General features: G+C 50.1%; 89 protein-coding genes and 5 pseudogenes (2 of these 94 only partly in view). 42 read left to right on the forward strand and 52 right to left on the reverse strand.

All coding sequences use genetic code 11. From position 1 onward, the window contains the following. The 3 genes and pseudogenes from K3T83_RS56130 to K3T83_RS04190 form a co-directional block, all read right to left on the reverse strand. Positions 1-459, reverse strand: the 5' portion of a protein-coding gene (locus K3T83_RS56130; RefSeq protein WP_236064811.1) for a transposase. The gene continues 255 nt to the left of window position 1, outside the view; only the first 459 of its 714 coding nucleotides appear in the window; it begins with the start codon at positions 457-459; its stop codon lies off the left edge, out of view. 42 nt (positions 460-501) lie between these two features. Further along, a complete protein-coding gene (locus tag K3T83_RS56135; RefSeq protein WP_236064812.1) occupies positions 502-960 on the reverse strand; it encodes an IS110 family transposase in 459 nt (152 codons plus the stop codon). 623 nt (positions 961-1,583) lie between these two features. Then, a pseudogene (locus K3T83_RS04190) lies at positions 1,584-2,755 on the reverse strand (IS3 family transposase). A 236-nt stretch (positions 2,756-2,991) separates the two neighbouring features. Between K3T83_RS04190 and K3T83_RS04195 the strand changes: the two are divergent. Further along, positions 2,992-3,414 (forward strand): DUF3592 domain-containing protein, encoded by a 423-nt coding sequence (locus K3T83_RS04195; RefSeq protein ID WP_220201722.1) that lies wholly within the window; start codon positions 2,992-2,994, stop codon positions 3,412-3,414. Between the two features lie 129 nt (positions 3,415-3,543). Here K3T83_RS04195 and K3T83_RS04200 read toward each other — a convergent pair whose 3' ends face one another. The 5 genes and pseudogenes from K3T83_RS04200 to K3T83_RS04220 all read right to left on the reverse strand — a co-directional run bounded on the left by K3T83_RS04200 (position 3,544) and on the right by K3T83_RS04220 (position 7,364). Next, complete coding sequence (locus K3T83_RS04200; protein ID WP_220201723.1) at positions 3,544-3,696, reverse strand: hypothetical protein; 153 nt, start codon at positions 3,694-3,696, stop codon at positions 3,544-3,546. A gap of 247 nt (positions 3,697-3,943) precedes the next feature. Continuing rightward, positions 3,944-4,387, reverse strand: a pseudogene (locus K3T83_RS04205) (IS3 family transposase); the annotation flags it as partial. A gap of 109 nt (positions 4,388-4,496) precedes the next feature. Next, complete coding sequence (locus tag K3T83_RS04210; RefSeq protein WP_220201724.1) at positions 4,497-5,306, reverse strand: TniQ family protein; 810 nt, start codon at positions 5,304-5,306, stop codon at positions 4,497-4,499. Further along, positions 5,306-5,998: a hypothetical protein gene (locus K3T83_RS04215; RefSeq protein WP_220201725.1), complete on the reverse strand. Its 693-nt coding sequence runs from the start codon at positions 5,996-5,998 to the stop codon at positions 5,306-5,308. Before K3T83_RS04215 ends, K3T83_RS04210 begins: the two co-directional genes overlap by 1 nt. Before the next feature lie 214 nt (positions 5,999-6,212). Continuing rightward, positions 6,213-7,364: pseudogene (locus K3T83_RS04220) on the reverse strand (IS3 family transposase). 358 nt (positions 7,365-7,722) lie between these two features. Between K3T83_RS04220 and K3T83_RS04230 the strand changes: the two are divergent. The 7 genes from K3T83_RS04230 to K3T83_RS04260 all read left to right on the forward strand — a co-directional run bounded on the left by K3T83_RS04230 (position 7,723) and on the right by K3T83_RS04260 (position 18,014). After that, the gene (locus K3T83_RS04230; protein WP_220201728.1) at positions 7,723-8,376 is read left to right on the forward strand and encodes an HAD hydrolase-like protein; all 654 of its coding nucleotides are present in this window, start codon (positions 7,723-7,725) and stop codon (positions 8,374-8,376) included. Positions 8,377-8,750: 374 nt separating this feature from the next. Next, positions 8,751-9,296, forward strand: coding sequence for an adenine phosphoribosyltransferase (locus tag K3T83_RS04235; RefSeq protein ID WP_220201729.1), 546 nt, complete (start codon positions 8,751-8,753; stop codon positions 9,294-9,296). Between the two features lie 54 nt (positions 9,297-9,350). Continuing rightward, positions 9,351-9,974: a GTP cyclohydrolase II gene (locus K3T83_RS04240; protein ID WP_220201730.1), complete on the forward strand. Its 624-nt coding sequence runs from the start codon at positions 9,351-9,353 to the stop codon at positions 9,972-9,974. A 383-nt stretch (positions 9,975-10,357) separates the two neighbouring features. Continuing rightward, on the forward strand, positions 10,358-14,908 hold the full coding sequence (locus K3T83_RS04245) for a WD40 domain-containing protein (protein ID WP_220201731.1): 4,551 nt from the start codon (positions 10,358-10,360) through the stop codon (positions 14,906-14,908). Between the two features lie 135 nt (positions 14,909-15,043). Further along, positions 15,044-16,285, forward strand: a complete 1,242-nt coding sequence (locus K3T83_RS04250) for a TIR domain-containing protein (RefSeq protein WP_220201732.1) — start codon at positions 15,044-15,046, stop codon at positions 16,283-16,285. A 381-nt stretch (positions 16,286-16,666) separates the two neighbouring features. Further along, positions 16,667-17,221 (forward strand): non-canonical purine NTP pyrophosphatase, encoded by a 555-nt coding sequence (locus K3T83_RS04255; RefSeq protein ID WP_220201733.1) that lies wholly within the window; start codon positions 16,667-16,669, stop codon positions 17,219-17,221. Between the two features lie 514 nt (positions 17,222-17,735). Beyond that, on the forward strand, positions 17,736-18,014 hold the full coding sequence (locus K3T83_RS04260) for a hypothetical protein (protein WP_220201734.1): 279 nt from the start codon (positions 17,736-17,738) through the stop codon (positions 18,012-18,014). Between the two features lie 235 nt (positions 18,015-18,249). Here the strand turns inward: K3T83_RS04260 and K3T83_RS04265 are convergent, their stop codons facing one another. From K3T83_RS04265 to K3T83_RS04280, 4 genes and pseudogenes are all read right to left on the reverse strand, one after another. Continuing rightward, positions 18,250-19,713: an RtcB family protein gene (locus K3T83_RS04265; RefSeq protein WP_236064813.1), complete on the reverse strand. Its 1,464-nt coding sequence runs from the start codon at positions 19,711-19,713 to the stop codon at positions 18,250-18,252. A gap of 184 nt (positions 19,714-19,897) precedes the next feature. Beyond that, the gene (locus tag K3T83_RS04270) at positions 19,898-20,326 is read right to left on the reverse strand and encodes an archease (protein ID WP_220201735.1); all 429 of its coding nucleotides are present in this window, start codon (positions 20,324-20,326) and stop codon (positions 19,898-19,900) included. A 406-nt stretch (positions 20,327-20,732) separates the two neighbouring features. Further along, positions 20,733-21,596, reverse strand: a complete 864-nt coding sequence (locus K3T83_RS04275; RefSeq protein WP_220201736.1) for an EamA family transporter — start codon at positions 21,594-21,596, stop codon at positions 20,733-20,735. 94 nt (positions 21,597-21,690) lie between these two features. Further along, positions 21,691-23,063: pseudogene (locus K3T83_RS04280) on the reverse strand (cystathionine beta-synthase). 464 nt (positions 23,064-23,527) lie between these two features. On the opposite strand from K3T83_RS04280, the gene K3T83_RS04285 reads away from it, so the two are divergent. Next, a complete protein-coding gene (locus K3T83_RS04285) occupies positions 23,528-24,670 on the forward strand; it encodes a mandelate racemase/muconate lactonizing enzyme family protein (RefSeq protein ID WP_220201737.1) in 1,143 nt (380 codons plus the stop codon). A 67-nt stretch (positions 24,671-24,737) separates the two neighbouring features. Here K3T83_RS04285 and K3T83_RS04290 read toward each other — a convergent pair whose 3' ends face one another. Continuing rightward, positions 24,738-25,985 carry an NAD(P)/FAD-dependent oxidoreductase gene (locus tag K3T83_RS04290; RefSeq protein WP_220201738.1) on the reverse strand — a complete coding sequence of 416 codons (1,248 nt, stop codon included), beginning with the start codon at positions 25,983-25,985 and terminating at the stop codon, positions 24,738-24,740. A 180-nt stretch (positions 25,986-26,165) separates the two neighbouring features. Beyond that, a complete protein-coding gene (locus tag K3T83_RS04295; protein ID WP_220201739.1) occupies positions 26,166-27,185 on the reverse strand; it encodes a hypothetical protein in 1,020 nt (339 codons plus the stop codon). A gap of 404 nt (positions 27,186-27,589) precedes the next feature. On the opposite strand from K3T83_RS04295, the gene K3T83_RS04300 reads away from it, so the two are divergent. From K3T83_RS04300 to gabT, 4 genes are all read left to right on the forward strand, one after another. After that, positions 27,590-28,423 carry a general stress protein gene (locus tag K3T83_RS04300; RefSeq protein ID WP_220201740.1) on the forward strand — a complete coding sequence of 278 codons (834 nt, stop codon included), beginning with the start codon at positions 27,590-27,592 and terminating at the stop codon, positions 28,421-28,423. A 333-nt stretch (positions 28,424-28,756) separates the two neighbouring features. Then, positions 28,757-29,371, forward strand: coding sequence for a helix-hairpin-helix domain-containing protein (locus tag K3T83_RS04305; RefSeq protein WP_220201741.1), 615 nt, complete (start codon positions 28,757-28,759; stop codon positions 29,369-29,371). 245 nt (positions 29,372-29,616) lie between these two features. Next, positions 29,617-31,092 (forward strand): hypothetical protein, encoded by a 1,476-nt coding sequence (locus tag K3T83_RS04310; RefSeq protein WP_220201742.1) that lies wholly within the window; start codon positions 29,617-29,619, stop codon positions 31,090-31,092. 131 nt (positions 31,093-31,223) lie between these two features. Next, positions 31,224-32,582, forward strand: coding sequence for a 4-aminobutyrate--2-oxoglutarate transaminase (gene gabT / locus K3T83_RS04315; protein WP_236064816.1), 1,359 nt, complete (start codon positions 31,224-31,226; stop codon positions 32,580-32,582). Positions 32,583-32,639: 57 nt separating this feature from the next. Here the strand turns inward: gabT and K3T83_RS04320 are convergent, their stop codons facing one another. Together K3T83_RS04320 and K3T83_RS04325 are read right to left on the reverse strand one after the other, a co-directional pair. Beyond that, positions 32,640-33,500, reverse strand: a complete 861-nt coding sequence (locus K3T83_RS04320; protein WP_220201743.1) for an aminotransferase class IV — start codon at positions 33,498-33,500, stop codon at positions 32,640-32,642. Positions 33,501-33,539: 39 nt separating this feature from the next. Continuing rightward, a complete protein-coding gene (locus K3T83_RS04325) occupies positions 33,540-33,941 on the reverse strand; it encodes an EVE domain-containing protein (protein WP_220201744.1) in 402 nt (133 codons plus the stop codon). A gap of 301 nt (positions 33,942-34,242) precedes the next feature. Here K3T83_RS04325 and K3T83_RS57805 point away from each other — a divergent pair. Then, positions 34,243-34,500 (forward strand): annotated as a pseudogene (locus K3T83_RS57805) (DUF4342 domain-containing protein); the annotation flags it as partial. Between the two features lie 152 nt (positions 34,501-34,652). Here the strand turns inward: K3T83_RS57805 and K3T83_RS04330 are convergent. Together K3T83_RS04330 and K3T83_RS04335 are read right to left on the reverse strand one after the other, a co-directional pair. Continuing rightward, a complete protein-coding gene (locus K3T83_RS04330; protein ID WP_220201745.1) occupies positions 34,653-37,142 on the reverse strand; it encodes a DNA gyrase/topoisomerase IV subunit A in 2,490 nt (829 codons plus the stop codon). A gap of 3 nt (positions 37,143-37,145) precedes the next feature. After that, positions 37,146-39,236 carry a DNA gyrase/topoisomerase IV subunit B gene (locus K3T83_RS04335; protein ID WP_236064817.1) on the reverse strand — a complete coding sequence of 697 codons (2,091 nt, stop codon included), beginning with the start codon at positions 39,234-39,236 and terminating at the stop codon, positions 37,146-37,148. Positions 39,237-39,765: 529 nt separating this feature from the next. On the opposite strand from K3T83_RS04335, the gene K3T83_RS04340 reads away from it, so the two are divergent. Together K3T83_RS04340 and K3T83_RS04345 are read left to right on the forward strand one after the other, a co-directional pair. Next, the gene (locus K3T83_RS04340; RefSeq protein WP_220201746.1) at positions 39,766-41,127 is read left to right on the forward strand and encodes a helix-turn-helix domain-containing protein; all 1,362 of its coding nucleotides are present in this window, start codon (positions 39,766-39,768) and stop codon (positions 41,125-41,127) included. A gap of 72 nt (positions 41,128-41,199) precedes the next feature. Continuing rightward, positions 41,200-41,901: a zinc ribbon domain-containing protein gene (locus tag K3T83_RS04345; RefSeq protein WP_220201747.1), complete on the forward strand. Its 702-nt coding sequence runs from the start codon at positions 41,200-41,202 to the stop codon at positions 41,899-41,901. 28 nt (positions 41,902-41,929) lie between these two features. Here K3T83_RS04345 and K3T83_RS04350 read toward each other — a convergent pair whose 3' ends face one another. Further along, complete coding sequence (locus K3T83_RS04350) at positions 41,930-42,217, reverse strand: J domain-containing protein (protein WP_220201748.1); 288 nt, start codon at positions 42,215-42,217, stop codon at positions 41,930-41,932. 193 nt (positions 42,218-42,410) lie between these two features. Between K3T83_RS04350 and K3T83_RS04355 the strand changes: the two genes are divergently transcribed. From K3T83_RS04355 to K3T83_RS04365, 3 genes are all read left to right on the forward strand, one after another. After that, a complete protein-coding gene (locus tag K3T83_RS04355; RefSeq protein ID WP_220201749.1) occupies positions 42,411-43,685 on the forward strand; it encodes a YihY/virulence factor BrkB family protein in 1,275 nt (424 codons plus the stop codon). Between the two features lie 186 nt (positions 43,686-43,871). Beyond that, positions 43,872-46,805, forward strand: a complete 2,934-nt coding sequence (locus tag K3T83_RS04360) for a sensor histidine kinase (protein WP_220201750.1) — start codon at positions 43,872-43,874, stop codon at positions 46,803-46,805. Between the two features lie 19 nt (positions 46,806-46,824). Beyond that, positions 46,825-47,496: an HD domain-containing protein gene (locus tag K3T83_RS04365; RefSeq protein ID WP_220201751.1), complete on the forward strand. Its 672-nt coding sequence runs from the start codon at positions 46,825-46,827 to the stop codon at positions 47,494-47,496. On the opposite strand, the gene K3T83_RS04370 is transcribed toward K3T83_RS04365, so the two are convergent. Continuing rightward, the gene (locus K3T83_RS04370; protein ID WP_220201752.1) at positions 47,493-48,656 is read right to left on the reverse strand and encodes a hypothetical protein; all 1,164 of its coding nucleotides are present in this window, start codon (positions 48,654-48,656) and stop codon (positions 47,493-47,495) included. The two genes, K3T83_RS04365 and K3T83_RS04370, sit on opposite strands and share 4 nt — an antisense overlap. Positions 48,657-49,017: 361 nt before the next feature. On the opposite strand from K3T83_RS04370, the gene K3T83_RS04375 reads away from it, so the two are divergent. Next, positions 49,018-49,452 carry an SRPBCC family protein gene (locus tag K3T83_RS04375; RefSeq protein WP_220201753.1) on the forward strand — a complete coding sequence of 145 codons (435 nt, stop codon included), beginning with the start codon at positions 49,018-49,020 and terminating at the stop codon, positions 49,450-49,452. Positions 49,453-49,545: 93 nt separating this feature from the next. Here the strand turns inward: K3T83_RS04375 and K3T83_RS04380 are convergent, their stop codons facing one another. Further along, positions 49,546-49,989, reverse strand: a complete 444-nt coding sequence (locus tag K3T83_RS04380) for an SRPBCC family protein (protein WP_220201754.1) — start codon at positions 49,987-49,989, stop codon at positions 49,546-49,548. 450 nt (positions 49,990-50,439) lie between these two features. Here K3T83_RS04380 and K3T83_RS04385 point away from each other — a divergent pair, with 450 nt between their 5' ends. Together K3T83_RS04385 and K3T83_RS04390 are read left to right on the forward strand one after the other, a co-directional pair. After that, the gene (locus tag K3T83_RS04385; RefSeq protein WP_220201755.1) at positions 50,440-53,157 is read left to right on the forward strand and encodes a DUF8815 domain-containing protein; all 2,718 of its coding nucleotides are present in this window, start codon (positions 50,440-50,442) and stop codon (positions 53,155-53,157) included. A 77-nt stretch (positions 53,158-53,234) separates the two neighbouring features. Then, complete coding sequence (locus tag K3T83_RS04390) at positions 53,235-53,930, forward strand: histidine phosphatase family protein (RefSeq protein ID WP_220201756.1); 696 nt, start codon at positions 53,235-53,237, stop codon at positions 53,928-53,930. A 46-nt stretch (positions 53,931-53,976) separates the two neighbouring features. Here the strand turns inward: K3T83_RS04390 and K3T83_RS04395 are convergent, their stop codons facing one another. From K3T83_RS04395 to hemA, 9 genes are all read right to left on the reverse strand, one after another. Then, the gene (locus tag K3T83_RS04395) at positions 53,977-55,179 is read right to left on the reverse strand and encodes a class I SAM-dependent rRNA methyltransferase (RefSeq protein ID WP_220201757.1); all 1,203 of its coding nucleotides are present in this window, start codon (positions 55,177-55,179) and stop codon (positions 53,977-53,979) included. 137 nt (positions 55,180-55,316) lie between these two features. Continuing rightward, on the reverse strand, positions 55,317-57,308 hold the full coding sequence (locus K3T83_RS04400) for a glycoside hydrolase family 15 protein (protein WP_220201758.1): 1,992 nt from the start codon (positions 57,306-57,308) through the stop codon (positions 55,317-55,319). 613 nt (positions 57,309-57,921) lie between these two features. Further along, on the reverse strand, positions 57,922-59,067 hold the full coding sequence (locus K3T83_RS04405; RefSeq protein WP_220201759.1) for a M20/M25/M40 family metallo-hydrolase: 1,146 nt from the start codon (positions 59,065-59,067) through the stop codon (positions 57,922-57,924). Positions 59,068-59,232: 165 nt separating this feature from the next. Further along, entirely contained in the window at positions 59,233-60,210 is a 978-nt protein-coding gene (gene hemB, locus K3T83_RS04410; RefSeq protein WP_236064818.1) for a porphobilinogen synthase, read from the reverse strand. Between the two features lie 11 nt (positions 60,211-60,221). Then, positions 60,222-61,508, reverse strand: coding sequence for a glutamate-1-semialdehyde 2,1-aminomutase (gene hemL, locus K3T83_RS04415; RefSeq protein ID WP_373324581.1), 1,287 nt, complete (start codon positions 61,506-61,508; stop codon positions 60,222-60,224). 59 nt (positions 61,509-61,567) lie between these two features. Then, positions 61,568-62,323: a chlorite dismutase family protein gene (locus K3T83_RS04420; protein WP_220201761.1), complete on the reverse strand. Its 756-nt coding sequence runs from the start codon at positions 62,321-62,323 to the stop codon at positions 61,568-61,570. Further along, complete coding sequence (locus tag K3T83_RS04425; protein ID WP_220201762.1) at positions 62,324-63,217, reverse strand: uroporphyrinogen-III synthase; 894 nt, start codon at positions 63,215-63,217, stop codon at positions 62,324-62,326. It abuts the gene before it with no gap. After that, positions 63,210-64,166 (reverse strand): hydroxymethylbilane synthase, encoded by a 957-nt coding sequence (gene hemC / locus K3T83_RS04430; RefSeq protein ID WP_220201763.1) that lies wholly within the window; start codon positions 64,164-64,166, stop codon positions 63,210-63,212. The genes K3T83_RS04425 and hemC overlap by 8 nt, the downstream gene beginning before the upstream one ends. Beyond that, entirely contained in the window at positions 64,111-65,472 is a 1,362-nt protein-coding gene (gene hemA, locus K3T83_RS04435; RefSeq protein ID WP_220201764.1) for a glutamyl-tRNA reductase, read from the reverse strand. The genes hemC and hemA overlap by 56 nt, the downstream gene beginning before the upstream one ends. Positions 65,473-65,915: 443 nt before the next feature. Here hemA and K3T83_RS04440 point away from each other — a divergent pair, with 443 nt between their 5' ends. The 3 genes from K3T83_RS04440 (at position 65,916) to K3T83_RS04450 (ending at position 69,531) form a co-directional block, all read left to right on the forward strand. Then, a complete protein-coding gene (locus K3T83_RS04440) occupies positions 65,916-66,845 on the forward strand; it encodes a TIGR03560 family F420-dependent LLM class oxidoreductase (RefSeq protein WP_220201765.1) in 930 nt (309 codons plus the stop codon). A 397-nt stretch (positions 66,846-67,242) separates the two neighbouring features. Next, the gene (locus K3T83_RS04445; RefSeq protein ID WP_220201766.1) at positions 67,243-69,006 is read left to right on the forward strand and encodes a zinc ribbon domain-containing protein; all 1,764 of its coding nucleotides are present in this window, start codon (positions 67,243-67,245) and stop codon (positions 69,004-69,006) included. Between the two features lie 51 nt (positions 69,007-69,057). Beyond that, positions 69,058-69,531, forward strand: coding sequence for a hypothetical protein (locus K3T83_RS04450; RefSeq protein WP_220201767.1), 474 nt, complete (start codon positions 69,058-69,060; stop codon positions 69,529-69,531). 67 nt (positions 69,532-69,598) lie between these two features. On the opposite strand, the gene K3T83_RS04455 is transcribed toward K3T83_RS04450, so the two are convergent. From K3T83_RS04455 to K3T83_RS04490, 8 genes are all read right to left on the reverse strand, one after another. Beyond that, the gene (locus K3T83_RS04455) at positions 69,599-70,405 is read right to left on the reverse strand and encodes a COG4315 family predicted lipoprotein (protein WP_220201768.1); all 807 of its coding nucleotides are present in this window, start codon (positions 70,403-70,405) and stop codon (positions 69,599-69,601) included. 298 nt (positions 70,406-70,703) lie between these two features. Continuing rightward, positions 70,704-71,759 (reverse strand): selenide, water dikinase SelD, encoded by a 1,056-nt coding sequence (gene selD / locus K3T83_RS04460; protein ID WP_220201769.1) that lies wholly within the window; start codon positions 71,757-71,759, stop codon positions 70,704-70,706. Between the two features lie 117 nt (positions 71,760-71,876). Beyond that, positions 71,877-72,671, reverse strand: a complete 795-nt coding sequence (locus K3T83_RS04465) for an LLM class F420-dependent oxidoreductase (protein ID WP_220201770.1) — start codon at positions 72,669-72,671, stop codon at positions 71,877-71,879. Positions 72,672-72,804: 133 nt separating this feature from the next. Next, entirely contained in the window at positions 72,805-73,650 is an 846-nt protein-coding gene (locus K3T83_RS04470) for an arsinothricin resistance N-acetyltransferase ArsN1 family A (protein ID WP_220201771.1), read from the reverse strand. Positions 73,651-74,665: 1,015 nt separating this feature from the next. After that, the gene (locus K3T83_RS04475; RefSeq protein ID WP_220201772.1) at positions 74,666-76,261 is read right to left on the reverse strand and encodes an extracellular solute-binding protein; all 1,596 of its coding nucleotides are present in this window, start codon (positions 76,259-76,261) and stop codon (positions 74,666-74,668) included. Positions 76,262-76,310: 49 nt separating this feature from the next. Then, the gene (locus K3T83_RS04480) at positions 76,311-77,201 is read right to left on the reverse strand and encodes a carbohydrate ABC transporter permease (RefSeq protein ID WP_220201773.1); all 891 of its coding nucleotides are present in this window, start codon (positions 77,199-77,201) and stop codon (positions 76,311-76,313) included. Positions 77,202-77,214: 13 nt separating this feature from the next. Continuing rightward, positions 77,215-78,177 (reverse strand): ABC transporter permease, encoded by a 963-nt coding sequence (locus K3T83_RS04485; protein WP_220201774.1) that lies wholly within the window; start codon positions 78,175-78,177, stop codon positions 77,215-77,217. Between the two features lie 134 nt (positions 78,178-78,311). Continuing rightward, positions 78,312-81,593 (reverse strand): glycosyl hydrolase, encoded by a 3,282-nt coding sequence (locus K3T83_RS04490; protein ID WP_220201775.1) that lies wholly within the window; start codon positions 81,591-81,593, stop codon positions 78,312-78,314. 678 nt (positions 81,594-82,271) lie between these two features. On the opposite strand from K3T83_RS04490, the gene K3T83_RS04495 reads away from it, so the two are divergent. Continuing rightward, positions 82,272-83,234 carry a dihydrodipicolinate synthase family protein gene (locus K3T83_RS04495; protein ID WP_220201776.1) on the forward strand — a complete coding sequence of 321 codons (963 nt, stop codon included), beginning with the start codon at positions 82,272-82,274 and terminating at the stop codon, positions 83,232-83,234. 48 nt (positions 83,235-83,282) lie between these two features. Here the strand turns inward: K3T83_RS04495 and K3T83_RS04500 are convergent, their stop codons facing one another. Together K3T83_RS04500 and K3T83_RS04505 are read right to left on the reverse strand one after the other, a co-directional pair. Further along, the gene (locus tag K3T83_RS04500; RefSeq protein WP_220201777.1) at positions 83,283-83,999 is read right to left on the reverse strand and encodes an MgtC/SapB family protein; all 717 of its coding nucleotides are present in this window, start codon (positions 83,997-83,999) and stop codon (positions 83,283-83,285) included. A 48-nt stretch (positions 84,000-84,047) separates the two neighbouring features. Continuing rightward, the gene (locus tag K3T83_RS04505; RefSeq protein WP_220201778.1) at positions 84,048-84,959 is read right to left on the reverse strand and encodes an LLM class flavin-dependent oxidoreductase; all 912 of its coding nucleotides are present in this window, start codon (positions 84,957-84,959) and stop codon (positions 84,048-84,050) included. A gap of 210 nt (positions 84,960-85,169) precedes the next feature. Here K3T83_RS04505 and K3T83_RS04510 point away from each other — a divergent pair, with 210 nt between their 5' ends. Genes K3T83_RS04510 through K3T83_RS04520 form a run of 3 tightly spaced genes read left to right on the forward strand, consistent with a single transcriptional unit; the run spans position 85,170 to position 87,894 of the window. After that, complete coding sequence (locus K3T83_RS04510; RefSeq protein WP_220201779.1) at positions 85,170-85,961, forward strand: sugar phosphate isomerase/epimerase family protein; 792 nt, start codon at positions 85,170-85,172, stop codon at positions 85,959-85,961. A 47-nt stretch (positions 85,962-86,008) separates the two neighbouring features. Next, positions 86,009-87,067, forward strand: a complete 1,059-nt coding sequence (locus K3T83_RS04515) for a Gfo/Idh/MocA family protein (protein ID WP_220201780.1) — start codon at positions 86,009-86,011, stop codon at positions 87,065-87,067. After that, complete coding sequence (locus K3T83_RS04520) at positions 87,064-87,894, forward strand: sugar phosphate isomerase/epimerase family protein (protein WP_220201781.1); 831 nt, start codon at positions 87,064-87,066, stop codon at positions 87,892-87,894. The genes K3T83_RS04515 and K3T83_RS04520 overlap by 4 nt, the downstream gene beginning before the upstream one ends. A 20-nt stretch (positions 87,895-87,914) precedes the next feature. Here the strand turns inward: K3T83_RS04520 and K3T83_RS04525 are convergent, their stop codons facing one another. Beyond that, positions 87,915-89,471 (reverse strand): sensor histidine kinase, encoded by a 1,557-nt coding sequence (locus K3T83_RS04525; protein WP_220201782.1) that lies wholly within the window; start codon positions 89,469-89,471, stop codon positions 87,915-87,917. Beyond that, complete coding sequence (locus tag K3T83_RS04530; protein ID WP_220201783.1) at positions 89,455-90,129, reverse strand: response regulator transcription factor; 675 nt, start codon at positions 90,127-90,129, stop codon at positions 89,455-89,457. Before K3T83_RS04530 ends, K3T83_RS04525 begins: the two co-directional genes overlap by 17 nt. Before the next feature lie 300 nt (positions 90,130-90,429). Here K3T83_RS04530 and K3T83_RS04535 point away from each other — a divergent pair, with 300 nt between their 5' ends. The 3 genes from K3T83_RS04535 to K3T83_RS04545 all read left to right on the forward strand — a co-directional run bounded on the left by K3T83_RS04535 (position 90,430) and on the right by K3T83_RS04545 (position 92,968). Continuing rightward, positions 90,430-91,341: a S1C family serine protease gene (locus K3T83_RS04535; protein ID WP_220201784.1), complete on the forward strand. Its 912-nt coding sequence runs from the start codon at positions 90,430-90,432 to the stop codon at positions 91,339-91,341. A 65-nt stretch (positions 91,342-91,406) separates the two neighbouring features. Next, positions 91,407-92,336: a S1C family serine protease gene (locus K3T83_RS04540; RefSeq protein WP_220201785.1), complete on the forward strand. Its 930-nt coding sequence runs from the start codon at positions 91,407-91,409 to the stop codon at positions 92,334-92,336. Beyond that, positions 92,333-92,968 carry a response regulator transcription factor gene (locus tag K3T83_RS04545; RefSeq protein WP_220201786.1) on the forward strand — a complete coding sequence of 212 codons (636 nt, stop codon included), beginning with the start codon at positions 92,333-92,335 and terminating at the stop codon, positions 92,966-92,968. The genes K3T83_RS04540 and K3T83_RS04545 overlap by 4 nt, the downstream gene beginning before the upstream one ends. A 58-nt stretch (positions 92,969-93,026) precedes the next feature. Here the strand turns inward: K3T83_RS04545 and K3T83_RS04550 are convergent, their stop codons facing one another. Together K3T83_RS04550 and rsgA are read right to left on the reverse strand one after the other, a co-directional pair. Next, complete coding sequence (locus tag K3T83_RS04550; protein ID WP_220201787.1) at positions 93,027-93,887, reverse strand: sugar phosphate isomerase/epimerase family protein; 861 nt, start codon at positions 93,885-93,887, stop codon at positions 93,027-93,029. A 146-nt stretch (positions 93,888-94,033) separates the two neighbouring features. Further along, positions 94,034-95,044 carry a ribosome small subunit-dependent GTPase A gene (gene rsgA / locus K3T83_RS04555; protein WP_220201788.1) on the reverse strand — a complete coding sequence of 337 codons (1,011 nt, stop codon included), beginning with the start codon at positions 95,042-95,044 and terminating at the stop codon, positions 94,034-94,036. Between the two features lie 526 nt (positions 95,045-95,570). Between rsgA and K3T83_RS04560 the strand changes: the two genes are divergently transcribed. The 4 genes from K3T83_RS04560 (at position 95,571) to K3T83_RS04575 (ending at position 99,729) form a co-directional block, all read left to right on the forward strand. After that, positions 95,571-96,002 (forward strand): GNAT family N-acetyltransferase, encoded by a 432-nt coding sequence (locus tag K3T83_RS04560; protein WP_220201789.1) that lies wholly within the window; start codon positions 95,571-95,573, stop codon positions 96,000-96,002. A gap of 240 nt (positions 96,003-96,242) precedes the next feature. Next, positions 96,243-97,355 (forward strand): Gfo/Idh/MocA family protein, encoded by a 1,113-nt coding sequence (locus tag K3T83_RS04565; RefSeq protein ID WP_220201790.1) that lies wholly within the window; start codon positions 96,243-96,245, stop codon positions 97,353-97,355. A gap of 61 nt (positions 97,356-97,416) precedes the next feature. After that, complete coding sequence (locus K3T83_RS04570; RefSeq protein WP_220201791.1) at positions 97,417-98,466, forward strand: sugar phosphate isomerase/epimerase family protein; 1,050 nt, start codon at positions 97,417-97,419, stop codon at positions 98,464-98,466. Positions 98,467-98,580: 114 nt separating this feature from the next. Continuing rightward, positions 98,581-99,729, forward strand: coding sequence for a Gfo/Idh/MocA family protein (locus K3T83_RS04575; protein WP_220201792.1), 1,149 nt, complete (start codon positions 98,581-98,583; stop codon positions 99,727-99,729). A 63-nt stretch (positions 99,730-99,792) separates the two neighbouring features. On the opposite strand, the gene K3T83_RS04580 is transcribed toward K3T83_RS04575, so the two are convergent. Then, positions 99,793-100,359 carry a hypothetical protein gene (locus K3T83_RS04580; protein ID WP_220201793.1) on the reverse strand — a complete coding sequence of 189 codons (567 nt, stop codon included), beginning with the start codon at positions 100,357-100,359 and terminating at the stop codon, positions 99,793-99,795. Beyond that, a complete protein-coding gene (kal, locus tag K3T83_RS04585) occupies positions 100,356-100,787 on the reverse strand; it encodes a 3-aminobutyryl-CoA ammonia lyase (protein ID WP_220201794.1) in 432 nt (143 codons plus the stop codon). Before kal ends, K3T83_RS04580 begins: the two co-directional genes overlap by 4 nt. Before the next feature lie 223 nt (positions 100,788-101,010). Between kal and K3T83_RS04590 the strand changes: the two genes are divergently transcribed. Continuing rightward, positions 101,011-101,982: a threonine ammonia-lyase gene (locus K3T83_RS04590; protein ID WP_220201795.1), complete on the forward strand. Its 972-nt coding sequence runs from the start codon at positions 101,011-101,013 to the stop codon at positions 101,980-101,982. Positions 101,983-102,023: 41 nt separating this feature from the next. Here the strand turns inward: K3T83_RS04590 and K3T83_RS04595 are convergent, their stop codons facing one another. The 3 genes from K3T83_RS04595 to K3T83_RS04605 form a co-directional block, all read right to left on the reverse strand. Next, positions 102,024-103,094, reverse strand: coding sequence for a LamG domain-containing protein (locus tag K3T83_RS04595; protein WP_220201796.1), 1,071 nt, complete (start codon positions 103,092-103,094; stop codon positions 102,024-102,026). Positions 103,095-103,487: 393 nt separating this feature from the next. After that, complete coding sequence (locus tag K3T83_RS04600; protein ID WP_236064819.1) at positions 103,488-104,753, reverse strand: ATP-grasp domain-containing protein; 1,266 nt, start codon at positions 104,751-104,753, stop codon at positions 103,488-103,490. Between the two features lie 47 nt (positions 104,754-104,800). After that, a complete protein-coding gene (locus K3T83_RS04605) occupies positions 104,801-105,028 on the reverse strand; it encodes a hypothetical protein (protein WP_220201798.1) in 228 nt (75 codons plus the stop codon). A gap of 454 nt (positions 105,029-105,482) precedes the next feature. Between K3T83_RS04605 and K3T83_RS04610 the strand changes: the two genes are divergently transcribed. The 5 genes from K3T83_RS04610 (at position 105,483) to K3T83_RS04630 (ending at position 111,167) form a co-directional block, all read left to right on the forward strand. Then, positions 105,483-106,166, forward strand: coding sequence for an HAD family hydrolase (locus tag K3T83_RS04610; RefSeq protein WP_220201799.1), 684 nt, complete (start codon positions 105,483-105,485; stop codon positions 106,164-106,166). A 9-nt stretch (positions 106,167-106,175) separates the two neighbouring features. Further along, positions 106,176-106,676: a M67 family metallopeptidase gene (locus K3T83_RS04615; RefSeq protein ID WP_220201800.1), complete on the forward strand. Its 501-nt coding sequence runs from the start codon at positions 106,176-106,178 to the stop codon at positions 106,674-106,676. Between the two features lie 108 nt (positions 106,677-106,784). Next, positions 106,785-108,044 carry a zinc ribbon domain-containing protein gene (locus tag K3T83_RS04620; protein ID WP_220201801.1) on the forward strand — a complete coding sequence of 420 codons (1,260 nt, stop codon included), beginning with the start codon at positions 106,785-106,787 and terminating at the stop codon, positions 108,042-108,044. Between the two features lie 27 nt (positions 108,045-108,071). Continuing rightward, positions 108,072-109,577 carry a spermidine synthase gene (locus tag K3T83_RS04625; protein ID WP_220201802.1) on the forward strand — a complete coding sequence of 502 codons (1,506 nt, stop codon included), beginning with the start codon at positions 108,072-108,074 and terminating at the stop codon, positions 109,575-109,577. Positions 109,578-109,829: 252 nt separating this feature from the next. Continuing rightward, positions 109,830-111,167: an adenylosuccinate synthase gene (locus K3T83_RS04630; protein WP_220201803.1), complete on the forward strand. Its 1,338-nt coding sequence runs from the start codon at positions 109,830-109,832 to the stop codon at positions 111,165-111,167. A 105-nt stretch (positions 111,168-111,272) separates the two neighbouring features. Here K3T83_RS04630 and rsmG read toward each other — a convergent pair whose 3' ends face one another. From rsmG to K3T83_RS04645, 3 genes are all read right to left on the reverse strand, one after another. Continuing rightward, entirely contained in the window at positions 111,273-111,989 is a 717-nt protein-coding gene (gene rsmG / locus K3T83_RS04635) for a 16S rRNA (guanine(527)-N(7))-methyltransferase RsmG (RefSeq protein ID WP_220201804.1), read from the reverse strand. A 61-nt stretch (positions 111,990-112,050) separates the two neighbouring features. After that, complete coding sequence (locus K3T83_RS04640; RefSeq protein ID WP_220201805.1) at positions 112,051-114,204, reverse strand: vWA domain-containing protein; 2,154 nt, start codon at positions 114,202-114,204, stop codon at positions 112,051-112,053. Between the two features lie 14 nt (positions 114,205-114,218). Beyond that, a protein-coding gene (locus K3T83_RS04645) for a sigma 54-interacting transcriptional regulator (protein WP_220201806.1) crosses the window boundary here: on the reverse strand, positions 114,219-115,343 show its 3' portion. The gene runs 279 nt beyond the window's last position; 1,125 of the gene's 1,404 nt are visible here — the last part of the coding sequence; the start codon falls outside the window, past its right edge; it ends in the stop codon at positions 114,219-114,221.

Raw genomic sequence — 115,343 nt, forward strand, 5'->3', positions numbered from 1 at the left:
AGCCTTGCGATAGTTGCCACTCTGGTAGAGCACGAGGGCGGTTCCTGCCAACGCGGCAAGCTCTTGACATGCCGTGTAGCGGGAGCGGTCATCCCCAATCTCTGCCAACAGCCGAGGAGCCAACCGTTTTCCCGCACCCGGAAGGCTCTCAAAGATCTGACTGTCAGCATGCGTCAAAAAAAGGCGCTCAATCTCCTTCTCATAGGCGGCAATTTGCTCAACCAAGGGCAACAGTTGGGCAATGAGGGCCAGGGCCAACCGCAATTTCGTTCGGGTCGTGATGGCATGAGCCGAAAGGCTGGGTTGCTGCAAGGTTTCATGGATCTTGGGGGCAACCTTACGGACAGTGGGATGTCCTACTTGTTTGAGCACCTGCTCAACCTGAGTAACAGAAGCTGCTTTGGCAGCAACAGAAGTCGGGAACGCTTGCAAAAAGAGCAAGGTCGAGCGCTGTTGCAATTGGCTAAACAACTGCAAAGCGACAGGATAGTAGGTTACGCGTCAGGCTGTGAGTTGATTGACCAGGCGGGTTTGCATGCGCACCAGCGCATCCTGATCGCGGGTGAGGTCAGGGATTTCGGCGATGATCGGGGAGTCGGGGTGCAATTGGCGCAGATCAGCCAGTTCAGCTCGGCCCAATTTTGCCAGCAAATAGGCATCGATCTGATCGGTCTTGGCTCCCGAGGCCGAGCGTCGGTGATCCGCCACCTTCGGGTTGACGGGGTAAACAGTAAAGCCTGCATCCAGCAGAGCGGCAATGAGCAGACCACGATTGGCTTCCACGATGCAGGCCAGTTGGTCTTTTTGTCCTGGTCCGGTCAAGCTCTCCAGAAAGCGCGTCAACTCCTCCAATCCGGCTTTTGTATGGGCAAAGCGTTTCGAGGCAAGCTTGTGACCTGCCTCGTCAATGATGACGAGATCATGGTGGTCATCTGCCCAATCCAGGCCAGCATAAAACATCAGAGAGAACTCCTCTCTGTACAGGAAGGTATAAGTTTCTATGTCATCACAGCCTCAACCCAATCCAACATTCAAGCCTTGCCCCGAATGCGGGGCAGACGGATTGCAGTCGAAGACCACATGACCAGTAGCCATGGAGCCTCTTATATCTATCTTACGCCGATAAGACGCACGCCAAGCTCTTGGAGTCTTTGGAAATCTGATAAGTCCGAAACACTAACGCTCACCTGCTTGCAATGCGGTTATACAGCCTGGTACGCCTTAGAACCACGCAAGCTTCTTCCTGAAGGAGAGTAGTTCATATGAACCAGCACAACGTTCTCTTATGGCCTTTCAGTGGTTTTTATCCAAAGGGAATTCAATCATGACTGATGATCTTCCTCCATCCCACTCGTCTCCTGGAACGCAGCGGATGGCAAGCAGGTCTTCAGCTACTCTGGACATAGCAAAGAGATAGTTGTTGTCATGAGCTTGACCCCGTTTCGTAGAGTCGAGGAGTGTGGAGAACGTCTGAGCGTTCCACGTCTCATGAGTTTGCTTTCGATGAAGAAAACGTAGAGAACGTTACGTTAAACGTTTAAGATACTTTTACTCTATCAGAAAAAATACGTTACGTCAACGTTTTAAACAGTTGTTTCAAGCTCCTTTCTATTTAGCTGCTCATAGGCTACAGGGCTGAGATAGCCGAGTGCCGAATGCCGACGTTTGCGGTTGTAGAACGTTTCGATGTAGTCAAAAATGGACTGCCTGGCTTGGGTCTGAGTTTGGTAGTGGTGTCGATGAGTCCATTCTCGTTTGAGTGTGCCAAAGAAACTCTCCGTAGGGGCGTTATCCCAACAGTTGCCTTTTCGACTCATACTACAGGTGATTCCTGCACTAGCTAAAAGACCTTGATATGCTTGGCTAGTATATTGACTCCCTCGATCTGTATGATGCATCAATCCTGATTTGGGGCATCTTTGGATCAGTGCCATCTTCAAGGCTTTTTCGACCAGCTCCTCATCACGATGCAAGGACATGGACCATCCAACCACTTTCCGCGAATACAGATCCAGGATGATCGCCAGATAGAGCCAGCCTTGCCCCGTCTCAATGCCGGTAATGTCGCCTGTCCATCTGGTGTTTGGGGCAAAAGCATTGAACTCTCGATTCAAGCGATTGTCCGCTACTGGATTCTTATGTGAGCTATCGGTGGTCCGAACCCGGCGACGTTTCTGTCCTGCACTTATGCCTGCCGCTCTCATGAGACGAGCCACATGCTTACGCGAACATTTCACCCCCAGATCGTTCAGTTCCACATGAATGCGCGGACTCCCATAGATCTGCCGATTGTGCTCAAAAATTTGCTGAATGTGTTGCGTGAGTTCTTCGTTCTTCTGCTCACGCTCGCTCTTTGGTCGTTTGCGCCAAGCATAATAGCCACATTCTGAGACGGAAAGTGTTCGGCACATCGTCTTTACCGCATATTCTTGCCGGTGATCTTCGATAAACTGAAACTTCACCGCTATTGTCGTGAAAATATATGAAGCGCTTTTTTTAAAATGTCTCGTTCTTGTTTCACGACTTCCAGTTCGCGTTTGAGGTGGCGCAGTTCTTCGGCCTCGGGTGTTTGATGCCCGCTGCCTGGAAATGCCTGCTCGCCGTGCTCGGAAAACTGCTTACGCCAGTTATGAATGGTGCTGTCGCTTATCCCTAAATCACGAGCGATCTCGGTGATAGGTTTGCCACTGGTCTCGGCCAAGCGTACAGCTTCGATTTTGAACTCTTTCGTGTAGGCTTTTTGTTCTTTGGTCATCTTTCTTCCCTCGTTTGATTGAGTCTAGTATATTCCACATTTCCCGACTCTTTCAAACGGGGGGAAGCTCATCACCTGGTCACCTGATAGGGCACGTGTTGCCTCTTCAGCCAAGGAAACGAACGGCACGGTACACATTTGGGATGCCAGGAATGGCAAACAGCTCTTCATGTATCGAGCAGATCTCAGGCCTTATCCTTATAACACAGGAAGCATTTGAGAAAGGAAAAACCACTATGACCATTCTTCTCTCTATCCTTGGTGTGGGAGTGATGCTTTTCTCTGGAATCGGCTTTCTCGTCATTGGAATACGAGAACACAGACAGCGCGTTCTCATTGCCCGCGAGGGCATCCCGGCCACAGGAACCATTATCGAGCGACGGGTCCTTTCCAGGGAACCCGGTTTTGTCTTCTACACCTTTGACTATAAAGATCGGACCTACACAGGCAAACAGCGCGTCAGCTATGAGCACATGAATCGCATCAACATCGGCGAGCAAGTCAGCCTTCGCTTCCTCCCATCCAATCCCTCCATCGCCTTGCTGTCTGGCGAACGTGAAGACAATCCCTGGACCTGTATGCCCATCTTTTTCGGCTGTCTGTTTCTTGGCCTACTCCTGGCCCTGCCAGTCTGGATCTTGCTTGCCTTCCGCTCGTAAAGCCCCCATGCTCTTTCAGAAGGGGGACACACTAGAATGTAAAGCATTTAATTCTGATGGTGGAGGCTGTATAATTATGCTGGTAGCAAAACAAGCAACAAAAAAGGAAAAGAGTGCATTTTCTTACTGTCAATCCGCAAATTCAGCGGCTTTCGGCTGCTTTGTGTTGGTTGCCTGCTTACCAGCATAACCCACCATCAGAATCAAATAATTTACAAGCACAGCGACGAAAAGGGTTCTATCAGATGACGAGAGGCGAGCCAGGAGGGAAATGCCGCTCACAACGGCTCCTGTAAGCGCGAAGCCACGATGCAGGTCTGGGTCCTAGCTCATAGAGAATCGACCCTGCTGCGTTGTCCGTGCCATGTGCTCCACAGGATGGCTCGTGATGAACGCCGACCAGGACTGCCACGCTCACGAAAAAACAGCAGGAAGAGCAGAGAGATAGATAATAAATTGCAAAATATATTGAGATGGTGTTTTGATGAGGGATAAGCGTATCATCTCACTCGTCCCGAAGTCGCTCAGTAAAAAGTGCTAATCTCGCTTCATCATATGATGAGTAAGTAATCTCTCCTACACATTCATCTTTTAACGTGCCGAAGAAACTCTCCATAGCGGCATTATCCCAGCAATTGCCTTTGTGCGACATACTTGATTGTATTCCAAATCTTTGTAAACATGCCTGGTAAGCTCTTGAAGTGTACTGACTTCCTCGATCACTGTGATGGAGCAATCCAGCTTTGGGGCGACGGCGGGCAATGGCTTGATTGAGTGCCTGCTCTACCAGCTTCTCATCACAACTGCTTGACATGGACCATCCTACTATCATGCGTGAATACACATCCAAAATCACTGCCAGATAGAGCCATCCTTGCATAGTTGGAATGTAGGTAATATCTGTGACCCATTTTTTGTTCGGCTCTTGTGCTCTAAATTCCCGATGGAAGAAATTGGGTACGACAGGGTGAGAGGTGGTAATTCACACGAAGGTTAGGAAGAAATTGAGTGGGAGATAGGCTCGATTTCCTAACCTTCATGTAAAAAATTTCACACCAAGGTTAGAGGGAATAGGGCATATTTTACTCGTTCTTCAGTTTTCTCTTTTGCAATCGAGCTGCCCGATCCGTCCAGTCTAAAATACTTTGCGGCGAACGACCTCGTTGTGCAAGCAAGGTCACAAGCTCACTCAGTGGTATCCGTTTGCGTGTAGAGCCGGTCATCAGTTGTAGCGCAGAACGCAGGATCTCCACCGATCCTCGCGAGAAGAAGAACTCATACCAGGTAAGCATGCTCCGCTCCAATTCCACGCGTGAGAGATCTGCCCCGATCCAGGCCAGTTCAGCCCAATCTAACCCACAAATGTGGCAGGTGAATGGCCGCGTCTGTGGCTGAAAGAGTTGGAGAGATGCTCCGCATCGGCACTGTGAGAGCAAAGTCACCTGATGTTGAGGGCAGTGGGTAATATGTGGCAAGGCTAAGGTACGTCGAAGTATCCGAGCCTCCGAGAGACAGATCGGACAAAGATGAAACGTAAATGATGATCGGAGCAGTCTGGGATGCGGCCTCTCTTTATCATACAGGCGCAGTAGTTCGCTGTGATAAGTCGTGGTAAGAAGGGTCGTTGTGGGAATTGAAAGCCGTTGAGCAAGGTAATCAAGATTCAACGAGGAAGGCTGGATCAGCACCAGGTAAGGATTTGCCGTTCTCCAACAGCGGTGAAATTTCTCTGGACTGGCAGCGAGCAAATGGGTCAGTGTTGTTCGGTTCCCCCAATGGTTCACCTCATCACAGCGTAAAAGCAACCCTGGTAACCATTCATCAGGCATGGGTATAACGCGATGTGGGAACATGTTTTGCCAAGCGGCCTCGTTGAGGAAAGTCTTTTCCATCACTCTCCCTCTTGTTCCCAATCCTCCTTTCCCCAGAAGATGACCTTTGGGTCATGGTAGAGATGATACTTGACCAGATCGAGCACAAGCAAACAGAGGGAAGGAACATGATTTGATGGCAAACGTGGATAGGAGTGCATTCTGGGAGAACGACGAGGAGGATGTTCTCTCTCTCGAATGATCTCCTCTTGCCATGCATTCACCACCGCAAGAAAGGCTTTTTCCATGAGAGTCGGCTTGCCGCAAAAGAAAAAGTACTCGTAGCAGGAAAGGAGTTGGCGTGTTACGGCAATCCGCTCAGGAGTCGGAGCAATTCTGGGAAGATCAGTCCAATCTCTTCCACATGCACCACAGGTAAAAGGCATGGTAGCCGGGTCAAAAATACGTAAAGGAGTTCCGCACTGGCAGGTCGAGAGCAGGGTCACTTGATGCCAGGGACAGTAGAGCACATACCGCAAGGCCAATGTCCTTTTGAGGAATCGCTCCTTTGCCAGACAGGCCAGGCAGACCCGAAACGTCAATGACGGTCTCAAATCTCCAGGGAGAGGATGGAGGAGGCCATAGTAGCGAGTCAGTTCGGGCAGATAAGTCGTGTTACGGACTTCACGTACAGGGAGAGCCAACCAGGCCGCTAAGTCCTCGACAAAGCTCTGAGGAGGTACACTGAGGGAAGGGAGAACTGGGACTTTCATTGGAGGGCTTCTCTGTCGAAGCCAAGTAAAAGTTGTCCCACTTGCCCAGCGGTTGACTTCGTCACAGCGCAGGAGGAGTTGAGGTTGCCCCGTTTTCGTAGAGTCTCCAGAGGTTGGAGATGAGGACGGTGAAAAAACGTTTTGACGTAATGTGACGTTGACGTTGTTATTCTACCAGAGAAAATATTCTACGTCAAACGTAACGTAACATTCGTTAATTCCCCATCCGTTCATACTGGAGTGGACTCACGTAACCGAGCGTCGAATGCCGACGAACGCGATTATAATACACTTCCATATAGGTAAACAGTGCTAATCTTGCTTCATCGTGTGATGAATAAATGATTTCTCCTACACATTCTTCTTTTAATGTTCCAAAGAAACTTTCCATCGCGGCATTATCCCAACAATTGCCTTTACGCGACATACTCGCCTGTATGCCAGATTGCACTAAGCATGCCTGATAAGCCTGTGAAGTATATTGACTTCCTCTATCACTGTGATGCAACAATCCTGCATGGGGACGGCGGCGAGCAAGCGCCTGAGCAAGCGCACGTTCTACCAGTTTCTCATCACAGCTGCCTGACATCGACCATCCCACAACCATGCGTGAATACAAATCCAGAATGACTGCTAAATAAAGCCATCCATGTGTTGTTGGGATATACGTAATATCCGTCACCCATTTCTTATTCGGCGACGAAGCGGTAAATTCCCGATTTAAGAGATTAGGAGCAACAGGATGAGTCTTATCTCTTTTGGTGGTCATCATCCGACGCCTTTTGCGCCTGGCACTGAGATCTGCCTCACGCATCAGCCTGGCAACCCGTTTGCGTGCGATTGCTCGTCCTTGATCGTGCAGTTGCTTGTGGATGCGTGGACTTCCATATCGACCTTGATGGCTGCTAAACACCTGTCGAATCTCTTGCGCGATTTGAGCATCTTCTCGTTGGCGCTGACAGATGGGACGCTTGCGCCAAGCGTAGAAGCCACTTTCCGCGACAGCAAGCACCTGACACATCACCACTATCGGAAATTCGTGCTTGTGCTGTTCGATAAATTGATATTTCATTTGGATTCCCGGGAGAAGATGCTGATTGCTTTTTTTAGTATATCACGCTCCTGTTGTACTCTTTCTAACTCACGATACGCGCCGGCGATTTTCTTCTTCTAAGGCAGTTTGATGGCCTTTGCCGGGAAATGCCTCTTCTCCATGTTCCGCCAATTCCTTGCGCCACCCATGAATCGCACTGTCCGAGATGCCCAGCTCCCGCGCAATCTGCGCGATGGGCTTGCCTGATGTTTGCGCCAAGCGCACGGCTTCCTCTTTGAATTCTTTGCTGTAGACTTTTTGGATCTTTCCCATTGATGATCCCCTTTCTGATCTTGCCAGAGTATATCTCAGCTGTGGGGACTCTTTCAAATCGGGTCAATCTCAGCCCGACACAAAACAGCAGAGTAACATAGGCAGCACTTTTTGGGTTCTCTATATGACACATTTCCTGCAATATATTCATGCATCTATAATATTTAGAGCATCTTGACAATCGATTTACCTTAAAGTAGAATGAGTATGAATAATCTACAGAATAGCAAATGAACAAGGGGAGACTTGGATGATTATTTAGTCACACTACGCGGCAAAAGATAAAAATACATATCTGTTAACAGAGTAGATCCGAAGCCAGCAATGTAAAAATAGCAGCCAGACAAGGAGGTTTTTGATGCTGGATATTTCGTCCCTCTTGTTTGATTTAGATGGCACCTTAATGAATGCGAAACCTGCTACTCTGAAATCCTTTACTTATGCACTGCAAAAACTGGGGCAGATTGTACCGTCTATAGAGGACCTTAGCTGGTGTCTTGGACCACCATTGCGCGAATGTTTTGCAACTCTTCTTAATTCAATGGATACAACTCTTTTAGAGCAAGCAGTTGTGTTCTATCGTGAACAGTATGCTCAACTCTATCAGCTTGAAAGCTTGGTATATCCAGGTGTGGTTGAGGCACTGGCTGATCTCAAGCTCAGAGGTTATCCCATGTTCGTTGTTACTACTCAGCCACGTGTCGCTGCTTACAATATATTGCATCACTTTGAACTAATAACATACTTTGATGGAATCTATGGAAGTGAGCTTGATGGTCGACGTAGTGACAAGCGTGAGTTAATTAAGTATACACTTGATCAGGAAATGCTCTCTCCTGACAAAACAATGATGTTCGGTGACCGGAAATACGATATAGTTGGCGCAAAATATAATAGAGTACATGCAGGAGGAATTACATATGGTTATGGCAGCATTGAAGAATTGACTCTGGCGGGTGCCGACCATCTATTTCCTCACCCATACGATATTGTACACTTTCTTGCTCTATAGGCTGCGTTGCAAAAACCTGAGCCGTTAACACTGTTCTGTCAACCCAAATTTGCAATAATGGCCAGATAGAGCGTACAGAAACTGGTAGACATACACTGACCTTGTTTGGCTGACGACTAAACTCTACTACATTAAGAAGAACAAAGGCGTTTCTTGTATAGAAAAGCAGAAATTTGTTCAAATGCCGTTATTATCAGACCGATTATACCAACAGATTGCATTATTACGAACGCTTTGGACGATCAGATTTAAAATTGTTTTGGGAACAGACCAACAATGCTCTTGCATTACAAGGGCTGCTGGGCTTGTAAAGGCTTGTCACGTTTAAGGATAGGTTACCTGTCCGTGACCATCCTGCATTAGGAGATATGGCAATGGAAAATGAGGACAACGACAGGCAAGTGGAAGAATTAATTAGAACTCGCATACGAACCCTTCCCAATTTCCCTATCCCAGGTATTCTCTTCCGAGACATTACTCCATTGATCGGCGAATTTACAACCTTTCAGGAGATAGTTTCTGCACTCGCAAGACCATATAATGGTATAGCTGTGGACTTTGTCGCTGGTATCGAGGCACGAGGCTTTATATTTGGCACCCCGTTAGCACTGCAACTAAAAACAGGTTTTATTCCGATTCGCAGAACTGGAAAACTACCTTTCCCGACAATTGCTACCAGTTATACACAATCTTATGCAAAAAGTGCTATCGAATTACACATGGATGCCATCCAAACAGGGCAAAGAGTTATTGTCGTCGATGATGTACTCTCCAGTGGAGGTACTGCTGCTGCCGCTATAAGTTTGCTGGAGAGGTTAGGTGCAGAAGTGGTTGGAGCAGCATTTGTGATCGAGTTGACAGGCATGAGTGGTCGAGCTAAGTTGAACAGTTATGCGGTTCACACGCTCGCTCGATTTTAAAAGATTTTCGGTGGATCTGTTGCCTTTATCCATAAGCATGAGGAGGGAACATTCATGGTCGACAACGCTGCTGTGAACTCAACTGTTCAACGTCTTGCAGAATTTGTACGCCCAACAGTGTTTGGTGATTTTAACGTTATTTCCTATAACGTCACTGGAAGTTTTGCATTTGCTCTAACACGAGGAGAATTTCCCCAAGATGATCTTCTTGTGCGAATACAATCGCCATGTTTGTTTGGAGAATCCTTTGGTGTGAATTCTTGCGATTGTGCAGCTCAGCTCACAAAAGCTCTTCACGTAGGTTCACAGGAGCCTGCTTTCCTTCTCATCTATCTAAGTTATCAGGAGGGGCGTGGATTGGGGCTGGCTCAAAAGATCACAGCAATTGAAACCGAGGTCAAACAACACGTAGACATGGTCGAAGCTTTTCACCTGCTAGGGTTTCCCCTTGATCTTCGTGAGTACCAAGCAGCAGCAGAAATTCTTAAGAAGCTTAATAGAAAATGTTCTATTCGGCTTATGACGAACAACCCCAAGAAAGTTGCGGGGCTTGAAGAACATGGTATACAGATAACTTCACGTGTACCTTTACTAATAGATCCACCCAACGATGCTTGTCAAAGGTATTTGGCAAGTAAAAAGCACAAGATGGGTCATATCCTTCCCAACATAGAATGAGAAGATCATTCTCTGTGATCATTTGACCTCCAGACTATTTTACATATCAGCTTCACTGAAGGGTTTTACTAGCTAAGGTAGGTGAAACGTGTAAAGCTTCAACCTGATACTTCCTTTCTACACTTGAAAGGTTTAGACGAATTGACCAAAACTCATCTGCAAGAGGAACGTATGGCCTTGTGGATCATCACAAAGTATTGTGGCTGCTCACAATACTTGTGGTATCCAGGCTATACTCATAAGTATTTTAGGTCAATATTTGCGATATTTTCAATATTTAGCAAAATAACAGGCATGATTATATCGATATTTTGAGTGAATAAATATAAATCATAATACTAGAAAGCAGTTTTGTTTTCCATCGAGTGGAAAGGAATATTGCTATGCATGAGGCTATTCAAAACTCAGGATTTCAAGCTCAGATAATTGGGGCAGACGTTCTTCTTGTTACTGTTACTGAAGTAGAGACAAGATCTGTGCTTAACTTGTTCAAAAAGTATGAGAAGCGATTCAGGGGAAATAAGACATACTATGAGCTTGGTATTATCGGAGGAGCAAGAACTTATCTAATGCAAGCGGAGATGGGTCCACTGGGGGCAAATAGAGCTTTTCCTGTCGTATTGGAGGGAATCAAAGTATTATCTCCATTGGCTGTTGTGATAATTGGGCTTGCTTTCGGCGTCAATTCAAGTAAGCAGCGGATAGGCGAGATTCTGGTTTCACGGCAGATCCTCGATTACGAACTACAACGAGTAGATGACGACATCGATGGTAAAGCAGAAATTATTCTTCGAGATCATCGTCCAGAAGCATCGGCACGCCTTCTGGACCGATTTCGGGATGGTTCCTTAAGTTGGGAAGGGCCAAAGGCGCATTTGGGGTACATTCTTTCAGGTGCGAAACTCAGTGATGGTCAGGATTTCAGCGATCAACTACGTAAACTCGAGTTGGAGGCAATTGGCGGAGAGATGGAAGGGGCCGGACTGTACGCTGCAGCGCAACGTAACAAAGTTGACTGGATAGTTGTCAAGGCGATTTGTGACTGGGCTGACGGTAAAAAGTATAAGAATAAGCACCTGCGACAGAAAAAGGCTGCTGATAATGTTGCGAATTTCGTAGTCCATGTGTTGAAACAGGGTGGGTTTAGTACTGGAGTATTACCAGATGGCCAGTATAGGACAAGTATGAAAAAGAATGGCAACGACGAATTTGCCTATGATGTGTTTGTTTCGTACAGCTACGAGGATCGACCCTGGGTACGTGGTACATTACTACCAACCTTAGAAGCGCAGGGATTGCGTGTTTGTATTGATTTCCGAGATTTTGTGGCAGGAACACCTAGTGTATCCGAAATGGAACGAGTAATTCAGTCAAGCCGTAAAACGTTACTTGTTCTAACGCCAGATTATTTAAAAAGTTCTTGGTCTGAATTTGAGTATTTGATGCTACTAACACTTGATCCGACTAACTTAGAGCGCCGACTTATTCCGCTGCTTAAGGCAGAATGCGACCTACCATTGCGTATTCGCTATCTCACTTATGTAAGTTTTACTGAACCTGAAGTTCAAAGTATATCATGGACGAAGCTATTGAATACTCTAGGAGTGGTGTCTAAGAAAGAGCCAACGACCGAGATTGCTTTAGATGAGAGCGCTTCTTTCTGTAAAGAAGACCGAGCTGGGACAATAAATACTGAGATTTTTTACGGGCGCAAAGAAGAGCTTGCACGATTGATGCATTGGATTATAGATGATGATAGCCAGGTTGTGGCGCTGTTAGGCATGGGAGGGATTGGCAAGACATCGCTTGCTGCGAAGTTAGCAGAACGCATTAAAAATAACTTTGATTACTTTTTTTGGCGCGATATCAAAAATGGGCCGCTCGTTGAAGATGTGTTAGGAGATTGCATTAAATTTTTAGCTAATCAGGAAAAGACCGGTATTCCACACAATGTAGATCAAATGCTATCAATGCTTTTTGAGTACTTGCGAAAGTACCATTGTCTGTTAGTACTTGATAATGCTGAGTCCATCCTTCTAGGAGGGGAGCGGGCAGGTTATTATAGAGAGGGGTATGAAGGGTATGGAGAATTGATTAGGAGAATGGGAGAGACTTCGCATAAAAGTTGTCTATTGATAACAAGTCGAGAGAAGCCAAAAGATCTCGCCTCACTGGGGAACAAAATCAAGTCAATGAGATTAAACGGCTTAAGCCAAGTTGAAGGAAAGGAACTTCTCAAAAACAAAGAGTTATTTGGAACAGATGAGGGATGGATAACCCTTGTCAATAGATATACCGGTAATCCTTTAGCATTAAAGATTGCGGCCATGTATATACAAGAGCTATTTCATGGCGACATCGATAGTTTTCTGGTACAGAACTCTTCGATCTTTGGAGATATTCGGAATCTTTTAGATCAACAGCTTGATCGTTTAACAGAGTTAGAGGAGAGATGTATGCATTGGTTGGCGATTGAACGTGAACCAATGCTATTGAATGATTTCAAAGAAAATATAGGAGGATTATCAACAGGTGAATTATTCGAAGCTTTAGGATCTTTACAACGACGGTCAATGATTGAAAGTAGCGGAATAGCTTATTTCACACTCCAGCCAGCAATTATGGAGTACATTACTGATCGTTTGATAAGGAGAATCGCTCAAGAAATAAATACTGAGGCGATTTCATCGTTTAAGAATTATGCTCTCATGAAGGCTCAGGCTAAAGATTATATTCGGGAGAGTCAAGTTAGACTTATTCTAAAACCAATTGCAGATAGATTACGATCTATATCGAGCAAAAAAAGTATTGAGGACAAGCTCATCAGAATTTTATCCAGGCTTCGTCAAGATTCTCCCTTGATTCCAGGATATGCTGGTGGAAACGTGCTTAATCTATTTCGTCAGTTGAAAACTGATTTTAGTAACCATGACTTTAGTTATCTGACTGTCTGGCAAGCATATTTACGGGATGTACGACTACATAGAGTAAATTTCACTCACTCTGATCTTACTAACTCCGTTTTTACTGAAGCATTTGGTAGCATTCCTTCAGTAGCATTTAGCCCGAATGGGAAACTATTGGCAGCTGCAACAGCCAATGGAGAGATACGTTTATGGCAGGAGGTGGGTAGTAAACAAATACTTTCTTATGAAGGTCACTCTGATTGGATACGTTCAGTAGCGTTTAGTCCGGACGGGAATATGCTTGCAAGCAGTAGTAGTGATCAGACAGTAGGAATTTGGGATGTTTATACTGGGCAGCGCCTTAAAATTTTACAAGGGCATAAGAGCCAGGTATGGTCAGTGGCCTTTAGTCCTGATGGGAATATTCTTGCCAGTGGAAGCGATGATCAAACTGTGCGCCTGTGGGACGTTCAAACGGGGCAATGTACAAAAATTCTGAAAGGACACACAGGCCGAGTACGCTCAGTGACCATCAGCTTCGATGGGAGCATCATCGCCAGTGGTAGCGGTGACCAAACTATACGGCTATGGGATCTCCATACTGGAAAGTCCCTGATGACTCTGCAAGGACATACTCGTCCCATATGGTCAGTGGCCTTTAGTCCTGATGGGAATATTCTTGCCAGTGGAAGCGATGATCAAACTGTGCGTCTGTGGGACGTTCAAACAGGGCAATGTACAAAAATTCTGAAGGGACATATTAATAACGTATGGTCTGTCAGTTTCAGCCCCACTGAAGCTACTCTTGCAAGTGGTAGCCATGACCAAGCTGTGCGGTTGTGGGATATTCGTACAGGGCAATGTCTCAAGATTCTGGAAGGACACACTAATTGGGTAGAATCCGTAGCTTTTAGTCCTGATGGGAATATTCTTGCCAGTGGAAGCGATGATCAAACTGTGCGCCTGTGGGACGTTCAAACGGGGCAATGTATACGAACAGTCCAAGGGTATACGAACCCGGTGTGGTCTATTAGTGTCAGTCCAGACGGTAAAACTCTTGCGAGTGGTAGCAGTGACCAAGCTGTGCGACTGTGGGATACTCGTACAGGGCAATGTCTCAAGATTCTGGAAGGACACACTAATTGGGTGTGGTCAGTGGCCTTTAGTCCAGACGGAACTACTCTTGCTAGCGGAAGCGGTGATTGTACCGTGCGCCTATGGGATGTTCGCACTGGTCAATGCCTCAAAGTTCTGGAAGGACATATGAGCCGGGTAAGATCAGTGGCCTTTAGTCCAGACGGAACTACTCTTGCTAGCGGAAGCGGTGATTGTACCGTGCGCCTATGGGACACTTCTAGAAAACAGTGCCTTAAAACTATGGAGGGACATACTAATTGGGTGGAGGCAGTAGCTTTTAACTCAGATGGAAGTATACTTGCCACTAGCAGTGATGATCAAACTGTGAGGTTATGGAACATTCACACTGGAAAATGCCTTATTCTGGAGGGGCATACTGGCCCGGTGTGGTCGGTGGCCTTTAGCCCTGATGGAAGTATACTTGCCAGCGGTAGTAGTGATCAGACCGTGCGGCTATGGGATGTTTATACAGGGCTGTGTCTTAAGAGCTTAGAGGGGCATTCCAATACGGTGCGAACAGTAAGCTTTAATATTGATGGGGGAATACTTGCTAGTGGTGGTGGTGATCGTACTGTTAGATTATGGAATGTTCATACAGGGCAATGCTTCAGGAATTTGCACCTACACTCGAACTCAGTAAGGTGTGTAACATTTGATTCCAGTGGTCAGATACTGATCAGTAGTAGCGAAGACGAAACTATTAAACTTTGGGATATGAAGACAGGTGAGATTTTAACGTCGTTGAGAAGCGCTAGGCCTTATGAAGGTATGAATATTAGTGGTGCTATTGGATTAACTCAAGCGCAGAAGCTTACGTTAAAAGCACTAGGTGCTGTGGAGGAGTTAGAAAAGAAGAGCTATTCGCAGCAGAACTCCATCACGAATGAATAGAGAGGAACTAAACAAGTTGGCAATCTCACATGTCAAATGCAATTTTAATGGTCTATGCAAATCATGATACAAACTATTAAAGTCATATAATCCTACTACCGCGAGAACTGTAGCAGTAAGTAAGGAGGTCATCATATGTCGATAATGGATAATGCACATGCATTGATAATTGGTATCGCAGATTATCAGTATATCAACAGATTACCACAAACCATCACTAAGGATGCTAGAGACATTTACAATATATTAATTGATCGACAGAGGTGTGGCTACTTACTTAGCAATGTACAATTACTCCTCGATAAGCAGGCGACTCAAGCAGCAATCCGCCAAGCATTAGCTAACTTAGCTAAGCACAGCAATCAAGATTCCGCTGTCTTTTTCTACATCTCCAGTCACGGTGGTCGTATTGAGTCCAGTCCTTATGCGGGCGAGTATCTCCTCCCTGTGGATACAATTTATGATTCAGATCAAACGGTCGCCCAGACAGCTATATCCGGTGAGGAGTTCACAAACGCCTTACGCGCTATTCCCGCCCGCAAAGTTGTGATTATATTCGATTGTTGTCATTCAGGTGGAATTGGTCAACCCAAAGTTGCGACTGCACCATTACTAAAATCCGGTCTGTCTGAACACTATTATGAAGTCTTACAGCATGGAAGAGGCCGGGTCATCCTCGCCTCTTCACGTAGCACAGAGTTCTCTTATATACTGCCTGGTGCGGCTAATAGCCTTTTTACACGGCATTTATTAGATGCCTTACAAGGCGGTGTGCCTGGTCCCGGTGGTGTTATCCGCATATTTGACCTTTTCCATTATGTACAACCTAGAGTGACTGCTGAGCAGCCCAACCAACATCCCCTTTTTAAGGCAGAGGTAGAGGAGAACTTTCCTGTTGTGCTTTACCTGGGAGGCAAAGCTCCAGCATCAATCTCAGCAATTCCCGCTGTTGATGATTTTGTGTACGACATTTTCATTAGCTATCGGCAGCGAGAACCAGACAAGACATGGGTACGCAAGACCCTGCTACCCGCCTTAGAAGCCAGAGGATTACATGTCTGCATTGACTATCGAGATTTCCGACTGGGCGCTCCACTCATAAAAGAAATGGAACAAGCCATTGAGCACAGTCGTTATACATTGGCAGTTTTATCACCAGCCTATCTGAAAAGTAACTTTACAGACCTGGAGAACGTCCTAGCTGAACATCTTGGCCTGGAGCAGAGTCAGCGGCGTCTCTTAGCTGTTATGCGTGAAGCATGTAGACCTCGCCTGGGTATGCGTGCCCGTCTCTGGCTTGATATGACTGACGATGAAGAGTTTGAGATGAATATTGATCGTTTAGCATATGAGTTGCATCAGGAGCCAAATACCTAGATTATATATAAAGGGATATTCTGCTCGGGGAAAAACAGAGAGGATTAGGGATACTGTAAGAACACAGGAAAAGTGATATCGAACAACTTCGCCACATCAGCCACTCGCGTATCAATCTCGATAAGAACGCGGTGTATCTCAGGGCCATTGCGAACCTCGAAGCCAGCGAAGCGCTTCTTGCATCAGTCGAAATTGGACAGATCAAATACTCCAATAACCTGATCAAGCAAAATCAAAGGAGGTATCATACTCATTGCAGCTCTCCGGGAGGCTTTTCAATACAACTATTTAGAACGATACTTTGCCTGAATACATGGTTCCCACTCTTTCTGTACTCAACCATAATATACTATTCAATGCTCGTGATAAAAGGAGATCTCTTTGACTATAAAGTTTGCAACTACTAACATCGGAAAATTTCGTGAACTACAGTCACTTCTTAAACGTGGTATTGTCCAATTTCCCCTTGACTTACTTGAACTTCAAGGCATTGAAGTTGACGACATTGTACGATTTAAAGCAGAACAGGCGTATAAAGTAGTTGGTTCCCCGGTTCTAGTTGAGGACACAGGTTTAGCTTTTTCCGCGTGGAATGGACTGCCAGGTGCTTTAATCAGATGGTTTCTGGATTCAGTAGGAAGCCAGGGTATTTGTCGAATCTTATCCGAAGAAACAAATCGACATGCGATTGCAAAATGTACTCTTGATTTCTATGATGGATACGAACATCATCTATTCTCTGGCATCATGCAAGGTACACTTGCTAAGGAACCAAGAGGCTACAATGGCTTCGGATGGGATAATATTTTTATCCCAGAAGAATATGATCAAACATTAGCTGAGATGACAACAGAACAGAAAAGTAATATCTCTATCATTAGGCTTGCAAGTGACAAGTTACAAAAACATCTTGATGACTCTACTATAGAAATGTAGAAGGTATATATGCGCACATAATTTGCAAAGGCAAATAAAGTATTAGATATAGGTACGCTGACTGGTGAAACAGGAGAAATACTCAAAAAAGTATACTGCTCAGTGCTTCTCAAATGGCAACACAAGAGAGGTACAATGGAAAGAAGAACCCCTACGAGGCATTCGACACAGCAGGCAAGCCATGTCCGTACACGGAATTCCGTTGTGTCTCCCAGCCCTCCCAGTCTCCACAATCCCGGTTCTTTCTGGGGGCCGTGTTTCGTACAAATGAGGACACGGCTTTGACGCTCTTATATAGCTTTCTGGCTGTTGAAATCAGGGGAAGATATCTTAAAGAGGTCAGGTTGGCGGTGCAGAACGGACGCTGCTCATTTCTCCAGGAGTTCGATGAAGCGACTTTTCTTCCACCGAGCAGCGATGTGCCAATCATTGAGTCTCTCCGTTTTCTCACTGGTCAAAAGCTGGATGACATCCTCTCTGCATACAAAACAGGGACTTCATAGGAGAAAGGGTTATGCGTGATGATCTCTTTGCCTTGCTTGATCCATTTATGGAGTCAATCCTGGAACCACCAGAAGAACGTCTCTTTGAGTTTCTCGCCCAGATCTCGACCTGCTTTGACGCGCGAGAAGAGAAGGGGCAGATCCTGCCACCCATTCAGCGTCCTTTGACCGAGGAAACCTATAAGGAAATGTGGATGTTGCGCTACCAACACCATCTCGGCCAGATCAGTTTCCTGGAATTGCTGGAGAAGTATGAAGAAATAGTAGGCATCCCTTCCCGTACTCTATGAGCAGCATGTCAAGGCTCTCAACAGCGGATGGGCGTCCCCTGCCTCCCAGAGGCAAGGAAATTTCATTCATTGCGAACGAAAGAAGCGGAATATTCCGTCTATGGAAGTATTCCGCTTCCCACTACATTGCTTTGGGAATATCTGAGTACCTGGGACTGCCATACATGGTGGCTTGGTACTCTCTCACGCCTCAGTGCTGCTTCAATAGATACAGACTCGTTCCAGATATCAGGCGCTATCCTTTCACGACAATCACCGGCTTCAGGCGTACAACCAATTGTGCCAGACCCGCGTTGTGTACCACATCCACTATTTTTTGCGCGTCTTTGTAAGCAGTCGGCGCTTCTTCTGTCAGTAGACTCTTGCTATGGACGCGAATGGTCACGCCGCGTGCCGCCAACTGATCGAGCAGATCACGAGGGCTGATGGACTTTTTCGCTGCGGTGCGGCTCTGCCTGCGCCCGGCTCCGTGGCAACAGGAGCCGAAACTCTGCTCCATTGAGCCTTGCGCACCGGCAAGCACAAAGGAGTAGCGTCCCATATCCCCTGGAATAAGCACAGGCTGTCCTATAGAGCGATACCTCTCTGGCAATGCCGGATGTTGCGGAGGAAACGCCCGCGTGGCCCCTTTGCGATGGACGCACACCCAGCGTTTCTGCCCATCGACCTCATATTCCTCGATCTTGGCAATGTTGTGACAGACATCATAGACCAACGGCATCTCTTTGGCCCGTGCTTTGCGTCCAAACACACTGGAAAACGCCAGCCGCACTCCATGCATCAACAATTGACGGTTGGCCCAGGCGAAATTGGCTCCGCAGGCCATTGCAGCAAGGTAGGCTTTTCCCTCATCTGACTGCAAGGGCAAGCAGGCGAGCTGACGATCCACCAGCTTGAACCCATACCCAGCCTGCTTGACCTCAGCCAGTTTGATGTAGTCTTCGGCAATCTGGTGTCCAAAACCGCGACTTCCACAATGGATGGTCACGACAATCTGCCCGACCTGGCCGATGCCCATTGCCTCTGCGGCTGCCTGGTCATAGATATGCTCGACATACTGCACTTCCGCAAAGTGGTTACCCGATCCCAGGCTGCCCAACTGCTTCCTCCCACGCTGCATCGCCATTGGCGACACTTTGTCAGGGTCAGCCCCAGCCAGACACCCATGCTCCTCGGTGACTTCCAGATCCTCTTCAAACCCATAGCCATCTTCCACCGCCCAGGCCGCACCCTGTACCATGACATCGCGCATCTCGTGGGTGGTCAGCTCGCGCATGCCCGCACCGCCCACACCAGAGGGCAGGGCCTTGAACAGCGCATCCGCCAGTTTCTCGACCTGTCCGCGAATCTGGTCGCGCACCAGCTCGGTCGCCATCAGGCGCACACCGCAGTTAATATCAAAGCCAATGCCCCCTGGCGAAACCACGCCCGTCTCTGCGTCGGTCGCGGCAACTCCTCCCACCGGGAACCCATATCCCCAGTGAATGTCAGGCATGCCCAGTGAGTAACCAACGATCCCTGGCAGCGTTGCGACGTTGGCGACCTGCTGCAAAGCATTATCATCGAGGATCTGCTGGATTAATTCATCGTCTGCATACACCACGCCTGGAACCCGCATTCCTTCCTGGTAACTGGCAGGAATGCGCCAGAGGAACGGATCGATGCGCTGCAATGGAATCTTTTCTTTGCTATTGCCCATGTATTTCTCCTGGTTTATTGTGGAAGCATGCAACGTTGTTGCATGTCAGGTATAGCCCTTTACTAACTACTCAGGGATATCTTTAATAGAAACACAGCTATGATGCGGCACACAGCGATAACAGGTCTGACAAACACACGACAGACCCGAAATGATGGTGGACAGAACTATGCTGAAGGCAGACTTAAATGTCAAAGATGATGCGTGCCTGATATCCCTGATCGGTGAAGTTAATCGCTGCCTCGTGCCAGGTGACGGCTTTGATGGCGCTACTTAGCTCATGCCGTTGTGCATCGTACGGCTCGCCCGATGCATGAGCAACCAGTTGTGTTGCGGTGATGCTGTCAATCGTAAAATCTCGCAAGAGGAGGTATTCAGTATCGAACAGAAAGATCAGTTCGTTGAGCCATGCAATGAGCAGAGAAACAGCATCATGACCTTCGACTGTAATCTCGCGATTGGTAGCTATCCTTATCTGCTCAAGAGGGACCATCAGATCTTCCATCCCCTGTGCAGCATGGATAAACAACTCGGTCAAATTCTGTCCGTACGCATGCAAGCCAACATCGGCAGTATGCTCGAATACTTCATAGGGCTTTGAAAATTTAGACATGCGATGGAAATCCTGACATCATCACTAGAAAGTCAGCCGCCTGGACCTGGCAGATTGTGTGGAGGAGTTCTTGCTTTGTTTCATTCGATAACCCGTCCTTTCCCTATGAAGTGCAATTTGCTCTTACATAATACCTGTTGCTTTGCTATTTGTCAACTATATACTATGGCAATCAGGGCTTTCCAATTCTCCCATCTAGCGGGAGTGCAGAGGGCGGCAGCCCTTTGCCGGGGTGCGGGGTGTCCCCGCAAAAACCTTTTTTCTTCTCTTTTGCGCGCCGCCTGCGGCGGCGCGCGAAGGAGGGAAGGAAACTGGGGACACCCCAGACCCCGGCAGGGAGACCCCTGCACCCCTTTGAGCGGAGAACTGGAAAGCCCTGTATGGCAATTTCCTCATTTGCTTGCAGCTATTTTATAGTATCCAGAGAAACAACAATAATGCCCATAAAAATAAGCACAGATCCTATGGTCCGCGCAATCCCAAAACGCTCCCTTAACCAAAGCCAGCCTGCAAGCGCTGCGAACACAACGCTCACTTCACGGATCGCTCCCGCATAGCTGACCCGAGTTATTGAGTAGGCATAGACCACCATAATATATGTAATCATCAATGCAAGGCCCACCAGGATAATATGCCACCAGTGTAGTTGCCACTCTTCCCAGATTGCCGATACCCTATAACGTGCCACCACACCAGGAATAGAAAGCAGGGCAGACAGGCCAAGCACCACCACAGTATACGGAACTGCCGCCACAAACCGTACAGCCGCTCCGTCAATCACCGTATAAATAGAGACACAGCAGGCAGTCATCAATGCAACAGCAATGCTTTTTCTACTCAACGTTACTTTCTGCAACGCACCCCACAGCGAACCGCTGCCAACAACCATCAAGCCAATAACCAGCAGTACAATGCCGATCAGACCAACAGGACGCGGAGTCTCGCCGAGAAAAAGTGCTGCCCAGACAAAAAGCAGAGCAGGAGCTGCTCCGCGAGCAAGGGGATAAATCAAGGAGAAGTCATCAAGATCATAGGCCCACGTCAAGGTCACATAGTAAATCGCTTCGGCGACCGCACTCCCCACAATATAAGGCCACACGCTCAACGGAAGTGGAGAACTGGTGAGAGGCACCACCAGAAAGCAGATAACGCCCACCACCAGAGCTAACCACATAAACACCTGCTTACGCGTGGCCTGCTTGACAACCAGATTCCAACCAGCATGCATCATAGCGGCGATTATTATCAGTCCAAGCGCAACAAGCGACACCCCTGTTTCTCCATCGTTACACAACAAAAGACCAGGAGCAATAGAATGGCTATAAGCATCTCACCACCATTACTTCCTGGCCCGGCACAATTACTTACTGATTACGTCGCTGCGCCCAAAATTCCAGCAGATCACTCTTCGTGACGATACCTTCCAACGTCTCGTTATCCATCACAGCCACCGCCGATTGACCAGCATTAAAGAGCGTGTACGCTTCACGAGCAGATGTACCGGCCTCTAACGTGGGGAATGGCGGTCCCTGGAGTTGCGCAACCGTGCTGGAATCTAACGGATCTCCGCTGGCGAGATGACGCAAAAGCAGATCCTCCGTCAAACTCCCCACCATACGCCCGCCTTCCATTACCGGCGTCTGGCTGATTCCATAGCGACGCAGCAGCTCAACAACATCAGCGATAGAATCGGTTGCGCTGATACTCACCACCAGCGGCATACTGCGCATATGGTTGCGTCGATAAGTCAGCACATCATGGATCGTTGGCTGATCCGTCTCTGCCTGAATAACCAGATCATTCTCGCGCATCCAGGTATCGTTGAACTGTTTGCTCAGGTAGCCGCGACCGGTATCCGGCAACAGCACAACCACCACATCATCGGGCGTCAGTTGCCGCGCATAGGTTAAAGCTGCCCCAAGCGCAGTACCAGCCGAACCACCAACTAGTATCCCTTCTTCACGAGCCAGCCGCCGCGCCCAATAAAACGAACTGCGATCATCAACGCGAACCACCTCATCTACAAGGTCAGCAGCGTAATTGCCAGGAAACATATCCATGCCAATACCTTCTACCTTGTACGGCTTCGGCGTATCCCCGGAATAGACAGATCCTGGAGGATCGGCCCCAATGATCTTGATCGCAGGATTTTTCTCCTTCAGGAAACGCGCCGTCCCGGAAATCGTGCCACCAGTACCAATGCCCGCGACAAAAGCGGTAATCCGTCCCGCTGTATCGTTCCAGATCTCAGGGCCTGTCGATGCATAATGTGCCGCAGGATTGGCTGGATTTGCATATTGATCAGGGCAACAGGCTCCTGGTATCTCCTTCGCCAGACGATAGGCGACATTTTTATAGTAATCTGGCGAGTCATGGGTCACACTGCTTGGGCAAATCACCACCTCGGCTCCATAGGCACGCAGGAGGCCACGCTTTTCCTCGCTGGCCTTATCAGTCATCACAAAAATACAGTGATACCCCTTTATCGCCGCTGCAATTGCCAATCCATGCCCAGTATTACCGCTGGTTGGCTCAACAATTGTTCCTCCTGGCCGCAACAGCCCCAACTTCTCGCAATACTCGATCATAGCGGGACCAATCCGGTCCTTTACGCTCCCCCCGGATTAAACATCTCCATTTTTGCCAGTACCAGCGGCGGCACATCGCTGGTAACACGATGAAGACGTATCAGCGGTGTATTCCCTATTGCATCCAGAATGGAATTGTAATAACGCATCTCACCCTGGGTAGACTCCGTATTCTCGTTCACAATCTCTACCTCACTGCTTTTTGCGGATCATGGCATGTTCAAACACGTACTGAAAATTGCAGAAGATACGCTTTTTCTTACTTTTCTACCTTCTACTCAATCTCAATGTCCTCGCCACATCCTATTCAGGTCTGCATATACACGTCGTGCATACAACGCGACCGGTGGTAATGCTGCTTTTCCATCAGCATCGCCGAATTACTGGCCCATTATACCATGCCCCCGCTCTTCAATGCGCTCATTCTATAGTTATTTTCACCATATCACAGACGGCCGCAGCACTGACAAGGTGGTAACAAAGAACGCTATTTCGAGCACGAGCTGGTTAAAATTGCCATAAATGCTCCCTGCTTCCTATTCTCCAGGTACAATAGTTGATAAGCCGAAGAGAATAGACCTGATAAATAATAGCACAACAGGAGAAGCTTCATATGAAAATTACCGATATTCGCACTGCGATCATTCGCGCAAATTTTCCCTGGAACCTCATACGCATCTACACCGATACGGGACCAATCGGGCTTGGCGAGGCGTACTGGGGACCTGGGATCGTCGATGTTGTGGAAAAGTTGAAGCCTCGACTCGTTGGCAAAGATCCGATGGAGGTCGATAAGCTCTGGACCTACATGATGCAACTCATGTCCGGCCCCGGCTCAATCGCGGGTGCAACGGTTGCCGCCATCAGCGGTATCGAAATCGCCCTGCTCGATCTTGTCGGCAAGCATCTCAAAACGCCTGTGTACCAACTGCTAGGCGGCAAATTTCGCGATCGTATCCGCCTCTATGCTGACTCTCACGCCTCCAACCTCCATGATCCCAGCAATTGGCAAAAGCGAGCGCTTCAGGTACGAGAACGAGGCTTCGATGCCATCAAATTTGACCTGGACCCCCTCGTTCGTGACATGGAACTCGATCATTTCAATCGCACTTTGACCAATAAGGCGGTCAACTACATGACCGAATTTGTGGCCGCTATCTCCGAAACATTGGGGCCAGATGTGGAACTCGCCCTCGATTGCCACTGGTCATACAATGTCACAGATGCTATTCGCCTCGCGCGAGCGCTGGAACGATTTTCTCTCCTCTGGCTAGAAGATCCAACGCCGCCGGAGAACGCCGATGCTCTGGCCCAGGTTCGTGCCGCCACCAGCACGCCTATCTGCACCGGAGAGAATCTCTATACACGGCATGGCTTCCGCCCCTTTATTGAAAAAGGTGCCTGCCATATCATCCAGCCAGATATCCCGCGCTGTGGTGGCTTATTAGAAAGCAAACGCATCGCTGATCTGGCCGATATCCATTACATTCCCTTTGCCGCCCATAACGTCTGTAGTCCAGTTGGCACTATCGCCTCTGCCCATGTGTGCGCCGCCATCCGCACCTTCACCGTGCTGGAATTTCATTCACAGGATATTTCATGGTGGGATGCGGTGGTTGATCGCGAGGATGATCCATTAATTCAAGATGGCTATTTGACCCTGGACGATAAACCCGGACTGGGACTTGAGCTAAACGATGATGTTTGCCGCCAGCACGTCATGCCCGGCACACTGTACTTTGGAGAGACCGTGTAGAAGAGCCATAACGCCAACGATGGAAGAGATCTTGCTATAATCTCTTCCATTTCTAGCACTGCGATAACTACCCTTCCGCGGGCAAAAGAGCTGGTTTGTTGATCCGTTCGAGCATCAGATCGAGGAATCGTTTCCCGCCGGTCGCGACCATTAATGGGTTGCGAGCAATAATCCCCATCACCAGGCTAGCACTGTACTCACCGCGCATCGCCTGAGCCATTTGCGCCGGGGTCAGGCGTTTGAGCAGGTCAAAAGCACTATCCCATTGTTCATCGCTATAGCTGGCGATATGTTTATTAATCATATAGGAAATATCCATATCGCGCCCGAAGCGATGACGCCATTGCTTATCAAAACGCTCAAGAAAAGATGCGGATGTATCGCCAGCTTTCAACGCTTCAGCAGCAACATTCCCTGCCATCAAACCTGAATAGATGGCAAAGCGAATACCCTCGCCGACCAGCGTTGATCCATGAGCGCCTGCATCTCCCGCCAGCAACAATCCAGCGTGAGAAAAGCGCTCCACCGGCCTCTCAGCTGGAAACAACCCGGTATGATACTCAACGGGACTTGCCCCTTTAAATTTATCGCTTAGCTGTGGCAACTCATGCATAATGCGATCGAGATACGAGCGTGCATCGTCCTCGCTGTCGGGATGAATCACTCCCACGCCCAGACGCACACGTCCATTGCCTCGCGGAAAAGCCCAGGCATATCCCTGTGGTGCGTAGGCGCTGCCCATGATGAGATAAACCACATCTTGCGGATAATTTGGCGCATACAGATCATACTCGGCCCCATACCCATAGCGCCGAAACGCCTTCCCCATATCAGTACGTACACCAATATGACGGGAAAACCCGCTGGCATCGATCGTCACTGCCGCATGAATACTCGACCGCTCGCTGACATGATTCTTCACGGTCACACCCGTTACGCACCCTTCTTCCATCAACACCTGGTCAACGGTATGACGAACGCGTACAGCGGCTCCGGCAGCAATCGCTCGACTGGCAAGGTATTGATACAACCCTCGTACATCTACCACGCAGGCTACAGCAGGGTTATAGTTCAAGGCAAATTCGCGGTGCGGAGACACAAAAACGACCTTTGAGATCGGATGATAGAGATGGTCCGGGATCGACAGCGCTTTCATGTCACTGATCCAGCTTCCCCCACTTGTATGGACCGGATAGCCAATCTCATTCTGACGCTCCAGCACCAATGTCCGCGCCCCTTGAGCCGCAGCAGCCTGTGCAGCCGCCAGGCCAGCAGGCCCACCTCCTACAATAAGTACATCGTAATTGTCCGGCATGAGATTCCTTCTACCTGGAAGAGTAATCGATAATAAAATAGTTTCTGGCCGCTATCAAACAACCAGAAACACATTGCGTATGGTATTGCTTTGGATAGTATAAGATGAATGCCTTCCTGCTGTCCACTCGTCGCAGGAAGATATTGCTCTGAAGCTGTCAGGCGAAATAAAAGCACACGCTTACTGAGCTGAGGATTTTTCCACAGCGAGCAGCGCCAGGATCTCTTTCTCGTCGTCGCTTTGCGGCTGATATACATTTGTCGTTTCCTCAATCCGCCAGACTGCGCCTTTGAGGATAACATAGCGCCATTCCAGATTCGGGCTATCGTTGAAATCAGCCGGAAGAGCCGTTTTTAACAGATCAAGCACCTCTTCAGGTGCCGAATCATGAATATCGAGCTTGCCAATTTGCAGTTGATGGATATAATCAGCGATAATGCCTTCTGGATCATCTCGAAACACCACACGATGCATATTTTGTAAATTCTGTTCAGCTACCTCCCGATGAGCCGGAATATCAAAGGCGTTCATAATACGCCGTCGCAAAGCTTCAAAAAAACTATATTGCACCAACCCGCTACACACAAAGCGAAGTATGTTCGTCATATCATACTCATCTTCATCCTCTTTCTTGAACATATTCGCCAGCGCATCGGCGGCCTCGGCGACCTGGGGAACAGCCTGCAAGTGGCGTTTGGCGACTCTTCTGGCAAATAACGCGGTCAATTCAAAAACGGTCTTTTTATCATACAGGCCGCTTAGCTGATCTATCGCAATGCCTCGTACATGGCGCAAATAGCCGACCCCATGTGTATCCTCCGGGTCCGAAGGATCGTGCCTCGATCGCTCATACTCCGTTTCAACATACCAGTCCAGGCGCGGCCGCTTAATCCCCACCGTAAATTGGTCAAATGGCACCACCTCATTACGCCAACTCGCAATACGTATCCCCTTCGTCATAGCCTCCACCAGAAACGTATTATTAAATCCCTTATAGGAATCACTCAAGAGAGAGATAATCGCCGAATGACTCCACTTACTCCCCGTTGCGATCCGAATCATATGAGCAAATATCTCGCGTGGATCTTTATTTTCACGCAACACAATATCTGCAACTTGTAGAAACTGGCTATCACTCGTATGCTCTTGCAAAAAGTATTTCAGCGGATTTTCATCGATACGCACAGCTCGATATGTCATCTTATCCTCCTCTCGTTTATCAAAGCGCGTCCCTTAATCGCTTCCGATCAACGCTCCCACTCTTCTTACGCAACAGCCATCCCAATAGATGAGCAAGTACATAGCAGGCTGCATTCAACAAAATCGTCTATAAAAGGAAAATAACATACAATATTCTCGTCAATTATATAGATACAAGTCGGCAAATATGCGCATTATATATTTCACATCTCATCTATATTTGCATCTATCTGTTTCTATGAAACGTGTACAACAGTGTTGAATGGAAAATGTGAGATGTGCACTCCTCGTTAGTTGTGCGCAAAGAATCTGCTTTATCGGGTTCCATCAATACACCATCCACCAACGAAGGATTGAGGAATATGCAAGGATCTTCAGCAAGATCTTTCGGGAGGTAGAAACGCATGACAACAACAACACGAACAACCGCAGTAGGCATCTTCACAGAGCGCCGTCTGGCCGACCACGCCATTGAAGAGCTTCATAACGCAGGATTTTCTAACGATCAAATCGGCTTTGTATCGCGTGAAGGCTATACAGGAGACAAACAGGAATTGATCATTCCGGCACAGGCTGGCACGGGAACGGCCCCGACTGGTGGTGCTCCAGTGGCAGGCGTTCCCACTCCTGTATCAACTGATGATGTCACTGCGACAGAGGAAAGCAAAACAGAGACGACAGCTGCCGGAGTCGTCGGTGGCGGCGTGCTTGGCGGAATACTCGGTGCTGCCGCTGCTCTGCTCATTCCCGGTCTGGGGCCAGCCATCGCTGGCGGTATTCTCACGGCAGTTCTTGGCGGTGCCGCTATTGGCGCTGTCGCAGGTGGCCTGATCGGTGCATTGACCAATCTGGGCGTACCAGAAGATGAAGCTCACTTCTATCAAGATGAGCTACGAGCTGGCCGAACTCTGGTCACGGTGCAGGCTAAAGACCGCTATGAAGAGGCCCTCGCAATCTTACGGCGCAATGGCGCTTATGATGCCACAACTCGCCGGGATACAACAGACACCACCGCAACAACAGTAGACGATAACTATACGTCCGCCGAGCAGCCTGCGGATTCTTATCCTTCGGTAACACACGAGCAACCAGCAACGTATACGCCAGAAGAAACAACTGAACCAGTACAGCGACCCGTTGACAACGAAATTCGCGAGCCGGAAGTGCCATCTCAGCCTGATCGCGTGCAAAGGTTCACAACCAACACACCGCCTCCAACATATAACCAGCGTCCTTAGCACTAGAAATAGTAGATACACAACCGATTAGATATGAAAGAGCCAGCGAATTGACTTGCTGGCTCTTTCATATCTATTACTACTTACTACCATTTTTATTATGTAAACCTGCTTCTTCTCAAACATTCTCTCAAGCTACCGCTAAAAAACAGGAATTCTCCACAAATTATTTGACTTATTGCTCATATTGTGCTATAATTAGAACATGATTTCGATGTACCTTGTACACTAACGCCAGCGCTCACAGCTATTTCGCCCTTGTTTTTCTGATAAGTATGTATAGCCAGATAGAGATTCAGCCATCTATCTGTGAATGATAAGGAAGTAGTGTACATGAGCATCATGCAATTAACCCAAACTATCCATATCATGCCGCCAACACAGCCCAGGGTTGGCAAACGTGCGCACCAACCCACGCTACCTGGTATGGAACCTGAACTTAACATCCCGCCCAAAGTCACGAATCGCCAGATTGCAGAGGTGCTTTCAGGTATTGCCGATCTGCTTGACACACAGCGCGGCAATCCTTATCGTATCCAAGCATATCGCAATGCTGCGCGCGGCGTGCTGGATCTACCTGAGCCTGCCGCCGATATTCTGGCTCGTGGAGAAGTATTGCCAATTCAGGGTTTAGGTGATCGTCTGCGTGGACGTATCGCCGAGCTTGTACAATATGGCTCCATGACTTTCCAGAACGGCCTCTGCATGCAAACGTTACCAACAGGAGTACGCGCTCTTATGGCAATAGAACATGTCGGGCCTTATACCGCCATTCGACTGTATGAAGAATTAGGCATCGATAGCGCGGAAAAATTATGGCAGGCAGCACAACAGCAGCGCATTCGCCATCTGCCTGGATTTGGGGTACGCAGCGAAGCTCGCTTAAAAGAGGCTGTTCGGCACGTGCTACAAAATACACAGCCACACCCTCTGCATGGCGCGGCCTGACCGTTTTTATCATATGTATTCTAGATATTCACCAAATGATCCAGAATCTTCTCTCTTCTGGATCATTCTTTTTTTACTTTGCTCCTCTATCTCTATTCGTTTACCGCTTGCTAGCAGTATTCCGTCAATTTCTTCTGCTTTATGTACGAAAAAACTATACAGCTTGACTAACTTCAGCATTTCATGTATGGTTCATAGCATATGCAGCGATCTAGCAACTATCACGCGCGAAAGGACCAAACATTATGCAATGGTCTGGCCTTATAGGGATAGGAATCGCAACGCTCTTATTTGCCTGCTGTATTAGTGTTTTAGCTGTCATGCTACGTTGGCGTACCTATCTCCAGGCAGTCGCGGCCATCGAAGGCCGCAAGTATATTCACATCAATGGCTATCAATACCTCTGTCGCACATCAGCATGGATCTCCAACCTTCTCCTACCCACCACATTGCTCATCGGCATTACAGGCTCTCTCTTCGCCTCCTTCTATCTATTTCCTGACATCATTCTACCCAAGCCTCTTTCCACTATAGGTGTACTCTTCTGCATATTTATTGCTCCTAACCTGGTTGTGCCTGGCCTCCTCTATGATCTGCTCGGAATCATTCTGGTCGATGTCCCAGCTCTGGCGACCTTTAACGGCAGCGAAATCGAACCAAAACAGGCATTGATACTTGGCCTGAAAAGCTGCATTATTGGCCCCCTCTACAATGAGCGGCGTTTTAAAATTGGTCCATCTCCTTCACTGCTCATGCTGATCCTTCTAGAGGCGCTTGGATTGCTCCACTGCTTCCGCCTCCCGTATTTACTCTGGCTCATTCCGCTTCTGGCTGCATGCGCAAACATCTTTTACTATACTATCGGCAGCAGGCACATCATCGCCTGGACAACCCGAACGATTCCTATCGAACAATCTCCCTGGGCCTCCCTGGTTCTTCATATCGATGAGTGGATCAGACTTGCAGGAGTCAAACGCCAGGATATCCGCATCCAGACAATGATACGTATCGGTTCTAGCAACGGTGCAATCTCAGATCTCTTCCATCCAGTATTGTTGCTGAACAATACGGTCCTCGCTCATAGTGACTGGAGGCAACAGGAGGCGTTGCTTGCCTGGATGATCCGTCTGGTACATAAAAGATTTCCAACGACCTATATCTGGCTCACTAGCAGCCTATCGGTGATTTCCTGGACCTTCCTGGCGGCAGGAGCAGCCCTCCTCATCACCTTCTCACCACATCACTCACAGTGGCCTGGACTGATTTCCCCGCTAGTTGCTATTATTCTCACCTACGCTATAACTCTCCTTATCACCCGCAAGCTTACACAACATGCAGCTTTTGAAGCAGATCGATTCGCTGCTGAACTGACAAGTGACCCCCTGGCCCTCATGGTTGCACTTCACACTCAACATAGCCTCAACACATCCAGATCTCATTTGCCACCCGCTACACGAAAAAGGATCGCTGCTCTCTACCAACTTACTCTGCAATCGAATGCTTCCCACTATTGGATCAACGAACCCGTTCCCTCTCTCCTCCCCTTCTCTTTCGAGGAGAAACTACTGACAACACCACTTCATCAAGCGGAACTTACAACATTTCCTACTGCTGAACCAATCAATATTATCTCCCTACACGACTATAAGACAAAGAAACCGAATACTGATGAAGCGCAACCTCAGGAAGAACTGTTAGACGACGAATGCGCACCTGAATAATCTGGCTGATCTATAGAAGCCGCATTGGCTGCCTCTCTTCATTCTTCCCATATGGTAGAATAAGAAAAGAGCCATGCTCCCCCTCTATAGATCTACTGTTGTCACTATTTTTTCAAAACAGGAGGCAGCACATGTCCAATGACGTTCCCCAACTCAACATACCCGGTGAAAAATCGCGTGCCCTGTTAGCTCGACGTCAGGAATTTGTCCCACGCGGCCTTTCAGCTACCATGAATGTATTTGCCGCCAAAGCCGATGGAGCGATCATTGAAGATGTGGATGGCAATCGTTTCATTGATTTCGCTGGTGGCATTGGCACGATGAACGTTGGACATACTCGTCCAGAAGTAACCAGAGCCATCATAGAGCAGGCGGAGCAGCTTACTCATACCTGCTTCAGCGTGATGATGTATGAATCCTATGTCGCTTTGGCCGAACGCCTGGTCAAAATAACGCCAGGTGACTTCCCCAAAAAAGCTATTTTCTTCAATAGTGGAGCCGAAGCCGTAGAAAATGCGGTCAAAATTGCCCGCTATGCCACCGGACGCCCGGCCATCATCGTCTTTGATAACGCCTATCATGGTCGTACGCTCATGACGATGACGATGACCGCCAAAGTCAGGCCGTACAAATATCGCTTTGGCCCCTACGCTCCGGAGGTCTATCGCGCCCCATTCCCCTACTCATATCGCATGAATATGACCCCTGAAGAGGCTTCCCGCTTCTGTCTGCAAGAAATTGAGCGCATGTTTATCGGCGAGGTGGCCCCCGATCAGGTCGCGGCCATTATCATTGAACCTGTTCAGGGAGAGGGAGGCTTTATGATTGCGCCTCCAGGGTTCTTACGCGACCTCAAAGCGCTCTGTGAAAAGCACGGCATCCTGTTCATTGCCGACGAAATCCAGACTGGCTTTTGTCGCTCCGGCAAGATGTTTGCAGTCCAACACGATGAAGTCACGCCCGATCTGTTGATTGTTGCGAAATCAATGGGAGCCGGTATGCCTATCAGCGGTGTGATCGGGCGCGCCGATATTATGGATGCTCCCCTCCCTGGCATGCTTGGTGGAACCTATAGCGGCAATCCCGTTGCTTGCGCCGCAGCACTTGCGGTACTCGATATTTACGAGCGAGAAGACCTGGCCGCTCGATCACGCGAAATTGGACAAATTATTCTCGACCGTTTCAGCAAATTACAGGAGCAGTATCCATTCATAGGCGAGGTGCGAGGATTGGGTGGCATGGTCGCAATGGAACTGGTCAAGGATCGCACAACGAAAGAACCAGATCCCCAAACGGCCAATACTATCCTTGCTGCTGCTCATCAACGCGGTCTGATCCTGATCAAAGCTGGCATGTACGACAATATCATTCGCGTCCTGGTGCCACTCAACGTCACGGACGAGCAGTTGCAACAGGCGCTACACATCATCGATACAGCGGCGCAACTGGCTGCTGATGCCATCTCTGCCGCAACATCTTCCGTAAGCTAGAGTAAGCCCGTGAGAGCAGGATAGAGCTATCTTCTATCCTGCTCTCACAATCACTTCTTACACATTTTTTTCACGCGCAAACTCGTCACGCTCCACCATCTCAATAAAGCGTTGCTCCAGCTCAGATGTACGCGGCCCTGGCTTCCCATCACCAATCATCAGATCATCAATCTGCACCACCGGCGTAATTTCTTTAGAGGATGAGGTAATAAACGCCTCGTCAACCTGGGCCAGTTCAGCAAGCAGGATAGGCTGTTCTTCAATGGCAAAGCGACTCCGCGCCAGTTCCAGCACCGTATTGCGCGTCACACCTAGCAGGATCCCCTCGCGCGGTGTGACTAACACGTCGCCGCGAAACACAAAAAAGTTGCTGCGCGTCCCCTCCAATATATGTCCCTGCTCGTTGACAAACAGGGCATCACTGGCATGCTGACGAGCCGCCTCCTTCAGCGAACGAACAGCGGCCACATAATTAGCTGTCTTCGCTCCCGGCGTTGCGCGTTCCAAATGGCTTGTAATCACCTTCACGCCCCTGGCGAAACGTTCCATATCTCGCTCTGCAAGGGGAGAAATCAGCACTGCCAGCACCGATTTTCCCGATGGCATGACCCCATCCTCGCTTGTTCCGCCTGTAACGAGAATGCGAATCGAGGCGTGCACATAGGGATTGCGTGCAATAATCTCACGCATAATCTCCGCAATCGCATGGCGCGTAAAGGGAATATCCAGTTCGATCAGACGGGCAGAGCGATACAAACGCTCCAGATGCTCTTCCAGATGAAAAGGTTGCCGATTATATGTGCGTAAAGACTCAAAAACGCTATATCCACGCAACACCGCCACATCATTAATCGAAAGCGTGGCTTCGTCCGGGTGTACCCAGCGTCCATCAACATACCACCAGGCGTTCTTATCCATGTCTTTGTTGCTCCTTACCTCAGCGCTCTCTTTTTACATCTATAAAATCTGTTTCCGCTTGAGCCATTCTACGAAAGACTCTGGAACGCTCATGGTAGAAAGACGGCTCTGGCGAATCAGACTCCAATCATCAAACAGATGACTTTCTTTGATCTCGCGCAACGTCACAGGCTGCGCCAGGTAGCGCACAAATGCCACATCCACCACCCAGCTCTTGCTATCGTTTGGATCGGGGCGCGGCTCAGAAATCACACGAGCCAGACCAACAATCGCAGCCTCTCCCTGACTATGATAAATGAACAGATCATCTCCTGTATGCATCGACCGAATCACTATCAACGCTTGAGCGTTCCGCACGCCATCCCAGGTCGTTTCTTTATCTTGTTCCAGTTGCCCAAAAGAATAGCTCACTGGATCAGTTTTTGCTAAAAAATAAGTCATACGCAATCATCCCATATATTAAAAATATGTACTGTATCTGTCGAGAACAGAAAGTAGATGGGTTATTGTCACATTTTTGTGACGTGTTTCTCCAACCCAATCCCCTCTGTCACCGTATACAGAGTGTAGTCGTAATTATAACAGATGCGACTACGACAGAGTACAACAATATCACATACAGGACATACGAGTAGAGAAAATTTAGCGATACACACGCTGTTGTTGTGCATCTGCTAGTAAAAAGTAACATATGATGTATTCGTAAGAATAGCAGTAACACACAAAAAGGAGAGCAAAAGCTATGACGCAGACCGATCCTAATGCAAATGTTGAGCAGAAATCAGGCTATGGCGTGGAGGAGCTACAGGTAGTGGGCGAGCAACTTCTGGCAAAAGTCAAAGAGCTGGTGAATGAAGGCAATGTCCGCCGCATCATTATTAAGCGCGAAGGCAATACGATTCTGGAAATTCCGCTTACTATTGGTGTTGCCAGCGCGCTGCTCGCCCCCGTTTGGGTTGCTGTTGGCGTGCTTGGTGCCTTACTCGCTCAGTGCTCCATCGAGGTCATCCGTTCTGATAGCCCCGCCGAGGTCATACACGATCAGGCACAAGAGGCAGCACGACAGGCCGAAATCAAGGGTGACGAAATCCCCCCGCCTAAGCGGTTACAAGGCAATAGTGTGCATCAGGGAAATACCCTGATGCACTTTTTTTATGGGAGCTTAACCATGTGTACCAATCGTCCACCAACGAGAGGGACACCTTTTCTGGCTCGTGGGAATGCCTTCAATTCTGTCGCCCTCAACGCACTCACCTGCTCACCTTTTTCTCCGTTCTTCCCGGTCCAGATCGCCAGTAGTGAGTCTTCTTCATTGATCAAAAGCGTTGCCAGAATGCGGTCTCCGGCATCCAGCTCAGTTGTCACAACGCTGGCGGTTGCACGCCCTTTTTGCGGATATTGCCCGATAGGAACTTTCTTCGCAATCCCTTGTTCCGTCAACACCAGCAGGCTGACAAAGTCTAACGCGCCTTCCGTCGAGCTGCCCTCAAGATAAGACGCACTCACCAACTCAGTCCACTTGCCAGGAGCGAGAGCTGCGACTCCCTGTCCAACACGTCCTTGCGAGCGCAACATCTCATCGCTGAAACGGAGCGTTTGAGCGTTCTCTGTCGTGACAAAGTACTCTCCATTGCCGCTTGAAAGCATAGCAGCAACGACGCTATCTCCTTCCGCCAGCTTCATATCCTGCACCCCATCCACATCCACCGTCTTATACTCGCTCAGTGGCGACTTCTTGACCTTCCCGAGTTTGCTGAAGGTGACAAGATAGCGATCCTCCTCATAGGCTTCAATCGGCACAACTGCCACCACCTCTTCTCCCGGAGCCAGTTCCAACAGTTTGCGTATCGGTTCACCCTTTACTGAACGCGTCCCTTCAGGGATACGATGGGTAGCGATCTGGAATACACGCCCGGTCGTACATACACAGAGCAAATAATCCTGCGATGTCGTTGCAATTACCTGGCGTAGTTGTTCATCGCCCCGCACCGGCGTATAGAGTGCATCCTCGTTTTTCCCCTTCGGCTTATAGGCATCAGTTGGTAGAGCCTTGAGCGTCCCTAATCTGGTAAAAGCAACCGTCAATGGTTCGCGCTCATACAAGCGCTCGACCACCGTGATTGGACCATGTACCTGCCCATCCACATCAATCATCGTACGCCGTTCATCGCCAAACTGCTTAATCAGCTGTTGCATCTCTTTCTTGAGCAACGAGATCAATGCTTTGCGATCAGACAGGAGCCGCTCCAGCTCGCTGATCCGAGCCTGTAGGTCACTCTTTTCTTTCGCATACTTATTGGCGTCCAGCCGTGTCACCTGGGCAAGGGTCATAGAGGCGATGACATCTGATTGAATAGGCGTGAGGTTATAAGCAGCCTCAATCTGTTTACGCGCCGCCGCCCGATCCTCCGCCTGCTGGAATATCTTCACAATGGCATCAGCGTGCGCCGCACCAATAATCAGCCCCTCCACAACATGCAAGCGCTCCTGCGCTTTGCGCAACTCGAATTGCGCCCTGCGTGTCAACACATCGATCTGGTGAGCATTCCAGTAGTTGAGCAATTCCAGCATACCAACCTGCCTGGGCTGGCGTGCGGCCTGCATAGGTGTGCCAAAGAGAAAGACCATCTGGAACGAGAGCGAGATCTGCAAATCCGTTTCGCTAAAGAGCTGTGAAAGCACCTGAGCCGCATCAGCATCCTTGCGCAGTTCCAACACGATACGCATACCTTTCTCGGTATCGCTCTCATCGCGCACGTCGGGCATCAACCCTTCCAGCTTGCGTCCATTGATCGCTTTGACAATCGACGCCTTCACCTTGTCGCGCCCAATTGGGGGAATCTGCGTCACTACCAGCGAACGGCTACGCGGCGTCTCCTCCAGCCTCACCTCTGCTCGCACCACAATCCGTCCCTTGCCGGTCGTAAAGTAATCCCTGATGCCGTCCCGACCAATGATCCGTCCACCCTGACAAAAATCTGGCCCCGGAATATATCCCATCAATTGCTCAACGGTCATATCTGGGTGGTCGAGCAGAGCAATACACGCCCTCACCACCTCATTCAAATTATGAGGCGGAATATTGGTCGAGAGGCCGACCGCAATACCACTCGACGGATTGACCACCGGCGGGATGCGTCCTGGCAGATAATCAGGTTCCACCACCTTTGGATCTTGCTTGTATGTGGGGTGCAGCGGCACCGTATCACGTTCCATATCGGCCATAAGCGTCTCTGCCAGAGGGGAAAGCCGCATCTCAGTGTAACGATATGCAGCTGGAGCATCTCCATCCTCACTCCCCATATTGCCCTGTCCCTCGATGAGAGGATAACGCAACGTAAACGGCTGGGCCATACGTACGGCGGCATCGTAGACAGACGTATCGCCATGCGGGTGATAATTGCCCAGGATCAGGCCCACGACCTCCGCGCTCTTGACGGTTGGGCGACTGGCAAGATAGCGCGCCTCGCGCATGCCTGCCAGAATACGCCGCTGTACTGGCTTTAAACCGTCGCGAGCATCAGGCAAGGCCCGGTCGGTAACAACCGAGAGGCCGTATGTCGCGAACGCTTGCGACAAAATGACAGAAAAATCTTCTTGAATGATTCCAGGTTCGACCGTAGGATCTGTTGTGCTCGCCATAGTTTATACATCCAATTCTTTGATCTTACGGGAGTGTTCCGCCAGGAAGACGCGCCGCCGCTCGGCGTTTTTATCTTCCATCAACTCGGCAACAAGCCGTGCAGCCAGCACCGCATCATCTATCGAGACACGCTTCAAGACGCGCCGGGCCGGATCAAATGTCGTATCACGCAACTCTTTCGCGTTCATTTCGCCCAGACCTTTAAAGCGTTTGAACTCTAATCCCTGAGCATCGGCATGCGTCCGTACAAACTGTTCGCGCGCCTCATCATCCAGCAACCAGATGACTTTCCCTCTATACTTGACCGAATAAAGCGGCGGGCAGGCAATATAGACATGGCCGTGCTCAATTAACGCGCCGAATTCCTGGTGGAAGAGCGTTAAGAGCAGGCATTGAATATGCAACCCATCAACATCGGCATCGGTAGCGATGATCACGCGATGAAATTTCAAACGGCTGATATCAAAGACATCGCGCGTGCCTGTACCCAACACATTGATGATGGTGCGAATTTCCTCGTTCTCGACAATGCTTTTGAGATCTGCTTTTGCCACATTCAATGGTTTGCCTTTGAGCTTCAATACCGCCTGGAACTCGGAGAAGCGTCCCTGCCCAGCACTACCACCAGCAGAATCGCCCTCCACAAGAAACAGTTCTGCACGCGAAGCATCGTTACTATTACAGCGTAAAAATTTCTTTGAAAGACTGGTATCAATCAATTCGCCATTCTTTTTCGTACCAGTACGCGCCAGCTCCTCAACCAGTTGAGCTTCGTTGCGTGCCTTCTGCATTTGCTGTATCTTTTTAAGCCATTCTTTGCCAATACTGGTATTATTCTCAAACCAATCTTTCAAACCCTCATCCACCACTGAGCGCACAATGCCCTCAACCGGCCCATTATTTAGACGATCTTTGGTTTGTCCTTGAAACTGAGGATCAGTTAATTTGACCGAAATGACAATATTCAAACCCTGCTGAATTACTTCAGATCTGAAGCCATCTCTTTCACGATTTTTGATAACGCCCAATTTGATTGCATAATCATTGACAACTTTCGTCAAAGCCGCTTTAAAGCCCGTTTCATGCACACCACCATCCCGCGTCCGTACGGCATTTGCATAGCTGTAGAGCGAAATTTTATAGCCGGAGGTTGGTTGCAGCGCCACCTCTACCTGCACACCATCCTTCTCTTTTGCAATCCCTATCACCTGTTTAAACAACGGAGTGCTGGTCGAAATTGCCAGATCGCGCACATAATCGGGCAGCCCATCGCGCGAGTAATACGTGCGGCTGATCTGCTGATTCTCTGCATCATCCCAGGCATCTAGATGGAAAGAGACACCACGATTAAGATACGCCGCTGCCCTTAAACGGCTCTCAATCGCTTCCAGTGAATAATAGGCGTCTGGATCAAATATCGAGCGATCATACAGCCAGCGCAGTTGGGTACCATGCAGCTTTGGATCACATGGCACAATCTGATGGGGCATAGCCGTGCCACGACTGAAGTTCTGCGTGAACTGCTGCCCACCCTGCCAGATCGTTAATTCCAATTTTTCAGACAGCGCGTTGATGACGGTTGATCCAACGCCGTGCAAACCGCCAGCTGTCTTATAAGCTCCCTCAGCAAATTTGCCGCCGGAGTGGGGAACCGTCAGAATAATCGTCGCCGCAGGATGATAATCACCCTGATACAACATAGGATCAAAAGGCATACCACGCCCTTCATCGCGTACCGTCACCCAACCCTCTTGATCGATCTGCATCCAGATATGCTTACCAAAACCTGCCACTGCTTCATCGACTGCATTATCCAATGCCTCCGTAATCAGATGCACCAGGCCGGAAGTCGATGTTGAACCAATATACATACCAGGGCGGTGCCGAATTGCGGCCAGACCTTCAAGCACCTGGATATCAGCAGCAGAATACTCTGCCTGCTTCTTTATTCGTGTTGTTGTTTTTGCCTCTGGCTGGACTGAAGCACCTTCTGTATACTCATCCGTCCTCCGCGTTGCAAAGAGCGAAAGCTGATTATGCGTGGCGTCCGACTCGTCCTGCATAGGAGGAAGTGCTTTGGGGGAACGAGACATCTATCCCTATACCTCTCTTCAAAAGCTCTAATTGCTTATTCAGCATACAGCCTTACCTACGGAAAGTCAAGAATAATTGTACCATCATATGGACCAAAAGTTCTATGTTTTTGAAAAGCTGTTTCCTTATTCTTTCTGGTATCCCTTTTTTGGGTAACGAACTCCACCTCTCCAGCCCTCAAAGCAATGAAAAGTTCCATTCTCACTGTGATTTTTACAGTACAACATTTCATATGCTTCAGCGTTCTATAGATATGAGATCGCTTTCACTACTTTTTCAGATGCATACATGATGTAATAATAAAAGCTTACCTGATTGGCTTTTTCATGGTGTATCATATAACACTAGCACATATGCTAATAAACACATTCACCGAAAATTTACAAAAATATTGTACTTGCTATACGTTCATACCATTTTCCTGTATGGGATTGTATTTTCTCTCAGTCTCGATTATAATTACTTCAATTATTATATAGTGTCCCATTGGTAATTCTTATTCCCAGTTAGGAAGGATGGCATTGGGTTATGCCCCGACCATCTAAACATGTTTCTCCAGATACCCTGGGAGGTCGCATCAGGGCTGCAAGAGAGTATTTGCAACTTTCCTTAGCTGATGTCGCTGGCGACCACTATAGTACGAGTCTAATTTCTCAAATAGAGCGTAATCGAATTGAACCATCGGAAGAAAGTTTACGCTATCTAGCGACACGACTCAAATTATCATTTGATGATCTGGAGATCCTGGCACAACAACATCGCTCTGCCAACCCCGAAAATCCTCCACATAAATGCTATGAGGAATTGAGGCTACAAGCCGCTCAACTCCTTACTGAAAAGAATATAACCACAGCTCTTGACCTTTTACAAGACCTTTATCTCCCCCAGATATCCGCTTCACAACGCTGGCGCATCGCAGCATTGCGCGGTCAATGTTATTTCAAACAACGCAAATTTTTGAAAGCACAGCAAGATTTTATGTACGCGGTCAGCGAACAACCGAGAGCTGAAGGACTTCCAGCTGACCAACGCCATGAGCTTATGTTACTTCATCTCCATCTTGCCGGCACTTATCGCGAATTACAACAACTGGAAGATGCATTCGATCAATACACAATCACCCTCAAGATGATGAATGGCGACACACCCTTTGGCTATGGCGCCGAGGCCCACTGGGGTCTGGCACTCATCGCTTTCGCGCAGGCTCACAAAATCGATAAAGATCCCTCTCTCATTCCATGTATAGAAACATATAAAAGCGATAAGTTACATATGGCACTAGAACATGCTGAAAATGCTCGTTTTCTCTATCGAGCAATGGGTGAACAATTACGTGCTGCCGCTGTGACATGTCATATCGCTCAGATAGAGACGGCATTGGGAGATATCGAAAAGGTTCGCATGTATCTCAAAGATGTGCTCACCTCCTGGTTGCGGGTGCTTGACGAGCCAGCCGCCATTATCGCACAGGATAAACACCGCCAGCAAGAAGAAGCGCGCATCGTTTCGGATGCCGCATGTTCTCTTGCTGGAATTGAGTTAGAAGCTGGCAATTATCAACTGGCCTGTACGTATGCAGACCAGGCTCTTGCCGCAGGCAAACGCTGCTACAAGCTCAAACGGGCCAATGCTTATATGATGCGTGGGCGTATCCTGGAAGCGATGAACCCCTATGATCAGGCGGTCGAAGCAGCCTTCCGTTCCGCAACAGAAGAATTGACTGGCACGCATCGCATAGCAGCTCGTATCGGCGCTCATGTCCGTCTGGGTCGCCACCTACTGAGAATTGGCAAAATCAAAGAAGGTGAACGGGAATTAGAACAGGCACATTTCCTCTCAGATCTTGTTTCCGCTAGTGGGCCAGCCTCATCAGGAGAAGACATTCCCTGAACAAAGTGCTATAATATCAGGGAAAACAATGTTCTCATCCCTCCTCTAGACCGAGAGAAGGAAGTTGCCGCAATGACAAAACCAATTACCGGCCAATACGAATGCCAGCATAGTTCAGGTATCGGATTAGATTACTTTACCTCTCGTATCGACCGCCTGATACTCCAACCAGATGGGCATTTCACCCTCACCATTCAGGAGCGCAGCCGCCTATCAAATGCTGCACAATCGCTCGTCAGCGGTCAACAAATCACCAATGCTGCACCCGAAAAAAAGCGCGAGGGCACCTATACAGTGCAAGGCAACACCATCGTCCTGCACTTCCAGGACGGCGCGCAGGAGCAAGGCCAGGTATCCTGGAATGGCGAGGGTCTCCAACTGGGAAAGGATTTCTTCAATAAAGTTTCAGACTCAACACTCCTTCCTCCCACTCACCGCCTGCAAAAAGATATGGATGACATTGCCAAAGGGATAAAAATTGCGACAACCGTTGGTGGAATCGCGCTCAAGGCGGCCAAAACGATTCATAACACATTGCAATCTACTCAGAGCACCGATGCAGCAACACCCCCAGATGCGGGACCAGCGCAACATCCAGTCCCTCAGCCTGCACAACAACCGCCCCAACCTGCCGCCCAGCCAGCTCGTCCAGAGCCACCGCCCCCACCTCAGCCCGTCCAGAGCCAGATGGAGGCGATCTTCTGCGATCAGTGTGGCGCGCGCAGTCGTCCCGGCAAAAAGTTCTGTGGCAACTGCGGCGCACGACTCGTCTAATTGCCGCAACCGTAAGTGAGCCAGCCGCCTAGCGAGACGACTGCTCTTTTGTGAGGAACTCGTAGGCAGCGATGATCCGTTGCATCTGTTGCTGATCTCCCCCACGATCAGGATGATACCGTTTGGCCAACACGCGATAACGCCGTTTAATCTGTTGAGGCGTCGCGTTCGGCGGCAATCCTAATATCGACAGCGCTTGCTGGCGCTGAAGCAAGGGCCGAGCTGGATTCGCACCACTATGCCAGAGCGTACGCACTCCAACACGGAACACATCCCATAATAGGGATGCCAGCGATTTTGGTGATCGTGAACTCATAACATCTCAATCCAATAACACTCTAATTTACATATACTATACGCCATCTTTCCTCTAGAATGAAACGTAAAAACAGGCTTGCCCGTGAATCAAGTAGCAATTTATCGCATCGGAAAAGTGTCCATCTCGATGCATATCATACAAAAAATACGCACACAAAAGATAGAAGAATGGCTGTTAGGCAGGTGACAAGATGGCAAGTACAACACCACAAAATCTGGCACACCAGAAAAAATCATTTTCCCCACCAAACTTTATGGGCAAGGTTCAAAAGGATGTAAAACCCTTACGGGCGTTTTTCACCAAATTTGGTAACGACTGGGCAATGCCCTTTGCTGGCTCTATCGCCTATAGTTTGCTTACTGCCATGCTCCCTATCGCCGTGGCAATCTTCGGCATTCTTGGCCTGATTCTCGGAAACAATAGTACCCTAACTCACGAGCTCACACAACAACTCGCGCAAATTGTTCCCACACAAAATCCAGGCCAAACATCGGCAACACAGCAGGCAATCGATCTTGCGCTCCAGCAACTGAATAAAAACGCCGGCTTCCTGCTGCTCATAGCGATCCTCCTGGCGGTCTTTGGTGGCTCTCGCCTCTTCGTTAGCCTTGAAGGATTTCTGGATGTTGTTTATCGTGTCCGCCCCAGAACCATGATCAGGCAAAATATCATGGCCTTTGGCATGCTCTTGCTTTTCGTAGCGCTTGTCCCCATCATGGTCTTTACCTCAGCATTGCCTACGATCATGCTTGGCTTTTTGAGCAGCAATCCGGCATTAAAAAACATACCTTTCTTTTCCACTGTTGCTGGCAGCCCTGCGGTCAGCTATCTGGCTGCGACCGTGGGCAGCATCATTGTTGGCTTTATTCTGTTTGAAGCTATCTACTTCGTCGTCCCCAACCAGCATATTAGCTGGCGCAATAGCTGGCCGGGGGCGCTAGCCGCAGCAATAGCCCTGGTGCTTTTTCTCATCCTCTTTCCACTCTATATGAGATATTCTCTCGGCAATTACACCGGTCAAATCGGCTTCGCGGTTATCCTGCTCCTCTTCTTTTACTACTTCGCCGTTATCTTGATGCTCGGCGCAGAGGTGAACGCCTTCTTCCGCGAAGGGGTACGCCCCCTTCCCGATGATTTAGCAACCTTTGTAAGTACAATGGGTGGTAAGTTGAATCACGATACTCCAGAAGCGGAGGCTGACCCGCATAAAGATGCCCAGGCAACTAATCTCGCTGATAAAAGTCATATTGCACAGGTTCGCCAGCAAGAGGAACAAAATACACGCGAAAACCAGGAAAAACAACGCGATGTTGCGGCTCGTGCTATCGCTAAAAACGAGGTTGAGGAGAACAAATCGAAAAAATCTAGCAAACCTCGCACTTCCAAATTATGGACGACAATAGAGGTTATTATCGGTTCATCACTAGCTTTCCTGCTTGAATGGATTCGATTGCGGCGCAAGTAAGAAGAGACGCGCCAATCCTCTCCGCTGTGAGTTTCTTGACGCAGCCCATGTTGATCTGTTACACTTTGACTCAACCAGACATAACAATCGGTACAAAAATTCAGGCTACCTCCAACCAGTGAGCATGTCGTGGCCCGATGAGACGTGCCGGGCGTTGGTCGCATCTCTCTTGAGAGGTCAAAGAGCATGCCTGATGAACATTCTTTATTCATGAGCGGCCAGAAGCATATACATGCAACAAATGCAATACGTGAAAATAACCTTCTACACGAGCTAGCACATTTATTGACCTCTTCGTCTGATCTTGCTCATATTCTCCAATTATTTGTCAGGCATGCAGCTGAAGCATGTGATGTAGAACGGTGCGCCATCTGGTTGCTAGATGAGTCGCGTGCGCTCTTTCTCCCTTCCACCTATCACTTTGCTCAAGGCAACCTCAGCCCTAAACAGTTCCAGGCCGCAGACTATATCTGGCACCGCACGGCCCTCCCTTTCGATGATCCCATCATCAGTCAATTGCTTCAGCATGAGCAAGGCATGCTTTCTCTCGCCGATTTGCAAACATCTGGCAGCCAGCATTTGCGTGCTGTAGCAAAAAAATTTTTCGTCTGCTCAGTTTTGCTTATTGCCCTGATACGAGAAGGCCGTCCTGTGGGCATACTCACACTCGATAATCCCGGACGAGCGGCCTCATTCTCTTCTGAGCAACAGCAACTCGCACGCACTATCGCTCAACATGCAACTCTGGCCATTCACAATGCCTACCTCTCTCAAGAGGCTCATAGAGAGCGGGAACGTGCCAGACGACTCATCACACGAGCGCAATCGCTCTATACGATTGCAATGGCGGTCAATTCCAACAAGGATCTTCCCTCTATTTTGGAGATTGCCACACAGCATTTAGCCCGAGGCTTAAACGTTGAGCAGGCCTGCATTGCGCTGTTAGAGGCAGATCAGCTCTCCATCATAAGCAGCAACCAACACATTTCGCCCGAGAGCAACTTCTCTCCTCCACTGACCAATCTTCCTCGCAGCCTGCATGCCGCCATACAGGGAACACCACTTTTTGTTCCACAACAACAAACACAAGGAGAAGAAAAGCGCTGGTTCGAGTCGTTAGGGCTTCACCATGTGATGATCATGCCTCTGATGGCCGGCGAACATACAGAAGCAGAAAAGCGTCATGGCAACGATCAGCATAGGCAACACATACCTGCAACTGAACATGCCGGCCACATACACTGCGTCGGCTTTGCTTTTATCGATTATCCCAAAAAAATGCGCTCTCCCTCACAGGGACACTATGCTTTCGCTCAGGATATTGCAACACAGTGCGCCTTAGCCGTTGAAAAGGCGCGCATCCTCGCCGAGGCAGAACAGGCCGTTGCTCTAGCAACCGAGCGGGCAAATACGCTCGACGCCGTTTTCAATGCAATGACGGAAGGGATTATCGTGCTTGATATGGAGGGGCGCATCGCCATCAATAATAACACAGCCACTCATTTTCTAGGTCTCCCTCCCGATATGCGTCCACCAACCATACAGCTCGCCACTTTTCTGCAACACCAGCCGATCCATTCCTTGCGGGGACAACGTATCCCTCCATCAGATTTTCCCCTGGCCCGTGCCCTGCGTGGTGAACATGTTCGAGGCGAATATTTCGTCACAAGAAGGGCTGACGGCACTGAACGTGCGGTCGAGGTGAACGTTGAGCCATTGTTCGACGGCGAAGCCCGGCAGATCGGCATCGTCGGCGCTTTCCGCGATGCTACAGAGCAAGTACGAGTCGATCAACGGATTCGCGGTGCATTAGATACCATGCTCCACGCAGCCGAAGCCGTCTCCGGCCTCACCGATACCAAAGAGATTTCTCACCATGTCCTCACCATGTCTCTCAAGACGCTGAACTGTGAGCGAGGCATGGTCCTGTTATTTGATAGGGACACGCAGACCTTCACACCATTGCTTTCTCTCGGCTTCACAGAAGAAACCAAAGAGCAATGGCTTGCTGAACAAGCTATCTGGCTAGCTCCAGACGAAGGCCAGTATACCAGCTTCCGCGACCAGCTACTCGGCGGTCACGTCACGTTGATCAATGCCGAACAATGCCTCGAACAACCCAACCCATTCCAGACAACGATGATCCTGGCTGCCCCCATCATTCACAACCACAATCTGCAAGGTCTGATGCTCCTCGATCGCTCCGCCAGGCTCAGAAAAGAAAAGCAACCCGGTGGCACCCGCCTGCTGGTCAATCCAGCATTTAATATCTGGGATATGGCCGTCGCTGAAGGCATCGCTCAATTTGCCGGGCTGGCTATCGAACAGGCTCGCTGGCAACAGGAGGTCGAAATTGCCCGCATGAACGCGGAAACAATGCGCAGATCTAATGCGCTGAAAGATGAATTTCTTGCGATTACAGCGCATGAATTTCGCACGCCCCTCACGGTTATCCTCGCTCATAGTCAGATGATGGGGCGAATCCTCAGTCGCACAGAACAAATCGATCCAATCGTACGCGAGAAGTTTCACGAGAGCATTACAAGCATCGATGTACAAACCCATCAACTCACAAACATCGTCAATACGTTCTTAGAGGTAACTCATCTCAATCGTGGACAGATTGCGCTCAAACTTGAGGCCATCAATTTAGAAGATATCGTCAAACAGGCGGTAGCAACACATGCCGCTACTTCGTCACTTCACCAGATCAGTTACGCGATTGAACCATACGAACACCCATATCTCGTCATGGGCGACAAAGCCCGCCTGCTGCAAATCTTTGCCAACTTATTGCAGAATGCGATAAAATATAGTTCGCACGGTGGTCCCATCAACGTTATCCTGACGCAATATACGCCCAGCGAAGACAAACCCATGATCGAGGTTCGCGTTAAAGACACAGGTATCGGTATTCCCCCCGACGCGCAGGGCCGCCTCTTTGAACGTTTCTATCGCGCTCCCAACACCGAAGGAAGCAATGTCAGAGGTGTTGGACTGGGCCTCTATGTCGTGGCTGAGTTTTTACGTTTGCACGGTGGAACCATTCGTGTCGAAAGCACTGGAATCCCGGGTGAAGGCAGTTGTTTCATCTTCACGCTGCCATTAATAAAACAATAGAAAGACTCTGCTAAAATATATGATAGAATTGCGTAATTGGCTTCTTGAACTTGCTGATGAAGCAATGAAACGAGAAGAGAGTGGCGATGCATCTCATGATTACGACCATCTTGTACGCGTTATGGCTCTTGCCGATGCCATTCAAGCCCGCGAAGGTGGCGATCTTCCCACCATCTGGGCCGCCGTCGCCTTTCACGATATTGGACAGGAACGGGAACGCTGTCGTGGAGGAGATCATGCTCTTATCGGCGCTGAAATGGCCGCCGATCTGCTCTCTCACACAGTATTCCCACAACAGGCCATTCCAGCTGTACAGCAAGCGATCCGCGAACATCGCATGACAGGAGGGAAAATACCTACCACGCTAGAGGGACGTGTCCTCTATGATGCCGATAAAATCGATTGCCTCGGAGCGATTGGCATCGGGCGACTCTTCTGTATCACCGGTCGCTACAACCAGAAGATCTATTCATCACTCCCCAATGATATTGTCGAACCTGTCGATCCGCTGGTTGTACGCCAGTTGCGACGCCGCCCAGATTATTCGCCAGCTATCGAGTTTCAACTGCTCTTTGGAGAACTTCCTGAGCGCATGACGACTACTACTGGCAAAGAACTGGCCCTGGAACGTTACACCTATATGAAAGAGTTCTTCCAGCGTTTGCGTCAAGAGGTGGAAGGTGAGCTTTAGAACAGCTCACCTAATAACACCACATAGTTAAATGACGCTTTCATAGCTGCCGGCGCAGTTAGATGAATGGTAAATCCCACCTGTGGTTGTAACGATATATATTGCACAACCACAGGTCCAGGATCTTTGGTCAACATAACCAGCACAATGCTCGAAGTGGTGACATATTTATTTGTCATAATCACTTCTTGCTGACCACATTCCACCACACCAGAGCCGGAAAGCGCCCCCCGTGCAGCCGCTCCTACTTCCCCCTTATATTTATCCAGAGCTGGCAGATGCGTACTGGTGGTTGTCCCTCCACCAGTTTCTCCCAACTTGCTCACAGTCGGCAAATGCGAACTCGTCGCCACGCCTCCTGACCCTGAAACATTGACAGCCACAAGATCAGCGACAGATGCCCTCTCACTTTTCTCAGGCCTCTGCACCTCTTCCTTCTGCCCCAACTGTTGCGGAGTCGGCAAAACAGCGGTCTCCAACCGAATCTTTCCTGCTCTCCCGGCTAGGCGTCGCTGGCCCTGTACAGGCTTCACAACAGCAGGCGGCGCCCCTGTTGAGGAAGGATTTGTGGTAGAAATTGAGCATATATCACCAGATCCAGACTCCTGTTTTTGCGGTTGAGGTGTCATTGCTGTAACCGGCATTTGTTGTGATACCGTTAAAGACTCTTTCGTCTGGCTCTGGTGCGGCTGCTCCTTTTCGTCATCAAGCAAAGACGGTGGGAATACTTCTGGATGCATCGCTGTGCCAAAGGCTGCCAGCGATGTAGTAATCCGCTGAGCAAAACGCGCCAACAAATTCGCATTCTGTCCCGTAACTGCTACAGGCGTGGACTGCTCCTCAGTTGTATGGGTACGAGTTGCATCCTCTACAAAACTACCGGATTGAACCGCAGTCATCGCCTTCGACTGCAAACTCAAACGGGGGGGAATGAGCGTTGTGCCTTGTACAGGATGCGCGGAACTTTCCTGCTCACCATCCACACCGTCCCCTCCTTGTTCCTGCGTAACACTGTCTAACAGTGTTGCCTCTACCGAAGCTGAAAGATCACGCCTCTCACGTGCCAGACGAGAGAGCCATTTTCTTTGCTTCTGCTCACTACGTTCTTCTTGCAAAGCCATCGCTGCCCCCAATAAAACGTTGATATCTAAAATAGACATATCCTGGAACGTACAGAGGCAGTATAACACATCCTCCCTAAAATCTAGCCAGAATAGCACATTTGGTTGGCAGCTATACTTCTCTCACCACACAATCAAATATAGATATAGTGAGAAATATATAGATAGTCCAGGGAGAGGAGCAGCCCGATCCGTTACAACCCAACAAACTGCCGCAAATTTGGGTGGGAAATTTGGAGAAAATGGACCATACTACTTGAAAGTCCCGTCAGAAACCGCTACAATAGGTTCCAGGTCTCAGGCCAATAGAGCATATGCGCTCAAACATCGAAATAGAGCAAAATAGCGTCTCTATATTTTCACAAAATGATGTCGATGTAAGAAAGGGTGTTTTTTTCTCATGAAACTCAACGGAACACACAAGTTCAAAGCTCCTAGCTCACAGGTGTTTAACGCGATTCTCAATCCCGATGTATTGAAATCTTGCATTCCCAACTGCAATTCGGTTGAGGTACTTGATGCCAGCCGTATCAAAGTGAACATCACGACTCCCCTGCCAGGCTTGAAAGGGCCGTACGGCATCGTCGTCAGCATCCCACGCCAGCAGGCTCCCAGCTACCTCGAACTCCAGGTACAGCGCAAAGGGACCGGCGGCTCCGTCAATGCCGTCAGCCAGATCAACCTGACGGACGAGGCCGATGGGGCGCTGTTGAGCTACGATGCACAGGCCGAGCTTGAGGGTCCAGTCGCAATCGCCGACAATCCTATCGGGCGCGGTATCACCAACAATACGCTCAGCTCATTCTTCAAGAATCTCGATAAAGCTATCTCCTAATCGCCCTTCATAGGCAAAAGTGGCTACTCCCCTCTATCTCTCGTATTTTCTATAGACGGAAGTAGCCGCTTTCTTTTCCTCTATCCCTCCTGGTTAGCCGGCTTGCAGTTTTGTCTTCAAACAATCAAAAAATTGCCCTGTCAACTTCTCTACTGTTCCATTCATGAGCCGCGCTCCCACACTGGCAATCGTTCCACTCACTACTGCATGAGCGCTCCAATCCATGCGTGTCTGCTCCTCATCTATAGCTGCCAGATTGATCTTCCCTGAAAGCTCAACCGCGCTTCCTGGCGCTTTCCCGCGCGCCTTCACCACCATAAAATCAGGTTCCTGCAACTCTGGGCGCGTGACATCCATCGTGAATTTCGCTTTCACCGGACCAACCCCAACAGATACCAGCGCTTTCCAATGCTCCTCTCCTAACTCTTCCAGGCTTTGAAAGCCGGGTGCACAGGCGGCCACATTATTCACATCCAGTAGAAATGCCCATACCTTATCAATAGGCACCGCAATTGTCTGAGTACCAGAAAAATCCATGATATTCTTCACCTTTCTACTTACATGGCTCTGGTATTGCTCACCAGGCTCCATACGCTTCTTTACGCCAGCACTGCATGCAACCATGTGGCATCCAAATAGTTCAAAGATGGCACTCTGATTTCTCATACCTGATGAGGCAACCCCTGACACGTAGCATAAGATAATCCTCCCTGTATGATATCACAGCCAGCTTTTCTTGATCTCTCCATTGACCGTCATCAGCAGAACCATTGTAAGCCGATCACTTTCCTCATCCTCAAATGCCCTTGCACCGCAGCAGCAGCTTGCATCGTTATAATAAACAATAGAACAAATTTTATCGTTGGCTAGACGCTCTGGTAGCACTGTGCTACACTAATAAAAATATATCTTCCTCAATAGCTAGAAACACTTGTTGTAGCCTGAACTCATCTTTCTCTGTAGCAGTTTCGAGGAACAGGATCGCTTATGGCACTCAGTCACCATAGGAACAGGCTCAAATTCGTCATTGTTCGACCACAATGGCACCTGATCAGCCTCCTGCTTGGATGCTGCTGCCTTCTCCTACTGCTGTCTAGCTGGCTTTCCCCCTCGCAAGCGTCGGCGCACACGACAGCGCAGCGCAGGGCATCTCTCCCCGCCAGTTCAGTAACAATGCAGGTTGCTGCTGGCTTTGACCTTGTCTATAGAACCGGGTATTGGACGCCCGTTCATGTGGCACTGACAAATTCGGGTGCTCTTTTTCGTGGCACGCTCGCCATCAATATATTAACCAGAGCTCCACGTGCGCGCGTGGAGCAGCTCTCACCCTGGAACTTTGAGCAAGCGGTCGTCGTTCCAGCGCGGGGCAGCAAACAGATATCGCTCAACGTTCCCCTGTATCCTGGTATCAATAATCTGGAAAGCGTCATCGCCACATTGCGCGACGATCACGGCAAAGTTATCGCCAGACAAAACGCAACACATGGAGTCTCATTACAGGCGGGCGAAATCCTGGTTGGTCAACTTACAGATCCCCAGGTTGACCTCGAAACGCTTGAAACTATCTTCCTTCCCGGTCAGATTGGTTCCCTGACCACTATCCAACTCGACGCCTCCACACTGCCAACGAGCGATGCTGTGCTGGAAAACTTCGATATTCTCATCCTTGATGCCTTCACCACGAGTTCGCTCCACGCCAACCAGCTGCTTGCCCTGCAAACCTGGGTCAATCGAGGTGGTATTCTCATTGAAGTTGGAGGGCCAGAATGGAAACGTACGCTTGGTTCGCTCCCCGATAGTCTGGTCCCTGTCACTATTCATGGCACCCGTATCCTGCCACCTGCTGTCTCCATCGTGCCCACCAACGATCCTCTCCGACAAAACATGAACTTACTTCCTTTGTCGGCAGCTCTCCCGGAATCAATTGAGGTCAGCGTCGCCTCCCTTCGCCAACAGGGCCCATTTTCTGAGAACGAAACTCTGCTCTCTGTCGATTCTGTTCCTTTGCTGGTCCAGGCCCATCAAGGACAGGGTATCGTCTGCTATCTGGGCATCGATCCTGCCAGTCCTCAACTCATGAACTGGTCTGGCACACAGGAACTCTGGATCATGCTGCTCACACACGCACTCGGCGATCAAATGCTGATCCCGATACCAGCTATAGGTTACAACACAGGACCCGGCGAACTGCTCACACGTGCTGGTATCCTGAATATGCTCAAACCGGAAATGCTCCCAGGGCCGACTATTCTCGTTGCCTTCCTGTGTGGGTATGCCCTGATTCTAGGGCCATTACGCCTTCTCATCCTACGGCGCATGAAACAGCCGCAAAAATGGCGGCTCCCTCTCTTCATGAGTATCGTGATTATCTTCTCGTTATTCGCCTATAATTTAACCTTTTACCAGCGCAATGCATCTATTGTCGACACGAGCGTTTCTATCGTTCAGATGTCTCAGGATAGCGCATCAGCACATGTCACGACCTATTCGGGGATATTTGTTCCCAATGCAGGCGACTTCCATCTGCACCGACCGGGTGAAAATCTCACGCAACCATTAGCAAATCAATTTCTGGTTACGAACCGCTCTCAGGTCGCTAAAAAGGACATTCCGGCGTCGATTACTGCCAGCACAAACGAAACACAGGTGACATTACAGGGGCTTGATGCCTGGAGTTTACACAATACTGTTACAGAACAAGATATTCGCCCGGCAGGAAAAATTACGACCCATCTGTTCCTGCACGACGGCAAACTGATGGGAACCATCAGCAATACACTCAATACCACATTGAGTGATCTGTATGTATTGCTCCCGCACCGTTTTGCCAACCTTGGACGCCTCGCAGCAGGAGAAACGCGCCAGATCAACGTCCCGATCAACAACATCTCGCAACAATCTGGCAATTCGCTTGCAGATCAAATAGCTGAAAGTGGCGGAGTAACAGCTCCCTACTCTCCATACACACATAACCAGAGTCCACAAACAGATTTTCAGCGCCACATGGCCTTACTCTCCTCGCTGAACGGCAATGACTATCCTTTTTCTCAATGTAAAGGATCATGTAAAACCCGCGCCATCGCCGACAAAGGAACGCTCTTTATTACCGGCGGTCGCGTGCCGAATCCCAGCCTGAATGATTACGAACCACTGTTGATCCCGGGGGCCACCGCGACACTGATTGGTTGGGCAGACCGACCTTTGACCAATGGTATTACCGTCAACGGCTGGCAACCCATCAGCCATCAGGAAAACTTTCTGCAAATGCCGCTCTCGCTTGATCTCGCGCAATCCTTGCCCATCCCACCGGACGTTATTCCCGGACATATGATCGACGTGGAAAGCTTCGATGCAGAGCTGCGGCTGCCCGGCATTTATGCGATGGATAATGGCAGCATTACGTTTGAAATGCTCTCCCCTGATCTCTCCCGACTACATGCGAACAAAATGACGATTACCGAACCCGATCTCTGGGCACATCCGTTTGGTCCCGATACCGGCTTTCTTCCCAGCCATCTTCAGGCTCAGTTATACAACTGGTATACACAGACATGGGAAAATATTACCCTCCAGCAAGACGCCTTTACCACCACCTACCCGGAAGCCTATATCGGACCAGGAGGCCGCGTTCTGCTTCAAATTAGCAATAAAGATAGTTCGCTGGGCAGCCTCTACTTCGCCCCACCTTCGCTCAGCTTCGCTTAATGCTCCTCAATCCCACCGCTCTGTAATGATATAGTATAAGCAAAGCAGAAACATTCACGTCAGGAACACAGGAGACAATGGACAAACACTATACGAATACCCTTTATCTAGTACGACATGGCGAGAACTTCGCCAATCTCACTAAAGAATTTTCCTACAAGCTCGTCAATTACCCACTCACTCCCAAAGGCGTTCTACAGGCACAACAAACCGCAGTGTTCTTTAAGAACATCCATATAGACGAAATCTACTCATCTCCCCTCAAACGCGCTCGGGAGACCGCTGATATCATTGCTCAATACCATCATCATTTGCCAGTCATCATTAGAGAAGAGTTCCGCGAGGTCAACGTCGGCAATCTAGAAGGACAGCCACCGACAGCCGAAAATTGGACCTTCCATAATCGCATTATCAACGACTGGTATCAAGGAGACCTGACAGCAACCTTTCCCGGCGGCGAAAATTTGTCGATGCTCATTGAACGAATGCGCACAGGATTGCTCGCTATCACCCGCAACAAGATGCATCAGCATATCATCGTGGTCGGACACGGCGGCATATTTACGGCGACCGTCAGAGCCATCTGCGCTAATGCAGATATGGCAACTGTCCTGCAAAGCACCATTCATAATTGCTCTATTACAGAAATTGAACTGACCACCACCGACAATGACATAAAGGGAACGCTACGCAGTTGGGGAGCCTGCGATCACCTCACGGGAGAAGCAGCTCAACTCGTTCCCGCCATTTTCCAGGCTGAAGCCGCCGATTAGGGCTGCTCAGGCTGTGTTCTGCCGGATCGAGTGCCACTGCAGCCTACTACTCTACACGGCAAAACACGGCCTTCAAATATGCTGTCTCGGGCATGGCGAGGTTGATGGGATGGTCAAGGCTATGGGTATAAGACTCTAACAACTGAACGGAGCGATGCAGGCGTTGTGCGCTCATAGAAATTGCGCCCAGGAGATCATCCATACCCACAACGCCAGAGCACGAGCAGGAGAGCAATATCCCGCCGGCTCGCAAAACCTGCATCCCCAGCGTATTTAAGCGACGATACGCCTTTAGTGCCTGTGAACGCGCGGATTGTGTTTTCGCAAAGGCAGGCGGATCGAGAATCACCACGTCAAATTGCTCATCTCGACGCCGGGCCTCTTCCAGATAATCAAACACATCTGCAACAATAAACGCGTGCTTACCCGGGTCCAAATCATTGAGCAAAAAGTGCTGGCGAGCCGCTTCCATCGCCGGGGCAGAAACATCAACGCTGGCTGTATGCGTCTCGGGATCGGCAAGGGCCGCGTAGACCGAAAAACCTCCTGTATAGCTGAAACAATTCAGCACTCGCTTCCCGTGTGTATATTTACGCAGCGCTTCACGTTTATCGCGCTGATCGAGGAAAAAGCCGGTTTTTTGTCCCTCTCGTGGATCAACCTCGAATTGCACTCCATTTTCGCGAACCAAGACCTTCTCAGGAACCTCTCCCGCTACGACTACTGGTTCTTCAACGGCCAGCCCCTCTCGACGACGCGACTGACTATCATTGCGCAAAACGATGCCCTTTGCCCCAGTTTCTTCTAGTAATGGGGGAAGCAGCAGCGGCCAGAGCCGCTCCATTCCGAGCGTATGCACCTGGGCAACAAGAACATCAGCGTAACGATCCACTACCAATCCCGGCAAACCATCGCCTTCTGATTGAATCAGTCGATAGGCATTGGTGATATCAGGATCAAATACCCGTCGCAAAGCAACTGCGCTGCGAATACGCCGCCGCAAGAACTCAGCATCAATCTCCTCTTCAGGATCGTGCGTCAAAATACGAATCGCAATATCAGTCTGTGGATTATAATAACCACGAGCCACAAATTGCCCGGTAGACGATTTTACATCGATCAAGCCACCAGCCTCAACCCAGCGCGGAGCTTGCTGTAAAGCGCCGGAAAAAATCCAGAGATGTCCACCAAGCAAACTCTCTTCTCTATGAGGCTTCAAACTGGTCGTCGGATAACGAACGGATGACATTATTCCACACCCCTATTTTTCTATGCCAGACCATTATCGCACAACGAGTAAACAGGGCAGAAGCAACGCTACTCGTCACTTCTGCCCTTGCATTGACAGTAATACGCTCCTATCCCTTCCCCTATAATTTCTTTTTCTTATTGATCTTGCTTTTGCAAACGAATGGCCGCGATAACAGGATCGGTATGATGCTCGGCCATACGAACCTCAGCTTTGCGTAGATTATGAGCGCTATTCACCAGCGCAATATGAGTAAAGGCCTGTGGATAATTCCCTAAAGCAGTTTTATTGACTGCATCGATCTCTTCGGAGAATAAACCCAGCCGTCCTGCATAGGTTAACACTCGCTCAAACAGCGCACGCGCCTCCATCACTCGTCCCTGCATCGCCAGATTATCGACCAGCCAGAACGTACACATGATGAATGTGCCTTCTTCACCTTCCAGCCCATCCGTTGAAAGATACCGATAGACAAATCCCTGGTCATCGGTCAGACGCTCCATAATGCGATCAACGGTAGAACGCATGCGAGGATCATCAGGCGGAATAAAGCCAACTAGAGGCATCAACAGAGCCGTTGCATCCAACGCGGTATCACCGTATGATTGTGTAAAGGCACCCATGTTTGTATCATACCCGTTGGCAAGGATATCTGCACGAATCTGATCGCGCACCATGCGCCAGCGCGGTAAATCAGCTTCCAGACCCAACGGCTCAGCAGCCTTGATGCCACGATCGAGCGCGACCCAGCACATCAATTTGGAATAGACGAAATGCCTCGGCTCATCGCGTATCTCCCAGATGCCACTATCAGTCTCTTGCCAATGTGCACAGACATGATCCACGATCATACGCAGCATATTCCACAACGGCCCTTCGAGCTTCTCGCCATAGCGCTCAAAGCCACCCTGACGACGATAGAGGTGGATACAATCAAGTACCTCGCCAAAGACATCCAGCTGCTTCTGATCTGCCGCCCCATTCCCAATACGCACCGGACGCGAATCACAATACCCGCTCAAATGGGATAGCTCTTGCTCAGGCAGGTTCCGCTCGCCGCGAATACCATACATAATTTGCAGATCTTCTCCATTGGCATAGGAAAGATTGCGCAACCAGTAGGTAAAGGCATGCGCTTCTTCGGTAAAACCTAACACATTGAGCGCATACAATGTAAAAGTCGCGTCGCGCAGCCACGTAAAACGGTAATCCCAGTTACGCATTCCACCCACCCCCTCTGGTAAAGAAGTTGTGGGAGCCGCAACAATTGCCCCGGTAGGTGCATAGGTCATCATCTTCAGCGCAAGAGCGCTTCGCTGTACCCAATCAATGTACGGTCCCTGATAGGTACAACCCGCAATCCATTGACGCCAGCAGTGGAGTGTATGCGCCAGCTCAGCGTCATAGTTGCGCTGTGGCAGTTCTACTTCAACAAGTCGCTGCGCAGCCTGAGCAGTACGTCCCATCCCCAGCACAAAGAAGAGACGCTCCCCTTCGCGCAACGTCGCCTGCACAAACACAGACTGATGCCATTCATCAGGCTCCTGCACCGCATTCATAGAGAACGATGGCAACAAATCAGCACCAATGACAGCCAGACCGACATGCTGTTGTCCTCCTGAAATCAGGACTCCTCTGTTTCCTGGCACAAGAGAGACTTCGCTCGGCGCGGCGGCGTAATCGGGGGTGACTTTCAGCGTCATGGTCACCGGCAACTCACCATGAGTGCATTCGACAATACGCACCAGACTATGACAGGAGCCATCTTCGCGCGACCAGGTATTATTATTCATTGCTTTGTATGGCCACGCGCTGAGCGTCTCCACTGGCATAAAATCGGTGAGTACAATCTCGCCCGACACACTGGCAAAGCGAGTTTGCAACACGTTGCTACCCTTCAAGTAGCGCTGAGAACCGGGTATCGTGCCATCCGCAGGCGCTATCTGGAAGTATCCCCCATGTTGAGCGTCAAGAAGACGGCAGAAGATAGCCGGGCTATCGAAGTCTGGTAGACAGCCCCAATCCACGGCTCCATCCGGTGCGACTAGCAGTGCTGAATGACAATCGCCAATGACTCCGTACGAATTAATCGGCATATAAGTGCGATTGAGTTCGTTCATCCCAACCATTTACACAACACTCTCTCTATTCAGGATCGCTGTTCAACTACGAACAATTTTACAACATCCTTAGAAAACCATTAAGACCCCTTAGAATTTTCTTAACTTTATAAGAGGTCCCTTATAACAAAAAAGAACGCAGAACCGATGGGGATAGTAACAGTTTATAGCATGATTTTTTTTATTAATATTTTTGCCATATCCCCAACATTCACCTCTACAAATTACCTATTTGTTATAACAGCACAACCTTATTTGTTATTCATCCTATGAGACCAATTTACACGCTCTCTATCCCTTTTGCAATGACCCGTTGCATAATTCTTATGTACAATACGACCATAATACCGAATCAGATCAGATGGGAATTTGCCTCTCTCCTCTCTAATTCTTTCTTCAAGAACCACTCCACATCGCACTTCCAGGCAGAGAAATGTCGCCCTTCTCTTTTTTTCACCCACATCTATAGTACTTTTAGCGATATGTTCTTTCCCTCACCTGGAAACCCATCCCAGCATGTCAACACTGGATCAAACATATATAATCAGTCATGATAGAAAGCAGGTACTACAAGGCGTTACATGTGTAGTACCTGCTGATGTATTGATACCAATTACAGCTTCTATTGTGCAGCGATCAATGTTCCTGCCTCAATACAAAGCCATACAAGTTGGGCCAGCCCGTCACCAATCGGAGGAATGGAGAGCCACTCCTCAAGCGTATGCACCTGTCTTACCTGCGTCACTCCCACACATATGGCGGGAATATTCAGGCTGATAGGAATATTGGCATCAGTACTCGATGCTCCATATTCAGGCTCTATACCCAACCAGGTGAGGGTTCGAGCCGCCAATTGTACCAGTGGATCAGACTGGCTACGGCTCCCTGCTGGACGCTCTCCCAGCACCTCTATCTCGGCCTGCAAACCAGCACCTGCGCACTGTTTAACGATCGCTCTCACCTGTTCCGCCAACTGTGCCAGGGCTACGACATCGGTTGAGCGCAAATCGAGCAGCGCCGTTGCCTGGGCAGCGATAGTGTTGACGGAGGTTCCTCCCTCGATAACACCTACATTATACGTCGTCTTTGGGCTTTGTGGTACAGGCAAATCCGCTATAGCTGCAATAATTCTAGCTAATCCATGAATAGCACTTGGCCTTCCAAAAGCTCCATATGAATGCCCGCCCGGGCCTCGTACAGTAATACGCCAGCGTTGCGACCCCACCGCCGCATGTGTAATGTGGCCCAGATTGCCATCAATCGCAATAACCGCGCCCAACTGATCGCGATATCGCTCTACAGCAGCTCGTGCACCGCGCAAATTACCCAGTCCTTCCTCGCCAACGTTCGCAACCGCCACCAGATCAACAACTGTCTGCTGGCCCAGTTGATCGAGTATATCTAAAATACCCAGCATGGCCGCCACGCTCAAACTATTATCCCCGATCCCTGGACCGCGCAAAATATCTCCATCGCGTACGATCTTCAACGGCGTCGTATGTGGGAAGACCGTATCAAGATGAGCCAGCACCATCAATACTGGCTTATCACTCTTCTGTCCACGCCGCACATACACATTCCCAACTTCGTCAGCCTCTGGCGTATATCCTCGCTCCCGTAAAAGCTCTGCCACCAGTTCTCCCCGTTGCCACTCATCCCCGGTTGGCGCAGGCACCGCACAAATACGTTGAGTCAACTCCACTACAACATCAGCCTGAGTTGCCGCCAGAGAACGCAGATGATCTAATTCATATGATGTCAGTGACATCTCCTCTACCTTTCAAAATAAAGCATAACTCACACTTTATTTATAGCATATTTCCGTCGGCTCCTCCGCTGCAAAAGTCATTGTACATTATATGCAATGAGGATCAGGTCTCACACTAACAGCATAAAACCTGATCCTCTATCTTTTCTTCAACCAATAACAGAACTACTCGCGCAACCATTGGGCAACATCTGGCGCAAAGTAGGTGATGAGCATATCGGCACCTGCGCGACGAATACCGGTCAGTACCTCCATCACAATCCGCTGTTCATCAATCCATCCCTGTTGAGCAGCAGCCTTAATCATCGAGTACTCTCCGCTCACATTGTAAGCGGCAATTGGCAACGAGCAATGCTCCCGAACCTGGCGAATGACATCGAGATAGGCCAGCGCGGGTTTGACCATCACCACGTCAGCGCCTTCTGCAATATCAAGATCTACCTCGCGCAGCGCCTCCCGAACATTTGCCGGGTCCATCTGGTACGAACGACGATCTCCAAATTGAGGAGTTGAACCAGCAGCCTCGCGGAACGGACCATAGAAACCCGACGCGAATTTTGCCGAATATGCCATAATTGGCGTTTGCTGAAAACCATGCTCATCCAGAAGATGACGGATCGCGCCCACACGCCCATCCATCATATCCGATGGTGCCACCAAATCCGCACCCGCCTCTACATGCGACAGCGCCATTTGTGCCAGCAGAGAAAGCGACTCATCGTTCTCCACAGTGCCATTATGGATCACGCCGCAGTGCCCATGATCGGTATACTCACACAGGCAGACATCGGTCATCACCAACACGTCTGGCACCTGGGCCTTCAACAAACGAATAGCCTGCTGAATGATGCCCTCCGATGCATACGCCTGCGATCCCACTGCATCTTTTTCGCCCGGAATACCAAAGAGCAACACCGCTGGAATGCCCAGGCTGGCAATACGCTCAACCTCGCGCCCTAGCAGTTCAAGCGGCCATTGCACAATCCCAGGCATCGAGGAGATGGGCTGCGGCTCTTGAATTCCTTCTGCAACAAACAGCGGATAAATGAACTGATCAACACTCAGATGTGTCTCTCGCACCAGCGCACGTAACCGTTCATTTTGACGCGTGCGCCGCATGCGAACCATTGGGAAATTACTCACGATCAGACCTCCTATGCCAGTTGACGCAAGACAAACTCTACTGATTGAACGGTCTCCTCAAGCATAGCGTCTTCAAGAGCCAGGGAGATAAAACAGGCTTCAAACTGCGATGGTGGCAGATAGACACCTCGCGCCAGCATCTCCCAAAAGTAGCGAGAGAAGAGCGCCGTATCTGAACGTTTGGCGCTGGCATAATCAGTCACAGGCTCTTGCGCAAAATACAAACAGAACATTGCCCCGATACGCTGTAGCTGGGCATTAATTCCCGTATCATGCAATACGCGCGTAATACCTTCTCCTAACAACTCGCTCTTCTGCTCTAACTTCTCATATTGCCCTGGTTTGCGTAGCTCTTGCAGCGTGGCAATGCCAGCCGCCATTGCCAGAGGATTGCCGGATAACGTCCCCGCTTGATACATCGGTCCCAGAGGAGCTACCTGCTGCATAACCTCACGCCGCCCACCATATGCGCCAACCGGCAAACCGCCACCAATAATTTTGCCAAAACAGGTTACATCCGGGGTAATGCCCATCCTCTGCTGCATCCCTCCCAGAGCGACCCGAAACCCGGTCATGACCTCATCAAAGATCAACAGCGCGTGATACTTCTGGGTAAGTTCGCGCAATCGCTCCAGAAATCCCGGCTGTGGCAAAACCAGCCCCATATTCGCAGCTACCGGCTCGACGATAATAGCCGCGATGTCATTGGGGAAGGTATGAAACAGCTGCTCAACGGCATTGGCATCGTTATACGCCACGGTAAGGGTATGCGCCGTCGCTTCAGCAGGAACGCCAGGGCTATCAGGCAAACCCAGCGTTGCCACGCCCGAACCGGCCTGTACCAGCAGCATATCAGCATGCCCATGATAGCATCCGCTAAATTTGATGATCTTGCTGCGCCCGGTATAGGCTCGCGCCAGGCGCAGAGCACTCATCGTCGCCTCGGTACCCGAATTGACAAAACGGATCATTTCCACCGAGGGGACGCTCCCTATGACCAGTTTTGCCAGTTCGCTCTCAGCCTGCGTTGGTGCCCCAAAACTGAAGCCGCGTCGGGCAGTTTCCTCAACTGCGGCTAAGACTGAGGGGTACACATGCCCCAGGATCATCGGTCCCCACGACTGCACGTAATCCAGATACCGATTGCCGTCCACATCGTAGAGATAAGCACCTTCGGCACGATCAATAAAGACTGGATCGCCTCCCACCCCTCGAAAAGCACGAACAGGGCTATTCACGCCACCAGGAAGCAGCGTTTGCGCCTCCTCGAAAAGAGCGTGAGAACGAGGATGCCTGATCGTTCTATCTGCATCAGCCTGCTGTGTCATTTTTCTCTCCCTCAGTTCTCTTTTACTGATTAAGCACCTATCGCTTCTAGAATCTCACCAAGAGGCTGAGCAACGCAGGTAAACATAGGTGTATCACGAAGCGTGTACTGGCTGGCTTCAGTTTCGCGTAACTCTTGTACCAGATCGAGGAAATCTGCCAGTTGATCAGTCTCGAAAGCAACTACAAATTCCTGATCGTCCAACCCAAAGGAGTAGGTGGTATTGAGCGAGACGCTAGGATACTTCAAGCCAACACGAATATGCTCGTTCATCATGCGCTTGCGATCTTCCAGCGGCAAGGCGTACCAGGGACGTGTTTTGACAAATGGGTAGACAAACAGATATTTTCTGTCATCCGGCGTAATCACCAGCCGAGGATCGTGCGCGCCACGAGCATTTTTCCCCACATATACAGAGCGCTTGGTCATAGAAAGAAACGCACGTGATTCGGTCAGATATGGACCCATTGCGCTGCGACGAATCTTACTGCTTAATGCGCGCAGATCTTCTATGTCGTAAGTTGCCTGCCAGAGCATGAAATCGCAATCGGAGCGCACGCCGTACAACCCGAAACTGCGCAGCAATCCATCTTTCCCATGCTCCTCAAAAATTTGCTGCAACTCCTGTCGCCCCTGCTCTCGGACATCGGCAGGCAAACGCAGCCATTGAGGATCGAGTTTATAAAAAGTAAAGCGCACCAACTGACGCGGCTGCTTCGGTTTAGGTTGCGCGGGAGAAGTCTCGGGTTGAGTCTCATTCGTTTGCTTAATTGTTGTTTCTGTCATCTATTTCCCCTCTTGTTGAACAATTGCCTGCACCAGACCGTCAATCGTGAACTCTGTGGCCTCAATCGTTACGTTCAGGCCCAGTTCGCGGGCAGTTTGTGCAGTAATTGGACCAATACAAGCAATGTGTACCTGCGCCAGGGCAGCGAGCAGATCTTCTTGCCGAAGGTCTGGCATGTGTCGCTCGCAGTCGCCCAGCCACTCCATAAAATTGCGTACTGTTGAAGAACTGGTAAACGTTAAAATATCAAGCTGGCGATGACGCAAAAGATTGAGAATTGCGCGCCCCTGCTCGTCATCATGTGCAGCAGTCGCCGTATAATAGGCAGCAACCTCATCAACTATTGCCCCCACCTTCTGTAGCTCCGTCACCAGAATTTTACGCGCCTCGGCAGCACGGGCCAGAGCAATGCGTGTCCCGGCCAACGATGTGCCACGCGCCTGCGCATCTTGCAGTATAGAGGCTACGACCCCTTCCGCCCTATATTCGTCGGGAATAAGGTCTGCCTCCACTCCATAGTGAGCCAGAGCCGCTGCCGTCGCCGGACCTATTGTTGCGATCCGTGCAGTATGCAATGCATGTGGATCATATCCCAATGTACGCAATCGCGCAAGACAGATATTGACGCCGTTTGCACTGGTAAACACCAACCAATCATAGGAATAGTTTTGGAGATCTTTATGCGTAGTGTTACCTGCTGTACATATCAGCTTGAGCAATGCGTCTAATTGAGACCAATCCGACGGAGGAACGATACGAATGGTAGGAAATTCTACAGGGTCAGCACCCAGCGCTCTCAAGCGCTCGCTCAATACGCTGGCCTGCTCACGAGTACGCGTGACCAGAACACGCTTCCCTGAAAGCGGCAATGCCGTTACACTTTGCTCAGACACGTCGTTGCTCCCGCTCACGCAGCATATTACTTCCCTGAATAATCTCCTGCGCCCCCTGATCCAATGCCTGTTCCGCTAACTGGATACCAAGCAGCTCAGCACGCGCTATTCCATCTTCGGTGCTCCAACGTATGCTCTGGCGCACCCGTATACTGCGCTGTCCATCCGTGCTAATAACCAGGCCACGTAGCACGAGATCTTCCTCAACCACCTCAGCATATGCCGCAATGGGCAGGTAACAGCCAGCACCCAACCGACGCATAAACATGCGCTCCGCCGACGTTGCGGCCTGAACCACTACATCGCGCAAAGGTTCTAGCAGCGCTTGCGTCTCCGGCTCATTCCGTATCTCTAAACCCAACGCTCCCTGCCCCGGCGCGGGCATCATCATTTCGATCGGGAAGTAGGTCAGGCGCTCCGCAAGTTGAGGGTGCAATTCCATGCGGTGAAGACCAGCCGCCGCCACCACAATGCCGTCATACCCGCCAGACTCTAACTTACGCAGTCGCGTATCAACATTCCCACGAAGAGGCACGATCTGCGCGCCCGGATAAAACTCGCGGATCTGCGCGCCGCGCCGTAAACTGACAGTGCCAATACGTGGATTTTGCGTCGATTCAGCATCAGCTGGCTGCAAGCGCCCATTATCGATACGAAATGCCTGATTGCTTACAAAAATGTCTCGTACATCTTCGCGCGGCCCCGCCACAATTACCTGAAGTCCATCTGGCTGTGCTGTGGGCAGATCCTTCAGGCTATGTACCGCCAGATCGATTCGTCGCTCTTGCAGCGCACGCTCTATCTCCGTAACAAAAACGCCATCGCCACCAATCTGCGTGAGAGGAACATGCGTAATCTGATCGCCAGTGGTGCGAATTTGCTCGATTGCGATCTCAAGATCGGGCCACTGCTGACGCAGCCGCTCGACTACCCAGTTTGTTTGTATCATTGCGAGCTTGCTTGCTCGCGTCCCTATCGTAATGCTCTTCATCTTGCTCTTCCAAATCAAACAAATAGCGCATTGCCTGCGCATATATATGCCCCTCGCCAACAGCCGCCGCATCTTTCAATCGCAACATTGGCGCATGCAAAAATTTATTCATAAGACGTGTTGTCAATTCCTGAACAGTAGCCAGCTCGCGCTCAGAAAGGGTGGGAGAAAGTTGGCGTATCGCCCGTGCAAGTTCCTGGCGGCGCAATGCATCGGCATGCTGGCGCAAATCGCTAATGGTATCAACGACACTGAGCGATGCCAGCCAGCGCTCAAATTGCTGCACCTCCTCAGCAATAATCGTTTGCACATGCTCAGCCTCCTGCCGGCGCAGATGAATACCACGCTCGACTTCGGCTTGCAAATCATCGAGGTTATAGAGATGGACGCCAGAGAGCGCGGAGACAGCAGGATCAATATCACGAGGCATAGCTATATCGATCAGTAGCAGCGAGCGTGAGGTACGTCGGTCCATCACCTGCCGCATCAATTCGGGCGTAATAATAGCACGAGGCGCGGTTGTCGAACTGATCACCACATCTGCCTCTGCCAGCGCATCAGCAAGCTCATTAAAAGAACGATGCACCGCCCCTAACGCCTGCGCCAGATCAACCGCATGCGCTTGCGTACGATTAATAATCACAAGTTGACTGGCCCCATTATCACACAGGTTACGCGCGGCCAGCTCGCTCATCTGCCCGGACCCGATCAGTAAAATCCTGGCCTGCTCTAAACGTGGGAACAGATGACGGGCCAGTTGAACAGCGACATGGCTGATGGAAGCTGCGTTACGACTGATGCCCGTCTCACTACGCGCACGCTTACCAGTGCTGACAGCGGCCCGAAAAAGAGCCGACAAAACCGGCCCTGCATAACCACCGCCTTGAGCGATTTCTAAAGCCTCCACGACCTGCCCCTGAATTTGTGGCTCGCCCGGAACGAGTGAATAGAGACCACTGGCCACCCCAAAGAGATGTGTCACCGCTTGCTCATCGGCAAAATGATAACAATGGTCTGCAAGCTCATCGTACGTCACCTGACGGGTCTCACTTAATACACGTAGTAAGGCTTCCTCTCCTTGCTCAGCATCAGTACAGACAGCGTACAACTCAATACGGTTACAGGTTGAAAGTAAGACGCACTCCTGGCCGATTGCTTGAGTAGCATTCAACACCTGGGGTATTTGACGCACAGAACAGGTAAGGCGCTCTCGTAAAGCAATGGGAGCTGAAATGTGATCTACGCCAACGACAACGATATGCATGGAAACCTCATAAATCTTAAAAATTATCAGTGGTCTATAGAGATTTTAGCGATTTTTGGCGATTAGTCAAGACCAATTGGTGGGCTTACAATGAATGCATGCCAAAAATAAGGTGTTTACCCTAAGAAATCTGGCATCTCACTAACAAAAAGTACTGGTGATCTTCCTCTCCCATCGCATCAAAATTCTTCGATAAGCTGATTTTACGCTGTTCAAATTTATTTGCCCAACCATATCCCCAATTGTAATAGGTGCCAGACCATTTAACAAGGTTCCCATTTTTCTATTGACCGCTACTATCCTTATTTTAAGCTTGCTGAGATATTTTCTTTAAGATTTAAGGAGCGCTATCGCTATCTTCTTCAAGTTACCATGTATTTTCATCAAAATCCCTGATACTCTAGAAGAACATGAAATCTATACGGAGAGGGAGTAAATAATACATGTCACTGAAATTTGGTGTACTGCTTCCCCAGGGCTGGACAATGGATCTGGCACGCATCAAGAACCCTATCCAGGCATACGAAACGATGACCACCATTGCGCAAACGGCTGATGAACTGGGGTTTGCTTCTGCATGGCTCGTTGACCACTTCCACACAACACCATATCCTTCACAAGAAATCACCTTTGAGTGCTGGACGTGTACAGCCGCCCTCGCCCGCGATACCAGAAATATCCGTATTGGCCAGATGGTGACATGCAATAGCTATCGTCACCCAGCATTGCTGGCAAAAATGGCGAGTACAGTCAATGCTCTCTCGCATGGTCGCCTCAACTTTGGCATTGGTGCTGGTTGGTATGAGCACGAATATCGCGCATATGGCTATGCATATCCTGATGCGCCTGAGCGCCTGCGTCAGTTACGCGAAGCTGTAAAACTGATACAAGCGATATGGAAAGAAGAGGAAACGCGTCACGTCCATTCTCAGACAGGTGATATCAATGAAAACATGAAGCCACGTATTCCGCTCCTGATTGGAGGCAGTGGCGAGAAGGTAACGCTCAAATTGGTGGCGCAATACGCCGATGCCTGTAACGTTGGTGACAATCCCATCACCATGAAACAAAAGTTTGACGTACTCAAGCAACATTGTGCGGCTGTGGGGCGCGATTACGAAAGCATTCACCGCACTTCAACAACGCTCTGCCTCATAGCTGACAGCGATGAAGAGGCTCTCGCGCTGCTCCCAGTTGAACGCAAAGCCACACTGGGGGACAGAATACATACTACCCTGATTGGTAGTCCTGAAACCATACGCCAACGTCTGGCAGCTTACGAGGAAGCTGGTGTGCAAGAGTTACTGATGCGCTTTATCAATGGAACGGATCTGGAGGCGCTTCGCCGTTTTGCTAAAGAGTTTCTTCCTTAGCAAAAAGCCCCTGCCCCGTCCCTGATTGCTTGCAAAAACACTGCAAAAAACGAGCAAGCCAGGCATGCAAAGGATCATCGCGCATATCATACACCTGCCGCTTTTACCCTCTATACATTCTCTCTCAATTCCTATAAAATAGGTGTATCTCTTGCATGTGCAGTGCATAGTAGCTGCCACGTTGATAGGACTAAAGACAACAGAGCCAGACAAATTGATACATTCAAAATATATGCTCGTTTATGATGATAAAGGCAAGAAAGCATCCAGACCACCTGGAGCCTATCGTCAGCGCTGTTTGTATCAATATTTATTTCAAGACATACACTATATACAGAGCTAATCCTGAGCCAATCAGTGCTATTCATCAGGGTAGTCGTAAGAGAAGGTAACACAGATGTTTCGTTGTCCTAAATGTCATACCGAGCTTCCCGCCGATGCGCGTTTCTGCAATAAATGTGGCTTTAACCATACGAATGCGATGAAGGCAGTATCGCCCCAACAGGCGGGATCTGGTCCGCAAAATGCAGCCAGACCTCCGTCTCCTGGCAATTCTGGGCTGACCAAACGGTATCCAGGCAATCAACCCGGCCTCACGCCACAGGGTGGACCTCCCATTCAACAGAATATGGCCATGCCTCCCCAGGGTCCAGCCAGCGGATCGATGCCACAAGCGGATATGGTTGTGCGTGCCTCAACGCCTCCCCCTCCCAGAACATTGTTAGGCCGAGGACAAGTTCCTGGTGGACCACAGGCTCCTATGCCCCCTGGACCGCAGGCTCCTATGCCATTTGGCCCACAAGGAATGAATCAGCCAATGGCTTACCCTCCTCCTCCTAATCTCAGCCTTGAGAGCCTGACCGCCACCAGTCAGGCAGCCGAACACTGGCGCAATAGCTGGCGTGACCGCCAACGCGCTGAGGCGGGACCAGCGGTCGGTATTTCGCGTGGGCAAGCCGTTGTACCAGAACCCTTAATGGCGATTCAGCAAAGTCTGGTACGAATGCGTTCGATCATCATGCCCAATACCCAGGAAAAAGAAGCCTCACCAGTCCAAAAACAGCTCTATAGAATCAGTTCTATTCTGCTTTTCTGTCTTATCCTGGGTCTCACTGGCTACATCATCTCAACCTTCATCCCACACACGTTAGAAGCAGCTAAGGCGACCAACAAGGCGTATGGCGTCTATCCGACCATCTACATGCAGTTGAATGCTAAAAACCCCAAACCGGCTGCCAAAGCGGGCCAGGCACTCGCCGTGCATGGCGACAGTTTCAAAACCAACACCGCAATTACCTTTACCCTGGATACGACCGCCATTAATGTAACAGCCCAAACCAATAAAGATGGGTCATTTGATAGCAACGTGACGATCCCATCCAATCAGCTTCCAGGCAGTTATACACTGATAGCCAAAGGAGCCGGACAGCAGGCAAGCATGAATGTTCATGTATTACCAGCCGGAGCTGCCAACAACACACCTCTCACTCTGACCAACGATCAAGGTCAGACAGTATCAAAGCTTGCTTTCAACACCGTCAATGGCTATGATCCAAATCCAGAGATACTCACGATCACCAATACAGGTGCCACCAAAGTTACCTGGAGCGCTTCAATCGTGACAGAAAACGCACAGAACTGGATTACGCTGAATGCCAGCAAAACAGCAGGCACCCAATATGGGAAAGTGGGAGGAGAAATTGCACCCGATGGCACCGATACCATTGCCGTCAATGTCTCCGCAATGGGTCTGGCGAGCCTCATGAAAAAGGCATATCAGGGTTATGTCATCTTCACCGTTGATCGGGGCCAGTTCATTCTCCCGGTCTCTTTCGCCGTGCAGAACAAATCGCTCGATCTGGTCGTTACCCCCAACCCTTTAACGGTTATCTCCAACGGAGATCATACCTGCAAACCAACCACAATGGGGATCATTAATAATAGCGATCAGCCTATCATCTGGAATGCTGGTGCAACAAATGGCAACATCCAGCTTTCCCCTAAAAATGGTCAGCTTGATCCTGCGGGAAGTGGTAATGATGCGGTCACGCTGCAAATTACATGTGGCGGTATTGACCAGCAAGTGGACAATTTCTCTGTCATTAACGTCTTTTTCAACGGTAAGCAAGTCTCTGTTCAAGTCAATGTTCGACCAAACTAGTCGATGAACGAAATGCCTCTGTGCTTGATTTTTCAGGAAAGGTAGTTGCTTATGCTTGGTCTTGATCCGCGTCTGGTGGCGCTGCTCTGTCTCATCTTTATCGGGATCGGCATTTTTAATATCATCCAGGGACGCAAGCGGCTGCGCAACGAACAGGCACAGGGGCAGCGAAGTGTCTGGTATAAACAGCCGGGAATACTCACAGGTATCGAGTATATCCTGCTTTCCTTTATGTTTCTATTGAATATCGGCATCACATCGCACTGGTTCCCGAGCGATCTCAATCCGATCATCTATCCGCTGTACCTGTTCATTCTGTTCACCTCGGCAATCATGGCAGGCGTGATCATCTACATGTCAATGCAGGTCGCCCGCCGTCGCCGCGCACAGATGGCAAATCAGGAGGCACAACAAACAACTCCCTCTACATACAAAGAGGTCCATTCCGAAGCTACTCTTGAGAAGCGGCGCGAACGACGGAAAAAAGCCGCTGCCGCCAGACGACGACGAGCTGGCAAGGCATAATTGTTCATAACAAAAAGGCGACCAGTTGAGATGGTCGCCTTTTTGTTGGACTGGATGACCCCAGCGCTTACCAGTGCATCTTCTGGGCCTGCACCTGGACCACATACCACACACCGTCCAATCCATGACCGTTCGCTTGCCCGGCGGCATTATCTCCCACATAAGTATAGAGTGGATGATTGTTATACAGCACTTGAGGACCATTAGCCGTCTGCTGTACCGTCACCGTTCCGTTTAGTGTCTGGCTGGTGATAATAGACATGTTATGGTTCAACAATGGCGGCCAGGTGGCTGCACAATTGCCGGTACAGGTTGATGCTGGAGCCGGATCAGACGAGCGATAGTAGAGCGTCATTCCCTGCCCATTGGTCAGTACATTCATTGATGTACCATTGATCGTAACCATTTGCGTCTTGATGTACATCGTGCCACCGTTGGTAGTCGTTGGCGTGACTGCCTGAGCACTATTTTTATTGTTGTAGCTGTTATTGTTGCTATTACTATTCTGGCTACTATTGGTGCTATTATTACTACTCTGGCTGCTCTTTTTTGTATTCACGGCAGGCTTTGGTGTTGGCTGCACCGCGCTTTGGTTGTTGTTTGTCTTATTTTGATCGTCTGCATCATGGCCCTTATCGCCGTTCTGATTGCTCGCTTTCGTTGGAATCGGCGTTGGCGTCACCTGACCGTCCGCTCGCGTATTCTGGTTATCCAGCTGTGAGGTTCCGTTGGTCTGGTTATTCGCTTGCTGCGTACCTGTAGCGGTTGTCGCAGCTGCATTTGGGGTATTGCCAGTGGTGCCACTACAGGCTGTACTCAGTACGACGAGCAGTAGACCGCATATAATGAGGATAGCACTTCTCTTCAAATACATTCCGTGTCTCCATTCCGTGATCTGGTGTTCTCTCTGGAACAGGTGCAACAAATTATTTTGCAGAGCAGGATGGCCTGATATGCTTGTCTTTTCTCTATCCTGCACTCTGTCTTACAGATCGATGTATGACTTTACCTGTTGACACGCTTCAAGGAGCCACTTTCTACAGAGAAGTACTTTTATTTTGTCATAGCAGTACTAATTTCCTGAAGAGAAAAACGATGGAGGATTGCTGAGGACGATGTTGATGGAGCATATTCAACATTCTTTTCTATTGAATATGCTCGGCTTTCGTTCGTTATTGGACAGTCAAAATAACTTGTTGCTGATCATTGACCTTCTCTCCCACCTCTCCAATACGCCAGAACGTCACTTCCTGCTGAGCCTCTAACGTCGACCATAGGGCAGGGTCAATCGCCGCAAACAGTCCACCTGAGGTTTGCGGATCAAAGAGAACTGCCTGATCTAACTCGCTTAAATGACTACCAAGCTGGACACGACCATTGAGAGAGCGTCGATTGCGCCCGGTGCCACCAGGAACACATCCGGCTTCTGCATAGACACGCACGTTCGGCAATAGTGGTAAAGATGCATAATCAAAACGCATAGCCGTTAAGCTTTGCGCCGCCATCTCCCACGCATGTCCCAACAAACTAAATCCTGTGATATCAGTCACCGCATGAACAGCGCTGCCAGCCTGCACAAGCAGCTCGCTGGCTCGCCGATTCAGCGTGGTCATCGAGCGAACAGCCGCCGCCATATCGTCCTCGTGCACCTTGCCCCGCTTCTGCGCAGTGGTCAGCAAACCGGTTCCCAATGGCTTGCTCAATATCAGCACATCGCCCGGCCTGGCACCGCCTTTTGTCAGAATATGATCTGGATGGACAAGGCCGGTCACAGCTAACCCATATTTCGGTTCGCGGTCTGAAATCGAGTGGCCACCTGCAATCACGCTACCAGCCTGCTCTACGATGTTCATACCGCCACGCAGTACTTCGCTGAGGACGCTACTCTCCAGATCTTCCGGCCACGCCACAAGATTAATCGCCATCAAGACCTGCCCACCCATCGCATAGACATCGCTCAGCGCATTGGCGGCGGCAATAGAACCAAAGGTATAGGGATCGTCAACGACGGGCGGAAAAAAATCGGCAGTGCTGATTACCGCTTGCTGATCATTGATCCTGTACACAGCGGCATCATCTATCGCCCCCAGACCGACGAGCAACTGGGACGGTGCCAGACGTTGCCGCAAAGGACGCAGTACCTCAGCTAGCAGATCAGCCCCAATTTTAGCTGCACACCCCGCACAATCTGCGAGCGCAGTGAGACGAGGAGGTTGATTGCTACTCATTCAAAATCCTTTCTCTCACGAGCACATCTTGAACGCTCTACTTACCTCACGCTTACCAGTACGCACAAAATAAACATGGGAAGCCAACGACCGCTGGCTTCCCACACTTATATGCTTTTAACCACGGCGGCTGTCGCGCCAGCTGACCAGTTTCTCCACAGCCTTAAAGTCCCAGGGTGCGCCCATACCCAAAATGAGATGGGTGACTCCAGTCCTGAGAATAGCATCACGAGTCTGATTTGAATCATCGGCGTTCGTGCCAGCAGAGCGCTCGATCTCTTTGGGATCACGCCCTTCCTCTTTGCACCAGCCATCGAGAACTTCCATCTTATGAGCAAGCGTCTCCGCATCGCCGAAACCATGCCACATATCGGCATACTTCGCAGTAAGACGCAATGTTTTCTTTTCGCCGCCACCACCAATCAAGATGGGAATAGGCTTCTGAACAGGTTTCGGCACATCCACTTCCCAACGATGCTTGATAATTGGCAACGCCTCTTCCAGAGCTGCCAGACGCCGACCGGGTGTGCCGAACTCGTAGCCATATTCTTTGTAATCACGCTCAAACCAGCCTGCCCCTATACCGAGAATCACCCTGCCGCCACTGATATGGTCAACTGTCTTCGCCATATCAGAGATCAGGGCCGGATTGCGATAGGTATTGCAGGTGACGAGACACCCTATCCTGGCACGCTTCGTCAGCGTTGCCATCGCAGTCAGCAATGTCCAGCCTTCAAAATGATTGCCCTGGGGGTCACCATACAGCGGGAAGAAATGATCCCAGTTCCAGATGGTGTCAACGCCCAGTTCTTCAGCCGTACGCACCGCCTGTGCGAAGTCTTCGTAGCTGGTGTGCTGTGGGTGCAATTGAACACCCACCCGAATAGGATGTGTAGGAGATGTACAGCCCATGAATTAAATATCCTTTTACCTGAATAAACAAAAATGTGGGCCGACGCAAAGCCCACTTAATATTTTAGTCATATCTTGTGCCTAACTGCAAGTCACTACCTTACATTAGATTAGTGTTTTGTCACGATACTAACTAATGCAGCAACTTCTCCATCAGCACAACATCGACCCACTTATTATCGAGCATGCCCTGCTCATGATAGATCCCAACCATCTGAAATTCATGCCGCTCATATAACCGCATTCCCGGAGCATTGCCTGGAAATGCCGCCAACACCATCTTATGATATCCCAGCAGGCGGGCGCGCTCCTCTAATGCCCCCAACAAAGCATCGCCAATCCCCTGTCCGCGCCGTTCTCGCGCCACATATACGGAGAAATCCACAACATAATCATAGGCAGGTCTGGGATTGAAAGAATTGAGCGAGGCCCAACCCACTACGGCTCCTGATTGATCCAGAGCAACAAGTACCGGATGGCGAGAACTACGCGCAGCCAACCACTCGGCACGCTCCTCCGCCGTGCGCAGTTGAGTCTCTAATGTGGCAGAGCGATCCTCAATCCCTTGATTGTAAATATGCGCAATCGCTGCGGCATCCTCACGTGTGGCGTCTCGAATCTCCATAGTGCGTTCCTTTTGAGCTACCTTTACTAATTCTTTCCATGAGCGAGCTTGCTGTCCCAACCCACTCAAATAAGCGGTAAGAAAGTCTATCGCCGATGGGTCCAGACAATAATAACGATTTGGGTTTGGTCCATCGCTACTGACCTGTACAACACCTGCTTCACGCAACGCCGCCAGATGGTCGAAGAGGCTGGATTGAGCCAGCGGCAACAATTCGGCGAGTTGGCCCGACGTACAATCTTTCCGTTCAGCAAGAACCAAGACTATACGAAAACGTGCAGGATTCGCTAACGCACGCAGCATTTTTAAGACCCTCGCCTCTTGCGCATTCGGTATCAATTCTTCGGTCTTCATAACGTTCCTCTCATCAGCTACTCCGGTTTTTCCCGATTTCGGGATTAACTGTAGCTATTGTAAACGCAAATCTCCAGTGTTGTCAAATGAACCATGCATGAAATGCCTCTCTCTGCACGCATCTGGCATCTATTGGAGAAACTTCTTCCCATCAACTCACCAAATCGTTCACTCCCCTCGTCCTTTTCCAACTCAGCTCCAGCCCAGTTCCAATTCCACCTCATCACTTTTTGAAGTAAAATCGCAGATGAAAAGCCCAGGTCTGTTGTTCTTTCTGCCACCTTTTGCGCGCAGGCAATTGCCGTAGGCTCCAGATCCTGCTGTACAGAGGTATCCACAGATGACCAGACCTTCACCGAGAGGAGGTAGTATCCCTCGTCCGTTCCATCATATTCCTAAGAAGAGGTGAACAGAACGATGAAACTGTGTCCAGAATGCGACGAGTGGCATACCGAAGGCGAGCAGCACTGTGACTTCTACTGGTGCTGTGGTAAGGAGAAGTCGTACGGGCACGCTCCAACCTGCCGAAACGCGTAGTCATCAGCCTTCTTGCTGACCCGTAAAGACGATCTCTGGCGAGTGTGAGAGGGGCCGTACGTCGTAGGACTGCGGCCTCTCTCTACCCGCCTCTTCTTTGGTCTAGTGTGGGTAGAAGGAACGTCATGTCGTAGTGCGATGTTCTTTCCACTTCCCTGCCCAGATGTCGCCAGACTCAGTTATGGTGCCAGTTCCTCAATTTCTCCTCGACTGATCAAACAGAGCGAGGGGGCTTTTGGGGAGTTGGAACAGCCAACTCCTTTGCATGAGAGGAGGTGTGAGTTCTCATGGAAAAGGGCAGCCAGGACGAGGTCGATAAGGATTACGACGCTGCTAAGAAGTCGCTTGACAAGGAGCGCGAGCAGCAGTAAGTAATTGATCAGGTGGGAACGGAGACAGTTTCCGTTCCCACCTGATCGGTCCTCCTCTCACTCCACCCAATCTAGCGACTCTCTCATCTCACTATTACTCTGATGAACTATTTATTCAGCAGCCCCTTTTCCTGGAGCGACTGCTGGGCAGAATTTTCCCAGTCAGATACTCCAAGTCCATCCAACCCCTTAACGAATGTATTCCAGCTGCTATCATTCAAGGGCTTCTGGCCTGTGACAAACTGTATCAGCCCCTCGTCAACATAGCGGTTGACGTCTCCCTGGTTCGCTGCCGTCTTGATGGCAAAATTACTGGTCACATCCAGCGATGGCATTGCCGCGAACGTCTGGTAGACATTGATAGGATCAATCATACGTCCATTTTTGGTCTTGAAGCTCGGATAGCGCACTTTCAACTCAGGGGTCGTGCCATTGAGGACCATGTTGCGAATCTGGATAGATGGCCCAACCTCATGAGCGGTGAAAGGCACAGCCAGACCTTCAGTAGAGATATTCCCCTGCGAATCCAGCTTATAATTGACTCCTTCTTTGCCAAAACCCGCCAGATAGTAGCCTTCCCCTGAATTGAGCCATTCCATCAGCTTAGCAATAGCTGGCCCTTTTCCACCATCCATTGCTTTCTTTGAAACGCCCATGCGAAAACCAAGCTGCGAAAATGTCCCTATATATGCCTTCCCATCCGGTCCCTGCGGAGGATTCAGCGGAACCAGTTGACCGTTGGGATTGTTAGTATCGAAGGGCTGGTAGTTGGCCTGACAGATCGCAGCGCAAAAATCTTCAACAAAGATGCCGTATTTCCCCTGCTTCCAGCGCGCTCGATAATCATCTAATTTGAGCGTCGTCCAGTCCGGGTCAATGACCTTCTCATCCGCCATCTTCTTGATAAACTCAGTCGCCTTCAAATAATTGGGATCGCGCAAATTCAGGCTGATCTTCCCCGGTGTGCTGGTATTCCAGACTCCCGGCAGACCGTACGCTCCGTAGATGAAATCGAACTGACCTCCCAGCGTTGGCGCACTACTCAGCGTATATGCTCCAAAACCGTACGTATCGTTCTTCCTGTTGCCGTCAGGATCGCGAGTCGTGAACGCTTCAGCAACCTTCAACAGATCGTCCAACGTCTTTGGTGGTTGCAATCCCAACTTATCCAGCCAGTCTTTACGAATGAAAAGACCTTGCCGCTTCGTTAAAGGTGTAGCCTCTTGCAACGCGTACAGCGATCCATTAACCGTCATCAACTTATTTAGGGTGGCGTTGCTATAGCGATCCTTCGTTCGCTGTGGCATCATCGGCAACAGCTTATCTACGGGCGATACCAGTCCCAGATCAATCCACTTGAGAAACGTGCTATTGCTACTCGAACTGGTATTGATTTGAAATAAGTCGGGCAGATCGTTGGCAGCTGCCGCCGCATTCAATTTGGCGTCGCCGTCGTCACCGGTAGGAATAAGCGTCACTTTCAGGTTAATATTCAACTTCTGACGCACCACTTTCGTCAACTCCCAATCGGCCGGGGGAGCTGCGACCTCTGGAATAGCAGGGTAGACCCAGACGCTCAGATCTACAGGAGCATTAGGGTTGTTAGATGGAGTACTGCCACCGCAGGCAGCCAACAGTTGGCTAAGAATGAGTACGATCAGGCCCAACAACAAAGGCAAGCCCTTCTGTGTACCAATCTTCATAAGATTTCTCCTCGCAAATATATAGATGAAGCGGATGGTGAAGGAGACCCTACTCCTTCACGCCGCCTATCAATACGCCTTTGGTAAAGTAGCGCTGAATCCAGGGGTAAATGACCAGCATGGGCAACGTCGTGAGGATGACGGCGGCCATCTTGAGCGCATCCTGGGGAGCAGAACTGATCGCATCCTGTCCAACGTAATCGTTCATACTACTTGCAAGCAGGATGTTGCGTAGCAATACTGGCAGCGGCATCAGGTTATTATCACTGAAATACAAAATTGGCAGGAAGAATTCGTTCCAATGACCAACCGCGTAAAACAGCCCGATTGTTAGCAGAATCGGCTTGGAGAGCGGTAAAATAACGTGCCACAACACCTGCAATTCGTTTGCGCCGTCCACAATGGCCGCCTCGCGCAAACTGGCCGGTAAATTCTGGAAAAAGGTTTTCATCACAAACAGATTGTAGACGCTGATTGCGCCTGGGAGGATCACCGCCGGAATGGTATTCAACAGCCCCAGATTTTTTACCATCAGATAGGTCGGAATCAGTCCGGTGTTGAACAAAAAGGTGAACAATATGAGCGAGAGGAAGATATTACGACCGGGCAGATCTTTGAACGTCAGACCATATGCCGTCAGTGTCGTCAAAACCATATTAATGGCAACGCCCGATCCGGTAATCAAAAAGCTGTTGAGCATCGCCCTCACAAAAGAATCCTGGCCGAGCAACTGTTTATAGGCTTCAAACGACCAGTCGGTAGGCGGCAGCCACAAACTAAAACCCTGTAGCTGCGTCGTTTTCAACGGCGTAAACGACACAACCACCACATACCAGAGCGGTATAATCGTGAGTAATAACACTACGATCAGGAACAGATTGACGCCCCAGTCGAAGGTAATATTATCGATGCTCTTGCGCTTCACAATATTGGCTTTCATAACGCCCTCTCCCTTAATATAATCCACTACCTGCGAAACGTTTCGCGACCCTGTTAGCGACGACGACCAGCACCAGACCAATAACTCCTTTGAACAGGCCCACAGCCGTTGCCAGGCCGAACTGGAAATTTAAGATGCCCTGCCGATACACCCAGGTATCGATGACATCGCCAACGCTATACACTGGCAGAGAGTACAGAGCGAAGATTTGTGCAAAACCGGCATCGAGAATATTACCCAACCGTAGCAGCGTCACCAGCACGATTACATCCTTGATATTGGGAATTGACACGTGCCAGATCCGTCGTAAACGCGATGCCCCATCAATGGCTGCCGCCTCATATTGAGCAGGATCAATAGCCAGCAGCGCTGCCAGATAGATAATCGCGCCCCAGCCGGTTTCCTTCCAGACATCTGAGCTGACCACAACGGCACGAAACCAGTTCGGGTTGGTTAAAAAGTCTATCGATTGCGCACCCGTTCGCGTAATCGCCTGATTAATCAAGCCCTGACTTGGAGAGAGCAGACCCAACAGCACACCAAAAACAACAATCCACGAGAGGAAGTGTGGAAGGTACGACACCGTTTGTGTAAACCGGGCCAATCGCACAAAGCGGCTCTCGCTCAATGCAATGGCAAGAATGATGGCCGGTGGAATGCCGAAAATCAGCTTCGCCACACTGATGATCAGCGTATTTGAGAGCAATTGCGTAAAGTAGTAGGATTTGAAAAAAGTATCGAAGTTCTTCAAGCCAATCCAGGGACTTCCTTCAACGCCCAAAACGGGCTGGAAGTCTTTAAAGGCGATTTGCGATAAGTAGAGCGGCCCATAGCGGAACACAGCAAAATAGACCAGACCGGGCAGCAAGATTAAGTATACGAGCCGATAACGCCAGATACGTTTCCACAAGAGCGCGAAGCGGCTCTCTACCTGTTTGCTTCGCGTTTGTGATAGCGGCATTGCTTTTGTACTCATATGCCTCCTTGAGCAACGAGATGTTGCCAGTAGCTCTCTCATACGCTACTTTGTGTTGAGTTGTATCGTGCGCAGATCCCTTGATCCGCCGAGAGGTTTGTTCGTCAATGAACCAAATACGTGTTTGGGTTGAATTATCGCTCGGCCTCTCCATGTATCGGTACAATCTGATGCTGCAACGCATCAAAATATGTACCTTCTAACATGGCATTGAGCGTATTTGTTATGCGAATCTCAACCGTATTGTTTCCTGTACGAAGCATATTTGTATCCCCTTCCCAACGATAAGGGGACCAGCAGCCCACTCCCAACGAGCTACCATTTACCAGCACTTCCATACAATCATGGATCTGGTTATCCCATCCCTGCAACGTCAACGCGAACGTCTTTTCCTGTGGCAATGTTTCAATGAAGATTTCTCTGGTAAAACAGAGGGTTCCTGCGTAGTATGGATATCCCTGGATAACGCCACTGTGAGGCACTTCTGCCTCTGGCGCTTGTACGAGCGTTGCCATTCCCACCGCATCAAGCGAGACCCCAAAGGGACCACTCAAATAGAGCGGATCACGCACGCCATCCTCGCCGCGTTGCACCTCAACAGCCACAACAAGATGATTGATCCCAGACTTGAGGAATTGCTGTATCTCACAGGCCAGTTGCCGATATCCATAGCGCCCATCTGCAACAAAGTTATCAGCCTCTATGTGCTTACCATTCAGGTACAGCATATATATCCCGCCAATCGCATCTTCATCCATCATCAACTTGCAGAGAGCGGGAAGCGTCTCGACGCGAAATGTGGTTTGATACCAGCAACGAAGAGGATAGACCAGAGAACTATCCACAGGTAAACCAAAGGTCTGATGAAATTGGAGGGGGAAGCTCTGCTGCTCAGCGATATCAGTACACTGATTGATAAACGGTTTGGCTTCCACCAGAGGCCATGCTTGTGCGCTTTCCCCATGATGCCATCTCATCTGCATTCCAGTCTGCTCCATATCCAGAGCAACATGAAAGGCTCCAAAGCGCACAACATTCTCTTGCTGAGCAGTGAGCTTCCATGCTTCCTGCACACTCACCGCCAGTTCCCAGGAAATCAGCTGCTCCCCTTCCACTTCCCGCCCAGCCTCACGCGAGGAGAAACGCAACAAATACGATTCATATGGAGCAAACGGTAGAACGACACTCCAACCATCATCACCTTTCTCGACAACCATTGTTGTTGCGTTTCCCGACGCCAGATCGAGTCGCTCTACATGCTGTCTCGCTGGGCATTCTGCCAGATGCAGACGCACCGTTTTGTCCATCCCTTCCTGATGAGTAATGAAGAGCAGCCGCGACTCGTCAGGCAATATTCGCTGCTGCATCAGCAACGAAGCAGTATCACCAACCACTCCCTCTAGAGTCACAACAGGCTGTATGCTCTGTTGTAAGAGTGTCAGCAATGGCTCTATCGCATAAGCATGTTGTGCACCGCCAGGACAGGGGATGAAATAGGACGAGTGAGTTCCTTTGATCCAGGAGCGCTCTTGCCCATCCACATGAAGTTCCTGCCAGTAATCGCTGGATGGGGAAACGGTTAGCCCAAATTCTTCAAGACACTCCGCTGCGATATCCTGGTTGCGATCAATCCGTTCATAGGGCAATAATCCTACGCTGATCACGGTCCCTCCAGCGTGCAGAAAGGCTTTCACCTGCGACCAGGCGGCAGCTTCAAGATTGCTCATTGGCGGCAAGATCAGCACACGATAACACGCCTGCCCAAGCACAAGCTGCCCATCCTCAATCGTCGCTTCCGCCAGTAGTTCCGGGTCCAAATGATCGTAATCAACCTGATGGTGCAGCAATTGTTTACAGAGATACGCCCAATCTTTTTTCAAACGCTCCAATGTCCGCTCTTCGGCGTCGTCGTCGCCACAATACTGGAAGCTATGGAACGGGTTGCCCATATGCGTCCAGAACGTCGTCACCGGATGGACCATCGCAATTTGAATATCCGCCCTTCCCTGGCACATAACGTAACCAAGCCGCGCTGCATAATCGGCCAGCGCGCGGAAATGTTGCCAGTACGGGTTCTGCAAAAATTGTGATGGTGGCGCATCATGTTTGCGCAGGCCGCTGATGGAATAGAAAAAGGCATGAAAAATAAAGAGGTTAATGCCCAGGGCTGCGAGGCGATCCAACATCCATTTTGCATCCTGAAGCGTCATGGACCAGCCAACGCTATGAAAACATTCGATCATCGCGCGCTCGCGCCCGAACTGACGAGCCAGCGAGCTAGCTATTTTCGGATCGGCCCGTAGGCTATACGCGTTGCGATCCAATATCCATTTCAGCGAGCGTCCCAGCTTCTCATGCGCGCTATCACCACCGGGCACGTGACTATAGCGCTGAGTGGTCATACGCATAGAAGGAACTTCAGTAACAAATTGGAGATGTTGCTGCTCACACCAATCGCCCACCGGCTCATAGTAGGCGGCTCCAAGCAGCAAATGCATGCTCTGAAAAAAATCATATCTGATCTGTGCAGTTTGCTCGCCGCGACGGTAGAGCAGGGCCGAAAGGTTCTCAAGCAGATCATAGCCCGTCTGCTCACGAAAAAAGCTCGGGAGACGCGCCGACCAGGGGATGCGACCGATAAAGCCAACCTCATCAGTAAACATCCCTTTGATCGTCTGACCGAAATACTGGCCGAAACGACGCGCGTATTGCTCATGGGTGGTGCGTACAAAGGTCTGCATGGCTTCACGATGACACGGATCTACATAGTGTCCGTAATACTTGAAGTCTTCCAACTCTTTTTCAAGGAAGATGATTATCATCCAACGACCCGCCGGAACATCCCACACAAGCCGCTTCTGGAGTTTGGCCGTGAAAAAGCGCTTATTTGTATATGTGGTCAGCCCGGTCGATTGAAAAACCGACTCGTTCGGCACACTGCCGATGGCTTGCTCAAGATCTATCGCGTCGCTCCAGAGCGCCCTATCCGCCTCATCCAGAGGAACGGCACGCGCTGACAACACTCGCGCCCAGGGGAGATCGTAAGAAAATGTTTGTGGACCCGTGACTATAACCGAATGATGCAATAGCTGGCGATGCCTGGCATCGGGATGCTCAAGCGTAACCTCGCCGCCACTCATACCACTCGGATAGGGGTAATCGTCATAGAGCCAGACCTCCAGGCCATATTTTTGCGCGGTCTCGATGGTGATGGCGACGTAATGAAACCATTCATCAGATAAATATGGGGTTTTGAGTCCCTGACGAGCGCAAAGGAAAAATCCTCCTATCCCCTTTTCCGCCATCTCCTTTATCTGATACACAATCTCTTCTGCATCCATATCGCTGTTCCAGAACCAGAAAGGAAGCAGGCGATATTCTATAGGGGGATCACGAAACAGGCGATAAAAGGACATATCAGCTATCTCCGTTCTCAAAACGCTACATTTAGAAGAGATCGATTGGGCGATACCATGCAGATACCTAGTAAACGAAGATCTGGCGAAAAGGGCAAAATAATGCTCGCTGATCGTCCTCTTCGACACAGATCATACAACTGCAACTCTCTGCGTGTATTATTTCCTCTTGTCAGCTATCTTACCATAGATAGCGAGAAGCATGCAGCAAAATCCTGAAATAAGCATCATTGACCAAGACAAAAACGATTCTTGCACACATCTTTAAAAGAAAACGTTTACATCATGTTGATATTAAGACTACACAGGAAAAGATGATTTGTCAAGAGGTAAAATCGTATGAAATCCTATCATTTTAAATCGAACACAAAACGAAACTGGATATAACTGTAAATAACAACTATATTGCTTCTTCAGCACAATATCTCATGAGTTTTCTTCAATTCCTGATAAGAAATGTTCTGTTACAGCTCCGCAAACGAAAGCAATTGAAAGAAGAGGTTTTCTGTGGCAAATAGCACATAAGTCTTCCTGACCATTGAAAGATTTTGTTGCTCGCCGACACGTTCGCTAACATCACCGCTTGATTCCTTGATTACCACAAGTTATACTACAACTAATTTGTAGGATATCCTACAAGTTAGTTGCTGAGTTCCAGCGGTCTAGAAAGCAAAAATAATGCAAGAACAACAGCTTCTCATGCATCAACGGCTCACCCGCCAGAATTTGCACGGTGTCTGGGCTGCTATTACGACGCCTTTTGACGAAAACAACCGCTTTGATGCAGCAGTATTTCGTGAAAATATACGCAGGCTCCACTCGGCAGGTGTACATGGTATCTATACAACCGATAGCGACGGCGAGTTCTATGCGATTGAGCTGGATGAATTCAAAATGATTGTGGATGTATTTGCTGATGAGGCTCAACGGCTCAACATCCCGACACAGGTAGGTGTTACCTGGTGCAACACTCAGGGAATGCTAGATCGCCTGCATTACGTTGCGGCAGCTGGTATTCTTGGTGCGCACATCGGACATCCTTTCTTTATGCCAATGAATGCCGAGTCCTATCGTGTATTCTGGCAAGATATACAGCGAGCGGTGCCTGAATGGTTTGCACTTATTCATTACAACACGCCTCGCGTCCACAACTACCAATCCGGTTCAGATTACGCAACGCTCCTGCCAAATATTCCGAACCTGATAGGCACGAAACATGTAGGTGCAAATGTTACGGAATTCCTGACATTAATGCACTACGCACCGGAGCTTTGTCACTTCACCGGGGAACATGCAATGACACCATACATGTTCTTTGGTGCTCGTGGCATCTACTCGTGGTTTGCAAACTTTAACGCCCGCTACATGATCGAGTGGTATGAAGATATCCAGCAGGGACGCTGGGAGCAAGCCAGGCACCGGCAGGAACGCATGCACGCCTTCTCACTTCTTAAAGAAGAGTTACTCTGTCAGACTGGCAACTTGCATGGGATTGTGGGAAAAGCGATGGAGGCAGCCTCGCCGTTTCTCGTCAGTTCCAATCGCACACGACGCCCTTATCTCCCCGTACCAGACGAGACGATAAAAAGGTTCCAGGTACTTGTTGAAGAGCGCTTTCCCGACCTATTGTGGCAAGGCTAAGTATTTATGTAAAGCTCTACCTGTTATGGAGGGAGGCCTGGGCTTCCCTCATGTATCCCCTATCTGGCTTCCCTTTATATCAACGTCAACCATCTGTACGCCCGCTTGCGTTCGCAAATCGTCAAGGAGCCGGGGAATAGAGGCTTTATCCTCCACTTTACACATGAATTTAATCGCCTCGATCCCATCCTTCTTGCGCACGGTGACTGATTCCATAGTTGCTTCCTGTCGGGCACAAAGCTCATAGAGCCTCTTCATCAAATGTGTCGCCTCCGTCTCATCGACCTCTATCTCTATATGATGGATCGAAGATGCACGCGTCAGCACAATCAATGGCTCTACATAGCGCAATCCAATCAACACCACCAGAACCAGCACAGTGAGCGCAACGGCTTCCCAGAGCATACCCGCGCCACAGGCCATGCCAATTGCCGCAACTACCCAGATAGCGGCAGCCGTCGTCAGTCCCTTGACTTTCTCCTTGTCCTGAAGGCGAAAAATAGCTCCCGCCCCCAGGAAGCCGATGCCAGCAACCACGTAGGATGCTATACGTGTCGGATCGACCTGCACATGGGTTTCACCAAGTAAGCCGCTAAAACCATATGCGGAGATGATGGTAAACATCGCGCACCCCAGCGACACAAGCGCATTAGTGCGCAAACCTGCCGAATGCTCGTTGCTTTCTCGCTCCAGGCCAACCAGCGCCCCTAACAACAGCGCGACACCAAGCCGCAGCATGATAGTAGAAAACGCAACTGATACCATAACCTTCCCCCGGTGTTAGCAGCCCTACTCTCGCAACGAGCAACACTTTCAGCTTTCAAAAGCTGGTAATACATCATTGATCAGCATTTCAAGTGTTGTCAGATGCGGGAAGCCTCCATTACTAAACATAAAATAATCAACTCCCAGGTCTACAAAAGCACGCATCTGTGCTATGACCTGCTCTGGCGTGCCAACAAACGCTCGATCAGCAGTGAGGTGATCTACATTCAACGCCTGCACAGCTTCCTCAGTTGGCGCACAGAGGCAGCGGCCGAACCAGGTGCGGCGCAGCGTTTTTGGATCTCGCCCTACGTCCTCGCATGCACGTTCACTTTCTTGTACGAATAATTTATAGTTATCGATGCTAACACCAGAAACATTCCACCAGTCTGCATAGCGAGCGATCAGCCGCAAGATGCGGGGCTTCGTTCCCCCAATCACAATCGGCGGCAACGGCTCCGGCTTGGGTTCGCAATACGCGTTGACCACACGATAATATTTTCCTTCAACGGTTGCCTGCTTCTCGCGCCAGAGGGCATTGATAATTTGCAGGCTCTCTTCCAGTTCTCCCAACCGTCTTCCTGCCGTAGGAAAATCATAGCCATACGCCGTATATTCATCTTCCTTCCAACCTGCACCAATGCCCAGAATAAAGCGTCCATTGGTCAAATACTGTAAGGTTGCCGACATCTTGGCAAGCAGCGCCGGGTTGCGAAACGATTGGGCAAGCACGGCATGGCCAAATTTAAATTGAGGATGGAGTGCTGCCTGATAGGTCAACGCAGTCCATCCTTCAAAGAGTGGGTTATCTCCAAATTGAAGATGGTCCGTAAGCCAGACCGAATCAAAATGTCCAGCGGCCATCTCCAGGCTCTTCTCTACAGTAGTCGTGAATTCCTCACGCGATAAGCGTCGATACGGACCATTAGGTATGACCAATCCCAGTTGAATCTGTGCCATGAATACTCCTCATTTGCATAATCTGGGGTCATTATAGCATGCAAGCTGCACTTGACTTGCTCGTCGTGGTTAGCAGCACGCTTCTGCCATGTGGTATGCTGCTTGTAGCACAAGGCAAGCAGCGGCAAGATTGCTCTCCTTGTGCCTCTCTGTTCACAGGAAAGAAGCTTCGAGACTTCTTTCTCTATTTACCAGTGAAGAAGGTAGAAGATGAAATTTGGTATCTGCGCATCGTTTCGCGATATACTGACGCTGGACCACATTGCTTTCGACTATCTAGAAGAGAACGTCCAACGCTTCCTGGTGCCAGAACAACCAGCACCATATTTTGAAGAATTGCTGGCTGAGGCTCGTGCGCTCCCTATTCCCATCGAAACCGCGAATGTGCTGATTCCCTCCAATCTGCCGCTTGTTGCCACTCCCACGCAGCAGGTAGACACAGCGCGATTGGAGCGCTACATCAAGACCGTGCTACAGCGTGCCGAACAGGTCGGTATTCGTGTGATCGTCTTCGGCAGTGGCGGAGCGAGAGCCTGTCCACACGGATACGACCACCAGGACGCGGTACAGCAGATCGGTCAGCATCTGGCAATCTGGAGCGAGTGGGCAGGCAATCATGGGGTGCAATTCGTGCTTGAGCCGCTGCGCTATGAAGAAACGAATATTCTGAATACCGTTGCTGAAAGTGGTGCTCTCGTTGCTTCATTGGGCGAATCAGGGGCCAGACTACTAGTTGACACATATCATATGGCCTGCAATCGAGAAGCCCCTGAGACCATCTCGCCGTACCTCCCACTCATTGCTCACGTCCATGTGGCAGAACAGCAAGATCGCGCTGCCCCAGGACAACATGGGGAAGATTTGCGCCCCTATTTTACTGTATTGCGGCAGGGAGGCTACAGCCAGCGTATCTCTATCGAGTGCAACTGGCACGATTTTCCCGCCGAGGTGAATCAGGCGGTAAGCGTCCTCAAGGAGCAATGGGAAACGGCTATTCAGTGAAGACCGTGAAAAGAAAAGAACCATAGATTGTGGAGGAGATGTACATTATGGTAGAAAAACTGCGCTTCGCTATCGTTGGCTGTGGAGTCATCGGTCCGCTGCACGCCGAAGCCATCACCAGTTTACCCGATGCTGAGCTTGTTGCGGTGGCTGATGTAGATCAGGAAAAAGCGCAGAAGCTGGCGGAAAAATATCACGTCAAAGCGTATAGCAGCTTTCAAGATATGTTTGCTGCGGAAAAGCTCGATGTGATCAATATTTGCACTCCCAGTGGTATGCATGGAGAACATGCCTGTGCAGCGATGCGAGCAGGTTATCATACCATCGTAGAAAAGCCAATGGAGATAACCCGCGAGCGTCTTGATGAAATGCTACAAGTGCAACGGGAGACCGGGCGCAAACTGGCAGTTATCAGCCAGCATCGCTTCGATGAGGGAACAGCAACCGTGCATCGCCTCTTGCAAGAGGGAGAGTTTGGTCGTCTGGTGCTGGGAAATGCGGCCATTCCCTGGTGGCGCTCGCAAAAATACTATGATAGCGGAGCCTGGCGCGGCACCTGGGCGTTGGACGGCGGTGGCGTATTGATGAACCAATCTATTCACTCCATCGACGTTCTCCAGTGGCTTATGGGACCGGTGAAAAGCATCTACGCCTACACCGATACGCTGGTGCATAGCATGGAGACAGAAGATGTTGCCGCCGCCGTTCTGCGCTTTGCCAATGGTGCAGTTGGAACGATTTCGGCAACCACTGGCGCTTACCCTGGTGCGACAACTCGAATCGAGATTTTTGGTGACAAAGGCTCAGCTATCATCGAAAATGATCAACTAGAGTATATCCATCTCGCTCGTGACGATGCAGAAGAAATCGGAGCATATGGAGGAGGAGCAGCAACCAAGAAAGGGGCTGCTGGAAAAGCCGCTGGAGCCGCCGATCCCGCTGCCATTCAGAGCAATACCCACGCAATGCAAATCGCCGATATGATCCGCGCGATTAAAGAAGATGGCACACCGCTCGTCGATGGTTCTGCTGCCCGCCATCCCGTCGAAATCATTCTGGGCATCTACGAATCAGCCCGCACGCAGAAGGAGGTAATTCTCTCATGATCCATCTCTCCGCCTTTGCCGATGAGATCTCTTCTGATCTGGATGAGCAAATTGCGGTATTACAAAGCGAACGCATTCGTTATATAGATCTGCGCTCTGTCTGGGGAGTCAACGTGCTGGACTTGAGTGACCAGCAAGTGATCACCGTCAAACAAAAGCTGGAAGATCAGAACATCAAGGTGGCGGCCGTTGGTTCTCCTATTGGCAAGGTTCCCCTGGATAGCTCTTTTGAAGAGCACCTTCAGCGCTTTGAACGCGCCCTCGTTGTCGCCAAAATGCTGGGAACCTCTTATATTCGTCTCTTCTCCTTCTATCCGCCACAAAATGGAGAGGTTGATTCTGCCTCTTATCGCGAGCAGGTGATACAACATCTACGCGAGATGACGGCACATGCACGAGCAGCTAATCTTGTCCTACTGCATGAGAATGAGAAGGGGATTTACGGAGATACCATTGATCACTGCGTTGATCTCTTGCAAAGCATTAACGATAAGTATTTTCGTGCTGCATTTGATCCCGCAAATTTTCTGCAATGCAATCAAACACCCTATCCTGATGCTTACACAGCATTACAACCCTGGCTGGAATATGTCCACGTGAAGGATGTCCGTTCAGACGGAACGTTAGTGGTCGCAGGAGAGGGCGGGGCTCACTGGCTGGAACTTCTCCAACAATTGCGACAGGATGGGTACGATGGCTTCTTCGCTCTGGAACCGCATCTTGCAGCCGCCGGACAATATCAAGGCTTCAGCGGTCCCGATCTGTTCCGCAGCGCATCGCAGGCTTTGCAGAAGCTCCTCCAACAAATAGGCTGGAAATACGATTAGCCCATCTTATGGATAGCGGATTACTGCTGAGAGCGTGCCAGAGGCAACCAGACGCTAAATGTACTGCCCTCCCCTGGTACGCTCTCAGCAGTAATCCGCCCTCCCAACTGTTCTGCCAGCGTATGAGCAATCGAGAGACCTAATCCCGTACCATGTTGAGAACGAGCACGATCAGCACGATAAAAGCGCTCAAAGATATGAGGGAGATCGCCAGGATCAATGCCAATGCCAGTATCCTGCACGTGAAAGACGCCTTCATTCTGCTTGCGTTCTACCGATACCGTAATCAATCCCACCTCGCCCTTGCCTTGAGTATATTTGATGGCATTATCAAGCAAGATCAACATGATGCGACGTATACTCTCTTCGTCGCCACGCACGCGCACCGGCTCAATATGCCCTACCTCCAATTTCAGTTGCGATTTATCCAGGCTCAAACGTCCGCGTAGTTGTCGTATCAATTGCAACAATGTATGATCCAGTTCAATAATCTCGCCAGCCTTCTTCTCCGGCACCTCTTTGTTCGCATCGACTATAGCAACGGTATCGCTACTCGCATCAGCCCGTGCAAGCAAGAGCAGTTCGTCAACCAGTCGTGCCAGGCGCAAGGTATCTTCATATGCTCCATTCAGCACTGCACGCCGTTCCTCTGTGGGCATATCATCGAGATAACGTTGTAAAAAGGCCAGATTTCCCTGCACACTGGTCAGAGGGGCGCGCAATTCATGGGATGCATCCGCGATGAAGCGCCGCTGGGCCTTTGTCGCGCTTTCCAATGAGTCCAGCATTTCGTTAAACGTATCAATCACCTGTACCATCTCGTCATGCCCACGTGGACGCTGCACCCGCTGGCTGAGGCTCCCAACGTGAGTTCCATGTACCGTCGCCACAATGTTACGCGCGGTCTTCGTAATCCCTGCCAGTGGCCGTAACACGTTGGCGGTAATGGCCCAACCTCCCACAAGTCCTACCACGAACACGACGAGACCAAGCGTAATGATCAACACATGCAGCCCAACAACCGTTTCATCCACCTCTTTGAGCGATTTAGCGACCAGCACAACACCGATAATCGCCTCGCCATGAGGAGAGGAAACAGGCATTACCTCAACTTTGACGCGCTCCCCATCAACTATGCCTACATATTCTCCCGACCGGCCCACTGTCTGCGCCTCCCGAATAACATTGGCGTTTTTTGGAATGGGCGTAAGAGCGCTATCGGATGTGTATCGAAACTTGCCGTTCAGATCTAACACAGCAACGCTGATGCCCGGTTCATTATATGTATCAATCGCTTTGAGCGAAAGAGAAGGCGGCCAGTAAGGTTCCTGGGGAACCAGTTCATGCCTCACATTATTCACTACCACAGCCGCAACCGTATTCATCGCTTGATTCGCATTTGCATATAATGTTTGCGTTGATAGATATAAGACAAGAAACGCAAAAAGGGTTAATAGCACGGCAACCAGACCGCCATACCAGATCATCAATTGGAGCCGTAGCGATCCTGGTTGCTTGCCTTCGGGCTTCGGCGTATGTTCAGATTGTGAAGGCTGCAAATTATTCTTTAAAGACATAGCCAATACCACGAACGGTATGTATCAATCGCTCTTCCCCATCGGCTTCGAGCTTGCTGCGCAGATACCCGATATAGACCTCCAGCACGTTAGAAGAGCCTTCAAAATCTAATCCCCAGACACGATCCATAATGATATCTCGGGTGAGTACCTGGCGCGGTCGCCGTAAGAAGAGGGCCAGCAGCTCATATTCGGTAGGAGAGAGTTCGATCTCGCGCGGCCCCCGATGAGCAATCCTCGTTCCGGTATCCAGCTCAACATCGGCAAAGCGCAAGACTTCGTGGCGCTCCGTCTGGCTTCTTCTGAGCATCGCTTTCACTCGCGCCAGCAATTCTTCCGGCGCAAAAGGTTTGACCAGATAGTCATCGGCACCGACCTCCAGCCCCTTCACACGATCCGCGATAGCATCACGTGCCGTTAACAAGAGGATCGGCACGTTGTCGCCTGCTGCGCGCAGCCGCTGCACTACTTCCAGGCCATCAATGCCAGGAAGCATTATATCCAATATAATCAGGTTCGGGGCACGCTCCAACGTCCGACGCAGCGCATCATCGCCCGTCGCAGCAATCGCCACGCTGTATCCTTCATAGGCAAAAATGCGTCGCAACAAATCCGTAATACGTGGATCGTCATCAACCACTAGCAAATGTGCCTTCATTATAGCTTCCTCCCAAAAACGATCATCCCATCACAGTAGAGGGTCAACCGTTCGCGTCAGCTCACGCGTCATCTTATCTTATATCATAGGATATCATTGCTTCGTAAAGCGAACCTGAAGAAAAGCTGAACTGGAACTGAGAGTTTTCTTTCCAGCCTATAGGTGTTCTGTTCCCTCTCCCCTAGCCATTTTTCCAGGCACTCGCCTACCCGAATGGATGATGTTGAACCATGATGCCATAGCTTATAGTATGGACAAGCTACTTGACTCTCTAGCAACCCTGTAAAGGATACCCACATCATGGAACAGAAGACAGATACAACGCAACTGCTACGAGCGCTTTCTAACCAGATGGCCGATGCCGTTGAACGCATCGGCTCCGCGCTTGTGCTTGTGAACGGACGGCAGCGACAACCCGCCAGCGGCATCATTTACGCCTCTGACCTGGTATTGACAGCCGATCATGTTCTTGAGCGCGAGGAAGACCTCACGATTCAAACGAATGATGGACGCACCCTGCCCGCACAGTTTGTTGGGCGCGATCTCGCAACGGACTTAGCGGTACTACGTGTGGCGGATCTTGGCAATGCTGTTGCAGTTGCCGCAGACGAGCCTGCCAGGGTCGGGCAACTCACGCTGGCAGTCGGGCGAGCGCCCGGAGACGGACCAATGGCAAGTGTTGGCATCATCAGCACCGTTGGTGGTCCACTACGCACAGGGCGCGGCGTTGCTCTTGAGCGTTATATTCGTACCGACGCCATCCCATATCCCGGCTTTTCTGGTGGCCCCCTGATCGATACGCAGGGCGCGGTTATTGGTGTTCTGACCACCGGCCTTGTCAATGGAGTAGCGCTGGCAATTCCATTCGCGATTGCCAAAAATATTGCTGAAACCCTGACGAAACAGGGCTATATCAAACGTGGCTATCTCGGCATCAGCAGCCAACTGGTTCATTTACCCGCAGTTCAACGGGCCGGTCGTTCTCAGGAGGCTGGATTGTTGATCATCAAAGTTGACGAGCATAGCCCTGCTCAGGGTGGTGGCGTCCTGGTTGGCGATATTCTGGTTGGCCTTGATGGTCACGCCATTAGCGATGCAGAAGACCTGCAACTTCTGCTGGCTGGGGATCGGGTTGGCAAAACGATACCAGTCGAGGTTATTCGCGGCAACTCGCTCCAGACGCTTCAGGTCACTATCGGACAACGCAATTAAACAGGTCATGAGAAGAGTTAGATGATGGTCTTCTCTTCTCATTTACTATAGCAGGTGGAAAAACTATGACACAAACAACTGCTTCTTCTACCCATTCGTCGTTCCCACTGTCCGACACATTCTCTACTGCGCTCACTGCAATGTTTGATACGGCGCGACCAGGGATTGTGCAGGTTCAGACGGAGCAACGAGGTGGCGGCACCGGGATTGTCTGGGACACCGATGGACGGATTATTACCAACCATCATGTCGTGCCCAATGATACCGCCAAAATTCAGGTACATTTCGTGGATGGGCGCACCCTGGCCGCAAAAGTCCTCTATCGCAATCCACGCCTGGATCTGGCAATGATTCAGGTGGAGGGCAATAACGTACAGCCTCTCACAGTTGGCGACTCGTCTAAACTGCGCGTTGGCGAACTGGTCTTTGCCATTGGACATCCCTGGGGACAACGCTGGTCGCTCACCGCTGGCATCGTCAGCACCGTTGGCACCGTGCGGCTTGCTCGCAACCTGACAACGCAATACATCAAATCCGATGTGCAACTCGCTCCCGGCAACTCTGGCGGTCCTCTACTCAACGCCGCTGGGGAGGTTGTTGGCGTCAACGCCATGATCTTTGGTGGCGACCTGTCGGTCTCGATTCCGAGCAATGTCGTCAATCAATGGCTGGCCGAGTTGCCCAAACGTCGAGTTGCGCTTGGCGTCGAGATCCAGACCGTCGAACTCCCGCAGGCCACGCTGCAAACGCTACAACCTCAGCGCTCTACAGGCGTCCTGATCGTCAGCACGCGGGCCAGGAAGGAGCATTTGACCGATATTCTGGTTGGTGATATCGTGCTTGATGTGGCGAACATAGCGGTCACAAATACCACAACGCTACGCCAACAACTGACGCAGTACCGAGAGGGAGATACAATACCAATGCGTATTTTACGCGGCGGCAACGTGATAACCCTGGATGTAGGAACACAAATCATGGATCAGGCTGCATGATACGCGCGTTTGTTCTCGCGCCAACTCCCATGATGCAGGCCGGGCTGCACTCATTACTGACGCATCCCGATCTGCAAATTGTGGGAACAGCACAGACACCAGAGGCACTCTCCACCAGCACAGAGAACATCGATGTCGTCATTATGGCCGACGCAGGACAGGTGAGGGATGTTGGACATATGCTGGCCCTCTTCCCGAGGCTTGCCCTGGTTGTCCTCACTGACAACACAACACAGGTTGTATCAACGCTGCAAACGCTAGAGCTTCATGGCTGGGGAACAGTGCCGCTTGATGCACCGGCAGCACAACTACAGGCGGCTGTAGTGAGTGCTGCTCAGGGGCTTGTCGCGCTCCCTCATGCCTTCGCTTCCACGCTCACACCTGAGAGACGCGGAGCGGCGTTCGAGCGAGTGATCTTAGAGGGCACAACGGATGAGTCTTTGACGCCACGTGAACGCGAAGTCCTCGAACTCGTCAGCCAGGGCTTATCGAATAAACTGATTGCTCGCCGATTGCATATCAGCGAACATACCGTCAAATTTCACATCTCATCAATTACTGGCAAATTGGGTGCATCGAGCCGCACTGATGCAGTCAGCCAGGGACTACGCCGGGGATTGATTACCTTGTAACATCCTCAGCGTAGCCACCTCCATTCTCAATCTTTAATACAACGTACCTATCTATGTATCACTCACTCAAGCCCGCCTGCGCCCAGATCTTACTTAAACTTTCCCGCGTCACCCGTACTCGCTCTGCTGGCGTCAATACATTGAGGCTGGCATCAAACGGCTCCACAACCACCGGCCCTTCATATCCCTTATGAGCCAGCACTTGTAGGAAGCTAGCGATATCGATCACGCCGCTAGCGCCAGCAAGCAAACGCTGATTATCAATCTGCTCATCAATGGATTTTCCGGCCACCGCGTCGTTGACATGCACATACACGATCTGATCGACGGGTAAACGTTCCAGATCCGCAACCGTACCATGCGAGGTGTACCAGTGCCAGCAATCCAGCAGAAGACCAGTATTCCCGGTTCCTATCTGGCGTCCAAGCTCCAGACCGCCATCAATCGTAGAAATAAAAGCATATTTGTGGCCCCCGCGCATCGTCTTAGGGCCAACAAACTCCAGGCCAAAACGACACCCATGATCGGCCAATATTTGCGCAATTGGACGCAACCGCCGGACATGAAATTCCATATTGGCGTCGTAATCCAGCTCATCAGAAAACGGCAATATCCAGGTCGAACACCAGGGACTCCCCAGAGCTTGAGCAAGCGCCGCATACGCAGGCAATTTTGCCAATCCTTCCTGGTAAATCTCCTCCGACCTACGAAAATCGACTGGCAACCCCCAACCGCCAGGGCGAATGCCTGCTGCCTCGAACCGCTCCTTGGCGCTCTGAACTGAACTTTCCTGCGCCAGTTGCCATAACTCCGCAAGAGGCAGGTCGAGAGCCGTAAATTTATTGGCTTTCGCAAGTTGGAGCGCTTCATCTAACGGGACAGAAAACGAGAGTGTACCTGGATTCAAGCTGATGAACATGAAATAGCATTTCCTTCCTTTGGATACAGACAGTGAGAGATAACCATCGCCGTTATCTCTCACTGGCATCATATCACAGTGTTTGCCCCCTGAGACAACGCTGGCCTCCTTTCCCTCATCGGAAAGGAGGCCAGCAAATTTGCAATTTATTTACCCTTAGCGAATAGATACTCACGCAAGCGCAAGTAACTTTCATAGCGCTGATGCGAGACATTACCCGCTTCAACAGCTTTCTTTATCTGGCATCCCGGCTCATGAGAATGGCTACAATCAATACCAAAGCGACATTGACCGATGTACGGCTCCATCTCGATAAACAGGCTCGCCACATCAATTTCGTTGACATTCCACAAACCGAATAGCTTCATACCAGGCGTATCAACCACGCCGCCACCGAAAACGAGATCGAACATTTCCAGGTGCGTCGTAGTATGCTTGCCCTTCCCGGTTGCCTTGCTGATCTCCTTGACCCGTAGACCCAGGCCCGGTTGTAGCGCATTGAGCAGGCTTGTTTTGCCTACTCCTGACATACCCACAAACACAGAGGTTCGATCTCTAAGCCTCTCTCTCACCTCTTCAATCCCCTGATCAGTAACAGTACTGGTCAATACAACAGCATAACCCACGTTTTGATAAATGCGCACCATCTCCATAAAAGCTTCATCCTGGACCAGATCAGCTTTCGTAATACAAATGAGCGCGGGAATGTGCGAAGCCTCTGCCATCGCCAGATTGCGGTCAAGCATCCTCCAGTTGGGTGCTGGTTGCGCGGCGGCAAACACCACGACGACCTGATCCACATTGGCAACAATCACCTGCTCTAACGGCCTGGGTCCAGTCGCATAACGGACCAGTTTGTTTTTGCGAGGCAACACCTCAACAATCATACCTGCACCATCATGCGCATTTTCAAAGCGTACCTGATCCCCAATCGCAATGGGATCAACAGCCTCAATTTCCTTGACTGCCACAACATGCGGGCGAATCGAATTGGGGTTGGCAATAGGATACAACAGGCGTTTGCGCAACTTGTTTGACATGGTACAGAGAATGCTGTTCTGTTTGTCAATACGAACGGTATAATGTCCTTGAGATTTTTTAAACACAACTCCCTGAGTTGCTCTATCCAAAGATCCGAACGGCTCGGACAGGTACATATGCTCTATCTCCTTCATGAGAAAGAAAATCAACCACAACCAGACATATAGCCGGTATATCAATAAGAGCAAAAGGGGTAAAGCCCATCCATAGCGGCTCTCATGGAGAAGCTACAAAGCCAGTTCGCACCTGTAGCTGTATTATGCGGGATATCCTGTCCGATGAAATGCTCGATGCAGAAAAAGTCGAGCGTATCTAACGCTTGCAGAGGCGGTCAGGCGCACAAAAACAGCATCCATACTCGCAAATGAATGCAGTGCAAACCAGTGGATGGTTCTTGAAGACTTTCATAGTGCGCCTCCTTAAATGTAATGATGAAGTAAATGTACCACAGGAACCTTTCGATTGCAATAGGCGATTTATTGTAGAGAATGAACGGGAGAGCCATTGTTTCCTATCAATGGTAAGAATTGGTACTTTCCATATCCATAGCTGTATTTTAAAGTAGCTTCATAATCAGTGGCGTGCTTCACTCAGTTGGAGCCAGCATCTATATCAATACAAAAGAAATGGAGCTAGAAAATAATGCCAACCATTCGCGAATTGACAGCATCCGAAACCTATCTCGCTTATACTAGCCTACTTGAACTACGGCCACATCTTCCATCACGCGACGAATTTGTGGAGCAGGTCAATCTCAAACAGCGTCCCGAAGGATATCGGCTTGTCGGGTCGTTTGAAGAGGGCATAGACGAACCGGTCGCCGTTTCCGGCTTTCGCACGGGTCATAATCTGGCCTGGGGCTATTTTCTCTATGTAGACGATCTGGTCACACAGGCAGCGTTTCGTGGGCGAGGTCACGCCGGTGGACTGTTGCAATGGATCTACGAACAGGCTCGACAACTTGGCTGTCGTCAGGTCCATCTTGACTCCGGCGTGCAACGCCACGATGCTCACCGTCTCTACCTGAATCAGCGCATGCATATCACCTCACATCACTTTGGTCGCCAAATGTGATGCTATAACCTACTTTCCACCTGTTTTACCCTCTTTCTCCTTTAACCTGCCACTATCAACAGGTGCCCAGGCTCACTGGACATAGTCAACAACCTCATTCGTTCAATCAGGAGGAAATTGACATTGCAGTGAGGGCGGTTACACATGATATGATGTAAGCAACCCAGAGATCAGCGAATGAGTTCCATTCGTTATCGATCATCACTATCCCGTAACCAGAAGAAAGAGAGAGCATAATTTTTGGAAAGTAAAACGAAAGTAAACGTTGGTCTTATTGGGTGTGGTGTTATCAGTTCTATCTATCTTGAAGCACCGCACACATTCGATATTTTAAATATAGTTGCCTGCGCAGATATCGACATGGAGCGCGCAAAAGCGCAGGCAGAACGCTACAACGTCCCCAAAGCCTGCACAGTAGAAGAGCTGCTGGCCGATCCTGATATAGACGTTGTACTCAACCTCACAATCCCCCGTGTGCATGCTGAGATCGGTATAGCAGCAATCGAAGTGGGCAAAGCAACCTACAGCGAGAAACCGCTAGCCATCAATCGTCAGCAGGGAAAAGCGCTGCTGGATGTGGCACAGGCAAAAGGTTTGCGCGTTGGCTGTGCTCCCGACACCTTCCTAGGCGGAGGCATCCAGACCTGTATCAAGCTGATCGACGATGGTGCGATTGGCACTCCTGTTGCCGCGACCGCTTTTATGGCCGGTCATGGACCCGAGAGCTGGCATCCAGACCCGGACTTCTTCTATCAGGTCGGTGCTGGCCCGATGTTTGATATGGGACCGTACTATCTCACGGCCCTCATCGCCATGCTTGGCCCTGTCCGCCGCGTGACCGGCTCTGCCAGAATTTCTTTTCCTGAGCGCCTCATTACCAGTCAACCCAAACACGGCACCAAAATCACCGTCAACACGCCAACACATATTGCTGGCGTGATGGATTTCGATAGCGGTGTTGTTGGCACTATCATCACCAGCTTCGATGTCTGGTCGCATCACCTGCCGCGCATCGAGATCTACGGATCAGAAGGCAGCCTGAGCGTCCCTGATCCCAACACATTTGGTGGCCCCGTCTATCTGCGACGTGCGCAAGACAAAGAATGGCAGGAAGTGCCCTTAACTCATGGCTACGCGAAAAACCTGCGTGGGATTGGGCTGGCGGATATGGCTTACGCCATACAAGCTAATCGCCCTCACCGGGCCAGCGGCGCACTCGCCTATCACGTGCTGGATATCATGGAATCGATCCATGATGCTTCCAGAGAGGGAAAGCACATCGAGCTAACCAGCATGTGTGAGCGTCCACGCCCTCTCAACCCGGGGACACATTCCTGGGATGAAGATCGCTGACTCCTGGTTGTACAATACAGTATCGTCTTTTGTCAGATACAAAATCGAAGGAGAACAATGTATGTCTCAGATCAAAGGACCGGCAATATTTCTGGCACAGTTTGCCCAGGATGAACCACCCTTCAACAACCTCTCCAATATCTCTCAGTGGGCCAAAGATCTTGGCTACATTGGGGTGCAGCTTCCCGGGTGGGACGGTCGTTTTATCGACCTGGACAAAGCCGCTGAGTCAAAGCAGTATTGCGATGATCTAAAAGGGCAATGTAACGGCCTGGAGATTACCGAGATCTCAACGCATCTTATCGGGCAGCTTGTCGCAACGCATCCAGCATATGACATCTTGCTTGATGCGTTCGCCCCGGCAGCGGTACACAACAACACGAAAGCGCGTACAGAGTGGGCCGTCGATCAAATGATCAAAGCCATTAAAGCTTCGCGCAATCTTGGCTTGAGTGCCCTGCCCACATTCTCTGGTGCGCTCCTCTGGCATACCTTCTATCCCTTCCCACAACGCCCGGCTGGATTAGTGGAACTGGGCTTCAATGACCTGGCAAAACGCTGGCAGCCTATTTTAAATGCAGCCGAAGAGAACGGCGTTGATCTCGCTTACGAGATTCACCCGACCGAAGATCTGCACGATGGCGTGACCTTCGAGCGCTTCCTGGCTGCGACAGGCAATCATCCGCGTGTCCATATCCTGTATGATCCATCGCACTTCGTCTTGCAGTGCCTCGATTATGTTGGCTACATTGATTGCTACCATGAACATATCAAAGCTTTCCATGTCAAAGATGCTGAGTTTAATCCTTCCCCTCGCTCCGGCGTCTATGGCGGCTATCAGGATTGGGTAGACCGTCCCGGTCGCTTCCGCAGCCTGGGTGATGGTCAGGTTGATTTCAAGAGAGTCTTCTCCAAACTCACGCAGTATGGCTACTCAAGTTGGGCGGTGCTTGAATGGGAATGCTGCCTGAAAGACGCGGAACAGGGTGCCCGTGAAAGCGCAACCTTCATCCAGAGCATGCTTATCGATACACCAAAACATGCTTTCGATGATTTCGCTGGTGGTGCCGTAGACGAGCAGACCAACCGCCGCATTCTTGGCCTGGAATAGCACCCATTTTGTACGATAGGGGAGCTGCTTACACGCTCTCCTATCCTCAATGGTGAGGAAATATAGTACACAATACCCGATTACAATATTTTCTTAGAGAGGAGTCACAAGACTATGCCCCGAGATGTATCAAAGAGGAAGCTACGCGCAGGTATCGTGGGTGGAGGACAGGGTTCCTTCATCGGTGCCGTCCATCACGTGGCCGTCGAGCTGGATGGGCAGGCGGAAGTCATTGCGGGCGCGATGTCCACTGACCTACAACGCGCGCGTGCCTCCGCCGAAGCATGGTATCTGAAACGTTCCTATGACAGCTACGAGGAGATGGCTGAAGCCGAGTCGAAATTAGAAGAAGGCATCGATTTCGTCATGGTCACTACTCCCAACCATGTCCACTTCCCAGTTGCAAAAACGTTCCTGGAACATGGTATCCACGTAGTATCAGACAAGCCGATGACCTTTGATCTCGAACAGGCCCAACAACTGGTCTCTCTTGTCGAAAGCAAGAACCTCGTCTATGCTCTCACCCACAACTACACCGGCTATCCAGCAGTACGCCATGCCCGCGCGCTGGTACGTCAGGGGGAGATCGGTGAAATACGCAAAGTGCTGGTGGAGTATATTCAGGACTGGCTGATGACTGCCGAGGAGAAAACCGGCAATAAACAGGCAGGATGGCGCACCGATCCGAGCCGATCAGGTATCGCTGGCTGCGTGGGCGATATCGGCACACACGGTGAAAACCTGCTTGAGTTCATTACTGGCCTCAAAATCAAGTCGCTATGTGCCGACCTGACAACATTTGTCGAGGGCAGAGCGCTCGATGACGATGCCAACATGCTACTCCATCTTGCAAACGGTGGCAAAGGCATTCTGACCTGCTCGCAGATCGCGGCAGGCGAAGAGAACGCCCTGAGCATTCGCATCTATGGTACGAAAGCCGGGCTGGAGTGGCATCAGATGGAACCGAATACGCTGCTCTTCAAGCCACACGGACAACCTCAACAGATTTTGCGCACCGGTCTCGGCTATATGAGCGACGACGCAAAAGCTGCGACACGTACGCCAGCCGGCCATCCAGAGGGCTTCTATGAAGCGTTCGCCAACATCTACAAGATGGCGATTGCCGATATCCGGCGTGTGGAGTCCGGCCAGAAGCCAGAGGGCGGCTATCCAACCGTCTATGATGGGTTACGCGGTATGCAGTTCGTCTATGCTGCTGTCGAAAGCTCTCAGAAGGGTGTCTCCTGGGTAGATATGCCCTAGCCCCTGACCCATCACTCGTTGCAGGTCAATCAGAAGAGCCAGTACGCTCCCTGGTTGATCTGCTTAACTGGAAGACGTATCACGAATGCTTTTCTCAAGCTCCTCATGCAACCTTTCCAGAAACGCTGGATCGATCTCTCCAGTTGCATATATTTCCTGCTTGTCAGCCGTCGTTCCCTCATTCCATTCACGGGCAAAGCCGTGCTCATACCATGCTCGATATGCGACTATCTCCCAATCGGCCCTGCCCTCTGGCGCATCTAACAGGCTCCATCCCGCCCGTAGCCCTGGCTGATAATAATCATGCAGAGCAACCTTCTCACCATCCTGTCGTTGTATCTGCCGGACCTGCCGTCCGTTTTCCGCTCCTATCACAGCAAAGGTCGCGCAGCGAGTGGCAAACTCTTTCAAACGCAACCAGCGCACATTCTCATCAACCATAACCGGCAGGTGAGCGAACTCAGGCTGTTCCAGCAAACCGTTCACCAGTTCAATATAAAAATCGGGGGGATGCTCGCCGCCCGGTGTTGTCAACTGCTCTACAATAGTAGCATAACCATGCTGGATCAAAAATGAGAGAATGCTTTTCTGGTCGAGCTTCTTGCTCATGGTACTCAACTCTTTGCTCATATGTTCCCCTCACCATCCTGCATATCCCGAGATTTGCGCTGCCGCTCGGCCTTCACCACAGTTGTCCCTACAGCTTTTCCAACCAGTACAGGCGTTTCAAGGACATCCGCTGCTGAAGCACTTATATCGGGACGGCTCGCAATGACTTTATAGGCGGCAAATTCTATCCGTCGAGAAGTACGACCAACGCGCACAATACGGCCCGTTACTTCGATGAAATCCCCGGCATAGAGCGGTGCCAACAGTTCCACCTGCTCATATCCCACCAACAACCCCTCGTCTCCATCGCACATGATCGCCAGTTCCGTTGCCACATCGCCGAACAAAGCCAGTACCCGCGCCCCATTGACCAGCTGTCCGCCATAGTGAGCATCGCCAGCCCCCAAACGCACGCGCAACGATGATGTATATTCGCTCGTAGACGCCATGAACCTTCCCTTTCACAGACAAACTAACGTTCGTTAGAATAGACCCTCTATTAAGTATGAGAAACCTCAGTGAAAAAAGCAAGATCTGCATATAAGCCCTCTGGCAAATAATCAAAGCTCTGATACCACGTTTCATTCTTCCCGCTGTTCTAAAAAACTCTAGTGGTGATACAATGCAATCATAGCCTATCATTTGAATACATCACTAGTTGGAGTTACATGGATGCCAAACTACACGACCGCTCCGGCATTAACGTCTGAGTATATCGATAGCGTCTGGGAAACGCTGCCGAAACATCTTCGCCCGACCCTACTTCTCCCTGCCGCCGTGCTTTCTCAACAATTGCAGTGTGATATCACTATCGCAAGCGAGACGTTTCAGCATACGGGCAGCTTCAAATTTCGGGCCGCCTATAACACACTTGCCAGCATCCCAAACCAGCACGTCATCACAGCATCCTCTGGCAACTTTGGGCAAGCGGTGGCCTACGCCTGCAAACTGCTGGGTAAAACCTGCACCGTCGTCATGCCCGCGACCTCTGCCAGGGTAAAGATCGATGCCGTTCAATCCTATGGCGGTCAGGTTGATCTCATCGATGTTAAACAGGTGAGCCGCACCGAACGTGTCGCACAATTGATGGCAGCACAGCCAGGCGCTTTCCAGGCCCAGGCGTACGATGATTACCGTGTCGTCACTGGCAACTCCACGCTAGGGAAAGAGATTTTTGCTTCCGACCACTTTGATTATATCGTCGTCCCCGTTGGCGGCGGTGGACTCAGTTCAGGGATTGTTGTTGCCCGCAATCATCTACAGGCCCAGACTGAGATTATCGGAGCCGAACCGCTACCCGGCAACGATGCCGCCCGCTCGCTGCATAGCGGTCAACTGGTCCACAACGAGCAGGAGCCGAATACGATTGCAGATGGCGCACGCACAGTGAGCCTCGGCCAACTGAACTGGGAGATACTCAAAACGGGGCTTGCTGATATCATCGAGGTCGCCGATGCTACGACGCTTACGGCACTGCGCAACTACTTCCGCTACATCAATCTTAAAGTAGAGCCAACCGGAGCACTCGCTCTCGGCGCATTATTGACGCAACCAGAAAGATTTGTCGGAAAACGCGTCTGCTGCATCGTGAGCGGGGGCAACGTTGACCCGGCTGCCTACGCAAGGATTATTAGCGAAGAGTAGATCAAGATGAAGAGACGCGAGGAATTTCGCGTCTCTGTCGTCTATGCCTTGAGCGGATAGATACCGAAGTTGGAGAATTGGACCTGCGTCCCTGGTTTTGCATCCGTCACATTAGAAACAAAAAAGGCGACGCTCCCTTTGGTATAGCTTGTATCGTTAATTGTTTTTAGCTCCTGTCCATTCACTGTCAGCGTGAGAGCGGATCCATTCGCTGTAATCAAGATATGATTGACCTTGCCAGCCCCCTGAATCGCCGTCGATGGAGTCCAATCAACCAGTTTGGTAGGAGCATCGGCATTGGCATCACCCTTAAAAATGGCATAGCCTCTATCGCCATATAATGCAAAACGATAATAGGTTGCAAGATCGCTATTTGCATCAGATCCCCCGCGAATATAGACGCCATAGCCGTTGCCAGCATCGCCTTTCGTCAGAGTCGCATCAACAAATAATTTAAAATCATCATAGGATCGCTGGCCGGGAAGCGGCTCCCACAGCAATTTGTGGTTACTCTCCTCCAGTGTTAAATTACCGCCGCCCACTTGCACAGCATATTTACCAGCCACGCTCTGTAAATTCCATCCATATGTATTATCGTTAAACGGGTCAGCAAACGTTGCTGGAACCGCTGGTGTTGGAATGGGTACAGTTGTCTGCGTCTTTGGCGCGCTCTTTGCAGCAAAATAAATGATACCTATAGCACTGCCACTGATAATAATGATAATCAGAACGATAACGCCCATCATAACACGCATCTTAGAGACGGGCTGTTGAAAAAAATCACGCCCAATGAGGCTAGAAAGGCTGGCGGGAGGTTTGTTCATCGTTGCCGACCCACGATGAAAAGCTCCACCACTCATTGGCGGCCTCGCACTATTTCCAGGATTCACAGGTTGTGGTATTGATGGAGGAGTATAGAGTCCGGTGGGGGCTACCTGACCCGCAGAATTACCCCACTGTGCAGCAGAAACAGGCTCGTCTTCTGGTGGCACCCAGAGGCCATCTTCTCCAGCCTGGTTCTGAACTGGAGACACTGGCGCTCCAAATCCCACGCCTGCCATGCTGAGGAGTCCTCGTCTGGGGCCATTCCCTACCAGCTCTGGTGTATTCATAAACCCACAATTTCCACAACGCGCCTCGTTTGGAGATAACGACATTCTACATTGCTGACATGATCGCGTCATTACGCCTCCATGAGGTGAATAACTTGAGGACATCAAGAAACCTCCAATAACGACCGAAGATTCATTCCTGCTGAGTATCGCATAGCATCCGCTAAATGTCTAATCATGCTTGCTTTAATAGTATGTTTGGGTCCATTAGACACGTATTTTTCCCGTCTTTTCTCAACAGGTGTTCTCTATTCAGTATACATCGTTACAATCACTTTTGCAGAAGATAATAGCGAATACATTCCACACGTATCTATTATGAGAGGATATTTTCGCCATTATCGCACATATGAATAAATTGTATTTTTGTACACATACCACTATAAAAAGAAGTTATTTATGTACACTCAAAACAGGTATCTCTCGCCGGATATTGAAGCGCAAGCAACGATGAGCCTGACGGATCGCCTCCTCTACCTCAGCAGCAGTCTCACCACGAGCAAAAATGAAGCCGAGATAGCTCGCTCCCTCTGGCAAAGGCACCAGTGGATGATGCAATTGCGCAGTAATCTCCACACCGGTAATCAGCGGAACTGCTGATGCTTCATCGACGCCATGCACAGCTCTCAACATCCCTGCTGCCGGTATCGGGATCATCATCACCCCGGCCGAGTGATAATCGCGTTCAACTGAAACCACATCTTCGCCAATCGCATGGCGCAAGATCAGCTCTTCCAGGCACATGCCAGAGCCAAATTCGAGCACAGTAGAACACAATCCGCCGATTGAGCGCCCCGCAATCTCCAACATCCAGGGACCGCGCTCATTGACCCGCAATTCGGCATGCACCGGACCCTCGCGCAAGCCGAGAGAGCTGGCCGCCGCTGCAACACATTGCGCAATCGCTTGCTGCATTTGCTGAGGCAGACGAGAAGGCGTCACATAAATGGTCTCTTCAAAAAACGGTCCATCCAGCGGATCAGGCTTATCGAAGAGCGCTAATACCTGAAGCTGTCCATCCGTCAGTAAGCCTTCTAGCGCCACCTCTCGCCCCGGAATAAAATCCTCTACCAGAAACGAGGTTTCATGTTCCGAACACCCCTCGCTCAAAAGGATGCGCTTCAAGCGTTGGAACGCCACCACAAATTCCTCTGGATTATTGGCCCGTATGACTCCTCTGCTCCCAGAGAGCCTTCTCGGTTTCAGCACACACGGATAGCTCACTTCCCCCGCAATTCTTCTGGGATCATCATTCAAAGGGAAATTGCGAAAGATGGGACAGGGCGCGCCGCCAACTGACATTAACTGGCGCATGAGAAATTTGTCTCGTGCTGCCTCAGTTGCATGGGGAGAGTTATGCGCCAACCCAAGCATCTGACTGGCATGAGCCGCCAATTCGCTAGCACTATCGTCAACTGATAGAATTGCATCGATATGATGCTGTTGTACGTACTCAGAAATTGTTTGTAATGAAGCGGGAATATCGCTAAAATCCAATCCCAGCGGTACATGCCAGTATTCTGCAAGTGTTTCCGGTAAATCTATCCCTACAACGACCTCGATATTCAGGCTCCGCGCTGCACTTAAAAATGCGCCGCCGCGATACGTCGCAGGCGACATCAATAACAAAACGCGTTTCTGCTCTTGTCTTTCTCTCATATCCATAACTTAATCCTGTTCAACATCTACCACAAAGCCTTTTGCCTTCAGCGCTGCGGCCAGCCCAAATAACCTGGCATCCCCGTGCGCCGTCCACACAAGCTCCTGTAAACCTGATCGGCCTGTTTTTTCCCAGAAACACTCATACGTCCCCTGCCAATCACGGTGCTGTATTCTCCCTTGATAATGCCAGGAGGCTGCCATCTTCTATTATTAAAGCCGAAGCCAGAACCTTCAACGCTGGCAAAATCTTTACTCCGAAAGATCACCTTCATCTATCTCTACCTCATCAAAAAGCGTGGCCGCTTCTCACCTGCACCACGCTCAAACCTTGTATCCTATCCTACGCTCTTTTTCCCTCTCTGACAAGTATGCTAGGATCAATGACAGGGCTTTCCAGTTCTCCGCTCAAAGGGGTGCAGGGGTCTCCCTGCCGGGGCCTGGGGCGTCCCCAGTTTCCTTCCCTCCTTCGCGCGCCGCCTGCGGCGGCGCGCAAAAGAGAAGAAAAAAGTTTTTTGCGGGGACACCCCGCACCCCGGCAAAGGGCTGCCGCCCTCTGCACTCCTGCTAGATGGGAGAATTGGAAAGCCCTGGGATCAATGAGATTGCGCGTTGCGGATATTTCTATCTGGCAAGCATCACCTTCTCTGTGATATGAATCGTTCTAGTAATGAGATGGATATTTTCTATCTCTCTCTTTCAATTCTAACCAGAGAAAGAACAACAATCATGCCAACACTCGTTTTTTTCCTGGACGTTGATAATACATTGCTTGCCAACGATGATGTGAAAACCGATCTCGATCAACATCTCAAAGCAGTGCTAGGTCCAGAACTGACTGCACGCTACTGGGACTTCTATGAGCAGGTTCGCCACGAGAAAGAGGTTATTGATATACCGCTCGCACTCAAGCGATTCCGCGAAGAGACGCCTCTCTCACAAATGGATGAACACACCTACCAGCAGATCCACTCGCTCTTCGACAATTACCCATTCTACAAAGCGCTCTACCCCTTTGCTCTGGAAACCCTGCGCTACTTGCGCACACTTGGCCTCACTGTGATTGTCTCGGATGGAGATCTCTGCTATCAGGCAGAAAAAATCGTCAACAGTAATCTGGCCGATGCTGTAGAGGGGCGCGTCCTTCTCTATGTCCATAAGCAGGACCATCTGGCAGAAATTACGCGGCTCTATCCTGCCGACCGTTATGTTCTTATTGATGATAAACCGCAAATCCTCGCCGATGCAAAAAAGATTCTGGGAGAAGAACTCACAACCGTCTTCGTCCAACAGGGAAAATATGCTGCGGCACAATCTCCTGACGGCTTTCAACCAGATATTACCGTCCCGGCAATAGGAGACTTGCGCAACTACACAGCAGGAAACTTTTTCAATCCTAAAACCGCCAGGTAATTAATGTATATGAAAACACACCAGAATGCACGGGTAATCCTCAGCATGAGTGCCCAGGAAACGCTGTTACATGATATTTACCAACGACGTTCTATTGAAGCCTGTGGGGTTCTTTTAGGCACTATCGATGCTAATGGCAACTGGCAAGTACAACAAATCCAACCACTACAAAATACAGCAAACTCATCAGTATATTTTGAGTTTGCGCCCGAAGATTTGTTAGAAGTTGAACTGACCCGCCCGGGAGAAATCATTGGGGTCTATCATAGTCATCCCGGCGGCTTCGCGTCGGCAAGCACGACCGACCGTGAGAATATGCAACGGGTCAACCTGGAACAAGAAATCCCCTGGGTCTGGCTCATTATCTGTGGTCCTTTTAACGAAGCCTTTCTGCAACGAGCCGACGGACAAATTCCACTTGCGTCAATTCTCGCGTACCATCACTATTCACAGGAAGGGTTGCAACAGATTGCCGTACAAGCTGAACAGAACTTCCGTACTGAATTGTAGGGTAGGCTAGTCATAGCTGGGCAAATAAGATATAATGATCCCAACCGCGATGGTAGTAGTATCAAAGATTCAGGTATGCGGAAGCAGTCAGGAGCGAGGAAGTAGCCAATGAAATGTCCCAAGTGTGGCAATGAGGTAAGTCAGGAGGAAGCTTTCTGTGGCCAATGTGGTGCCCCTAAAACACCACCAGCCAATGCTACAGAGATGGTCGGCACGCCTCCACCCAGTGGGCGTCTTGGCTCGCAATACCCTGCTGGCCCTTTTACGTCAGCTCAACCTCCCCACACGTTCCATCCAGGGACGCAGGCACCGTCGCGCACCAATATTCCGCCTTCCAGTTCTTTTATATCGCAACAAAATGCCGCTCCCAATCAACAAACTGGTTTTTATCACGATGCAACGGAGGCTATGACTGCCTTTCCAGGAACGCCCGATCAAACATATAATACGGCCTATCCACAGCAATCGGGCTTCCCTGGCGCATCCATGCCCGGCAACTATCCAGGCTCCAGCCAGTTTAATCCGCAGACGCAACAGGCATTTCAGACCGGAAACTATCCGGGGCAACAAATACCTCCCTCACAATCCTTTCCTACCGGACAAAACTACGACTACGGTACGTTTGGAGGAGGCATGCCGCAGCCCCCGGCCAGATCGTCAGGAGGTTCCATCGTCGTTATTGTGTGCGTGTGCCTTGTTGTTGCGCTCGTCGTGGGTATAGGAGCCGCCAGCTTCTTTATGACGAGAAATCAAGCACCCGCATCGACACAACCCACTGCAACGACGACCGCCGCTCCATCGCCAACAGCGAGTGTTGAGGCGACTCCCAGCCCGACAGAAGCTGCCACTCCGACACAAGCGCCATCACCTACACCATCACCAACGCTGGCCGTCACGCCTACGGCGGTGCCCGACGCCAACTTTACCTGGTGTACCGATGCTTGCCACGCCTATGGCTTCCAGGTGGAGTATCCCAACGGTTGGGCGATGGGTCAGGCCGTCAATGCTGCCGGTGTACAGTTTGTGAACCCGGCTCAGGGAGATCAATATGCATCCTTTAAAGCTCCTGGGCCAACCACCAGTTCGGCAAATGATCTTGTTGCTGGTGACTTACAAACAAATTTTGCGTCAAAACCCGGCTATACAGCCCCAACTGCTACCTCAGCGACCACCATCAGCGGCGAAACCTGGGTAACAGCGATAGCTTACTATCTATCCGACGCGCAACAGAAAGAGCGCGTCGAAGTCATCGCCACTGTTCATCAGGGGAAAGCCTACGTTATAGAACTACAGGCTCCCGATAGTCAATTTGATGCCGTCAATGGTCAGTTTTTCAATCCTATGCTTAGCCGTTACCAATTCTTGTAGACCATGCCATCGGGCCTCGGAGGTTCAGTGAAGTATTCTCTTACCTTGCTTGTCTTTGTGAGTGGAATGACCAGCCTTGCACTCGAAATGTGTGCATCCCATCTTTTGGGAGCCTATTTCGGCACTTCGCTCTACATCTGGGCTGTCCTGATCGGCCTGATCCTGATTTACCTGACCATTGGCTACTTTCTGGGTGGTCGGCTGGCGGATCATCACCCGTCCTCGCAGGTGTTATGCTCGATTACTGCCGCAGCAGCCCTGACCACATCGTTGATCCCTTTCGTCAGCCAGGGTATTCTTTCCTGGGCCGCCAACGCTATCTCACAGGTATCAGTGAGCGCATTTCTCGCCTCTTTGCTTGGCACCGTTTTACTTTTCGCTGTTCCCGTAACCTTGCTGGGGCTGGTCTCACCGTTCGCAGTCCGTCTCGCCACTCAAGATGTTGGACGCAGCGGCCGTATCAGTGGCTCGCTCTATGCCATCTCAACAGCTGGCAGTATCTTAGGAGCGTTCCTACCTGTCCTCTGGCTCATCCCAACCTTTGGTGTTCGTCGCACCTTCCTGATTTTTGGTGCCTTGCTTTTTGCAGCTTCTCTCTGGGGTCTGCGTCCACTTCTGCGGCCAGCCTTTGCACTGGCCCTCGTAGCACTCGTTTTACCGCTGGGGCCGTTGAAAAACATACCCTATCTCACATACGAGCAAGAATCACTCTACAACTATATTCAGGTAACACAATTGCCCGATGGCACACGACAGCTTATCTTGAACGAGGGACAGGCCATACACTCAATTCACTACTCAGATCCCAACCGCGTTCTGACCGGCTGGTATTGGGACTATTTCCTGACCGCTCCTTATTTTAACCCTGGCCCTACTCCTAAAAAGTTGCAGCGCGTCGCCATTATCGGGCTTGCAGGCGGAACCATCGCACATGAGATCACACAGGTCTATGGCGATGTGCCTATCGATGGTGTTGAAATCGATCCCGCTATCGTTAATGTGGGGCGCAAATATTTCGATATGAACGAACCGAATCTGCACGTGTCAATACAGGATGGACGTACATTCCTGGCGACGACCCACGAAAAATATGATCTCATCGTCATTGACGCGTTTCAGCAACCCTATATTCCTTTCCAGCTCACAACACGCGAGTTTTTCACGCAGATTCACGATCATCTGTCGCCAAATGGGGTGGTTGCCCTGAATACGGCCCATACCAACACAGATTATCGACTCGTCCATGCGTTTGTGAATACGATGAGCCAGGTCTTTCCCAGTGTCTATACCTTTGATGTACCTGAAACGTTCAATACAGAAGTCATGGCCACGATGAGGCCAACATCAGTAGAGACCTTCCGCACAAACCTCTCCACACTTGATCCAACAACTGTGATGGGTCAGGTCGCCAACGAAGTCTCGCCAGTCGTAAAGCAAGGGCATCCCGATGGAGGGATAGTCTTCACAGATGATCGCGCACCGATAGAACAAATTACCGATCAACTTTTACTAAACTATATACAACAGCCATAACGCTGCTCCGAACACGCCTCCCGGTACTACGCAGTACTTCGCCGCATTGCTGCCAATCAATTACCACTGTATGTTTTATGCTTATACTGTTGCTCAACAGTATTGACATACAGTCACACATAGACATAAACTCATAGAAAAGGGAAATTCATCCTGGTCCCGGGTATATTTTTCACGCTATAAATGGTATCCTTGTAAGGGGAAATTACAGTACCCAGAGGAGATCCTAGAAAGCCGAGAGGAAACATCATCATGGTGGTAGTTGCAGTAATTGGAGCGCAATGGGGAGGCGAAGGAAAAGGCAAAATCGTCGATGAACTTTCTATGCGTGCCGACTTTGTTGTCCGTTATCAGGGAGGAAGTAACGTTGGCCATCGCGTTGTTCACGAAAAAGGTGATTTTGCCTTTCGCCTCGTCCCCTCCGGTATCCTTTTTCCCAACACGACATGCATCATCGGCAATGGCGTTGTCGTTGATCCCAAAGGCCTGATTGCCGAAATAGAAGATTTACAAAGTAAAGGTATTGATATCTCACGCCTCTATATTAGCGAACGCGCCCATGTTATTATGCCCTACCATTTTTTGCTCGATCGCCTGGAAGAAGAAGCACGGGGCAATGATAAGGTTGATAGCTCACAGCGCGGCATCAATCCAGCTTATGTTGATAAACATGCACGTACTGGAATTCGGATGTCAGATTTACTCGATGTTGATGCCTTCCGCGCTAAACTTTCCACTATTCTGCAACAAAAAAACCGTATGATTACTCAAATCTATGGACAACGACCTCTCTCTTTAGAAGAAATTCACGGCGAGTATTTCGCCTATGGCCAACGGCTGCGCTCATACATTACTGATACTAATAAAATGCTCCATGATGCGCTCTTCGATCATAAGACGATTCTGCTAGAAGGTGCTCAAGGCGCTCTTCTGGATAGCGATTTCAGCACCTACCGCTTCGTTACTTCATCCTCCACCATTGCCGTCAATGCAGCCGCCGGTGCCGGACTTCCCCCTCGCTCAGTTGATCGCGTGGTTGGCGTATATAAAGCCTATCTCACGCGCATCGGTAGCGGGCCCATGCCGACCGGCCTCTTCAATGCTATCGGGATGGAAATGCGAGATCGCGGCGACGAATTCAGCACAACGACGGGCAAAGAGCGCCGCTGTGGATGGTTTGATGCGGTCGCGGCTCGTTTTGTGGCACAAAGGAACGGGTTGGACGCAGCCATCATTACCAAGCTCGATGTCCTCGATACCTTCCCTACCATCAAAATCTGTACAGCTTACAACCTGCATGGTAAAATCATCCATAGTCTGCCAGCAACCTTGAGCGACCTTGCCGCCTGCGAACCGATCTATGAAGAACTGGAAGGCTGGCAAACCAGTACAAGTAATATCACCTCATACGAGGATCTGCCCTCAGCGGCCAAAGCTTTTCTCAAACGTCTGGAAGAGCTGATTGAAACACCCATTGCCATGATCTCAGTCAGCCCCAGAAGAGGAAGAACGATTCAGATTCAAGATATCCTGACTATGTCACAGCGCGATCTTGATCCATTCCAAAAACGCAACCAGCCCATTCATTAAGCATGCAACAACTCACACAATAAAGCAGATATATAGCACGAACTTCTCTCCTACCTATATATCTGCTCTTTCCTGAAGATACATCGTTTCATTCGATGTTTTTGCTCAACCAAGAGGCTTCTTCGCCATCGCTGCCCCACTACGTGGAAACTGCGTGGGACATAGATCGCGTTGTTTCCATACCAGCAATCTGCGCCCATCAGCCAGCCCTGGCAACTCCACAGGAATATCAGCTTCAAAGACAGCTCGAACCTGCGCCGCGGCCCGCTTCCCCTGTGCCAGTTCAGTGGTCAGCTCGCCCTTCTTTGGCAAAATAATACGACCATGCACATGACAATAGGGAGCGCAATACTCAAGCAGTACAGGAATAGCAGCCACCGCACGCGCAGTCACCATATCAAACGCAGCGCGATACCCACGTGTATGGCCTAGCTCTTCGGCCCGTCCATGCATCACTTCAATATCTTTCAGATGCAACGCCTCTACCATATGACGGAGAAATAAGACCTTTTTATTAGTCGCCTCCAACAACGTCACCTGCCACTCTGGACGAACAATCTTCAATGCCAGCCCGGGAAAACCAGCTCCCGAACCAATATCAAGCAAGCGCGTCCGCGGCTGATCATATGCCAGCAACAACGACAACGAATCGAGAAAATGTTTCACTAACACTTCCTCTGGATCGGTAATAGCTGTCAAATTGATACGTGTATTCCAATCGAGCAGTTCCTCTCGATAGCGCTCAAATTGTTGTGCATACTGATCTGGCACACCCAGCCTTGCCAGCCCTTCAATAAATTCTCTCGTTAGCTCATCAGCCATATCTCACCACAAAAAGCATGTACCACCCCTCTCAAGAGATGGTACATGCTTTACTACTCTCCTACGATATCAATTTTCGCTTGCTGTTGAGATAATCCACCAGCAGATACTCGCCGAGGTTATCCTTGTCCGCATAGAACGTGCGACCGTGATTGATCTCCGCCATCTGGTTGACGAAGGCCTGCATCCAGTCATCATCATATAGCATAAAGGTATTGATCGTTATCCCATCGCGTGTACAGCGCTGCACCTCAAGCAGCGTCTGCTGCTCGGCATACGGGCTAGGGAAGGCGAACTGCCAGCCACGATAGCCCTCTTGCTCTTCATACCAGACGGTGGGACCACCATCAGTAATCATGATGATCTGCTTGTTGACGCCGCGATGTCGCGCCAGCAATTGCCGCGCCAGCATCAATCCATGCGCCATATTGGTGCCACGATCGTTATCATAGCGGCTCATCTCGATCAACTCGTTGGGCTTATATTCACGTGCAATGAACGAAAACCCGACAATATAGAGATTGTCGCGCGGGAACTGCGAACGAATCAGGCTCTCCAGGGCCACCGCGACCTTCTTCGCCGCCGGCTGACAACCGTTATAGACCATACTCAGGCTCATATCGATCATCAGCACCGTCGAAGATTGCGTTGTAAACTCGGTACGATAGACCTCGAAATCCTCTTTCAACAGGGTCACTGGCGTCCCGGTTCCACGCCGATGAATAGCATTCATCAACGTTTTCTCCAGGTCCAGCAAAAATGGATCGCCAAACTGATATGGTTTACTTTCATCCGTGCGCTCGCCGCCAATACCCCGATAGGGTGCCACGTGCCGCCCGAAGCCGTCGCGTTTCAACTTATTAAAGATATCTTGCAACGCCTTCTGACCGATCTTACGGATGCCGCGCGCCGTCAGTTCCCAGCGGTTCCCTCTCTTCTCAATATAGCCAGCTTCCTCCAGCATCTTCATGAGTTCTTTGAGCTGCTCAACTGATTGATACTCCTCGTCGCCAAGCAACTCCTTCACCTTCTCGCTGTCTATCGCCTCCAGATTATCCAGGCGACGGGCCTCTTGAAGCTGATCTTCCAACCCCTCCATCTGTTGAAGTCTGCCCATCATGCGCATTGCTTCATTGAGTGGCAGGGTCTCATTGCCGCGAAATGGGAACCGTGTGCGTACCTCCTCCATCGGAGCCAATGCTTCTAGATTCTGCGCCAGTTCCATCATATCAACACGAATGCGATCATCCCCCATGAGTTGCTCCATGAGGTTCTGCAATTCCTGTCGCTGCTCTGGAGAAAGGTTATCCATGATGCCCTGCATGGCGGCCATCTGCTGCTGCATCTGCTCGATCAAATCATCCAGCGAATTCACGTCGGGAAAGTACTGACCATGCTTTTGCATGAAGGAGTCAAAATCAGGCTCTCGCCCCTCCTGCCGCTCACGCAACATCTTGTTTAGATCGCGAATCATTTCTCGCATCTGCGCAATATCTTCAGGGGTCATGTTTTGCAGCGATTGTTGCATACCCTGGAAAAATTGCTGCATCATTTGTTGCTGCAAACTCGCCATCAGTTCTTGAAACTTCTCGCGGGCCTGCTCATCCATAAAGTCATACTCCGAGAGCTTCTTGATCTGTCCCGGAATATCTTTCGGCAGCTGTTCCAGATAATCCTGTTTACGTTTGGCAATCATCTCCAGCATCTTCTGCATCTGCTCAGGAGAGAGATCGCCACTTTGACCTTCTCCCTGACCAGGCTGTCCACTCTGAGGTTGATTCCCAGCTGAGGATGGCTGGCCCTGCTGCCCTGGTTGCTGTCCCGCTTGCGGCTGATTGCCCTCCTGAGACTGCTGACCACTCTGCGGTTGATTATCCAGACGGCGCTGAATGCCCTCGCGCTCCATCTGCTTGATCTCCTCAAGCTTCTCGCGCAGATCATCCATCACGCCCGATGCCATATTGTAGCGATTTAGTTGCTCGCTGCGAGTGTTCCGCAAACGCTGCATCATTTCTCGCAGCCCCATTGCACGACGCCCATCCTCGCCACGAATGCCATCCTGCATCAGGCGTTTCATCGCCTGCTGCAAGTTGCCATTCTCCAGGTAATCGTCGGACAGGGCTTTGAGAATATCATCAGCGTCCAATCCTTCGATACGCTGCGTCCCATCCCAGCGCGAATACCCGTAGCGATTTCTATAGAAGCGTTGAAACATATCGCGTGTGTCCTTTAGCGTCGATAGCGAATCTTACCTCTGACTTCATCCTTATTAAGACGACGATTCAGGTGCAATCCTTCGAGAATAAATTCGACGGAAGAGGCAATGGCCGCAGGGTTCCCACGTCCACCCAGTTTGTCAATCGCCTTGCTTAAACCACCAACTTTAGATAGCTGATTGACATATTCCATCGAAGACAGGTCATCACCAACCTGCACGTTCAAGCCACGCTCAAATCCCGCCACAAGCTGATCGAATTCACGTTGCTCGAAGTACTCATTAAAAACGCTTACAATGGCGGCATTAATGAGCTTTTGCACCACCCGCTCTTCTTTGATATCCCCCACCGCATCCAGTTCGATCTTGCCACAGGTCGAGGCCATGATTGCTGCGAGATCGCTGACGCGGGGTGCAGCCTGTCGCTCCTTCAATCTGAGCGCACGGCGGCTGGCATTGCTCAACACATTCTCAAAGTTTGAAACGGAGACGCGCACACTCACGCCCGAACGCTGGCTAATATCGTTACTGCGCCGCGCCAACTGCGTAACTTCCGCGATCACTTCTTTCATAAACTTCGGAACAGTGACCTCCAACCCCTCGGTCACAAAATGAGCGCTCTCCGCCTCCATGATCTGCATTTCATGTTCCAGACCATATGGATAGTGAGTGCGAATCTCCGAACCGACACGGTCCTTTAGAGGCGTAATAATACGACCACGATTGGTATAATCTTCCGGGTTAGCACTGGCGACCACATAGACATCCAGCGGCAGGCGAATCTTGTAGCCCCGGATCTGTACGTCGCGCTCCTCCATAATGTTTAGCAGACCCACCTGGATACGCTCAGCCAGGTCAGGTAGCTCGTTAATACAAAAGATACCTCGGTTTGTGCGAGGAATCATACCATAATGGATCGTCAATTCGTCGGAAAGATAGCGTCCCTCCGCAACGCGAACAGGATCTACTTCTCCCACAAGATCGGAAATGGTGATATCAGGGGTCGCCAGCTTTTCACCGTAGCGACGGTCGCGAGGGAGCCAGGCAATCTCCACCTTATCACCGAATTCCTCCACTTTCTCACGGCATGCCTTACAGACTGGATCAAATGGATCATCGTTGATCTCGCAACCAGCAAT

Source organism: Reticulibacter mediterranei (genome assembly GCF_016587455.1).

What these genes read in the sequence shown, in the direction of transcription:
- K3T83_RS56135 (WP_236064812.1), bottom strand. Translation starts at nt 960, where the DNA reads ATGTTTTATGCTGGCCTGGATTGGGCAGATGACCACCATGATCTCGTC.
- K3T83_RS04195 (WP_220201722.1), top strand. Translation starts at nt 2,992, where the DNA reads ATGACCATTCTTCTCTCTATCCTTGGTGTGGGAGTGATGCTTTTCTCT.
- K3T83_RS04210 (WP_220201724.1), bottom strand. Translation starts at nt 5,306, where the DNA reads ATGGAAAAGACTTTCCTCAACGAGGCCGCTTGGCAAAACATGTTCCCA.
- K3T83_RS04215 (WP_220201725.1), bottom strand. Translation starts at nt 5,998, where the DNA reads ATGAAAGTCCCAGTTCTCCCTTCCCTCAGTGTACCTCCTCAGAGCTTT.
- K3T83_RS04230 (WP_220201728.1), top strand. Translation starts at nt 7,723, where the DNA reads ATGCTGGATATTTCGTCCCTCTTGTTTGATTTAGATGGCACCTTAATG.
- K3T83_RS04235 (WP_220201729.1), top strand. Translation starts at nt 8,751, where the DNA reads ATGGAAAATGAGGACAACGACAGGCAAGTGGAAGAATTAATTAGAACT.
- K3T83_RS04240 (WP_220201730.1), top strand. Translation starts at nt 9,351, where the DNA reads ATGGTCGACAACGCTGCTGTGAACTCAACTGTTCAACGTCTTGCAGAA.
- K3T83_RS04245 (WP_220201731.1), top strand. Translation starts at nt 10,358, where the DNA reads ATGCATGAGGCTATTCAAAACTCAGGATTTCAAGCTCAGATAATTGGG.
- K3T83_RS04250 (WP_220201732.1), top strand. Translation starts at nt 15,044, where the DNA reads ATGTCGATAATGGATAATGCACATGCATTGATAATTGGTATCGCAGAT.
- K3T83_RS04260 (WP_220201734.1), top strand. Translation starts at nt 17,736, where the DNA reads ATGCGTGATGATCTCTTTGCCTTGCTTGATCCATTTATGGAGTCAATC.
- K3T83_RS04265 (WP_236064813.1), bottom strand. Translation starts at nt 19,713, where the DNA reads ATGGGCAATAGCAAAGAAAAGATTCCATTGCAGCGCATCGATCCGTTC.
- K3T83_RS04270 (WP_220201735.1), bottom strand. Translation starts at nt 20,326, where the DNA reads ATGTCTAAATTTTCAAAGCCCTATGAAGTATTCGAGCATACTGCCGAT.
- K3T83_RS04285 (WP_220201737.1), top strand. Translation starts at nt 23,528, where the DNA reads ATGAAAATTACCGATATTCGCACTGCGATCATTCGCGCAAATTTTCCC.
- K3T83_RS04290 (WP_220201738.1), bottom strand. Translation starts at nt 25,985, where the DNA reads ATGCCGGACAATTACGATGTACTTATTGTAGGAGGTGGGCCTGCTGGC.
- K3T83_RS04295 (WP_220201739.1), bottom strand. Translation starts at nt 27,185, where the DNA reads ATGACATATCGAGCTGTGCGTATCGATGAAAATCCGCTGAAATACTTT.
- K3T83_RS04300 (WP_220201740.1), top strand. Translation starts at nt 27,590, where the DNA reads ATGACAACAACAACACGAACAACCGCAGTAGGCATCTTCACAGAGCGC.
- K3T83_RS04305 (WP_220201741.1), top strand. Translation starts at nt 28,757, where the DNA reads ATGAGCATCATGCAATTAACCCAAACTATCCATATCATGCCGCCAACA.
- K3T83_RS04310 (WP_220201742.1), top strand. Translation starts at nt 29,617, where the DNA reads ATGCAATGGTCTGGCCTTATAGGGATAGGAATCGCAACGCTCTTATTT.
- gabT (WP_236064816.1), top strand. Translation starts at nt 31,224, where the DNA reads ATGTCCAATGACGTTCCCCAACTCAACATACCCGGTGAAAAATCGCGT.
- K3T83_RS04320 (WP_220201743.1), bottom strand. Translation starts at nt 33,500, where the DNA reads ATGGATAAGAACGCCTGGTGGTATGTTGATGGACGCTGGGTACACCCG.
- K3T83_RS04325 (WP_220201744.1), bottom strand. Translation starts at nt 33,941, where the DNA reads ATGACTTATTTTTTAGCAAAAACTGATCCAGTGAGCTATTCTTTTGGG.
- K3T83_RS04330 (WP_220201745.1), bottom strand. Translation starts at nt 37,142, where the DNA reads ATGGCGAGCACAACAGATCCTACGGTCGAACCTGGAATCATTCAAGAA.
- K3T83_RS04335 (WP_236064817.1), bottom strand. Translation starts at nt 39,236, where the DNA reads ATGTCTCGTTCCCCCAAAGCACTTCCTCCTATGCAGGACGAGTCGGAC.
- K3T83_RS04340 (WP_220201746.1), top strand. Translation starts at nt 39,766, where the DNA reads ATGCCCCGACCATCTAAACATGTTTCTCCAGATACCCTGGGAGGTCGC.
- K3T83_RS04345 (WP_220201747.1), top strand. Translation starts at nt 41,200, where the DNA reads ATGACAAAACCAATTACCGGCCAATACGAATGCCAGCATAGTTCAGGT.
- K3T83_RS04350 (WP_220201748.1), bottom strand. Translation starts at nt 42,217, where the DNA reads ATGAGTTCACGATCACCAAAATCGCTGGCATCCCTATTATGGGATGTG.
- K3T83_RS04355 (WP_220201749.1), top strand. Translation starts at nt 42,411, where the DNA reads ATGGCAAGTACAACACCACAAAATCTGGCACACCAGAAAAAATCATTT.
- K3T83_RS04360 (WP_220201750.1), top strand. Translation starts at nt 43,872, where the DNA reads ATGCCTGATGAACATTCTTTATTCATGAGCGGCCAGAAGCATATACAT.
- K3T83_RS04365 (WP_220201751.1), top strand. Translation starts at nt 46,825, where the DNA reads ATGATAGAATTGCGTAATTGGCTTCTTGAACTTGCTGATGAAGCAATG.
- K3T83_RS04370 (WP_220201752.1), bottom strand. Translation starts at nt 48,656, where the DNA reads ATGTCTATTTTAGATATCAACGTTTTATTGGGGGCAGCGATGGCTTTG.
- K3T83_RS04375 (WP_220201753.1), top strand. Translation starts at nt 49,018, where the DNA reads ATGAAACTCAACGGAACACACAAGTTCAAAGCTCCTAGCTCACAGGTG.
- K3T83_RS04380 (WP_220201754.1), bottom strand. Translation starts at nt 49,989, where the DNA reads ATGGATTTTTCTGGTACTCAGACAATTGCGGTGCCTATTGATAAGGTA.
- K3T83_RS04385 (WP_220201755.1), top strand. Translation starts at nt 50,440, where the DNA reads ATGGCACTCAGTCACCATAGGAACAGGCTCAAATTCGTCATTGTTCGA.
- K3T83_RS04390 (WP_220201756.1), top strand. Translation starts at nt 53,235, where the DNA reads ATGGACAAACACTATACGAATACCCTTTATCTAGTACGACATGGCGAG.
- K3T83_RS04395 (WP_220201757.1), bottom strand. Translation starts at nt 55,179, where the DNA reads ATGTCATCCGTTCGTTATCCGACGACCAGTTTGAAGCCTCATAGAGAA.
- K3T83_RS04400 (WP_220201758.1), bottom strand. Translation starts at nt 57,308, where the DNA reads ATGGTTGGGATGAACGAACTCAATCGCACTTATATGCCGATTAATTCG.
- K3T83_RS04405 (WP_220201759.1), bottom strand. Translation starts at nt 59,067, where the DNA reads ATGTCACTGACATCATATGAATTAGATCATCTGCGTTCTCTGGCGGCA.
- K3T83_RS04420 (WP_220201761.1), bottom strand. Translation starts at nt 62,323, where the DNA reads ATGACAGAAACAACAATTAAGCAAACGAATGAGACTCAACCCGAGACT.
- hemC (WP_220201763.1), bottom strand. Translation starts at nt 64,166, where the DNA reads ATGATACAAACAAACTGGGTAGTCGAGCGGCTGCGTCAGCAGTGGCCC.
- hemA (WP_220201764.1), bottom strand. Translation starts at nt 65,472, where the DNA reads ATGCATATCGTTGTCGTTGGCGTAGATCACATTTCAGCTCCCATTGCT.
- K3T83_RS04440 (WP_220201765.1), top strand. Translation starts at nt 65,916, where the DNA reads ATGTCACTGAAATTTGGTGTACTGCTTCCCCAGGGCTGGACAATGGAT.
- K3T83_RS04445 (WP_220201766.1), top strand. Translation starts at nt 67,243, where the DNA reads ATGTTTCGTTGTCCTAAATGTCATACCGAGCTTCCCGCCGATGCGCGT.
- K3T83_RS04450 (WP_220201767.1), top strand. Translation starts at nt 69,058, where the DNA reads ATGCTTGGTCTTGATCCGCGTCTGGTGGCGCTGCTCTGTCTCATCTTT.
- K3T83_RS04455 (WP_220201768.1), bottom strand. Translation starts at nt 70,405, where the DNA reads ATGTATTTGAAGAGAAGTGCTATCCTCATTATATGCGGTCTACTGCTC.
- selD (WP_220201769.1), bottom strand. Translation starts at nt 71,759, where the DNA reads ATGAGTAGCAATCAACCTCCTCGTCTCACTGCGCTCGCAGATTGTGCG.
- K3T83_RS04465 (WP_220201770.1), bottom strand. Translation starts at nt 72,671, where the DNA reads ATGGGCTGTACATCTCCTACACATCCTATTCGGGTGGGTGTTCAATTG.
- K3T83_RS04470 (WP_220201771.1), bottom strand. Translation starts at nt 73,650, where the DNA reads ATGAAGACCGAAGAATTGATACCGAATGCGCAAGAGGCGAGGGTCTTA.
- K3T83_RS04475 (WP_220201772.1), bottom strand. Translation starts at nt 76,261, where the DNA reads ATGAAGATTGGTACACAGAAGGGCTTGCCTTTGTTGTTGGGCCTGATC.
- K3T83_RS04480 (WP_220201773.1), bottom strand. Translation starts at nt 77,201, where the DNA reads ATGAAAGCCAATATTGTGAAGCGCAAGAGCATCGATAATATTACCTTC.
- K3T83_RS04485 (WP_220201774.1), bottom strand. Translation starts at nt 78,177, where the DNA reads ATGAGTACAAAAGCAATGCCGCTATCACAAACGCGAAGCAAACAGGTA.
- K3T83_RS04490 (WP_220201775.1), bottom strand. Translation starts at nt 81,593, where the DNA reads ATGTCCTTTTATCGCCTGTTTCGTGATCCCCCTATAGAATATCGCCTG.
- K3T83_RS04495 (WP_220201776.1), top strand. Translation starts at nt 82,272, where the DNA reads ATGCAAGAACAACAGCTTCTCATGCATCAACGGCTCACCCGCCAGAAT.
- K3T83_RS04500 (WP_220201777.1), bottom strand. Translation starts at nt 83,999, where the DNA reads ATGGTATCAGTTGCGTTTTCTACTATCATGCTGCGGCTTGGTGTCGCG.
- K3T83_RS04505 (WP_220201778.1), bottom strand. Translation starts at nt 84,959, where the DNA reads ATGGCACAGATTCAACTGGGATTGGTCATACCTAATGGTCCGTATCGA.
- K3T83_RS04510 (WP_220201779.1), top strand. Translation starts at nt 85,170, where the DNA reads ATGAAATTTGGTATCTGCGCATCGTTTCGCGATATACTGACGCTGGAC.
- K3T83_RS04515 (WP_220201780.1), top strand. Translation starts at nt 86,009, where the DNA reads ATGGTAGAAAAACTGCGCTTCGCTATCGTTGGCTGTGGAGTCATCGGT.
- K3T83_RS04520 (WP_220201781.1), top strand. Translation starts at nt 87,064, where the DNA reads ATGATCCATCTCTCCGCCTTTGCCGATGAGATCTCTTCTGATCTGGAT.
- K3T83_RS04525 (WP_220201782.1), bottom strand. Translation starts at nt 89,471, where the DNA reads ATGTCTTTAAAGAATAATTTGCAGCCTTCACAATCTGAACATACGCCG.
- K3T83_RS04530 (WP_220201783.1), bottom strand. Translation starts at nt 90,129, where the DNA reads ATGAAGGCACATTTGCTAGTGGTTGATGACGATCCACGTATTACGGAT.
- K3T83_RS04535 (WP_220201784.1), top strand. Translation starts at nt 90,430, where the DNA reads ATGGAACAGAAGACAGATACAACGCAACTGCTACGAGCGCTTTCTAAC.
- K3T83_RS04540 (WP_220201785.1), top strand. Translation starts at nt 91,407, where the DNA reads ATGACACAAACAACTGCTTCTTCTACCCATTCGTCGTTCCCACTGTCC.
- K3T83_RS04545 (WP_220201786.1), top strand. Translation starts at nt 92,333, where the DNA reads ATGATACGCGCGTTTGTTCTCGCGCCAACTCCCATGATGCAGGCCGGG.
- K3T83_RS04550 (WP_220201787.1), bottom strand. Translation starts at nt 93,887, where the DNA reads ATGTTCATCAGCTTGAATCCAGGTACACTCTCGTTTTCTGTCCCGTTA.
- rsgA (WP_220201788.1), bottom strand. Translation starts at nt 95,044, where the DNA reads ATGTACCTGTCCGAGCCGTTCGGATCTTTGGATAGAGCAACTCAGGGA.
- K3T83_RS04560 (WP_220201789.1), top strand. Translation starts at nt 95,571, where the DNA reads ATGCCAACCATTCGCGAATTGACAGCATCCGAAACCTATCTCGCTTAT.
- K3T83_RS04570 (WP_220201791.1), top strand. Translation starts at nt 97,417, where the DNA reads ATGTCTCAGATCAAAGGACCGGCAATATTTCTGGCACAGTTTGCCCAG.
- K3T83_RS04575 (WP_220201792.1), top strand. Translation starts at nt 98,581, where the DNA reads ATGCCCCGAGATGTATCAAAGAGGAAGCTACGCGCAGGTATCGTGGGT.
- K3T83_RS04580 (WP_220201793.1), bottom strand. Translation starts at nt 100,359, where the DNA reads ATGAGCAAAGAGTTGAGTACCATGAGCAAGAAGCTCGACCAGAAAAGC.
- kal (WP_220201794.1), bottom strand. Translation starts at nt 100,787, where the DNA reads ATGGCGTCTACGAGCGAATATACATCATCGTTGCGCGTGCGTTTGGGG.
- K3T83_RS04590 (WP_220201795.1), top strand. Translation starts at nt 101,011, where the DNA reads ATGCCAAACTACACGACCGCTCCGGCATTAACGTCTGAGTATATCGAT.
- K3T83_RS04595 (WP_220201796.1), bottom strand. Translation starts at nt 103,094, where the DNA reads ATGAATACACCAGAGCTGGTAGGGAATGGCCCCAGACGAGGACTCCTC.
- K3T83_RS04600 (WP_236064819.1), bottom strand. Translation starts at nt 104,753, where the DNA reads ATGAGAGAAAGACAAGAGCAGAAACGCGTTTTGTTATTGATGTCGCCT.
- K3T83_RS04605 (WP_220201798.1), bottom strand. Translation starts at nt 105,028, where the DNA reads ATGAAGGTGATCTTTCGGAGTAAAGATTTTGCCAGCGTTGAAGGTTCT.
- K3T83_RS04610 (WP_220201799.1), top strand. Translation starts at nt 105,483, where the DNA reads ATGCCAACACTCGTTTTTTTCCTGGACGTTGATAATACATTGCTTGCC.
- K3T83_RS04615 (WP_220201800.1), top strand. Translation starts at nt 106,176, where the DNA reads ATGAAAACACACCAGAATGCACGGGTAATCCTCAGCATGAGTGCCCAG.
- K3T83_RS04620 (WP_220201801.1), top strand. Translation starts at nt 106,785, where the DNA reads ATGAAATGTCCCAAGTGTGGCAATGAGGTAAGTCAGGAGGAAGCTTTC.
- K3T83_RS04630 (WP_220201803.1), top strand. Translation starts at nt 109,830, where the DNA reads ATGGTGGTAGTTGCAGTAATTGGAGCGCAATGGGGAGGCGAAGGAAAA.
- rsmG (WP_220201804.1), bottom strand. Translation starts at nt 111,989, where the DNA reads ATGGCTGATGAGCTAACGAGAGAATTTATTGAAGGGCTGGCAAGGCTG.
- K3T83_RS04640 (WP_220201805.1), bottom strand. Translation starts at nt 114,204, where the DNA reads ATGTTTCAACGCTTCTATAGAAATCGCTACGGGTATTCGCGCTGGGAT.